Genomic DNA, 115,343 nt, shown 5'->3' with positions numbered 1-115,343 from the left:
TGCGCTTGCTGCCGGGCGGCGCGGCCTCAAATCCTGCGATAGAGAAAATAGCGGTCGGTCGGCACGCTTTCCGGCACCGGCAGCGGCTTCAGCATGGAATGATCCAGTGGCAGACCACTGACCGCCACGCCGCCTTTCGCCAGCATAGCCGCGGCAAGATCAGGCAGCCACGTCAAGGTGATCGCATCCTTCTCAGCGTAGCCGGTACCGATATCGGCATGCACCAGAGCCGCTTCGGCGCCAATGAAAGCGGGAGCGGTTTGCGATATTTCGCCGATTACGAGATCTTCTTCCGACGGGACGGACGAGGCATGTGCGCCCATGGCCCTGTCAAAGGCGACGATACGGCGTTCCGGAAACAGTTCCCGCAAATGATTGAACGTGCGCCCGTTTCCAAGCCCGATTTCCATAATCGCGCCGTCATTCGGGAGATCGAGATCGGCCTCGACATGGTTGAGTATATCCCGCTGCGCGGTCAACCGGCGAATGAAACTGTCCAATCTGCTCATAGTCTGTCCATTTTGCTGGAAATGCCTGATGAAGCCGATCAGGCCTTGATGATGTGTTTTGCGGCTATTTCCCGGCGCGCAAAGACATTTCGCGTGTCGATGATCAGCGGTGCCCATTCGCAGAGAGCGGCGTAGTCCACATTATCGTGATCGGTCGCCACGAGAACGGCATCGAAGGTGCCGATCGTCTGCTTGTCCCATACGACGGATTTCATGCCCATCAAGTGGCTATATTCCCGGGTTTTGGGGATTTCCGCCACATGAGGATCGAAATAGGCCGCTTCACCGCCGCGCTCCTGGATGAGCTCGATGAGTTTCAGCGAGGGGCTTTCGCGAATATCGGGCACATTCTTCTTGTAGGCGAGACCGACGACCAGCACACGGGAGCGGCTCAGCGCTTTGCCGGAATGAATGTCGAGCGCTTCCGCGACGCGCCCGATGACATGGCGCGGCATGCCGGTGTTGATTTCGCCGGCAAGCTCGATGAACCGCGTCGGTAACTCATATTCCCGCGATTTCCAGGTGAGGTAGAAAGGGTCGATCGGTATGCAATGGCCGCCAAGGCCCGGGCCGGGATAAAACGGCATGAAACCGAAAGGCTTGGTTTTCGCCGCGTCGATCACCTCCCATATGTCGATGCCCATGGCCTCGTAGACGACCTTGAGTTCATTGACGAGCGCGATATTGACCGCACGGAAGACGTTTTCGGTGATCTTCACAGCCTCGGCCGTGGCGTTTGTCGAGACCGGAACGATCTTCTTCACCACCGCACCGTAGAAGGCGGCCATCAGTTTTCCGGCAGCCTCGCCATCGCCGGCAACAACTTTTGGAATGGTCGAGGTCTCGAAATCGCGATTGCCGGGATCTTCCCGCTCCGGCGAGAAGCCGATGAAGAAATCGACGCCGGAGACAAGCCCGGTGCTTTCCAGAATGGTCTTTACCACCCCGTCGGTCGTGCCGGGATAGGTGGTCGATTCCAGAACGACGAGCTGCCCCTTGCGAAGATGCGCGGCAATATCCCGGCAGGTCTTTTCGACATAGGAAAGGTCCGGCTCGCGATATTTCGTCAAGGGCGTCGGCACGCAGATGGCGATCACATCACATTCTGCCAGTCTGGAAAAATCGCAGGTGGCAACAAAGCCGTCATCACGCCTGACGCCTGAAAGCACCTCATCCGAGACAGCCTCGATATAGCTGCGGCCCACCTCGATCGCGGTAATTTTACCGGGGTCTATATCGAAACCGACAACCTTGAAACCGGCCCTGGCGATCGTCATGGCAAGCGGCAGACCAACATAACCAAGGCCGATCACGCCCGCTTTGGCGCTTTTGTTTTCGATGCTGGAAAGCAGGTTTTGGGAAATGTCTGGGGAAGTCAAAGCGTGTCACGCTCCGCGCATGTGCAAAAGATGCCTTTCAGTTGGGCAAGAATGGCCGGGCTGTCAAGACTGCGCCCTTTCAAATTCCGGTTGACGCCGCAGCCGCGACCAACGCACAACCATCGGCATGAAGATCGCCTTTTATTCGCCGCTCAAATCGCCCAACCATCCCGTTCCCTCCGGTGATCGGCTGATGGCCCGTCTGCTGATGACGGCGATGACCATGGGCGGCCATGAGGTTTCCGTCGCCTCCGAGTTGCGCAGCTTTCTGAAACAGGCGGATGATCCGGCGCGGGCCTCTCTCACCAATGCCGCCGAACACGAGACCGAAACAATTACAGAGCTTTGGCGGCGACAGGGCGTGCCGGACCTCTGGTTTTGCTACCATCCCTACTACAAGGCCCCGGATCTGCTCGGGCCGGAATTGAGCAGGCGTTTCGATATTCCCTATGTCACCGCCGAGGCCTCCTATTCACCCAAGCGCAACGGCATGGGCTGGCAGACAGTTCAAGACGACCTGCTGGCCTCATTCACGGCCGCCGCGGTCAATATCTGCTTCACCGCGCGGGATCGCGATGGGCTTCTGCGTGCCTCTCCCGCCATCCGCCATGCGACCTTGCAGCCCTTTATCGACGCCAGCGCCTTTCTCGAAAACGAGCCTCGCCCGACGCCGGCAAGGCTGATCACCGTCGCCATGATGCGGGCGGGCGACAAGCTTGGCAGCTATCGCGCGCTTTCCCAGGCACTTGCGCTCCTGCCGCAAGACCTGGACTGGACATTGGATATCGTCGGCGACGGGCCGGAACGTGCGACCGTTCAAGCCATGTTCGGCTCTTTTCCCGGAAACCGCCTCGTCTGGCACGGGGAAAAAACCGCAGCCGAGATCGCTGCTCTTCTGTCCCGCGCATCCCTTTATGTCTGGCCGGGGCATGGCGAGGCCTATGGTCTTGCCTATCTCGAAGCACAGGCCGCCGGGCTGCCCGTGGTGGCCGAAGAGGTGGCAGGCGTTCCCGAAGTGGTAAAATCCGGCATCACCGGATTACTGACACCGGAAAATGATACAGCCGCCTATGCCGGTGCAATTGAAACCCTGCTCGGCAATGACAGGCGGCGTGAAGAACTGGCAAAGGCGGCCCGGCAATTCGTCAAGGATGAACGGTCTCTGCAAAACGCCGCGAAAGAGCTGAACCATATTCTGTTGCGAGCAAAGGCACGAACATCATGAGTCTGGAAAAACTCGTAACAGCACTGGACGAATGCGCGCAGCGCGGCATAACCGCCGATCTCTGGCTGAGAGATGACGACGCGGTGGAGCCGACGCCGGCGCTCGACACGCTGCTCGCTCTTTGCAGCAGCTTTTCCGTTCCAGTCACCCTTGCGGTCATACCCGAGATGACGACGGGCAGGCTCGCGCAATATCTGGACAAAACCGACATCGCCCATGTCGCCGTCCATGGCTGGTCGCACACCAATTATGCCGGTGAGAAAGAAAAGAAACGGGAACTCGGATTGCACCGCGATCTGTCCATCGTTCTCGACGAGTTGCAATCCGGGCTGGAAAAACTGCACGACCTGCATGGCGAGCGCCTGGTACCGATGCTGGTGCCGCCGTGGAACCGTATCGACGCCGGTGTCGTGGCGGGACTGACCGGCCTCGGCTATCATGCATTGTCCGTTTTTGGCCCGGAGAAAAACACCGTCCCGCCCTGCCTGAACACCCATGTCGACGTGATAGACTGGCACGGCAGCCGTGGCGGCCGCGAAGACGACAGTCTTTTCGCCGAAACCGCCACCCGTATGCTCTGGGCTGCGGACCATGGCGGCTCCACAGGCATCCTCACCCATCATCTCGTTCATGACGACAATGTCTGGCGCTTCCTGAGACGGCTTTTCGAGGTAACCGCCAACCATCCCGCCGCCCGCTGGCGTTCCTCGGCAGACCTCGTCAACGAAATCTCACCATGACTTCCAGGCAATCAGCAATCCGTCCACCCCGGCAGCTTGTTCGCGCCTGAGTGCCTCCACCGCCTCAAACGGCGCACGATCGGGAAGAGAGGCGGCAACAAAGGATGCAGGCGCAAGGCTGATGCTTCCCGCCCGGGCGATGACGGTGAAGATCAGCGGGCCCGTCGACCACCAAGCCGGCGCGCGCGGCATATTGGCGATGATCCCGGGAAAAGCCTCCAGCATTCTTCGAAAGACGGGATGGCCGGCCGGGGCGGCGATGAAGGAATTGGCGAGAAGCATGCTGCCCTGCCCGGTATCACGCGGCGTTTTTTCATCGAACGCCGTCAGCCCCGTCAAGGGCAGGAAAGCGTCGAAACTCAGATCGTCCTTGGCCGGATACCAGTCACAATCGAGATAGATGCCGCCGAAACGTTCCAGCAGAATGTAACGGGCCACATCCACCGCGCCCGGATAATCGCCCTGATCCAACATCGTTCTGAAGACGTCGTTTGCAAGCACGCCTTCCCGCTCAAGATCGGCCTCGCGCCAGAGGCGATACTCGTAACCGTGTGAGGCGGCATGGGAAGCCCAGGCTTCAACCGATACCGGCGGGGCTTTTTCCCCGATCCATATCTGGTGAACGAGCCTCGGCACCTCCTCCCTGTTTTTCAGGTTGATCGTGCGGCGTTCTTCCGGAGAAAATTGTGCATATTTTGCCAGCGCCCGCGGTGGTGGAACCAGCGTATATTGATAGCCGATTTTCGCGACCACATCGCCTTCAGCCTTGGCGAGACGCAGCCGCGCCGCGTGCAGCCGACGCGGCAGGCCGAGCACCGTTTCCTCGCCCATGAGATGCCCGTCTTTTACTGCAACCAGCGATAAGAGAAGCGCATTCGCTTCCGCATATTGCCCTTCATTTTGCAACTGCCGGGCTCTGTCCAGCTGGGCATCGTAATATTTCTTGTCGGACATGGATCCTCACCCGGAAACGCTCGTTAACATATCGTCAAACAGAAGCCGTCGCGCAAGCCGTCAGGTTTCAGAAGCCGGCTTTGAATTTGCTAAACAATTCGATGTTTCAGAAGCATAGACAGACAACAAACCCTGCGATAACGTGAATTTAAGCCCTCCTGAGCAAGTTGTCACAAGGCAACGATAAAGAGACGGCAAGGAACCCTTTGGCATGAGCGCAGGCGCAGATTTGCTCCGTATTGAAAACCTGCGGGTCTCGTTTTCTCTTATGGGTGGTACGATTGATGCCGTGAGGGGCGCCAGCCTTCGCATTCTTCCGGGAAAAGTAACCGCGCTGGTCGGAGAGTCCGGCTCCGGAAAATCCGTCATCGGCCAGACGATCATGGGCATCCATCCCAAGACGGCGCGCGTGAATGGCCGCGTGCTCTTCACCGATCCCCAAAATACCGCCGCCGGCCCCGTCAATCTGCTGCAACTGCCGAAGGACGGCCGGGAAATACGGGCCATCCGCGGAAATCGCATCGGGCTTATTTTTCAGGAGCCGATGACATCTTTTTCACCGCTGCACACCATCGGCAACCAGATCGACGAGGCGCTGCGAATCCACAGCATCCTGTCGCCTGCCGAGCGCGCGGAAAAAATGCATGAAACGCTCGATCTTGTAGGGTTTTCCAACCCGAAGAAGGTCGTGAACATGTATCCCTTCGAATTATCGGGCGGCATGCGCCAGCGCGCCATGATCGCCATGGCGCTGATCTGTCGCCCGGCCCTTCTGATCGCTGACGAACCGACGACGGCGCTTGATGTGACCATACAGGCGCAGATCCTCAAGCTCCTGCGCGATCTGCAGAGCCGGCTGAACATGAGCATGCTGCTCATCACCCACGATCTCGGCGTGGTGGCGAACATCGCCGATGAGGTTGCCGTGATCTATCAGGGCGAGATCATGGAAGCGGGCACCGTCGACGACATCTTCAAGTCGCCGGGCCATCCCTACCTCAAGGGCCTGATGGCCGCCGTGCCGCATTTCGATATGAAGCCCGGCGAGAGACTGAAGGCGCTGCGCGAAATCACGGTTGATCATGAAAGCCTTGTCGGCAAAAAAACCGCCGCGGTGAACAAGACGCCCGGCCCGCTTCTGACCGTGGACAACATCAGCAAGACCTTCACCACCCGCAAATCCAGCTGGTTCCGCAAAGGCGACGCACACGCCACCAAGGCGGTCAACAGCGTCAGTTTTGAAATCCGCCGGGGAGAATGCCTTGGGCTGGTTGGAGAAAGCGGCAGCGGCAAAACCACCGTCAGCAAGATCCTCATGCGCGCCGTCCGCCCCGACGAAGGCTCTGTAACCTTCCACCGGCCGCAGGGCGATATCGACGTCCTCAATGCCAGGGACGGCGATCTCAAGGAATTGCGCTCAAAGATACAGATGGTCTTTCAGGACCCGATCTCGTCGCTTTCTCCGCGCATGACCGTGGGCAACATCCTGAGTGAACCGCTTGAAATCCATGGACGCGGCGACGCGAAATATCGCGCGGAGAAAGTCCGCAATCTCCTGAAGGCCATCGGTCTTGGCGAAAGCGCCCTGAACCGCTACCCGCACAGTTTCTCCGGCGGCCAGAGGCAGCGCATTGGCATTGCGAGAGCGCTGGCGCTCGGTCCTGAATTGCTGATCTGTGATGAACCCGTTTCCGCCCTCGATGTCTCCGTGCAGGCGCAAATTCTCAACCTGCTCAAGGATTTGCAAAAGGACCTCGGCCTCACTTACCTCTTCATCTCGCACAATCTGGCGGTCGTGGATTATATGGCCGACCGCGTGGCGGTGATGTGCGAGGGCCGCATCGTCGAGCTGGCACCACGGGAAGTCCTGATGCGCTCCCCCGTACATCCCTATACCAAATCGCTGCTGGCGGCTGTGCCCTTTCCCGATCTCGATCGTCCACTCGATTTCCGCACCATCGGCAAGATCAGCGCGACGGGCAAGTTCGACTGGGGCAGGCAATTCCGCGACGAGGGTGATGGTGCGATGATCTCCGCCGATCTGGGCGAAGGCCATTTCGTTCTTGCCAACGGCAATGCCGACATCCGGGAGCTTCGCCCTTGATCACGCGCCGCACCACCCTTGCCCTGCTTGCATCCGTCTTTTTGCCGGCCTATGCACGCGCCGCCTATACCGATCCCGACTACTTCAAGGAAAAGCGGGAGAAGGGCGAATTGCCGGATGTGGCGGAACGTCTACCGAAGAACCCGCGCGTCATCGATATGAAAGCGCTTGGCCGCGAGCCTGGAAAACACGGTGGCTCCGTGCGGATGCTGATTGGCGGCCAGCGCGATATCAGGCTTATGCCGATCAGCAACTATGCCCGCCTTGTCGGTTATGACGAAAAATTCGAGCTGCACCCGGACATTCTGGAAAGCTACGATGTCGAGGAAGAGCGAATCTTCACCTTCAAGCTGCGCGAGGGCCACAAATGGTCCGATGGCAGCGATTTAACCTCCGAGGATTTCCGTTATTTCTGGGAGGATGTCGCCCTCAACAAGGAAATCCACAAGGGCGGTCCGCCGATCGAACTTCTGGTCAACAATAAGCCGCCCCTGATCGAGGTCATCGATCGGTTCACCGTGCGTTATACCTGGGAAGGCCCCAACCCGGATTTTCTGGCGAAGCTCGCGGCCGCCTCGCCGGCGCGGCTGTTCCTCCCCGCCGCTTATATGAAGCAGTTCCACGTCAAATATCAGACGGCGGAAAATCTCGCCAAGCTCATCAAGAAGAACAAGGCGGATGACTGGAGCGGGCTGCATATCAAAATGTCGCGACAGGTCCGGCCGGAAAATCCCGCTTTGCCGACGCTCGACGCATGGCGAAACACGACTTCGCCGCCGGCCGAACAATTCGTGTTCGAACGCAATCCCTATTATCACCGCGTCGACGAAAACGGCCTGCAGCTGCCCTATCTCGACCGGTTCCTGCTGAACGTCACCTCGTCCGATATCATCTCGGCGAAGACCGCGTCAGGCGACAGCGACCTACAATATTTCGGCCTCGACTTCGCCGATTACACCTTTCTGAAAGATGCCGAAAAGCGCTTTCCCCTGAAGGTGAACCTCTACAAGCGCTCCCAGGGCTCACGCATCGCGCTTCTGCCCAATCTGAACTGCGCCGATCCTGTCTGGCGTGGCTATTTCCAGGATGTGCGCGTGCGCCGGGCCTTGTCGCTCGCGATCAACCGGCATGAAATCAACATGGTCTGCTTTTACGGGCTGGCGAAGGAAAGCGCCGACACGGTTCTGCCGGAAAGCCCGCTTTACCGACCCGAATTCGCCGAAGCCTGGAGCGCCTTCGACCGTGCGGCAGCCAACAGGCTGCTCGATGAAGTGGGTCTCGACAAGCGGGACAACGCCGGCATAAGGCTCCTGCCGGATGGACGCCCGGCCTATATCATCGTCGAGACAACAGGCGAAAGCACGCTCGAGACCGACGTGATGGAACTGGTGACGGATCACTGGCGGCATATCGGTATTGCGGTTTCCGTCCGCCCCACCCAGCGCGATGTCTTCCGCAAGCGCGCCATGGGCGGCGAGGTGCTGATGTCGGTATGGATGGGCATGGACAATGGCGTACCGACCCCGGATATGCTGCCATCCGGCCTTGCCCCCACCGGCGACGACCAGTTGCAATGGCCGGTCTGGGGCATCCATTATCTGTCCGGTGGACGTGAAGGCAAGGAACCCGATCTGCCGGAGGCGGCGCATCTGCTCGATCTCCTGAAGAAATGGCGCCGAAGCGTCACCGAGGAAGAACGCGAAGCCATCTGGCTGGAGATGCTGGGAATATATACACAGCAGGTCTTTTCCATCGGCATCGTCAACGGCGCGCTTCAGCCCGTCGTCCATGTCAAACGCATGCGAAATGTGCCGGAAAAGGCGCTTTTCGGTTACGAACCCACATCGTATCTCGGCGTCTACCTGCCGGATGCCTTCTGGTACGACGGAGACGCCTGATATGCTGCGGTATATTTTGAAGCGCATCCTCGTCATGATCCCCACGCTGATTCTGATCTCGATGCTGGTTTTCACCATCATCGAACTGCCGCCGGGCGATTATTTCGAAAGTTATGTCGCCGAACTGCGCGCCATGGGCGAGACGGCGAACCTTGCCGAAATCGAGGAGCTGCGTACCCGCTATGGCTTCGATCAGCCGGCACCGATCCGCTACTTCCGCTGGGCGACCGGCATGCTGGTCGGCGATTTCGGTTATTCCTTCGAATATCAGCTGCCCGTCAGCGACGTGGTAGGAGACCGCCTGTGGCTGACGGTGCTTGTATCCTTCGTCACCATCATCGTCACATGGCTCCTCGCCTTCCCGATCGGCATCTATTCCGCCACGCATAAATACAGCTGGGGTGATTACGGGCTCACCTTCCTCGGCCTGCTCGGCATCGCCATCCCCAATTTCATGCTGGCGCTGATCCTGATGTATTTTGCCAATATCTGGTTCGGCATCTCCATCGGCCATCTGATGGACCGGGAATATCTGAACCAGGCAATGAGCTGGGCGAAGTTTAAATCGATCCTCGAACATATCTGGATACCCGTCCTCATTATCGGAACGGCAGGCACGGCCGGCATGATCCGCCGCCTGCGTGCCAACCTCCTGGACGAATTGCAGAAGCAATATGTCGTAACGGCGCGCGCCAAGGGACTTCACCCCTTCAAGGTGCTGATCAAATATCCCCTGCGCATGGCGTTGAATTTCTTCATTTCGGACATCGGCTCGATCCTGCCTGCCATTATTTCCGGCGCGGAAATTACCGCCGTCGTGCTGTCGCTCGAAACCACCGGTCCGATGCTCATCAGGGCTTTGCAGAGCCAGGACATGTATCTGGCCGGTTCGTTCCTGATGTTCCTTGCTTTCCTGACGGTGATCGGCGTTCTGGTCTCGGATATCGCCCTTGCCATACTGGACCCGAGAATTCGCTTTGGAGGTGGTAACGTCAAATGACTTCATCCATCCCGAACTCAGGCGAAGCGCTGCCCCACTACGTCTCGACGGCGCCATTCGACCCGTCGCTCATCGAACCCAACACGTCCGGAATGGCGGCCTTCAGCAAGGCGTCGCAGTTGCGGCTCATGTGGTGGCAGTTCCGCCAGCACAAGATCGCGGTGTGGTCCGGCGCTTTTCTGGTGGTGCTTTATCTCTCGATCCTGATCAGCGAGTTCCTGGCGCCGTATAATCTCCACACCCGCAATATCGAGCATATCTACGCTCCGCCGCAGGCTATTCATCTCTTCAATGACGGCAAATTTGTCGGCCCCTTTGTCTATGGCCGGGAAATGACGCTCGACATGGACAATCTGAGGCGCGTCTACCGCGATGTACCGACGGATATCCAGCCGCTGCGCTTCTTCTGCAAGGGCGATACCTACCGTTTCTGGGGCATGTTCGAAGGCAGAACCCACCTTGTATGCCCCGCCGAAGGCGGCGAAATGTTCCTGCTCGGCACCGACCGGCTGGGACGCGACGTGCTGTCGCGCATCATCTATGGCGCACGCATCTCGCTAACCATCGGCCTTCTTGGCGTCGCCATGAGCTTTGTTCTCGGCATTGTGATCGGCGGTTTAGCTGGCTATCGCGGCGGCACCTTCGATCTGATCGTTCAGCGCATCATCGAGGTCCTGCAATCCATCCCAAGCATTCCGCTGTGGCTGGCGCTTGCGGCGATCATGCCCGTGACCTGGAGCCCTATCCTCGTTTATCTCGGCATCACCATCATTCTTGGCATGTTGGACTGGACGGGACTGGCGCGCGCCGTGCGCTCTAAATTGCTGGCGCTTCGCGAGGAAGACTATGTTTTGGCTGCGCAATTGATGGGTGCAGGCACGCCGCGCATCATTGGCAGGCACCTTATTCCCGGCTTCATGTCGCACCTCATCGCCTCGGCCACGCTGACGATACCGGGCATGATTCTTGGCGAAACCGCACTGAGCTTCCTCGGTCTCGGCCTCAGGCCACCGATCACAAGTTGGGGAATTCTGCTCACGGAGGCGCGCAGCGTCAGCGTCATTGCGCTATATCCGTGGCTTCTGCTACCGACGATCCCGGTCGTTCTCGTCATTCTGGCCTTTAATTTCTTCGGTGACGGACTACGTGATGCTGCGGATCCCTTCAGATAAAATGGAACACCCTTTGATAAACTGCTCTTCCGCCATCGCCTTTTTTCTGAAAGGCAAAAAGAGGTGTGGCCTTTGACCTCCCGTTTGAACGACGCGCGTATCCTCATGTATAGCCACGATTCCTTCGGCCTCGGGCATCTGCGGCGGTGTCGCACGATTGCACATGCGCTGGTGGAGGATTATCGCGGCCTCAACGTTCTCATCATTTCCGGCGCGACGATTGCCGGCGCCTTCGATTATCGCGCCCGCGTGGATTTCGTGAAAATCCCGAGCGTCATCAAGCTGCGCAATGGCGAATATACCTCCATGGACAGGCATATCGATCTTCAGGAAACGCTGAAGATGCGCCGTTCCATCATCTATCATACCGCCGAAAGCTTTCAGCCGGATATCTTCATCGTCGACAAGGAGCCCATGGGCCTTCGCGGTGAGGTGGAGGAAACGCTTGCCTATCTCAAGGGTCAGGGAACCAAGCTCGTCATCGGCCTGCGCGATGTCATGGATGCGCCGCAACTGCTTGAAGCGGAGTGGAAGCGCAATAACGTCATGACCAAGATCGGCCAGTTTTATGACCATGTCTGGGTCTATGGCCCGCCGGATTTCCACGACCCGTTGACGGGACTGGATGTTCCCGAGACCGTGCGCGACAAGATGGATTTCGTCGGCTTCCTGCAGCGCTCGAAAACGCAGGCGGAAACCGTGGCGCACCGTCCGGAGGGGGACTATCTTCTCATCACCACCGGCGGCGGCGGCGATGGCAGTGAATTGATCGACGACGTCATCAACGCCTACCGCCATGACAGCGAACTGACGCACAAGGCGCTTGTGGTGCTCGGCCCCTATATGCCGGCCGATCAGCGCCAGCGCTTCCTGAGCAGCGTTGCCGATATTCCGCATATAGAGATCATCGAATTCGACAATCGCATGGAAGATCTCGTCGCCGGCGCGCAGGCCGTCGTGTCGATGGGCGGCTATAATACCGTCTGCGAGATATTATCCTTCGACAAGCCCGCCCTTGTCGTGCCGCGCACGGTGCCGCGGGAAGAACAGCTTATCCGCGCCAGCCGCGCGTCCGAACTCGGTCTTTTCGACATGCTTCTGCCGGAAGATGCCGAGAACCCCGCCAAGATGGCGGCGGCTCTCAAAGCGCTGCCGAACCGTGCACCGCCCTCCGTCAATTCGCGGGAACTGAAACTCGACGGTCTGGAAAACATATCGAAAAGGATCGCCGAGTGGCTGCCGCCCGAGGGCGAAAAGGCGCCAATCCCGCTGACCGCGTGACCTGCTCCCGATAACCACCACTTTAAAAGAGACACGCGCAACGTGACCGATACAAAAAAAATCGTGGTGCTCCTCAAGGGCTATCCGCGCCTGTCGGAGACTTTCATCGCCCAGGAACTTCTGGGGCTGGAGAAAGCCGGGCTGCAACTCGAACTCATGTCCATGCGCCGGCCGACGGATAAAAAACGCCACCCCGTTCATGATGAAATTCGCGCACCCGTCACCTACCTGCCGGAATATCTGCATGAAGAACCGCTGCGCGTTCTAAAGGCATTGTGGGCGTGCCGCAAAAAGCCGGGCTTCACCAAGGCGCTCCGCCGCTTTTTCAGCGATCTGCCGCATGATCTCAGCCGCAATCGGTTCCGCCGTTTCGGGCAGGCCGCCGTCCTTTCGCATGAATGGCCGGCGGATGCCGAATGGCTGCATGTCCATTTCATCCACACACCCGCCTCGGTCGCCGCCTATACCCATCTCATCACTGGCACACCCTGGACGATTTCGGCGCACGCGAAGGACATCTGGACCTCAAACGACCGTGACCTTGCCGCCAAGCTGCAAAGCGCCCGCTGGGCCGTGACCTGCACTGCCGGCGGTTTCCAGCATCTGCAGACCCTTTCCGGAGCCAGGCAGAATGTGCATCTGAGTTATCATGGCCTCGATCTCACCCGCTTCCCGCATTTCGACACGCCGCGCCCGGAGAGAGACGGTTCAGATGCCGGTGACCCGGTCAGGATTTTAAGCGTCGGCCGGGCGGTCAAGAAAAAGGGCATCGATATTCTCCTGCGCGCGCTGGCTTCACTCCCGCAGGATATCCATTGGCGTTTCACCCATATTGGCGGCGGTGATGAACTGGTCGCGCTGAAGAAACTCGCAGACGAGCTTGGCCTCGCCGACCGGATCGTCTGGACCGGGGCCATGGACCAGAAGCAGGTGCTGGAGAATTACCGGGAGGCGGATCTCTTCGCCCTTGCCTGCCGTATTACCAGCGATGGCGATCGTGATGGCCTTCCCAATGTGCTGGTTGAGGCCGCGAGCCAGGCGCTGACCTGCATTTCCACCAAAATCTCAGGCATTCCGGAATTCTTCGTCGACGGTGAAAACGGACTGCTGACCGATCCGGAAAATCCGGTCGCATTCGCCGAAGCACTGCGTGCGGCCATCACCGATCCGCAATTGCGCCAGCGTCTGGGTGCTGCCGCCGAAAACCGCGTTCGAACCGCTTTCGATCATCGCACCAGCATTGCCGAACTGAAGGCCCTGTTCGAAACCGAGTGGGAAAAGACGCCATGAGTGATACGGAAAAGCGTCCTTCAGTCTTCTTTTATGTCCAGCATCTTCTGGGCATCGGCCATATCGCCCGCGCCAGTCGCATTGCCAATGCCCTGCAGGCGGATGGTTTCGATGTCGTTCTGGTGACGGGCGGCACTCCGGTTCCGGGCTTTCCGGGCGATGGTATCCGTCACGTCGAATTGCCGCCGATCGCCGTCAGCGACGGCAGCTTTTCCGGCCTTGTCGACAGTTCCGGCAAACCGGTGGATGACGACTTCAAAAAGCTTCGAACAGACATGCTGATCGGCGCTTACCATGGCGCAAAACCGGACATCGTCATCATCGAGGCTTTCCCCTTCGGCCGCAGGCAGGTGCGTTTCGAATTGCTACCGCTTCTGGACGAGATTGAGGATAGCGAACCGCGCCCGCTCGTCATGACGTCGCTGCGTGACATTCTGCAGGAAAAAACCAAACCGGGACGGGACGAAGAAACCGTGTCGCTGGTGAAGAAACATTTCGACGCGGTGCTGGTCCATGGCGATCCGGAATTTGTGCGACTGGAGGATACCTTTCCCCTTGCCGGCGAAATCAGCCAGCGCATCATCTATACGGGCCTTGTTGCACCGCTGCCGCCCCCCGAACCGGCGGAGAAATTCGATATCGTCGTTTCCGCAGGCGGTGGCGCGGTGGGAGCAACGCTCGTGCGAGCGGCACTTGAGGCCGCACCGCTGCTGGACGGCATCAAAAGCTGGTGCCTCGTCACCGGCCCCAATATGCCTCAAGCGGATTTCGATGCGATCTCGGCTGAGGCGGCGGACAATGTATCCGTCTTTCGCTTCCGCAAAGACTTCGCAAGCCTTCTTGCCGGCGCGCGGCTTTCGGTTTCACAGGCCGGTTACAACACCGTTTGCGATATTCTTCAGGCAAAATGCCGTTCGCTCCTGATCCCCTTCGCTGCGGGTGGCGAAACGGAACAGAGCGCCCGCGCCGAACGACTGGCGCGGCTGGGACTGGCGCAGGTTCTGGAGGAGAAAGATATCTCTGCGCGATCCATGGCCGATGCCATCAGGGCCGCATTGGCTCTGCCGGCCCCGGATAAGATCAAACTCGATCTCGACGGCGCTGCCGGAACGGCTAGAGCTTTGCGCCGCCTTTTTGATGAGCGGTGAGGATCGCCTTTAACTCGCGAACCGCCGCTTCGTCCGTTCCCTTGCGCCCATCGCCGGTAAAACCGAGCTTCGCCACCTTGCTTTCCGGATCATAAAACGGAACGGCGGAACAGGATGCGTGGATTTCCGTGATCGGAAAGCGGTCCAGCAATGTCTGCACGATCTGCGGACGCACGCCCGCACCTGGCATGATGACGATCCGGCCAGCGGCCCTCTCGGATAATCGCGCCAGCGTCTCCATGCCCTCAAGCGCCGAACGCGCGCCGCCGGAGGTCAGAATTCTCGGGAAACCCAGCGCGATGGCGGCCTCCAAAGCCTCATCCATGTCGGGAACGACATCAATCGCCCGGTGCAGCGTCAAATCCAGCCCATCGGCGTGGCGGCGCAATTCCTCGAGCAGTGGAATATCAAGCGATCCGTCGCCAAGCGATGCGCCGAGCACCACGCCGGAAAGCCCCGCAGCACGCGCCGCATCAATATCGCGTTTCATCACATCGGCTTCGTCACGCGTGAACACGAAATCACCGGCGCGCGGTCTGATCATCACGCTGACCGGCAATCCATAGGCCGCCGCTCGCTGCATGAAACCCGCAGACGGTGTGACGCCGCCACCGGACAATGCCGCGCAGAGCTCGATACGATCGGCACCGCCCCTGACCGCCGCTTCCAGCCCGGCCACATCGTCCACGCAAATCTCGAGAATCATCGTAACCTCTTTCATTCGAACGTGCTCTGTTCACGCACCGGGTTATCCGAAAGCCGCCCACACTTTTCGGCCCGACGCTCTACCTGCGGCGACCCGTCCCATCAAGCGCATAGAGCATGTAAACACCGCCGAGACCCACAACTGCTCCCAGTATGGAGGTTCCCGAATAGCTTGTGACAAATGTGCCGAGGGCGAAAATCAGCGCACCCAGACCGGCACCAAGGAAGATATTGACGGCGATCAGCGAGCTTCCAAGCCCCGGCCGATCCGCGATCAGTTCCTGCAGATAGGTAATCGGGATACTGATGATGGCCGCAGCACCCAGCGCGCTGATGACGGTTTGTGCGTAAATGTGCCATGGCGCGGAAGCGAGCCCCTGCAGGATGAGATAAATGGCATAAAGCACCGCTCCCGCCGCCAGCGTCAGCGTTTGCGGCACCTTTTTCTCGATCCAGCCCCACAGGAGAATGAAAACGATTTCCAGCGCCGCGACGATGCCCGCCACGATGCCGATATCCGCAACCGTGCCCTGCGCCTGACCCGTTATGATCAGCGAACGTATGGAATCATTGAGATGCAGCATCGAGCAGATCAGGGCTATGGCGATGATCCGCAGCAGCACCCGCCGCGACCCGACTTCCGCAAGCGAAGCGCGGAAACCGAACCGCGCCTCGGTGTTCACGGTCGCCGGCGTGGCGGCACGCGGCAGGCAAAAGGCCACCAGCAGAAAGCAGATAAGCGCACAAGTACCCGAGAAGAGGAAAGCCAGCAGCATATTGCCGGAATTCACCAGAAAGATACCGACGATGCCCGGCACCAATACCCAGGAGAGAGAGATCGTCGCCCGCATGATCGAATTCACGGCAATCATGTCGCCCGTGGAAAGATTGCGGGCATCGGCACGCACATGCGCGAAAATCAGCGAATTCATCGCCCCGAAGATCGGCAGAAGAACGAGCTTGGCGCTCACGAAAGCCGTAGCGTTGCCGACCAGATAGACCAGCATATAACCGCTGACGCCGAAGAGCGCGATGAACAGCATGGGCTTGCGATATTCGCCCAGCCTGTCGGCGACGATGCCCATCAGCACGCTGGCGCTGACATTGATGACGGCGGCAAACAGCATCAGCAGGGAATAGACGGTGTTGCTGAGCCCGATTTCGCGAATGCCGATAACCGCCTGATAGGGAGCGGTGGCTGCATTCGAAAACCCGAAAAACAGAATAGCGAGCGCCCCGATGCGGATCGACGGATTATTGATAACGATGGAAAGAGCCGACGGCATGGATATTCGCCTGAGATGATCCGGCATCGCCGGATCGCTTGATAAAACCTATCGAACCGCCGTCATCGCCAGCGGGCAGAAAGGATGGGTTTCGGGATATAGTCGAAATGCGGCTTCCATGGGTAAAAATCGCCGTCCCGGCGGCGATTGGGAAGATTTTCGATATCCTGATTGATAACCCCCTCCGTCAGCGCCATCAGATTGGGATTGGCGATCGGCGCGAGCTCCGGCGAAAGATAACCTGACTTGACGACCAGCAGCCTCACCGTCTTCGGATCGAAGCCCAGACGGGTGAAATCCGAAATCATGTGATAGGGCCTGCGCCTTGCGGCCAGAATGACGGTAATGCCACCGATGCCGACCACCGCCTGCCGCTGATCCGTAGCACATGGATCGTCCAGTTTCAGGACCCTGGCTTCGACGGCGACGGATGGGCTCTCGGGATCGAGACTGCCGCCAATCTTCAGGGAAAGCGTCGCACCCTCGCCCGCGGCAAAACAGGCTTCGACCGCTGGCCCGTCGGTGATGCCGCCCAGCAACGCGCCCTGCCAGTTGCGCGCAATCAGCGCCGCCAGAACATCGGCGCGATCGCCCACCCCGCCACCGGTCGGATTGTCGCCCGAATCCGCGAGAATGATCGGACCTGTGGTCGTTTTTGCCGCAATATCGAGAATGGCGTCGAGCGGCTGGGTCACCGGCCCGAAACGGAAATCCTGCCGGGCATTCCAGTAGGATTGCGCGATCTCACTGGCAACCGCCTGCGCGGCCTCCCTGTCCGTCCCCGTCACCACCGCACAGGACGTCGCCCTTGGTTCGTCGGCCCAGACGTAGCCGATCATGAAATTCGTATCCCATATGCCGGGCCGTGCATCATGATCCGGCAGAACGGCATAGAGGCTTTTTGTGGGTTCATCTTCCGTGGATGTCTTTTCACCCGGCAGCAGAACGGGGATTTTCGCCCAGGCCACACCGGGCTTCTCGCCCGTTTTCAGCGCCTTGAGCAGCATTGTCCACGCCCGCACCATCGTCTCGCGCACATCGATATGCGGCGCAGTTCGGTAGCCGGCGAAAATATCGAGCTGATCGATGATCGTCTGGCTGACATTGCCGTGCAGGTCGTAGCTCGCAGAAATAATCACATCCGGCCCGACCACGGCGCGGGCGCTGGAAATCCAGTCCCCCTCCGCATCGTCCATGCCTTCGACATTCATCGCGCCGTGCATGGCGAGATAAAGCCCGTCAAGCGGCAACGATACCTTCAAGCGTTCGAGAAACTCCGCCTTGAACGCCTCATAAGCCACACGCGACACGGGGCCGCCCGGCACCGCCCGCGCATGCAGAAGCGGCAATACTTCCGCCCCGCTCCCGCCGAGAAAGTTGAAATATTCGGCTTCCAGCAGCTCCGCGCCGCGAAAAACACGAAAATCCTCCTGGCGCATCAGCACCGGCGAGTAGGTGCTGCATTCGGTATGAATACCACCAACGGCAATACGCATCACGCCTTCTCCTCAATAAACCGGATTGAGGGGAACGATGGCGGAAAACCTCAGCCAGTCTTTCTGCGCTTTCGGCGTCCATGCCGCCTCAGCGATGGCCGGCAATCTTGGGAAAACCAGATGGTTGAAATAGGCGCGGTTGAGGAAATGTTCAGACCAGATGCAGGCCTGAACGCCCTTCATCCGCTCCTTCAATTCCTCTGGAAAATCGCCAACCGCCTCATAGGCATAGGTGTGCGAAGGCGGAACGGTGCCGGCCCAGCTTGCACCGGGCTCCTGCCAGGCCTCATCCTGCACCATGTCGAGATAATAGGCCTGTCCCGGCGTCATCACCACGTCATAACCCTGCTTTGCAAGCTCAAGGCCAACTTCCGGCTTCTGCCAGGCCATCAGCAATGTTCCCGCCGGATCGACACCGCCACCGTGTGAAACTTCGTCCCAGCCGGCAAGCTGGCGGCCACGCTCATGCAGCATCCCCTGGATGCGCTTCATGAAATAGGACTGGATGCCGAAGGTACCGTCGAGCCCTTCCTTTTCCATCAACGTTTTGGCAAGCGGCGAGGCAAGCCAGGAGCCATCCGCGACCTCGTCGCCTCCGATGTGGATCAGCCGCGAGGGGAACAACTCCACCATCTCGTCGAATATCTTGCCGAGGAACTCATAGGTCGGCTCGATGGCCGGGTTGAGCGCATTGTTGGGATAGCCCTGCACCGAACGGTAGCTGTCCGGCGCTTCCTGCCCATCCGTCAGATCCGGATAGGCGACGAGAGCCGCCGTGCTGTGGCCGGGTATATCGACCTCCGGAACGATTTCGACGTTCAAAGCCGCCGCATGAGCAACGACCTTGCGCACATCCTCCTGGCTGTAATAACCGGACACCGGTTCGGCGCCGTTGCCGAGCTGCGGCAGGAGCGGCCCATCCGGTCCGCGTGTTGCGCCGACTGTGGTCAGAAGCGGATAGGCCTTGATTTCAAGCCGCCACGCCTCGTCATCCGTCAAGTGCCAATGGAACCGGTTCATGCGCAGCCATGCGAGGATATCGATAAGCCGTACGACATCGCCAGTCGGATAGAATTGCCGCGAGACATCCAGATGGCAGCCGCGCCAGCTATAACGCGGCGCATCGCTGATGCTGCCGGAAGCCGGGAAACGGAATTTGGGATCGATGCGCGCGCCATGCAGCAATTGCGCCAGAACCGTCAGGCCATATTGCAGACCGGCAGCGGCCGAATATTCCACGACGACGGCCTCATCCGAGAAAGACAGTCGATAACCTTCCGCTTCCAGCCCGCTATGCTGTTTGAAACGAAGCGGTTTTCCCTCATGAACCGGCGCAAGGCTGAAAGGCACATGTCCCACGGCAAAAAGCCTGCGGAACAGCGAAAGCACGGTTTCCACCGCGAGCACTTCCTCAGCCTTCGCATTATCCGCCGGGTAAAGCGCGACGGGAAAGCCCTCGCCCGGTTCGGCATCGATTTCAGCAGGCCAGGGCTGGATGGCGAAGGGCAGGTCGAGCTTTCCTTCCGGAAGCAGAACCGGTGCCGGCTCGCTGTGACGCCCATCCAGCATCAGGTCACCGACATCGACCGCACGATGCGTGCCGTCGGCAAGACTGATATAGGCGGATTTCGCACCATCCGTGCGGTGGCGGGCTGGCCTCAGCAAGCCATCGACGGTGAAACGCCAGGATTTACCGGCCTCGAGCACGAAACCGGGCGGCGGCGCAAATTCGTGGAAATTGGCATTGCGGCGCAGATAAACGGCATTGCCGCAAACCGGCTTGTCCACCGTCCGGGTAAGGGATGTGTAGACGATGCGAAAGTCCTTCAGCGGCTCGCGGGAAAGATTGACCAGCGTGAACGTAAAGCCGCCGGATGCGGACTCTGCGAGCGGATGCCATGAATTTTCAAGACGATAATGTGCGAGCGCCATAATGCTCCCCTTTATTGCGCATTGAACCCGGAAGAGGGTTTCGGTCAGTAGTGTTCGGATTGCGAGAAAGTACGGGCAAGCGGCGCCTGCCCCGCCGTCAGCCCGCAGTCCACCGGCAGGCACACGCCGCTGATGGCGGCCGCCTGCGGCCCGGCAAGAAAGGCAACGGCATTGGCCACATCTTCTGGCCGCACGATGCGCTGCAATGGATACCAGTGCTTGGCTTCCTCAAAAACCTGAGGATTGACCGCCGCCCGCGCCTCCCACGCCTGCGTGCGCACGGTTCCCGGCGCAACCGCATTGGAACGGATGCCGAATTTACCGTATTCGACGGCGATCAGCTTCGTCAGATGGATCAGTCCCGCCTTCGCGGCGCTATAGGCCGGATGCCCAAACACCGACATGCCGTTGACGGAGGTGATATTGATGACAGACCCCTGCGTCCGCTTCAGCGCCTCTTCGAAAGCCCTGAAGCAGAGAAACGGTGCTTCCAGATTAAGGGCATTGTCCTTGCGCCATATCTCGGCGGTCGTGTCGTGCAGGCTGACCGCCCTTGCAGCGCCCGCATTGTTGACCAGGGTCGCGACATCACCAAGCTCCGCGACCTCCAGGGCCAGCCTTGCAAGGTCCTGCGGATCGGTCACATCACAGGTTTTCGAAACGAAGGCGGAACCGGAAAGCAGGGAAAGCGCATTGGAAAGGGCGTCGGCATCGATATCAACCAACACCACCTTTACGTGACTTTCAGAAAGCGCCACGGCAATTGCCCGGCCTATGTCACCTGCCGCCCCCGTTACGACGGCGACCCGGTCTTTCCTGTCCTGCATCTCATGCCACTCCTTTAAAGCTTTCCGACCAGTTCCACAGCGGAATTTCAGGCAAACCGCTCACACTTTTCCCATCCCGCCTTCAGTCACCCAGCAATTGCCGGTCATCCGGATCGCGATGTTCCACGAGTTGCTGCTTGATGTGACGCAGGGTCACCATCGACCTTTGCCGATGGTGATAGGCAGCAAGGGTCGCCAGAATATCGACGGCGGCCAGATAGGCGTAACGCGATGAGGTCGGGCGGAAGATATTGTTTCCCTCAGGTACGTTGACGGCCACCACCATATCGGCGGCCATGGCGACGGGCGTGTCGCTCTGGGTCAGCGCAATGGTGGCCACTCCCATTTCCCGTGCCAGCCTGAAGCATTTTACCAGCTCCATGTTGCGGCCTGAAAAGGAGGAGCCGATGATGACGTCTTCCTTCCGGGCGGCAGCGGTCATCATCAATTGCATGCTGTGGTCGGCGCTGGTCGAAACACGCAGGCCCAGGCGAAACAGCCGGTTCTGGATTTCCGACGCGATCATCGAAGAGTTCCCGCCCGCACCGAAGGCGTAGATCATGCCGCTATTGGCGATCTTGATCGCCGCTTCACCGGCAAGGGCGGGATCAAGCGTCTTGTGCAACAGGAAAAGTGCCTCCTGCGCCTTGGCAAGCACCTCCTCGGCGACATCCGACGGGCCGGTGCTGGTAGGCTCAGAAGTAAGGTAACGAATGCCCACATAGGCGGTCTTGGCAAGGCTGACCTTGAAATCCGAAAAGCTCTGGCAGCCGAGACGGCGGCAGAAACGCGTCACCGTTGGTGGGGAAACTTCTGCACGCGCGGCCAGCTCGATTATCGACGCATTGACGGCGAATTCGAAGTCCGAAACCAGAATCTCGGCGATCCGCCGCTCCGATTGCGAGAACTGCCCCTTGTCTTCCTGAATCCTTGCGAAAATATCCATGCTCACCGGTCTCCGTTCCGCCAAAACTTAAGGCTTGGCCCCGTTACCGATGCACTCTAATCCGAGACGCCCGTCAACTGTACATACCCATGAATCGATCATGCTTCGTCCCGTTGACGACACGGCGGACACCTTTGATTTGAAAATTATTTTCTCTGTTGATTGCGAGATGAGCATATGCCAACAATATTCGCCAGAGAAATTTCCGAATCCTGAAAATAATTTCAACAATGGACCCAGATCATGCGCGATCCCTTCAAAAACCCCTTTCCCGAAACTGACATCGCCCGCCATTCCATATGGGAGATGCTGGTGACGCGGGATATCGACGCGTTCCTCGCCGCCGACTGGTCGAAGGTCGCGGGTGATTTCGTCGAAGAGGGCTTCCTCGGCATCAATGCCAACCGGGATGCGAACCCGGACAACTGGCGCCTGTCCTTCCCGTCGCTCGTGGCCTATCGCGATGAATGGCTGCGACAGGCGCAGGATTTCCAAACCCAGCAATTCGCCGAAGACCCGCGGGGTGCTATCTTCGCGACCACCACACTGGAAGAAATCGAAGTGGAAGGTGAAACCGCGCTGGTTCGCAAGAAGTTCGATGGCGGGCTTCGCAAGGCCGATGGCAGCTTCGACGTCATGCAATGGCAGACGCTCTATTATTGCCGGCTGCATGAGGGCCGCTGGAAAATCAGCGGTTTCACCGGCTACATGCCCAACCCGATGCCTTGATCCAACGCTTCTGCGAGAAATATTCGAGCGCCGGGCCGAAAGCCCGGCGTTATTTGTTCGTCCGGAAAAGGCGGAAGAAAACCGCCGGGAATGGATCGCGTCAGGAAAAACCGGGCATGGCAATACAGATTTCATGGCCCAGTTCCTGCCCTTTATTGTATCAGCTTGAGGACTGAAAGGTCGACGCGCCGTTCCAGCGCGATACCGCTCTCATCAAACAGATGGCAATCCGACGCCTTGATGCCGGTCACGATAGGCTCGTCGACGACAACCGGCGCGGAACCGGAAAGCAGCGCGCAATAATTCTCGCCCGTTGGGGCAACGCCATAGGCGATCGTGTTCACCCCCAGCCGCTCGATGACGCTCGGTGCAACCTTCACATTGAGGTCAGCCGTTTCAAGACCGGTATGTTCCGGACGGATGCCAAGCGTCAGCTGCTTGCCTTCCAGACCGGCGCGAGGCTCCACCGGCACGGTGATCGTCTGCCCCTCATATTCAACGGTCACCCCATCGGCGCTGACGGATTTGCAGATGACCTTCAGGAAGTTCATTTTTGGGTTGCCGATAAACCCGGCAACGAAGAGGTTCGCAGGCTTATGATAAAGCTCCAGCGGCGCCCCGACCTGGGCGATTTCACCGGCATTCAGCACAACGATGCGGTCGGCCATGGTCATGGCCTCCACCTGATCGTGCGTCACATAGATCATCGTCGCCTGCAGCGTCCGGTGAAGATTGGTGAGCTCGATACGCATATCGGACCGAAGTGCCGCATCGAGGTTGGAAAGCGGCTCGTCAAACAGGAATATCTTCGGCTCGCGAACAATGGCGCGACCGATCGCAACGCGCTGGCGCTGGCCACCGGACAACATGCCGGGGCGCTGCTGCAGGCGCTGGTCGAGTTGCAGGATCTTGGCAACCCCCTCGACCTTCTCCTTGATCTTGCTTTCTTCCATCTTTTCGACGCGCAGCGGAAAAGCGATGTTTTCGAAAACCGTCATATGCGGATAGAGCGCATAGGACTGGAAGACCATGGCGATGCCGCGTTTGACCGGCGGCAATTCATTGACCTTCACGCCGTTAATGACGACGTCGCCGGCGGTAATATCCTCAAGGCCGGCGATCATGCGCAGCAATGTGGATTTGCCGCATCCCGAGGGGCCGACAAAAACGACGAACTCGCCATCCCTGATGTCGAGCTGAACGCCCTTGATGACTTCGAAATGTCCATAGTTCTTGCGGACGTTATTGAGATAAAGCTGACCCAAAACTTGCCTCTCCCGTCACCAGCCGACATCAGGCTGCGTTCAGAGACGTTCCGCAACATGGAATAAACCGTGTTGGCTCGGAACCGTTAAAAAACACGGGACGGAGCGGCCATAATGGCGGCAGGCATTCCCGCGGCGAAATATGCCGGTTGCGGGCGGTCTTCGCCCGCAACCTTGTCAATGTGGATTACTTATACTGCTCGAGAGCGGACGAGGCCTTCTTCGCGGCATCCTCAGGCGTAGCCTTGCCGGTAACGACAGACTGTACCATCTCGATCATCGTGTCCTGGAAGCCCTTGTAGTCGGTGAAAAGCGGCTCGGGACCACCATAGGCGATACCGTCGATCAGCGGCTTCCAGAAGGGGTCCTTGGCGATGAATTCATCAACCTTCGGCGACGGACGAAGCGGGGTGAGGCCAGCGCCGCCCTGCAACTCGTATTCGCCCTGCGGGCCGGGCGAGGTGATGAACTTGGCGAATTCTGTCGCCTTTTCTTCCACACCCGTTCCCTTGAAGATCGCAAGGCTGTCGGTGATGAGCAGCGTGCCGGGACCCTTGGCTTCAGGGCCGAGCGGCAGGGTCGCGATGCCCCAGTTGATCTTTGTTTCCTGCAGGCGGGTTGCGGCACCCGAACCGGCCTGGATCATGCCAACCTTGCCATCGAGGAAGATGGCGCGGATTTCGTTCTGCTCATAGGCGGTCGGACCTTCGACTGAATAAGGCGTGATGTCCTTGTAGGCCTTCAGAGCCGCGACAACCTGCGGGCTGTCGACTGTGATCTTGTCGCCATCGATAACCTTGCCGTTATTGGTGTAAACCCAGTGCATGAACTGGTGCATGGTGTTGTCGAAGGTCTTGGCTGGCAGGCCGTAACCGGCGATGCCGGTCTTTTCCTTGATCTGCTTTGCGAAGGCGATTTCTTCAGCCCAGGTCTTCGGCGGTGTTTCCGGGTCGAGACCAGCCTGCTTGAACAGGTCCTTGTTCCAGTAAAGCGCCTTGGTCGAGAAAGCGACCGGCACGCCCCACTGCGTATCCTCGAAGGTGACCGTGTCGACGATGTTCGGGTAATAGGTCTTCTTTTCGTCTTCCGTCATCGGCACCGGAACGATGAGATCGTTCTGCGCGAACTGCTTCAGCGTGCGCGAACCGACATAGGCCATGGCGACCGGGGTGCCGGCAGCAGCGAGCGTGGTTGCCTTATCCTGGCACTGCGCCCAGCCGACGACTTCAGGCACGACCTTGAAGCCGGCATTCTTGCCTTCCCATTCCTTGATATACTTCTCATGGATAGGATCCATCTTGTCGCCGCAATAGATCCAGCTGATCTCCTTGTCGGCGGCGTGCGCCGTCACCGTGCCAAGGGCAGTGGAACCGGCAAATGCGACAGCGCAAAGCGCCAATCCGTAATGTTTCAGTGCCATAGGTAGTCTCCCATTTTCTGGTGGTCGTTCCGATTGTTGATTATTTCACCGCGCCGGCGGTCAGACCGCTGACGAGATATCGTTGCATGAAGAAGATGACGACCATGGCCGGCGCAATGCCGACGAAGCTGGCTGCCATCAACTCATTCCAGATGACTTCCTGACGACCGAAATAAGCGAACAAACCAATGGGCAGCGGCATATATTCGGTCTTGGAATTGAAGGTGAGCGCGAAGATGAACTGCTGGGCATAGGCGCCGATGAAGGTGGTGATGGAGACGACCGCGATGCCAGGCATCGCAAGCGGCAGGATCACCCGGCGGAAGGTATAGAAATAGCTCGCACCGTCCACATAGGCCGCTTCCTCCAGCTCACGCGGAATACGCAGCATGTAGGTCCGCAAAAGCCAGATGGCGGTGGGGATCAGGAAGGCGGCACCGGGAATGATCATCGCGAAATAAGTATTCAGCACACCCATATTGCGCATCAGCCGGTAAAGCGGGATCAGAAGCACCGCGCCGGAAAACATGTTGATCGCCAGAAACGCGCCGAGCAATTGCCCGCGACCGCGAAACTGGAACCGGGCGAAAGCATAGGAGGCCGGCACCACCAGGATGAGGACGATGATGGTCGAAATGGTGGAGATGAAGAAGGAGTTGAAGACGTAGCGGGCAAAGCCGGGAACGCTGACCCACATGGTCCGATAGGCCTCGAAGGAACCATTCTCCGGCCAGAATTTATATGGCGAAGAAAACAGCAGGCTGAGCGGTTTCAACGAAACCAGAAACCCTTCCACGAAAGGCGCCAGGACGAAGGTCAGGAACACGGCGATGCCGCAATAGATTCCGACCATTTCATACCACCTGTAGCGGTTGATCATCGCATTCTTGTCGGTCATCGGCTGGCCTCCTGCGAGATACGGCTGGTGATGCGGAAGTAGAAATAGGTGAAGATCGACAGGAAGATGCAGATCAGCACAGCGCGGGCGGCACCCTCACCGTATTTGTAAGAGCCGATCGCCGTCTTGTACGTGTCGATGATCATGGTCGTCGTCTGGCCGGTCGGACCGCCCTGCGTCAGGATCCAGATGATGTCGAACGAGTTGAAGGTCGAAATCAGCGAGATCATCGACATGGTGATCGTGGCCGGCAGCATCAGCGGCAGCGTGATGCGGCGGAAGCGGTAAGCACGGCTTGCGCCATCCGTCCAGGCCGCCTCATACAGGTCCTGCGGAATGGCCTGAATGGCGGCCAGCAGATAGAGCGTCACCATCGGCACGCCGATCCACACGTCGGTGATGATCGTCGCCCAGAAGGCCGTGTTGCCATAAGCGAGGAAAGCGACCGGACCATTCACCAGGCCAAGGTTCTGCAGCACGCCGGAAATCATGCCGAACTGGCCGTTATACATCCAGCCCCACATGAAGATGCCGATAGCCATCGGCACGATCCATGGCGGCATGGTCAGGATGCGAAACAGCGCGCGGCCGGGAACGGCGGAGTTCAGAAGGACCGCGCCAAATGTGCCGATGATCATCTTTATCGAGACGGAAAAGAACGTCCAGATGAAGGTCCGCGTGATGACATCGGCAAAAGTCGCGTTGAAGATCTTGTCGTAGTTGATGAAGCCGACCCAATTCGTCGTTTTTCTGAGCGACGCATCGGTAAAGGATAGGATGAAGGTATCGACGAGCGGATAAGCAACGATAACCGTGATGTATAGAAGTGCCGGCAAAAGAAGAAGCCAGGCAAAGACGACCGCGCTGCGTTTCGCATCCATCGCCGCGCCCCCCTTAAGCCGATTTCGCCGCGGGCGTCTTCGGCTGCCCGTGGAGCGCCAGATCGTATTCCTCCCACACCGGCTTGAGATCCACCACCTTGCGGCCGTGGCGCGCCTCATCCATGGCAAGCGCCAGAATACCGGCCTCGATGGCATCAAGTGCGGAAACCGGCAGCGGCGTACCCTTGACGATATGGTCGATCACGTCCTCGGCCATCTGCTCATCCGCACCGTAATGCTGGGAGAGCGCAGTCGCCGCCGAATAGGTCTTGGCGACAGTCTTTTCGTTGGTCCGGGCATTGTGCACGTTCAGGAAACCGCGCACGAAATCGCCCTCCGCCATGCCTTTGGCGCCGATGACGCAGAAACGACGGAAATCGTCGGGAACGTTGAGATTGGTATGGAAGGCAAGCGACGCGCCGTTCTCATATTCGACGATCGCCGTCTGGTAATCGATGATGTCGCCGTCGCTGTCGAAGACCTTTTCCGAGCCCATCCAGCCGCTTGGCTTGCGATGGTAGACCTCCATGTCGTTGATACCGTCATTTTGCGGGGCATTCGCAGGCGTGAAGCTCTTGCGTCCGCCGAAACTCGACACAAAACGCGGCCGCGCACCGACAACGCCATTATAGAGATCGAGGTCGTGGCAGCATTTTTCCAGCATGAAGGAGCCGGAATAATTCTCGTAACGCCGCCAGTCGCGCATGAAGAATGCGCCGTGATAGGGCGGGATATGTTCCGAAGCCTCGATGGAAACGACATCGCCCAGCTTGCCTTCCGCCTGCGCGGCGCGCAGATCGCGGTAAAGCGGCGAATAACGCAGGACCAGACCCACCAGCAGCCGCTCATGACCATGCTTGTTGAGCAACCGGGCGAGTTCGAGGCTTTCCTCGATGCTGACGACGATGGGTTTTTCCGAGAAGATGGTGCAGCCGGCCTCAAGCCCGATACGAATATGCTCCAGATGCATGTGGTTCGGTGAGCCGATCATCAAGAGGTCGAATTTCTCGCTGGCGATCAGCGCCTCGGGGCTGTCATACGCCTTGCCAACCGAAATGCCCTTTTCCTTGAGACCGGGCAAACCAGCCGGCGCGGGATCGACGTAACCGACGATCTCGAAGTCCTTGTCAATCTCATGAAAAACGTAGCCCAGATAACCGAGACGGAATCCGAGTCCGATAATTCCCACCTTCATGAACTTTGTTCCCTGTTCATTCGTAATTCATTTTCGCAGAAGCAACCATTTCTGTGCTGGCCGTTCACATATCTGCGATAATTTCCTGCCACGATGAAATTAATTTTCACAACGGTCAAGCTAAATTCGATTTCGCAAACCCCGCTGAGGACCGCAAATCGATTTTTCCGCCGACGCGCAAGCGAAACAAGACCGCTGCGGCCATCGACGTAAAAAACAATACCAAAAAAATGCCAATCGTCTAGAGCAATTCCTGTTGCGGGAAATTTTTTTTGGTTAATGCGAAAATATCAAGCACACGGCCTTATTATTTGGCAAAATATCGAAAAAAACACCGATTTATCGTACAAATACACCAATGGTTCTATTTTGGTATTGCCGATTGTGATGCGTGTGATATAGCGAAAATTCGCCACATCGATTGTGACAGAGGTTATGCATGAACGGCGCAGCGCTTAATCTGGACGACCTGCAATCAGGAGGCGGCGGCCCGCTTTACCTGAAACTGCGTCAGACGATTGAAGATGCCATCAATGCCGGCCGCCTGAAACACGGCGACGCCTTGCCGCCCGAGCGCGATATTGCCGAAAGCGCCTGCGTCAGCCGTGTCACCGTGCGCAAGGCGGTGGACGATCTCGTCCGTGATGGGCTTCTGGTGCGCAGGCACGGTTCGGGCACCTTTGTCGTCAAGCCCATCACCCGCATGCAGCAGCCCTTGACCAAGCTGACCTCGTTTACCGAGGACATGCGCCGCCGCGGCATGGCCGCGAGCACGCGCTGGCTGGACAGGGGACTGTTTTATCCGACCGGTGACGAGATGATGGCTCTCGGCCTGTCCCAATCCGCCATGGTTGCAAGGTTGACACGACTGCGCCTTGCCAACGACCAGCCGATCGCACTCGAAGTCACGAGCCTGCCCGGTGATATTCTGCCCGACCCACAATTGGTGGAAAACTCGCTCTATATGGAGCTCGAAAAAAACGGCATTCGCCCCGTCCGCGCCATTCAGCGCATCTCCGCCCGCAATCTGACGGATGAGGAGACCCTGCTGCTGGGCGTTCCGCCGGGCTCGGCGGCGCTGTCCGTGCAGCGCATGGCCTATCTGGAAAGCGGACGCCTCATGGAAATATCCCGCGCCCTTTATCGCAGCGACGCCTACGACCTCGTCGCCGAACTGACGATGACCTCCGAATAAACACACCGACCAAGGACAGAAAACGATGACAACCCTGATGCGCCAGGAAATCAACGAGATTCCCGATGCCGTCGCCCGTCTGCTGGACAATGCGAAAAATGATTTCCACGAGGCCGGCAGCCAGCTGAAGGCCCGCGATCCGGCGGTTATCGTCACGATTGCGCGCGGCTCCTCCGACCACGCTGCACATTTTCTGAAATATGCGATCGAATTGCAGACCGGCCTTCCGGTGGCCTCTCTCGGCCCCTCGCTCGCTTCCATCTACCAGACAAAACTGCGGCTGGAACGGGCGGCGGCCTTCGCTGTGTCGCAATCGGGTAAAAGCCCTGACATCGTTGCCCTGGCACAAAGCGCCCGCAAGGGCGGCGCACTCACCTTCTCCCTCGTCAACACCCTGCCCTCTCCGCTTGGCGATGCGGCCAATCAGGCGATCGATATCCAGGCAGGACCGGAAAAAGCGGTTGCCGCGACCAAGTCCTTCGTCAATTCCATCGTTGCCGGCCTCGCGATCCTGGCCGAATGGACGGAAGACAGCCTTCTGGCCAAGGCCGTCAGCGCCCTGCCGCAGAATTTCGCCAAAGCAATCGCACTCGACTGGAGCCAGATCGCTGAGGCGGTGAAGGGCGAGGAATCGCTTTATATGCTGGGTCGCGGTCCCGCCCTTGCGATTGCCGCGGAAGCCGCGTTGAAGTGCAAGGAAACCTGCGAGCTGCATGCGGAAGCCTATTCTTCGGCGGAAGTCATGCACGGCCCGGTCTCGCTGGTCGCACCGAAATTTCCGGTCATCGCCTTTGCCGCGCGCGACCGCGCCGAAACCTCCGTCACGGATATTGCCGCAAATCTCGCTCAAAAAGGCGCGAATGTTTTCGTCACTTCCGCCAAGGGCAGCCCGGCCAAGCCGCTGCCCTTCGTAGAAACCAACCATCCGCTGACGGATGCCTTGCTGCTGATCGCGCCGTTCTACGGTTTCATCGAGCAATTGTCGCGTGCAAGAGGCTTCAACCCGGATGCGCCCGTGGCGTTGAAGAAGGTCACGGAAACCCAATGAGCGGCATCAGGGCATTTATCGGCGCGCGCATTTTCGACGGCGTCACGTGGCACGATGACAAGGTGCTTCTGACCCGCGACGGGCATGTTGCCGCAATTTCGGACAGCGTACCCGCCGACGCCGAGACAATCGATGTGAATGGACTGCTGATCGCGCCGGGCTTCATCGACCTCCAGGTCAATGGCGGCGGCGGCGTCATGTTCAACAACCAGCCGGATGTGGCGGGCATTGCCCGCATCTGTTCCGCTCATGCGCAATTCGGCACCACGGCGCTGATGGTCACGCTCATCACCGACCGGCCGGACGTGACCGCCATAGCGGCGCAGGCGGGCATTGCCGCCAGCAAGGCGCAGGTGCCCGGTTTCCTCGGCCTGCATTTCGAGGGACCGCATCTTTCCGTTGCGCGCAAGGGCACGCATGATCCGGCGCTGATCCGCAAGATGGAGGCGGCCGATCTTGCAGTTCTGACCGGCTGCAAGGCGCAACTTCCCTTCGTGCTGACAACCATTGCTCCCGAAAACGTGACGGCCGAACAGGTTGCGGCCCTCAGGGACGCCGGCATCGTCGTCAGCCTCGGCCATACCGATACCGGCCTTGATGTGGCGACGACCTATGCTGAAGCAGGCGCATCCATGGTGACCCATCTCTTCAACGCGATGAGCCCTCTTGGCCACCGCGAACCGGGGCTGGTCGGAGCCGCGCTTTCGAACGGCAGACTGGATTGCGGGCTGATCGCCGATGGTTTCCATGTCGACCCGGCTGCAATCGGCATTGCGCTTCGTGCCAAGAATGGCCCGGCCCGCATTTTCCTCGTCACCGATGCCATGTCCACCATCGGCACGGATGACGACGGTTTCGAACTGAACGGCCGGCAGGTCTATCGCAATGGCGGCCGATTGACCCTGGCCGACGGTACGCTTGCGGGTGCGGATATCGACATGCTTTCCTGCATCCGCTTCATGCATAAGAAGATGGAAACACCGCTGGAGGAGGCATTCAGAATGGCCTCAGCCTATCCGGCGCAGGCAATCGGCACCTCCGGCAAGGGAAAACTCCTGCCCGGTTTCGATGCTGATTTCGTCATGCTGACACCCGACCTCCAGATGCATTCGACATGGATATCAGGGGAAAAAATCTATGATGCCAAACGTTCGGGAGTGTGAACCATGATCGTTTGTTTCGATATCGGCGGAACGACCATCAAGGGCGCCATTGCCCATGCCCCGGACGATATTCGCCCCGTTCCGCGCATACCGACACCGAAAACCAGTTTTGAAGACTTCGCCGCCGGCCTGAAATCCGTCATCGACGAGAGCGGCGGCACACCCGGCTGCGTCTCGCTGTCGATTGCCGGCGTCATCGATCCGGAAACGGGCAAGGCCACCGTTGCCAATATTCCCAGTATTCACCGTACCGTCTTGAAGGACGAGCTCGAAAAGGCGCTCAACCTTCCCGTCATCGTTTCGAACGACGCGGATTGTTTCGTGATCGCCGAATCGGAGATCGGCTCCGGACAGGGTCATCGCGTCGTCTTCGGCGTCATCCTTGGAACGGGCGTCGGCGGCGGGCTGGTGATCGACGGTAAGCTCATCAATAGCGATGGCGGTTTTGCCGGCGAATGGGGCCACGGCCCAGTGGCCGCGACATTGGCGGGCAACCCGCCGGTCTCGCTGCCGCGCTTCGAATGCGGCTGCGGCCTCACCGGCTGCGTCGACGCTATCGGCAGTGCCCGCGGCATGGAAAAGCTGCATCTGCATCTTCACCGGCAGGATATGACCAGCGAGGATATTATTGCCGCCTGGCAGGCGGGGGATGCGCAATCCGCCAGAACCATCGATGTTCTCATCGATATTCTCGCCTCCCCGCTGGCGATGGTGATCAACGTTACCGGCGCGACCATCGTGCCGGTTGGCGGCGGGCTTTCGAATTCCAGGGAACTTGTGGGCGCTCTGGACGAGGCCGTCAGGAGCCGCATTCTCAGGCGCTTCAACCGCCCGCTCGTCGTGCCCGCCATTTGCCGGATCGAGCCGGGGCTGATTGGCTCGGCCGTTATCGGTCTTAAATATGCCAGGGAGATCGAAGACGCCGCCTGAGCGGCGTCATACGGTCTCGATCTTTTCCCGACGAAATCCAAGCCCCACCAGCCGGCCCGTCAGATGGGCAAAAAGCGGAAATCGCATGATCGCCAGCACAAAGGCGGGCGGACCTTTCGGCTTTTCCGCCGTGCCCGTATCCGCCTGCTCCTTCTTGCGACCGATACGCATCATCCGCTGCAGAAACTGCGTGGCCTTGGTCGGGAAGGATCGACGTTTCTGGATTGCGGCGAGATCGTCATCGGTAGCTGCCCGGCCGGACGAGAACACGGGCACGAGGACATTGGCTGCGGCCACGGCGTCCTGAACAGCGAGATTGATGCCGACACCGCCAACAGGCGACATGGCGTGGGCCGCATCGCCGATGCAGATGAGGCCCGGTTTCCACCAGCGCTTCAACCGGTCGATACGAACGGTCAGGAGATGTACGTCGTCCCAGCTCATGATTTCGTCAAGCCTCTCGCGTGGGAAAGGGCAGATTTCCGCAACCCTGTCCCGGAAGGCTTCAAGTCCCTCAAGCTTTATGTCCGCGAAAAAGCCCTTGCGCACCACGTAACCGCATTGCCAGTAATCGCCACGGTTGATCATCACGAAACCCTGCCGCGAGCCGGCATGACCCATGGTTTCGGTCGAATCCCCCGGCTGCCTTGAAAGACGCATCCACAGCACTTCGGTCGGAATGCCGAAACGCTGCACTTCCAGCCCCGCCGCTTCGCGGATGATGGAATTACGGCCATCCGCTCCCACCACCAGATCGGCCTCGATTTCGATAACGCCTTCCGGTGTGTTGACGGTGAAGCCGCCGACACGCCCGTCGCGCTCGATCAGGCCCGTCACCGGCGCATTCATCAGCAGCCGGAAATTCTCGTATTGCCCGGCCTTGCCGACGATGAAATTGAGAAAATCCCATTGCGGCATGAAGGCAATAAAACGATGCCGGACCGGCAACCGGGAAAAATCAGCAATGGTGACGCGCTCGCCGCCGATGACCCCGTTCAGCCGTGGCGCGCGCGTATGTGGCAGCCTCAGGAACTCTTCAATGAAACCCAGCTGCTCCATCAGCTCAAGCGTGGAAGGGTGGATCGTATCGCCGCGAAAATCGCGCAGGAAATCCCCATGCTTCTCGACCACCGTCACATCGACACCGCTGCGGGCAAGCAGCAGGCCAAGCATCAGGCCGGCAGGCCCGCCACCGGCAACCGCGACGGCGGTGCGGATGTGCTGAACGGCCTTGCCTTCATTTTCCGGTGAGATTTTCGCTTCTGCCATCACCTTCCCCCGTTTCAGTCCCGTCACACGTCTCTATCGCGCATCCGCCGCCGGAAGGTTTGCATTTTTCGGCTGCGGCCAACCATGCGCATCGAAGCGAAAAAGCATTTCGGACCGGGCGAAGATAAAGGCGAAGGCCATGGCAGTCCACAAGCCAAGCAGCAGCCCGGCGGCAACGTCGCTTGGATAATGCGCGCCAACAATGACGCGGGAAACACCGATGGCAAGCGCAAGCAGAAGGAACACCCAGCGGAAGCGCGGCATCAGCATCGCGAACACGCCGAAAAAGGCACCGGCAGCGGTTGAATGGCCGGAGGGAAAGCTTTCATAGAGATTATCGCCGGTAAAAGGCGTGAGGCTATAGGCACCCATTTCCAGAAGAAGCTCCGGCCGCGCACGCCCGATCAGGAATTTCAGCGTATGGACGAGAATGCTGGCCGTACCGATCGTCAGGAAAAAATAGGCAAGAAGCCGCCACGCCGTTCTCAATCGCCCGGCATAGGTGCGCGCCTGCAAGACCCGAGCGGCAATATAGGCAAGGATGGCAAGAGCGCCCGTGGAATAGAGCATCCAGCTGAACGTTCCGAAATCGGTAATGGAGCGATTGAAGGATACGATCGTTCCAGGCAGCGCCTGCGCACGTTCCGAAAGACGCGGGTCGAAAGGAATAAATACCAGAACCAGCACAAGGCTTGTCGCAAAAATCCATCCGCTGGAAACCAGAAAACGTCGCATCAATATCCTCTCATCGTTTTTTCAGCATATGGCTTTGCCTTGGAGAAAAACAATAGCAGGGCTTTATCCTTGTTATGGCTGATTTTCGCGAGTAGAGGCTAATGCATGTCGCCCGAAAGCGTGCAGCGGTTTCGGGAGAACGGCATGCGCCAAAAGGTGCAAACCGCAAACGACCGACGGACTGAAGATGACGACTGCCAGTGAAACGCCACGCAAACTGACGATATTGGGCTCGACGGGTTCGATCGGTACGAACACGCTGGATGTCGTGCGTCAGCTGGGTGGCCGTGGCCAATTCGAGATCATGGCGCTCACCGGCGCCGGCAACATCGCGCTTCTGGCGGAACAGGCGCGCGAATTCGACGCTGAGCTTGCGGTGACAGCCGAGGATGACAAATACGAGGCGCTGAAATCCGCCCTTGCCGGCACCGGCATCAAGGTTGCCGCGGGCAAATCCGGCCTCGAGGAAGCGGCCTCGATGGAAGCAGGCTGGGTGATGGCGGCGATTGCCGGAACACCCGGTCTCGCACCCACATTGACGGCCGCGCGGCGCGGCGCGGATATAGCGCTTGCCAACAAGGAATGCCTCGTTTCGGCGGGCGATGTTTTCCTGCGCACGGTCAAACAGGGCGGCGGCAGGCTGATCCCGGTCGACAGCGAACATAGCGCAATCTTCCAGTGCCTGACGGGCGATCACAAGCAGGCCGTGGAGCGCATCGTACTCACCGCATCCGGCGGCCCGTTCCGCACCTGGTCGCGTGAGCAGATGGCCAATGTCACGGCGGATATCGCACGCGCCCACCCCAACTGGTCCATGGGGCTGAAGGTCTCCATCGGCAGCGCCTCGATGTTCAACAAGGGGCTGGAAATGATCGAGGCGAAATATCTCTTCGATCTCAGGCCCGATCAGGTCGAGGTGATCGTCCACCCGCAGTCGATCATCCATTCGATGGTGGGTTACACCGACGGCTCCTATATCGCCCAGCTCGGCTCCCCCGATATGCGCACCGCCATTTCCTATGCTCTCACCTACCCTCAACGCGGCAATCTGAATGTCGAGCGGCTGGATTTCGCGAAACTGGCGCGGCTGGATTTCGAAGCGCCGGATGAAGCCCGGTTTCCGGCGATCCGCCTGGCACGCACTGCGCTGGTGCGCGGCGGCCTGCAGGGTGCGGCCCTGAATGCGGCCGAAGAGACCGCTTTTCACGCCTTCGTCGAGGGCGGCATCGGATTTCTCGATATGGCCGATATCGTCGAAACGGTCATGGACCGCATGCATGACGGCCGATCCGCGGCCACGATTGAAGATGTGTTCGCGGCGGATGAGGAAGCCCGAAACCATGCGCTGGAATTGATCGCCACCAAAGAAAAGGCCGCGTAAACGCGGCCCGGTCTTATCTTATCTAAATTCCGGCTTCACGCCACCGCCCGCGCCAGCGCACAATGCGACCAAAGCTGGTGCAGCGCGCCGACCAGATGTTCGATATCGGCATCGCTATGCAGCGGCGTCGGTGTGATGCGCAGGCGCTCGGTCTTGCGCGGCACGGTCGGATAATTGATCGGCTGCACATAAACGCCGTGACTATCGAGCAGAATATCCGAAATCCATTTGCACTTGGCGGCATCGCCCACCATGACCGGCACGATGTGGCTTGGATTGTCCATGTGCGGAATGCCGCGCGCATCGAGAAGACCGCGCAGCTTGCGCACCCGGTCCTGATGGCGCGCGCGCTCGAAGGGGCTTGCCTTAAGATGCTGGATCGAAGCAATCGCGCCAGCGGCAAGCGACGGCGGCAGGGCCGTCGTGAAGATGAAACCGGAGGCGAAAGAACGGATGAAGTCGCAGACCGCCGTGGAGCCGGTAATATAACCGCCCATCACGCCGAAGGCCTTGCCAAGCGTTCCCTCGATGATCGTCAGGCGATCCATGAGACCTTCGCGCTCGGCAATGCCGCCGCCGCGCGGCCCATACATGCCGACAGCGTGAACCTCGTCGAGATAGGTCATGGCGCCATATCGATCGGCGAGATCGCAGATTTCCTTGATCGGCGCGATATCGCCATCCATCGAATAGACAGATTCGAAGGCGATCAGCTTCGGCGCGTTCGGATCAGCGGCTTTAAGCTTCGCCTCGAGATCTTCGAGATCATTGTGCTTCCAGATCACCCGTTCACAACGGCCGTAACGGATACCCTCGATCATCGAAGCATGGTTGAGCGCATCCGAGAAAATGATCAGGCCCGGAATTTTCTGGCCGAGCGTTCCGAGGGTTGCCCAGTTGGAGACATAACCCGAGGTGAAGATCAGCGCCGATTCCTTGCCGTGCAGATCGGCAAGTTCCTGTTCGAGAAGGACGTGGTAATGGTTGGTGCCAGAAATATTCCGGGTGCCTCCCGCACCCGCGCCACAGTGATCGATGGCGGCCTTCATGGCTTCGATGACTTTCGGGTTCTGGCCCATGCCGAGATAGTCGTTCGAACACCAGACGGTGACGTCCTTGCGCTCGCCATTGGCGTTGTACCGTGTCGCACGGGGAAAATTGCCCTGCTGGCGCTCGATATCCGCAAAAACGCGATAGCGTCCCTCAGAATGCAGGCTTTGCAGTTCCGCCGTGAAAAATGCCTCGAAGTCCATGCCATGCTCCAGAATTGACCAGATCGTTTTCTGCCCCGACACCGGGGCCGTCAACCCTTGCGGGTCACTTTAACCGCGTCTGCGTCAATTCGCCGTTGTTTTGAACCATTCCAATAAACCGTTTATAGATGCCGATGAAAAGTACAAAATTGATTCACATCAAAAAACCACGAAATTTGGAACCTTTTTCGCAACGCGCCGTTGTTTGGGACGCAATCGATTTACGCTCGGGAGGAATGCCTGAACTGGAGGCTTCCCTAAACGACATCGAATTGTTAGTTATCTGTGGCGGTCGGAGGTAGCAGTCGCCGCAGATAAATATGGGACGCCTACCGAGCCGAAGAGCTCATTGTAACGTTGGAGAGAGTTTCATGAAAAAGGCAATCATATTTGCGCTCGTCGGCCTGTCGCTCGCAAGCTGCACGCAGACGGAAAAGGGCGCTTCGATCGGCGCCGTTTCCGGCGCTGTTATTGGTGGCGCCATCACGGGTAACGTTCGCGGCGCAGCAGTTGGCGCAGCAATCGGCGGCGTAGGTGGCGCGTTGATCGGCAATGCTTCCGAGCCGGGCTATTGCTATTATCGCGACCAGTACGGTCAGCGTTACACGGCGCGTTGCCGTTAATCGCACCGCGAAATACCGTTGCACAGAAGCCCCGGTCACCCGGGGCTTTTTGCGTTTAGGGCGGCAAAACACCAGTCGAAGGGTCCTCAAGTCCGTTTATTTATGATTAAATTGCAATGTTAACGGACAGGAAACGGGTTAGGGCGACAATAAATGCTCAACCATAAAGCAGCTTATGCGAAGAACACGAACTAACCCGAAGACAGGTATTGCGTATCGGAAGGCTGGCACCGCGCTTGCGGTCGCTGTCACGTTCGCCCTGTATCCGGCGTTTACCCGTGACGCCTTTGCCTTCAAACTGTTCGGTATGCGCCTCTGGGGTTCGGAAGAACCGGAGGTTGAGGTTATCAACCCGGTCAAATATGCCGTCACGCTCAATGCCCCCGAAGCCGATAAATCGCTGAAGGGCAGCCTCGAAAACAGCTCCCTTCTTCTGGCCGACAAGGACAAACCCGCCTCGGGTGACCTTGGCCTTCTGATAAAGGCGAGAGACGACAGGGATAGGCTGATCGCGGCACTTTATGAAAACGCCCGTTACGGCGGCATCGTCAATGTCACCGTCGCTGGCAAGGATGTGGACGCTCTGCCGCCCAATCCGGTATTCGATCACAGCGCACCCGTGCCTGTGGTCATAACGGTGACACCAGGTCCGAAATTCACGCTCGGCAGCGTCCGCCTCGAAGGTGATGTGACGGGCCGCAACCTTGAAGAATACGGCCTCATCACCGGCGGCGATGCCGGGTCTCTAGCAATCATCCGCGCCGGCAACAAGCTCATCGATGATCTGAAAGCCGAAGGTCGCCCGCTTGCCAGGCTGACGAAACGCGAGGCGGTCGCAAACCACGCGACGAACACGGTCGACATTACCATGGCAGCCGAAGGCGGGCCTGTTGCTCCCCTCGGAGAGGTAACCGTCACCGGTGAAAAAACCGTCGATGGGGACTTCATCCGTCGTTATTCGCGCCTCAATGGCGGCGAGCCCTATTCGCCGGAAAAGCTGCGCAAGGCCGCAGACCGGCTGCGCCAGCTCGGAGTCTTTTCCAGCCTGACGATCAAGGAAGCAGGAACACTTTCGCGCGACGGCTCCATTCCGCTCACCATCGAGGTGTCGGAGGGCAAGCACCGCTATTTCGGCGTCGGCGCCCAATATTCCACCACCGAAGGCATTGGCCTCCAGGGTTATTGGGGCCACAGGAACCTTTTCGGGCAGGCGGAATCGCTGCGCATCGAAGGTTCGGTTTCGCGCATCGCCGAAGCATCCAGCGTCGAAGGCATGGATTATTCGGCGGGCATCACCTTCACCAAGCCCGGCATGTTCAATCCGCGCACCACCTTCAAGACAAGCCTGATCGCCAAGACCGAACATCCCGATACCTATGAGGCGAAGACGCTGACGGGAACGGCCGGTTTCAGCTATGAGCTGAACGATACCGACACCGCCGCCGCCGGTCTCGAGGTGCAATGGGCCGATACCGAAGACGCATTCGGCAAGAATGAATATCTGACCACCTCCATACCGCTGGAATTTGTACGCGATACCCGCGACGACAAGCTCAACCCCACCGAAGGCTTCCGTGCCTCTCTGGCCGCCAAGCCAAGCTATGAGGCGCTGAACGGCACGTTTTTCTCCTCTTTCGAGGGCTCCATCACGGGCTACAAGGGGCTTGGCGCCGAGGACCGGCTGATCATGGCCGGAAAACTCTCAGGCGGCGTGCTGGTTGGCGGCAGCGACCTGCAGGACATACCGACGACCCGGCGCTTCTATGCCGGCGGCGGCGGATCGGTGCGCGGCTACAGCTATCAGGAAATATCGCCCTATAATGCAGCGGGTGATGCAACCGGCGGCCGCTCTTATGTGGTAGGTTCCGTTGAGGCCCGCATCAAGGTCACCGATACGATCGGCATCGTGCCTTTCATCGATGCCGGCGTGGTTTCGGATGAAGTGACCCCGGATTTTTCCGATATCCGGGCTGGCGCCGGTATCGGTCTGCGTTACGCGACGCCCTTCGGGCCTCTGCGTCTCGATGTCGCCATGCCGCTTGATAAATATGATGGTGGCAACAATTTCGGCATTTATGCCGGCATCGGCCAGTCATTTTAAACGCCGCTGTCGAACACCCTTGTAACAGAGTGTAGATTACCTTTGATGAGAACGTTGATTCGATTGCTGAAATGGCTGGGCTACGTCGCTTTGTGCGGCGTTGTGCTGGCGTTGCTTGTGGTTCTGTTCGTCGGTTTTACACCGATGGGTGCCAGAATTGCCGCAAAACAGATTTCATCGCTCGTATCCACGCCCGATCAGACGATTGAAATATCCCCACCCAGCGGTCTTTTGACTGGCCGCCTGCGGCTCGACAACGTCACCCTCTCGGACCGGCAGGGAGCCTATGCCCGCGTAAACCAGATTGCCGTCGACTGGTCGCCGCTCTCGCTGCTTGCCGGCACCTTCCATGCTGACCGTGTGTCGGCCGGATCGATCGATGTCGAGCGTAAGCCGCTTCCCGCACAGGAAACAGCGACGAAAAGCGCCGGCAATTCCTCGCTGCCAATCGAAATCGCCATCGATAATTTCAGCTTTCCCGATATCGGCCTCGGGCAGTCGCTCCTCGGCCGCCCCTTCGACCTGACGGCCGAAGGCAATCTGAAGGCGGCGCAGGACGATATGCGGCTGTCGCTCACGGCCAACCGGCTGAATGCTCCCAATGCCTCCGTCAATGCGGATGTCGCATTTCTTCCGAATGAAAATGTGCTGAAGCTGAAAGCGGAGATGAAAGAGCCGGAGGGCGGGCTTCTCGCCACGCTGCTTTCGCTTCCCGGTACGCCAGCCGTGGCTATCGACGTGAACGGCGAAGGGCCGCTTTCCGACTGGACCGGCACCTTGCGCGGCAATGTCGCAGGCAACCAGATCCTCAATGTCACGGGTCGCCATCTTCTTGCCGACGACGGCACACGCCGCATCGAGATTGCCGGCGGCGGCCAGCCGGATCTGCTTCTGCCCCCTGCCTTCCGCCAGCTTTTTGCCGGCGAGACGAAACTCGATGCGAACGCTACCCTATCGCCGCAGAACCGCATCGAAATCGGCAGCAGCACGCTGGAAACCGGCACCCTGCTGCTGACGGCCTCCGGCATCGTCGATCCAAACGGTCAGAACGATCTTAGTGCGAACCTGATCGGCACAGCGGGTCCGGTCGATTTTCGCTGGCCGCTTAACAATGGCGAGGTTCAGGCCCTTATCAACGGTCTTGATCTTTCGCTGAAAGGCAACGCCGATGCCGCACATCTCAAGACCACGGCGTCATTGCGCAGCCTTTCTTTGCCGCAAGGCAAGCTTGACGATATCAAGCTGACGGCGGAAAGCACCGATCTCAATATTGCCAACCAGAGCGGCACTATCCAGACCGTCCTTTCCGTCGCGCAATCGTCTTTCGTCAGCCCGGATATCGACCGGCTGGTGCGCGCACCCGTCACCGTCAAGGCGCCGCTCCGCCTCACTTCTTCCGCCATTGGCTTTGATGGCGCGACGCTGGAAAGTGCCAGCGTGGGTGGAACGCTGAACGGCAGTTTCGACCTCGCCAATAATCGCCTGACATCCAGCGTGCAGCTCTTCGCTTTGCCCGCCACCCTGCCGCCGGCGCTTGCCGAAAAATTCGATACCACCATTGCTCTCCAGGGCAATATCGACCTGATCATTGGCGGGCGCACCAGCGTTCAGAACCTCGTGGTCAAATCAGGAACGATCGAAGCGGCCGGCGATGTCAGCCTCGAAAACGACGCGTTGAGTGCCAATCTGACAGGTAAATTTCCGGCGCTCGAAAAGCTGACGCCGCAGGCCAAAGGCGTTGCCGATTTTGCAATCGAAGCCAGCGGCGCGCTTGCCGCACCCGATTTCAATGTCACCTTGAGTTCCGAAAGTGCGATCCTTGCCGGACGAAAACTCGAAGCACTGAAGGTCAACGCCTCAGGCAAGGCCGATCCCAAAGCTCCACAGGCGAAACTGACGGCCAGCGGCAGCCTCGACCAGCAGAAAATTGACGCCAACGCCAATGTCGTGCAGACCGAAAACGGCACGGCGATCCCGGAATTTCACGTCGCGGTGGGCCGTAACATCTTGGACGGGCAGCTGCAATTCTCGCAGCAATTCCTCCCCTCCGGCAATCTTTCCTTCAACTTCCCCGATCTAGCCCTGCTGGCCGCACTGGCCGCGCAACAGGCGGAAGGCGATGTTGCCGGCGATATAGCGCTGAGCAATGCCAATGGCCGGATTGCCGCAACGATAAAGGCCAATGGCAACAGCATCCGTCAGGGTACGACGACGATCTCCAAACTCGCCGCCGATATCTCCATAGACGACCTGCAGGCGCTTGCTATCAATGGCAAGGTCAGTGCCGATAGCGTTAATGCCGGCGCCGCCTCGATTTCCGGCCTGAACGCCACCATCGGCCATTCCGGCACCACGACACAATTCGACGTCAACGGCCGTTACGACAATGCACCGCTGGTGGTGAAGGGCAGCGCCGATACCGGCGGAACGCCGATGACGGTGAGGCTCGACGCCTTTTCCGCCGCTCCCAAGGGCATCGCCGTGCGGCTTGAAAAACCAAGCACCATTGCCATCCAGAATGGCACGGCGCGCATCTCCGATCTGACCATCATAACCGGCGATGGACGCATTGAGGTCAACGGCACCGCCGGATCGGCGCTCGACATCAATGCCGATATCCGTTCGCTTCCCGCCAGTCTTGCAAACGCCTTTGCTGCCGGGCTGGATGCGGCAGGCAGCATATCCGGCACCGTCAGCGCCAAGGGGGCGGCATCCGACCCGTCGGTTGATTATAATCTGAACTGGGCGAATGCCGAGGTCTCGCAGACCCGCGCCGCCGGGCTTGCAGCGCTTGGCATCAAGGCGAACGGCCGTTTCGCCGGCGGCACGCTGCAGATCGACACCAACGTGACCGGCCAGGGCGGCATGGCGCTCTCGGGCGGCGGTTCTCTCGGCATCGCCGGCAATCGCCCGCTTTCGATGGCCTTTACCGGCAGGTTACCCTTCTCCGCCGTTGCGGCGCAGACCGCCGCCCAGGGTCTCGATGTGGACGGCACGGCTGCCATCGACGTGAAAATTTCCGGCAGCGCCTCCGCACCCGTCGTGACCGGCAGCATCACCACCGATGGCACACGCCTGACCGACGTACGCCGGAACCTGACGATCAACGGACTGGGTGCAACCATCACCTTCGATCGTGACCGCGCCGTCATTTCCCGGTTGACGGGCAAGCTGGCAGGCGGCGGCACAATCTCGGGAACCGGCAGCGTCGGCATAGCCGGCGGCTCGGGCTTCCCCGCGGATATTTCGATCACACTGGATCGCGCCGGTTATAATGACGGCACGCTGGTGACCACTGTGGTAAGTGGCACGCTGACATTAAAAGGCCCGCTGCTGAATTCGCCCATTCTCGGCGGCAATCTGACGCTAGACAGAAGCGCCATCACCATTCCCGAAAAGCTTCCGGCCTCGCTGACGGAGATCGACGTCAAGCACAAGAATGCCCCACCGAAAGTACGCGCGCAGGCAAAAGCACTGGGTGGCGATCAGGGCGGCAGCGGCAGTTCCTCCACCATCAATCTCGATCTGCAGGTGAACGCCCCAAGCGGCATCTTCGTACGCGGACGCGGCATCGACGCCGAGTTGACGGGCAATCTGACGATCCGCGGCACGGCGGCTGTTCCCGTCATCTCCGGCGGCTTTGAAATGCGTCGCGGCAGGCTGGAAATCCTCACCCGTCGTCTTGATTTCACCACCGGCAACATCAGCTTCGGTGGCGGCCTCATCCCGGTTCTCGATATGAAGGCGGACTCGACGGTCGGTTCAACCACCGTCACGGTCGCGGTTTCCGGCAACGCCAACGACCCGACATTCGCCTTCTCCTCAGCCCCTGCCCTGCCGCAGGATGAAGTCATGGCCCAGCTGATCTTCGGTCAGTCCATGTCGAAACTATCCGCCTTGCAGATCGCCCGACTGGCAGATGCCGCCGCCCAGCTGGCCGGCGGTCGCTCAACCTCGCTGTTCGACAAGCTCAGAAGCAATCTCGGCGTCGATGATCTGGATATTTCCACCGATTCAGAGGGCCAGGCCCGCGTTTCTGCCGGCAAATATCTCAATGAGAGAACCTATCTCGAACTGCAGCAGAGCGGTGAATCCGGTGCCAAAGCCATCATCAACCTCGATGTCGGGCGCGGTGTGAAACTGCGCGGTGAGGCGGGCGGCGATGGCGAAGGTGCAGCCGGCATATTTTACGAGAAAGAATACTAAGCACTCCAGTAAAAATGCGTAACGGGTTTACGTCCGGACAATGCGTAAATCAGAAAAGAGAGTGTTTTCGCGATTCGAAGGAAACGAAAACACTCCAGAGCCGTCCGCATTTAGGTTTGCGAAACCATCTCATGATACGAATCCTCCATTGAAGACGGAAATATTGTTTCCGGCTGTTCAGGCACCAGGCAGAACGCCAAACCCGCATATGCAAGTGTCGGTGCACTTGCGCCGGCCTCCACAGCGAGCATTGGGAAGAATTCTGATGGCAATGATAAACTCTACCAATTTTGGCGGTGAGACGCTGGAAATCATCGCGTTCCGTCTGCATGATCAGGAATTCTGCGTGAAGACGACGACTATCCGCGAAATTCGCGGCTGGGCGCCTTCCACGCCCATTCCCCACGCGCCGAAAGACGTTATCGGCGTCATGAATCTGCGCGGCTCGGTCATTCCGATCATCGATCTGGCCCACAAGCTCGGCATGAAGAGCACCGTTGCAAACGAGAGAAGCGCCATCGTCGTGGCAGAAGTGCACAACATGGTCATCGGCATGCTCGTCGACCGCGTGTCCGACATTCTGACAATCCCGGCAAATCAGGTCCAGCCGGTTCCGGAAATCTCGGCATCTTTCGACAAGTCCTATTCGGAAGGCATCATTGCCAACGAACATGGAATGATCTGCTTCCTGAACCTCGCAAAGATGTTCAAGGGTACCGAAGCAGAAGATCTCGCGGCCTAAGCCGAGAAGACAGGTCCGACGACGTTCGCACCTGCTTTTATCCCCGTCAAACCATACCGCCGGTGCTTATGCCCGGCGGTTTTGCTTTTCCTGCTGCGCGACTTCTCTAAATAAGAACATTTTAATATTATAGATATCTAATATTAAAGCCGAAGATCAGTACCTCACCGCAACGATACCTGACCAAGGCAGAAAAGTCGCAAGTGCCTGAATTGCTGCTTTCGGCAGCAAAACCTGTCCGATGTTCAAAGTAATACGGCGTGAACCGCATATACTGTGAGGTTCGCCGCACCATGGACCGAAATTTGGGGGACGTCCAATGCTGGGGTTAGGGAAAAGCGCAGATAACCGAAACATCCTCGATGCGATATCCAGATCGCAGGCGGTTATAGAATTCGATCTCAAAGGCAATATTCTCACGGCAAACAGCAATTTCTGCATGGCGCTCGGTTATGAACTCACCGAGATCGTCGGCAAACATCATCGCATCTTCTGCGACCGGGATCTCGCATCATCGCGCGCCTATCAGGAATTCTGGGAATCCCTTGCCCGGGGCGAGTTTCAGGCCAAGGAATACCGCCGCATCCGCAAGGACGGCTCGGTCATCTGGATCGAAGCCTCCTACAACCCGATCCTCCGTTCGGGCAAGCCCTATAAGGTCGTCAAGATCGCGACCGACATCACCGCCAAGAAGATCAAGGCTGTGGAAGATGCCGGCAAGCTGGAGGCGCTTTCGCGCTCCCAGGCGACAATCGAATTCTTCCCCGACGGCACGATCATTACCGCCAATCCGAATTTCTGCGCCACGGTGAATTACGACCTCAGGGAAATTGAGGGCAAACACCACCGCATGTTCTGCGATCCCGCTTACGCGGCGTCGCCGGCCTACGCCAATTTCTGGCAGCGGCTGGCATCGGGAGAATTCATCTCGGACGAATTCGTTCGCTACGGAAAAAACGGCAAGGAAATATGGATTCAGGCCGCTTATAATCCGGTGCTGGATGAGGCTGGCAAGGTGGTGAAGGTCGTAAAATTCGCAACCGACGTCACCCCGCGCATGAGCGCAATCACCGTTCTTGCCGAAGCCTTGCAGGCGCTTGCCGAAGGCGATCTGGTCCAGCGCCTCGACAATAGTTTCGTGCCAAGCATGGAGAAGTTGCGGCACGACTTCAACGACGTGGTCGGCAAGCTTCAGACCACCATGCAGACGATCGCCCACAATGCCTCGACAATCGCATCCGGCTCGGGCGAGATACGCATAGCTGCGGATCAGCTCTCGCAACGCACCGAACAGCAGGCCGCCTCGCTGGAGGAAACCGCTGCCGCGCTGGAGGAGATCACCACCACGGTTACCGATGCCAGCCAGCGCGCCGGCGAAGCCGGGAAGCTGGTGCTGCGCACGAAAGATCACGCCGAACATTCCGGCGAAATCGTTCAGCAGGCAATTTCCGCCATGGACGCGATTTCGCGCTCCTCCGGCGAAATCACCAACATTATCGGCGTCATAGATGATATTGCCTTCCAGACCAATCTTCTTGCCCTGAATGCCGGCGTCGAGGCCGCCCGCGCCGGTGAGGCGGGCAAGGGTTTTGCCGTCGTGGCGCAGGAGGTCCGGGAACTCGCGCAACGATCCGCCGTTGCCGCCAAGGAAATCAAGTCCCTCATCAACACCTCGCGCGAACAGGTCGCCAATGGTGTCGATCTGGTCGGCAGAACCGGCGGCGCCCTGCGGGATATTCAGTCCCAGATGGGTGAAATCGATGCCAACGTCTCGGCCATCGTCGAGGCATCGCGCGAGCAGGCGAACGGGCTGAGAGAGATCAACCAGGCCGTCAACGTCATGGATCAGGCGACCCAGAAAAATGCCGCCATGGTGGAGGAAACCACCGCTGCCAGCCATGGTCTCGCCAATGAAGCTGAAACGCTGCACGAATTGCTGCGCCAGTTCAGAATATCGCGTGACGTGCCCCTTTCCTCCACCCAGCCGAATGACAGGAGGCCAGCCGCCGTCACCAGACTGGCAGCGCCGCAACAGCGATATGCCGCGGTGAGATCGCATGGAAACGTGGTGGCAGAATGGGCGGAGTTTTAGCCGCGCAGACTAGGTCGAAAGACCACGGGCAGATATAGGCCCCCGGCGCTATAAAATAATACGATCTGCACGGGTGAAGATTTCAAAATCCTCACCCCGCACCAGCGCAACAAGCGTGATGCCTGCTCTCTCGGCAGTTTCGATGGCAAGTGCGGTGGGAGCCGAAATTGCCGCCAAAACGGAACTGCCGAGGATCGCCGTCTTCTGGACCATCTCCACCGACAGGCGGCTGGTAACGACGACAATGCCCGCCCCCGCGCAGATGCCGGCATTGACAACCGCACCGGCAAGCTTGTCGAGCGCGTTATGGCGGCCGACATCCTCACGCGCGGCAAGCAGGCCCTTTCCAGGATCATAAAAACCCGCACCGTGAACGGCCCTCGTCTCGCGGTTGAGGCTTTGCGCATCGTTGAGCGCTTTCATCGCGGCAACAATCCCATGGCCGTCGATGGACATTCTCGCACCGCTCAGATCCGGCACAACCCGCACGGCCTGCTCGATGGATTCAATCCCGCACAGGCCGCAGCCGACCGGGCCTGCCATGTGCCGCCGCCTCGCGCGCAGCGCCTCTGCTTCAGCGTCCCGCAGATCCACCTGAAGATCATAACCTTGCCCCGCCTCGACCACCTCGACTGAGAGGATTTCAGAACGCATCGATATGATGCCTTCCGTGAGACTGAAGCCGACGGCGAAATCGACAAGATCGGCGGGGCTAGCCATCATCACAGCATGGGTGCTGCCACCGTAAGAAAAGGCAACGGGCACTTCTTCCGGCACGGCCCTCTCACCTGCGGTTACGGCTCCCTGTTGCAAAGCGGTTCTCACAACCCTTCGGTAACTTGCCTCTGCCGACACCGCATTACTCCTCCAGCCCGGAAATGCGCCTCACTTTGCCCAATCGGCGGAAGCGGCATCTCGTCTCAGCACCACATCTAGCCCATGCCCCTGAAAATCGGAATCTATTTCGGGCAATAACGGGCATTCGACCAAGAGCGACCCTTACGAGAACGAATCTCTTTCACCCAGATCACAGACGCCGGCTGAAAACAAAAAAGCGACCGAAGCGGCCGCTTTTCTGGTTTGAAATTGTGTGGGCAGTCATTCTTTCGAACCCGCCCGGTGCTTTCAAGCAGCGACGAGAACCTCATGCAGGTTCGTCAGTTCGTAGAGATGCTTTTCAAGCTTGGTCAGATGCTCGTGGTGATGATTACCCTCCTGGATTTCGGCCTTGGCCGCATCGATACGCTTCTGCAGCGTGTCGGGGGACATATCATCGGCCGAAACGGCGGATTCTGCCAGAAGCGTGCAACCCGTCGGGAGAATATCGGCAAAACCGCCGAAAACGACGTATTTATGCGTTTCTCCGGAGGCGAACTTCACCGTCACCAGGCCCGGCTTGATCGTCGTCATGGTCGGGGCATGATTTGCCAGCACCGTCATTTCACCCAGCGTAGCCGGGATGACGACTTCCGTAACCGTTTCGGAAACGAGCAGACGTTCCGGGGAAACGAGATCGAATTTGAAACTGTCAGCCATGGCTATTCACTTCTTTTCAATTACGCGGGCGTCACGGACTTGTCTTCTACAATGCTGGCAAAGCCATTCCGGTTTCGCCGCCATTGCCGGCAAGGCGCGCGGTTGATCCACGCGCCTGCCAATTCATGATCAGGCAGCTTCGCCAGCCAGCTTCTTTGCCTTTTCGATGGCTTCTTCCATTGAACCGACCATGTAGAAAGCGGCTTCCGGCAGGCTGTCATATTCGCCGTTGACCAGGCCCTTAAAGCCCTTGATCGTGTCTTCGAGCGCAACGAGCTTGCCCGGCGAACCGGTGAAGACTTCAGCGACGAAGAACGGCTGCGACAGGAAGCGCTCGATCTTACGGGCGCGGGCAACCGTCAGCTTGTCTTCTTCCGACAGTTCGTCCATGCCGAGGATGGCGATGATGTCCTGGAGAGACTTGTAGCGCTGCAGGGTCGACTGAACCTTACGGGCAACCTCGTAGTGCTCTTCGCCAACGATCATCGGGTCGAGCATACGCGAGGTGGAGTCGAGCGGGTCAACAGCCGGGTAAATACCCTTTTCAGCGATCGAACGCGACAGAACCGTTGTTGCGTCAAGATGCGCGAACGAGGTTGCAGGAGCCGGGTCGGTCAAGTCGTCGGCGGGAACGTAAATAGCCTGAACCGAGGTGATCGAACCCTTGTTCGTGGTGGTGATGCGTTCCTGCATCTGGCCCATGTCGGTTGCCAGCGTCGGCTGATAACCCACGGCCGAAGGAATACGGCCGAGCAGAGCCGACACTTCCGAACCAGCCTGCGTGAAGCGGAAGATGTTGTCCACGAAGAACAGAACGTCCTGGCCTTCATCACGGAAGTTTTCAGCGATCGTCAGACCGGTCAGAGCAACGCGAGCGCGGGCGCCCGGCGGTTCGTTCATCTGGCCGTAAACGAGCGCAGCCTTGGAGCCTTCGCCGCCGCCGAGCTTGTTGACGTTCGATTCGATCATTTCGTGGTAAAGGTCGTTACCTTCGCGGGTACGTTCACCCACGCCGGCGAATACCGAATAACCACCATGCGCCTTGGCGACGTTGTTGATCAGTTCCATGATGAGAACCGTCTTGCCAACGCCGGCGCCGCCGAACAGGCCGATCTTGCCGCCCTTGGCGTAAGGAGCCAGAAGGTCGACGACCTTGATGCCGGTGACGAGGATCTGTGCTTCGGTCGACTGCTCGACGTAAGACGGTGCATCCTGGTGGATGGCGCGCTTCTTGGCCGTGGTGATCGGACCAGCTTCGTCAACCGGCTCGCCGATGACGTTCATGATGCGGCCGAGCGTTTCCGGACCGACCGGAACTTCGATCGGTGCACCGGTGTTGGCGACGGCCTGACCGCGGACGAGACCTTCGGTCGAGTCCATGGCGATCGTGCGAACGACGTTTTCACCGAGGTGCTGCGCGACTTCCAGAACGAGGCGGTTGCCATTGTTCTCGGTTTCGAGCGCGTTCAGGATCGGAGGCAGTTCGCCTTCGAACGCCACGTCGACAACAGCGCCGATAACCTGGGTAACCTTGCCCGCGCCGTTCACCGCTGCGGTTTTCTTGGGGGTAGCTGCCTTAGCCATTATCCTTACCCTCTTTCCTTACCTCAGAGCGCTTCCGCGCCCGAAATGATTTCAATGAGTTCCTTGGTGATCTGAGCCTGACGCTGACGGTTGTAGGAAAGCGTCAGCTTGTTGATCATCTCACCGGCATTGCGCGTTGCATTGTCCATCGCGCTCATCTTGGCGCCCATTTCACCGGCAACGTTTTCGAGCAGAGCCCGGAAAACCTGAACCGAAATGTTGCGCGGAATAAGGTCTTCCAGAATAGAAGCCGCATCCGGCTCATATTCGTAGACGGCGTTCTGCGTTGCCGCATCCTCTTCCACAACAGGCGTTGCGGCCGGAATGAGCTGCAGGCCGGTCGGGATCTGGCTGATAACGGACTTGAATTCCGAATAGATCAGCGTGCAGACATCGAATTCGCCAGCGTTGAACAGCGAGATCACCTTCTTGGCGATCTGGTCGGCATTTTCAAAACCGACCTTCTTCACGTCGCGCAGTTCGATGCGCTCGATGATGTTGGCTGCAAATTCGCGGCGAAGGCTGTCATACCCCTTCTTGCCGACCGTGATGATCTTGACCGTCTTGCCTTCAGAAATCAGCTTGCGGGCGTGATCGCGGGCAAAACGGGCGATTTGCGAGTTGAAACCACCGCAAAGACCACGTTCAGCCGTGCAGACGACGAGCAGATGCACGTCGTCCTTGCCGGTGCCGGTCATCAGCGCCGGAGCAACGTCCGCCTCAACCGCCGTGGCGATGTTGGCAAGAACGGCGCTCATGCGCTGAGAATAAGGCCGGGCGGCCTCCGCAGCTTCCTGGGCGCGCCGAAGCTTCGCCGCGGCGACCATTTTCATCGCCTTGGTAATCTTCTGCGTCGCCTTCACGGAGGCAATGCGGTTTTTCAGATCCTTTAGTGAAGGCATCCGTTATCCGTCCGAGTAAAAGAGCCCTGATTACGAGAAAGACTTGGCGAAGTTATCAAGAGCGCCCTTGAGCTTGCCCTTGGTATCGTCGCTGATAGACTTTTCCGTGCGGATGGTGTCGAGGATCGCCTTGCCTTCCGAGCGGAGGTAGGAGAGCAGACCCTGCTCGAACTTGCCGACCTGTGCGACCGGGATCTTGTCGAGGTAGCCGTTGACACCGGCGAAGATCACCGCGACCTGTTCTTCCGTCTTGAGCGGAGAGAACTGCGGCTGCTTCAGAAGCTCGGTCAGGCGGGCGCCGCGGTTGAGCAGGCGCTGCGTGGAAGCATCGAGGTCCGAACCGAACTGGGCGAAGGCAGCCATTTCGCGATACTGGGCGAGTTCACCCTTGATCGAACCGGCAACCTGCTTCATCGCCTTGATCTGAGCGGCAGAGCCAACGCGCGAAACCGACAGACCGACGTTAACGGCCGGACGGATGCCCTGGTAGAACAGGTCGGTTTCAAGGAAGATCTGTCCGTCGGTGATCGAGATCACGTTGGTCGGAATAAAGGCCGAAACGTCGTTACCCTGGGTTTCGATGACCGGCAGAGCCGTCAGCGAACCAGCGCCCATTTCGTCGGAGAGCTTTGCAGCGCGCTCGAGAAGACGGGAGTGAAGGTAGAAAACGTCACCCGGATAAGCTTCGCGGCCCGGCGGGCGGCGCAGCAGAAGCGACATCTGACGATAGGCAACGGCCTGCTTGGAAAGGTCGTCATAACCGATGAGAGCGTGCTTACCGTTGTCACGGAAGTACTCACCCATGGCGCAACCGGCGAACGGAGCGAGGTACTGCATCGGAGCCGGGTCGGAAGCGGTAGCAGCAACGATGATCGAATACTGCAGCGCGCCGCGCTCTTCCAGAACCTTCACGAACTGGGCAACGGTCGAACGCTTCTGACCGATAGCGACGTACACGCAATAAAGCTTGTCGCCGTCAGGGCCATTGTCGTGAATGGCCTTCTGGTTCAGGATCGTGTCGAGAATGATGGCGGTCTTGCCGGTCTGGCGGTCGCCGATCACGAGCTCGCGCTGGCCGCGGCCAACCGGGATGAGCGCATCGATGGCCTTGAGGCCGGTCGACATGGGCTCATGAACCGACTTGCGCGGAATGATGCCGGGAGCCTTGACGTCAACGCGCGAACGCTTGGCGGCATTGATCGGACCCTTGCCGTCGATCGGGTTGCCAAGCGCGTCAACGACGCGGCCGAGCAGTTCCGGACCAACGGGAACGTCAACGATAGCGCCAGTCCGCTTTACGGTGTCGCCTTCCTTGATGTCACGGTCCGAACCGAAGATAACCACACCGACATTGTCGGCTTCAAGGTTGAGCGCCATGCCGCGGATGCCGCCGGGGAACTCGACCATTTCGCCGGCCTGAACATTGTCGAGGCCATAGACGCGGGCGATACCGTCACCGACGGAAAGCACCTGACCGACTTCCGAGACTTCCGCCTCGTTGCCGAAATTTTTGATTTGATCTTTCAGAATTGCGGAAATTTCCGCGGCGCGGATATCCATCAGCCAACCTCTTTCAGTGCAAGCTTAAGGGTGGAAAGTTTGGTGCGAAGAGACGTATCGATCTGGCGGGAACCGACCTTGACGATCAGGCCGCCGAGGATCGACGGATCGACGGTAACGGAAATCGTCACATCCTTGCCGGTAACGCTCTTCAGCGCCGCTTTCAGTTCAGTTTCCTGCGCCTCGTCGAGCGCATGTGCCGAGGTAACCTCGGCGGTGATTTCGCCGCGGTGGGCGGCGGCAATGGTGCGGTAGGCGCGGATCATGCCGGGAACGGCAAAGAGACGGCGATTATTGGCAACGACCTTGAGGAAATTGACAGCAAGACCAGCAATACCGGCCTTCTCGCAGATCGCGGTGATTGCCTTGAACTGATCCTCGGCGGAAAACACCGGGCTCGCAACCAGACGCTTCAAATCGTCGCTTTCGTCCAGAAGTGCGCCGAACTTATCCAGATCGGCCCCAACCGCTTCGACCGCACCCGCTTCCAAAGCAAGCTCGAAAAGCGACGACGCATACCTTTCCGCTACACCGGATGTTCCATGGGAGGTGTCTGCCACGGGCACTTTTTCCCTGCTAATCGTCCAAGATTATCAACGGTGGCGATCCACCGCATCAAATTCTTGAAATCGTTTCAATTTCCCCGAAAAAGACCGGAATTCCCCCCTGCCTTTTCCCAATTTCGCGGTCCGTCTAGCATAGGACGCCGGGACTCGCAACACGCGTAATAGCGGAAAGCGCCGTTTGGGCAAGGGGGAATGCGTTTAAATTTTCCGATTTCGCTCAGGATGCGGGTCTGGTGCGGCACAAAAGCCAAAAAGCCCGGCTTAGACCAGTCCGAAGACGTAGCTCAACGACAATGCGGCCAGGACAAAATGCACAACCATGAGTAAGCAATTCCGCATGGTTGCGCCTCCATCTGACAGAATGGAGAGGATGCCGCCGAACACGCTGAGAGAAAAGGCCGCACCGAAAGCAAGATAGACCATGGGCTGCGCCAGAAGCAGCGCGGCCGCGCCGAGACCGAGATAGAACCCGGCAAGCGACGAGCGCACCAGCGCATAACCATCCCTGCTCTCGCCAGCCGGCTGCAGGCCGAAGGCGCGAAGGGTAATGCCGGGTGCAAACATGAAAAACAGACCGATCGCGGCCGATATCACCGCGGCTCCAAAGGCCAGCTGTTCGCCGAATTCGGCCGGAAAATAAAACTCCATCTCGTTCCCCAAATCGTTCTTTTCGCCTGCTGCGTTATGACACGGCCATGACAGCCGGAAAACGCCTTCATTGACAATGTTCAGAGGAAACTTTGCGGATCGATATCCAGCTGAACATGGACGCTGCCCCGCTCCTTCGGGCCATTGGCGAGAAGCGTCCGGAGAAAGGACTGCATGTCGGAATTGCGCCGCCCGTGCACCAGCAACCGGAAACGATGACGGCCGCGAATGAGTGCGAGCGGCGCTTCCGCCGGGCCGAGCAGCATGATGCCCGTTACCTGCGGCGCCGCCGCCCTCAAGCCGCGCGCATGGGTTTCGGCCTCCCCGCGCGTATCGGCGGAGACAATAACCGAGGCAAGACGCCCGAATGGCGGCAGGACGGCTTTTTCCCGCTCCACGATCTCCCTTTCGTAAAAGGCCGAGGCATCACCTGAAACGATCGCCTGCATCACGGGATGCTGCGGCTGGTAGGTCTGCAACAGGCCATGGCTCTTCAACCCCGTACGCCCTGCGCGCCCCGTAACCTGCGACAATAGCTGAAACGTTCGCTCCGCCGCACGCGGATCGCCATTGGCAAGGCCGAGATCGGCATCGACGATGCCCACCAGCGTCATCAGCGGAAAATTATGTCCCTTGGCGACAAGCTGCGTGCCGATCACGATATCGGCCTCGCCCTTGACGATCGCCTCCAGCTCCAGCCGCAGGCGCTTGACGCCCATGAGATCGGAGGAAAGCACGATGGTGCGGGCCTCGGGGAAATGTTTTTCCACTTCCTCGGCGATGCGCTCCACACCCGGCCCGCAGGCCACCAGATGATCGAAGGTGCCGCATTCCGGGCAATGGTCGGGCGTCGGCTCGCTGTGGCCGCACTGGTGGCATTGCAATTGATTGCGGAAGCGGTGCTCCACCAGCCAGCTGGAACATTGCGGGCACTGGAAACGATGGCCGCAGACCCGGCAGAGCGTCAGCGGCGCATAACCGCGGCGATTGAGGAAGAGCAGCGCCTGCTCGCCTTTCTCGATCGTCTTGCCGATGCCGCGCAGCAGGACGGGTGACAGAAACCCTCCCCTTTCCGGCGGATGACGGCGCATATCGACAAGGTGCAGATCGGGCATAGCCGCATCGCCGAACCGCGTGTGCAGATGAATGGTGTTATAACGCCCCGAACTGCCGTTGACCTGGCTTTCGACCGATGGCGTGGCCGACACCAGCACGACAGGGAATTCCGCGATCCGTGCTCTGACCACCGCCATGTCGCGGGCATTATAATAGACGCGGTCCTCCTGCTTGTAGGCCGGGTCGTGCTCTTCATCGACGATGATCAGACCGAGATTGTCGAAAGGCAGAAAAAGTGCCGAGCGTGCGCCGGCCACCACCTTCACCTCACCCGTCACCGCCTGCCGCCAGACCTTTTCACGCATGCGCGGCGACAGGTCCGAATGCCATTCCGCCGGCTTCGCACCGAAACGGTCCTGAAAACGTTCAAGGAAGGCCGCCGTCAGCGCAATTTCGGGCAAAAGGATGAGGACCTGCTTGCCTTGCCTCAGCGTCTCCGCCACAGCCTCGAAATAGACCTCGGTCTTGCCCGAGCCGGTCACGCCATCGATCAGCGAGACATGAAACCCGCCCTTGCGTACATCTTCAAGTATCTCCGAAGCGGCCTGTTTCTGCGGGCCTTCCAGACGCGGCTCGACATAGTCAGGATCGGGCTCGGCCACGACAGGCGGCGCCGGCAGAAACACCGTCTCGAATACGCCCTGCTTGACAAGGCCATCGATGACGCTGGTTGAAACGCCGGCGGCATGGGCAAGCCCGCTCTTCGTCCAGCCATGCCCCTCTGCCGCCAGTTCCATCACCCGCTCGCGGGCGGGGGTCAGGCGCTCCGGCCTGCCTTCGGTCAACCGAAGGCCCTCGATCATCGGTTCTGGATCGAAGGCGGCGGGCGCGCGAAGCGCCATGCGCGCCACGAGACCGGGGGGAGACAGCGTGTAGGCGGCGACCCAGTCAACGAAACGGCGCATCTCCGCCTTCAGCGGCGGGCACTTGAAACTCTTGGTAATGGGCCGCAGTTTCTTCGGGTCGACGCTCTTCTCTCCGGCATCGTCCCACACCACACCGAAGACCTGCCGCGGGCCGAGCGGCACCTGAACGACGGAGCCCGTCTCCACCACCATATCTTCAGGCACGGCGTAGCTATAGGGTCCCGGCGCCGGCATGGGCACGAGAACGGGCACCGTGCGCGTGGGCGACGGCGGGTCGAACAGAGCCCCAAACAGATCGGACGAATCTTTTGCCATGATGTGGCGACCATGCCCCGGCGACAGGAAAAAGGAAACCGCCCGGATGTAGTGGGCGCGCCTTGCAAAGTCCACCTCTTAACCAAATGCTGACCATAAGGGCATAGCTTCGAGTTATGGAATGGAGCGCCGTGTGACCGAAATCCTGACATTTGCCCAAGCCGATCTTTTGAACGAACGCCAGTCCTGGCTTGCCGCCCTCGCCGGCGAACGCCGGCTTTCTGACAACACCGTCGAGGCCTATGAACGCGACACCCGCCAGTTCCTGAGGTTTCTCACGGGTTACATCGGTAAGCCCGCAGCCATCACCGACATAGCTGATTTGCGCCCGGTCGATCTTCGCGCCTTTCTGGCCAGCCGCCGCAAGGAAGGCGCCGGTGCGCGGTCACTGGGCAGACACCTGGCAGGCCTGCGGTCGCTTCTTCACCACCTGCAGAAAAAAGGCCTCGTAAATGCCGCCGGTGCTACCGCCATGCGCGCGCCGAAACAGCCGAAATCACTGCCGAAACCGCTCACCGACCGGCAGGCGCTGAAGATCACCACCACCGAGGCACAGTTGAACGAAGAGCCCTGGATCGCCGCCCGCAACGCCGCTGTCCTTTCACTTCTATACGGCTGTGGCCTTCGCATTTCCGAAGCCCTTGGGCTGATCCCGGCCGATTTTCCACCCGGCGGCCGCAGCCTTCGCATCACTGGCAAAGGCAACAAGACCCGTATCGTTCCCCTGCTGGCGGTGGTGACGGAAGCGGTTGAGGCCTATAAAAAGCTTTGCCCCTATCATCTGGCAGCGGACGAGCAGCTATTCCTCGGTGCGCGCGGCGGCAAGTTGCAGCCCGCCATCATACAGCGCGAGATGCAGAAATTGCGCGGCGCTTTCGGCCTGCCGGAAAATGCGACGCCACATGCCCTGCGCCATTCCTTCGCCACCCATCTTCTGGCCGGCGGCGGCGATCTGCGTACCATTCAGGAACTGCTCGGCCATGCCAGCCTTTCCACCACCCAGGTCTATACCGGTGTCGACACCGCAAGACTGCTGGAAATCTACGACAATGCCCATCCGCGCGCATGAGATGAGAAATGGTTAACCATAACCATTAACCAGACATCCAAGCCACCGTTCTATAAGCAAGCAAGAACCGGATGGTACCTATGCAAAGCCTTATAAAGCCACAAAATCTCACCGCCACCCTGATGGGCAAGACCGGCGACGCCATGCTCTGGTTGCTCGCAGCCATTCATGTCACAGCCGTTGCCATCCTGCTCGCGACGTTGCTGTCGCTGGGTGAGGCGCAGGCCGCCGAACAGGAGATAAGCTGCACCGGCAACGACATCCTCGTGGAAATGCGCAAAAGCGATCCGCAGGGCTTTGCGAAGATCGAACAGGAAGCAGCCGCAATCCCGAACGGCAAGGGCAATTTCTGGCGCATCGAAAAAGCCGGAACGGAACCCTCCTTTCTCCTCGGCACCATGCACGTCACGGATCCGCGCGTTCTCGGCATGCCGACTGCTGCCGCACCAGCCTTCGAGACCTCCGCGACGGTCATCGTGGAATCGGACGAAATCGTCGATGACAAGAAGATCGCCGCATCGCTACTGACCCGACCCGAGCTCACCATGTTTCTGGACGGCAAATCAATCACCGACATCCTGTCGCCCGAAAATGTCGCCCGTCTTGAAAAGGGCCTCAAGGAACGTGGCATTCCGCTGAACGCCGTTTCTCGCATGAAGCCCTGGATGCTGTCGAGCTTCGTGGCCCTGCCCGCCTGCGAATTCGCCCGCAAGGCCACCGGCCTGTCCTTTCTCGACAAGAAGCTGGCCGAAGATGCGCTCGCAGATGGAAAACGTCTCGTCGGGCTGGAGACCATGGTTGAACAGCTGACCGCCATGTCCGAACTGCCAATGGAATTTCATCTGCAGGCGCTGATTGAAACGCTCGAACTGGGCGACCGCATGGATGACATCATGACGACCATGACGGATCTCTACGTCAGCGGCGATATCGGCATGACGATGCCGATGCTGAAAAGCCTCGACACCAAGAAACCGGCAGAGGGCGACCAGGGTTACGCCGCCTTCGAGCAACGCATCATCACCGACCGCAATCATGTCATGGCGGATCGGGCAGCCCCGGAGCTTGGCAAGGGAAATGTCTTCATGGCCGTCGGCGCCCTGCATCTGCCGGGCGAGGAAGGCGTTGTCGAACTCCTGCGCGCGCAGGGATTCACGCTGACCCGCATCGACTAAAACCTGCGTCTACTTCCTGACGGGCTGGATATCCCTGCAGAGAGGTCGCATTGTCGCTGGCACGATGCGGCGGTGAAACGGCCCGACGGCAAGAAGATACAGTCTTCCGAACAGGTTCTTGCGTCTGACGATGGTCGTGACATTGACCAGCTGGTGCTTCCCTTCGTCTTCAAGGTCGATGATGATCCGGAAATCGAGATGACGGTCATCGAAACCCAGCACCGTTCGCTCGGGCGTGGAGGACAGGACGGGAAACCCGCCCGCTGATGTGCCTGCTGCCAGCTCGACCGTTTTTAAACCGAAAAACGAAACGATACGGTTGCGAAGCACCATGAGACCGCTGATCCACGCCGGAGGATGATCGAGAAGAAGTCTGCTCACGTCGAGTGATGACGATTGCGGCCTTATCATCTCTCCCTGAAAGCAATCCCGCCAGTCAGCGCCCGGCAATATGTCTTCGCAATCCCGCATCTTCGGTCCCCGGCCGCCTGATGCGGCAAGGCTCATCATCCGCCTTTTCCGGCGGTCAGAAAACGCGACAAAGCGCCGCCGCTCGCCGAAGGAGCAGCAGAACCTGAAGCGCCTAGCCGTGCGTCATGCGCTTCACGACATTGGTGCGCCAGTAGAACTGATGAACCAGAACGGCTGCGACATGGCCGACGATCAACACCCACATCAGCGCCTTGAACGGGCCGGAATGCAGCTGCCCGGCCGCCTGAGCACCGAAATAATAGGCCGCGATGCCGGAGATAGGCAGGGCAAAGAACAGGGCATAAAAGGTGAAATGCGCCACTTTGGCGGCGATCTGAAACGGCCGCGGCTCCGCGGCAGGATGCGGCGGCACACCCTGGAAGAAGCGTAGACAGAGGCGCAGAAGCGCAAGCAACAGAATGGCAAAACCAACATAGGCGTGAATATTGGCCGAGGAGATTTGATCCGGTGTCAATGTTTCACCCCGCCGCATCAGTCGATAGGCATGAGCCATGGCATCGGGAAACAGCAGATTGAAGAAGATCAGAAGTGCCATTGCCCAGTGAATGACACGCTGTGGAACAGAGAACGAAACTTGATTGGAATATGCCATTTTATTGCCTTTTATCAAAAGGTTAGATTGGCTATGGCATGAGTATGGAAAACCCCGGCCTGCATGGCAAGCCGGGGTTCAACAGATGACTGAAATTTAATATTGGAGCGTCTGGCTCCAAAGCCGATCACATATGGATCGGCTTGAAGAAGGTCGCGAGCGCTGCTTCCTTCACCGCTTCCGACATGGTCGGATGCGCATGGCAGGTGCGGCCGAGATCTTCCGAAGAACCGCCGAATTCCATCAGCACGGTGATCTCGTGGATCATTTCGCCAGCGCCGAAACCGACGATGTGACCGCCGAGAACCCGGTCGGTTTCCTTGTCGGCAAGGATCTTCACGAAACCATCCGTCACCTGCATGGCGCGGGCGCGGCCATTGGCGGTGAAGGGGAACTTGCCGACCTTGTAGGCGATACCAGCGGCCTTCAGCTCCTCTTCGGTCTTGCCGACGGAAGCGATTTCAGGCTGCGTATAGACCACGGCCGGAATGACATCGTAATTCACATGGCCACGCTGGCCGGCGAGGATTTCCGCAAGCGCAACGCCCTCGTCTTCCGCCTTGTGCGCCAGCATCGGACCCTTCACCACGTCGCCGATCGCATAGATGCCATCGACATTGGTCTTGTAGTGACCGTCGATTTCGACACGGCCACGGCTGTCCAGTACGACGCCGGCTTCCGCAAGGCCGAGACCTTCGGTGTAGGGCTTGCGGCCGGTGGAGATCAGCACGACGTTTGCTTCCAGCGTTTCGGCAGCACCGCCCTTGACCGGTTCGAACACAACCTTTGCGCCGCCAGCGGTCTTTTCAACGGCTGTCACCTTGGCGCCGAGCTTGAAATCGAGACCCTGCTTGGCGAGCAGACGCTGGGCCTGCTTGGAAACTTCGCTATCCATGCCGCCGAGAATATTGTCGAGATATTCGACGACGGTCACCTTGGCGCCGAGGCGCGACCAGACCGAGCCGAGCTCGAGGCCGATGACACCGCCGCCGACGACGATCAGCTTTTCCGGAACCTTGGAAAGAGCGATCGCGCCAGTGGAGGAGACGATGACGTTTTCATCGATATCAACCTGAACGCCGGGAATGCCGGCGACATCCGAACCCGTGGCGATGACGATGTTCTTCGCCTCGATCTCCTGCGTCTCACCCTTGTCGTTGGTGACGGAAACCTTGCCGGCGGAAACCACCTTGCCGGTGCCCTGGAAGGCATCGATCTTGTTCTTCTTGAACAGGAAGGCGACGCCGTCGACATTGGCCTTCACCACGCCGTCCTTGTGGCCCATCATCTTTTCAAGGTTCAGCTTCGGAGCGGCAACTTCGATACCGAGCGTATCGACGCCATGGGCGACATGCGCGAAGGTTTCTGACGCATGCAGCAGCGCCTTGGAAGGGATGCAGCCGACATTGAGGCAGGTGCCGCCATAGGTCGCGCGCTTTTCGATGACAGCGACCTTCAGGCCGAGCTGTGCCGCCTTGACCGCGCAAACATAACCGCCGGGACCCGTACCGATTACAACTACATCATATGCCATGTTTCTGTTCCTGATTGATATCGGGCAGGATTTTGAACCGCCCTGCTTCCGTTTGACCTGAAACTCAGGCCGCTTTTTCCGTTGCTAGTTTTATACCGAGTGCGATGAAGACCACGCCGCTGGTGCGGTCGATCCATTGGCTGGCGCGCTGAAATGCGGCGCGCATGCGGGGCGTCGTCATGAACAGGCTGACCCCGACGAACCACAGGATAAGGCAGCTTGCCATGACGAGGCCGTATCCGAATTTGATGGTGACGGGTGTATGCGCATGAACCACCGTCGAAAAGATCGACAGGAAGAAAAAAACCGGCTTGGGATTGAGCGCATTGGCGGCAAAACCGAGCGTGAAGGCCTTGAGCGCGGTCTGCCTGCTTTTGACCGGCACGACACCATCCGCACCGACCTCCGGCAATTCGGTCTTGCCGGCGCGCAGCGCCTTGATGCCGATATAGATGAGATAGGCAACACCCAGCCATTTGACGATATTAAAGAGATAGATCGACTGGGAAATGATGAGACCAAGTCCAAGGATCGTATAGGTGACGTGGAACATCAGCGATGTGCCCACGCCGAAGCTGGTGATGATGGCCTGTTTTCGCCCATGTACCATGGCCTGACGCATGACCATCGCCAGATCGGCGCCGGGCGAGACGATTGCGAAAGCGAAGATCGCCATCAGGGATGCAAGTTCGATCAAATACTGATGCATCGGAAACCAGCCTCTAGAACATCAACACGAAGAGCATCAGCAGCAGGCCGAGCATCGAGCCGAGCCAGACCAGCGAACGAATATAAGGCACACCGGCCAGATAAAGTGGAATATAGGCCACCCGGCAGATCAGCCAGATCCATGCGCCGGTAAGTGCCAGCCCGGACGGATCGCCGGCCATGATGACACCGAAGGCGAGCGCGATGAAAGCGGGATAGGTTTCCCGGAAATTTTCCGAGGCGCGTGCTGCCCGGCCGGTGAACCTGCCTTCAGGCTTCCTCTCCGCATCTCGTGGGCCGGCATTCCAGTCCATCCCAAATTCCCGCGTCGCCGTCATTGCCTGCAGCATGATATGCACCACAAGCAGAAGGACGCTGAGACCGATCAGCGGTAGAAAGGGTGAAGCGGCAAGAAATGTCGGCTGCACGTTCGCTCTCCTGATGGAATTTCAGCGGGGCCTCAATTGAAACCCCGCCGAAACGAAAAGCAAGACCGATCAGAGATCGAGAACCAGGCGTTCCGGATCTTCGAGGCTTTCCTTGACGCGAACGAGGAAGGTCACGGCTTCCTTGCCGTCAACGATACGGTGATCGTAGGAGAGCGCGAGATACATCATCGGACGGATGACGACCTGACCGCCGATCGCAACCGGGCGCTCCTGGATCTTGTGCATGCCGAGGATGCCGGACTGCGGCGCGTTGAGGATCGGCGAAGACATCAGCGAACCGTAGACACCGCCGTTGGTAATGGTGAAGGTGCCGCCCTGCATGTCGGCCATGCCGAGCGAACCGTCACGGGCTGCCTTGGCGAGGCGACCCAGTTCCTTTTCGACGCCGGCGATGGAGAGCTGGTCAGCATCGCGGATAACCGGAACAACGAGACCCTTGTCGGTGCCGACAGCCATGCCGACGTGACAATAGTTCTTGTAGATGATGTCCGTGCCGTCGATTTCAGCGTTGACGGCCGGCAGTTCCTTCAGCGCGTGGGTCACGGCCTTGGTGAAGAAGCCCATGAAGCCGAGCTTGACGCCATGCTTCTTCTCGAACACGTCCTTGTAACGGTTACGCAGGTCCATGACGGCGCTCATGTCCACCTCATTATAGGTGGTCAGCATGGCGGCGGTGTTCTGCGCGTCTTTCAGGCGACGGGCGATCGTCTGGCGCAGGCGGGTCATCTTCACGCGCTCTTCGCGAACCTGATCCTGCTCGGCGGAAACCGGACGGGGAGCAGCAGCAACCGGAGCCGGAGCGGCGGCAGGTGCCGAAACGCCCTTGGCGACGGCAGCGAGAACATCGCCCTTCAGAACCTGGCCGCGCTTGCCCGAACCGTCGACCTGATCGGCAGACAGGTTGTTTTCAGCAAGCAGCTTGCCGGCGGCAGGAGCCGGCGGCATGGAGCCCGTTGCCGGAGCAGCGGTTGCCGCAGGGGCCGGGGCAGCTGCGGCAGCAGCAGGCTTTGCCGGTTCGGCAGCGGGTGCGGAGGTCGCAGCACCGGCAGCACCTTCGGCGATCTGGCCGAGAAGCGCGTCGAGACCGACGGTTTCGCCATTCTGCGCGACGATTTCGGTCAACACGCCGGAGGCTGGCGCCGGGACTTCGACGGTAACCTTGTCGGTTTCCAGTTCAACGAGAGGTTCGTCGGCCTTGACGGTATCGCCGACCTTCTTGAACCAGGTGCCGACGGTCGCTTCGCTGACGGATTCGCCGAGGGTTGGTACGCGGATTTCAGTGGCCATGATCTAGTTCCGTTATTCAGGTGTCTTTTTTGCGGGGCGATGCGGGAGAGTTTTCACTCTCCCAGCGCGTCTTCCAGGAACGCAGCAAGCTGCGCCAGATGCTTGGACATCAGGCCGGTCGCCGGAGAGGCGGCAGCCGGACGGCCCGTGTAACGGACCTTCTGGTACTTGGCGTCGATATGCGCCAGAACCCATTCAAGGTAAGGATCGATGAACGACCACGCACCCATGTTCTTCGGCTCTTCCTGGCACCAGACCATCTCCGCATTACGGAAACGCGAAAGCTCGTTGATGAGCGCCTTGGCCGGGAACGGATAGAGCTGTTCAACGCGCAGCAGGTAGATGTCGTCGATACCGCGCTTTTCACGCTCCTCGAGCAGATCGTAATAGACCTTGCCCGTGCACATGACGACGCGACGGATCTTCGAATCCTTCTGCAGCTTGATCGGGCCGTCCTTGATGACTTCAGCATCGTCCCACAGGAGACGGTGGAAGGAGGACTCACCCGCAAGCTCCGCCAGCGACGAGGTGGCGCGCTTGTGACGCAGCAGCGACTTCGGCGTCATCAGGATCAGCGGCTTGCGGAAGTCACGCTTCATCTGACGGCGCAGGATGTGGAAGTAGTTGGCCGGCGTCGTGCAGTTGGCAACCTGCATGTTGTCTTCCGCGCACATCTGCAGCCAGCGCTCCAGACGGGCGGACGAATGTTCCGGACCCTGACCTTCATAACCATGCGGCAGAAGGCAGACGAGACCGGACATGCGCAGCCACTTGCGTTCACCCGAAGAGATGAACTGGTCGAACACCACCTGAGCGCCGTTGGCGAAGTCGCCGAACTGGGCTTCCCAGAGCGTCAGCGCATTCGGACGGGCAAGCGAATAGCCATATTCGAAGCCGAGAACCGCTTCTTCCGAAAGCATCGAGTTGATGACTTCGTAACGGGCCTGCGTTGGCGAAAGGTTGGCAAGCGGGATGTAACGTTCTTCGGTTTCCTGATCGTAGAGAACCGAGTGGCGCTGCGAGAAGGTGCCGCGTTCACAATCCTGACCGGAAAGACGGATCTTGTGGCCATCGGCAACAAGCGAACCGAAAGCAAGCGCTTCCGCCATCGCCCAGTCGATGCCCTCGCCCGTCTCGATCATCTGCGAACGGTTTTCCATGAAGCGCTGGATCGTGCGGTGGGCGCTGAAGCCTTCCGGAATGGTCGACAGCTTCTTGCCGATCTCCTTCAGCTGCTTCATCGGCACGCCGGTCTTGCCGCGACGCTGCTCATCGGCATTGTCGGCGGCACGCAGACCCGACCACTGGCCGTCCAGCCAGTCGGCCTTGTTCGGCTTGTAGGACTGGCCCGCTTCGAATTCCTGTTCCAGATGGGCGCGCCAGTCGGCCTTCATCTTCTCGAATTCGCCTTCGTTGATCAGGCCTTCGGCGATCAGACGGTCGGCATAGATGCGCGCGACGGTCTTGTGACCACGGATGACCTTGTACATCTTCGGCTGCGTGAACGCCGGCTCGTCGCCTTCGTTATGGCCGAAGCGGCGGTAACAGAACATGTCGATGACGACAGGCTTGTGGAACTTCATGCGGTATTCGGTGGCAACCTTTGCCGCATAGGTCACCGCTTCCGGATCGTCGCCATTGACGTGGAAGATCGGCGCCTCGATCATCTTGGCAACGTCGGACGGATAGGGCGACGAGCGCGAGAAGGCCGGGTTCGTCGTGAAGCCGATCTGGTTGTTGATGATGAAATGCATGGTGCCGGCAACGCGGTGACCGCGCAGGCCGGAAAGGCCGAGAATTTCAGCAACCACGCCCTGACCCGCAAAAGCGGCATCGCCGTGCAGCAGCAGCGGCAGCACCTTGGCGCGTTCGGACAGCGGAATGATGTCGCCGTCCCATGCCTTGGCAAGCTGGTCCTGCTTGGCGCGGGCCTTGCCCATGACGACGGGGTTGACGATTTCAAGGTGCGACGGGTTGGCCGTCAGCGACAGGTGAACCTTGTTGCCGTCGAATTCGCGGTCGGAGGAAGCACCGAGATGGTACTTCACGTCGCCGGAACCTTCGACGTCGTCAGGCTTGAACGAACCGCCCTTGAACTCGTGGAACACGGCGCGGTGCGGCTTGCCCATAACGTTGGTGAGAACGTTCAGACGGCCACGGTGGGCCATGCCGAGCACGACTTCTTCCAGACCGTCCTGGCCGCCGCGCTTGATGATCTGTTCGAGCGCCGGGATCAGCGATTCACCGCCGTCGAGGCCGAAACGCTTGGTGCCCTTGAAACGCACGTCGAGGAACTGCTCGTAACCTTCGGCTTCGACCAGCTTGGAAAGAATGGCCTTCTTGCCTTCCGGCGTGAAAGCGACACCCTTGTCCGGGCCTTCGATACGTTCCTGGATCCAGCCCTTTTCTTCCGGGTTGGACATATGCATGAATTCGACGCCGAGCGTCGAGCAATAGGTACGCTCGAGAATATCGACCATCTCGCGCACGGTCGCATATTCGAGACCGAGAACGTTATCGATGAAAATCTTGCGGTCGTAATCGCTTTCCTCGAAGCCGTAGGACTTCGGCGAAAGCTCGTTGTAATCCTCAACGGCGCTGGCAATGCCGAGCGGGTCGAGCTTGGCGTGCAGGTGGCCGCGCATGCGATAGGCGCGGATCATCATGATGGCGCGGACGCTGTCACGGGTCGCCTGAAGCACTTCAGCCGGGCTGACGGCCTTGCCGGTGTCGGCGCTCTTCGCCTCGGCCTTCGCCTGAACCTTCTTTTCGATGGCCTTCTCGACCGTGGCCCAGTTGCCGTCGAGAGCGGATACCAGGTCGCCATTGGCCGGGATAGGCCAGTTGGCGCGCTTCCAGGAGGCGCCCTTGGCCGCCTTCTTCACGTCTTCCGGATTATCGGACAACGCCTTGAAGAAGCTCTGCCACTCCGGCGACACGGAAGAGGGATCCTCTTCGTACCGGGCATAGAGCTGCTCGATATAGGCTGCATTCGCGCCGTCCAGAAACGACGTGATCTGAAACTGCTCGTTCGCTTCTTGCCTTGCCATTGTGTTCCTGCGGACTTGTCCGTCCGCCTCCTCGATGCCGTTAGGGCTGTTTGACCAGCCTGCCGCTTTGATTATTGCTGTCTGCCGCCGGGGCGGTATGCCGTTCTGTCTGTCGTTCTTGCGGCATCGGGCAGCGCAGCGTTGAAGCCGCGCCGCCCGTTACCGGTCTCATGTGGTCTCAGCCCTTGAGGACTTCAACCAGCGTCTTGCCGAGGCGCGCCGGAGAGGGCGATACCTTGATACCGGCTGCTTCCATTGCTGCGATCTTGGACTCTGCGTCGCCCTTGCCGCCGGAAACGACAGCGCCGGCGTGGCCCATGGTGCGGCCCTTCGGAGCCGTACGGCCCGCGATGAAGCCGGCCATCGGCTTCTTGCGGCCCTTCTTGGCTTCGTCGATCAGGAACTGCGCCGCATCTTCTTCAGCCGAACCGCCGATTTCGCCGATCATGATGATCGACTGGGTGGCGTCGTCGGCGAGGAACATTTCCAGCACGTCGATGAACTCGGTGCCCTTGACCGGGTCGCCGCCGATGCCGACAGCCGTGGTCTGGCCGAGGCCTTCGTTGGAGGTCTGGAACACGGCTTCATAGGTGAGCGTGCCCGAACGGGAAACGATACCGACCGAACCCTTGCGGAAGATGGAGCCCGGCATGATGCCGATCTTGCATTCTTCCGGCGTCAGGATACCCGGGCAGTTCGGGCCGAGCAGGCGCGACTTGGAGCGGTCGAGGCGAGCCTTGACGCGAACCATGTCCATCACCGGGATACCTTCGGTGATGCAGGTGATGAACGGAATTTCCGCATCGATGGCTTCGATGATGGCGTCTGCTGCACCTGCCGGCGGAACGTAGATCACGGACGCGTCTGCACCGGTCTTTTCCTTGGCTTCGGCAACCGTTGCGAAGATCGGCAGGCTTTCGCCCTTGGAACCGGTCCAGGTTTCGCCGCCCTTCTTCGGGTGAATACCGCCGACCATCTGCGTGCCGTAATAAGCAAGCGCCTGTTCGGTGTGGAAGGTGCCGGTCTTGCCGGTCAGACCCTGAACAAGGATCTTCGTGTCTTTATTAACAAGAATAGACATTATTTCCGGTCCCTCAATTAGCCGTTGATCGCCGCGACGATCTTCTTGGCTGCGTCGTCCAGATCGTCAGCAGCCGTAATCGCAAGGCCAGATTCGTTGAGAAGCTTCTTGCCAAGTTCGACGTTGGTGCCTTCGAGGCGAACAACGAGCGGAACCTGCAAACCGACTTCCTTCACCGCGGCAATCACGCCTTCGGCGATGACGTCGCACTTCATGATGCCGCCGAAGATGTTGACGAGGATGCCCTCGACCTTCGGGTCAGCCGTGATGATCTTGAAGGCTGCCGCAACCTTCTCCTTGCCGGCGCCGCCGCCGACGTCGCAGAAGTTAGCCGGCTCTTTGCCGTAAAGCTTGATGATGTCCATCGTCGCCATGGCGAGACCGGCACCGTTGACCATGCAGCCGATGTTGCCGTCTAGCGCCACGTAAGCGAGGTCCCACTTGGAGGCTTCGATTTCCTTGGCGTCTTCTTCGGTTTCGTCGCGCAGCGCCTTGACGTCGTCGTGGCGGAACAGCGCATTGCCGTCGAAGGACATCTTGGCGTCGAGAACGCGCAGATGGCCATTTTCCATGACGATCAGCGGGTTAACCTCGAGGAGAGCCATGTCCTTCTCGTTGAAGGCCTTGTAGAGGATCGGGAACAGCGCCTTGGCGTCTTCGGCAGCAACGCCATCAAGCTCGAGAGCCTTGGAGATCGCGGCAACGTCAGCGTCGCTCACACCCTTTTCCGGGTTGATGGCGATGGTGTGGATCTTTTCCGGCGTGTCGTGGGCGACAGCCTCGATGTCCATGCCGCCTTCCGTGGAAACCACGAATGCGACCTGGCCGACGGAACGGTCAACCAGCAGCGAGCAGTAGAGTTCGCGGGCAATGTCGGCACCGTCTTCGATATAGAGACGGTTGACCTGCTTGCCGGCGTCGCCCGTCTGCGCCGTTACCAGCGTATTGCCGAGCATGTCCTTGGCATGGGAAACGACTTCGTCGATCGACTTCGCCAGGCGAACGCCGCCCTTGGCGTCGGGGCCGAGTTCCTTGAACTTGCCCTTGCCGCGGCCGCCGGCGTGAATCTGGCTCTTGACGACGTAGAGCGGGCCGGGAAGCTGCTTTGCGGCAGCTTCGGCTTCTTCGACCTTGAGGATGGCGACGCCTTCAGCAACCGGCGCGCCGTAGCCCTTCAGAAGAGCCTTGGCCTGATATTCGTGAATATTCATGGAATAATCCCTGTTTGGAGCCGCTAGAGGCTATTACTTCAGCGACGGAGCAATGTTGATGCAGGCCTCGCAAAGACCGGCGACAGCGCCGACGGACTTGCGGAAAGCTGCTTCTTCTTCCTTGTTCAGCTCGATCTCGATGATACGCTCGATACCGCCGGCACCGATGATGGTGGGAACGCCGACATACATATCGTCAACGCCATACTGACCCGAAAGATGGGCAGCGGCGGGCAGGACGCGCTTCTTGTCCTTGAGGTAGGATTCAGCCATTTCGATCGCCGAGGCGGCCGGTGCGTAATAAGCCGAACCGGTCTTGAGCAGGCCGACGATTTCCGCACCGCCGTCGCGGGTGCGCTGTACGATCTCTTCGAGACGCTCGGCGGTAAGCCAGCCCATCTTGACGAGGTCGGTCAGCGGAATGCCGGCAACCGTGGAGTAGCGTGCGAGCGGCACCATGGTGTCGCCGTGGCCGCCAAGAACGAAGGCGGTGACGTCTTCAACCGAAACATTGAATTCTTCGGAGAGGAAAAGACGGAAACGGGCGCTGTCGAGAACGCCGGCCATGCCGACGACCTTGTTCTTCGGCAGGCCGGAGAACTTCTGCAGCGCCCACACCATGGCGTCGAGCGGGTTGGTGATGCAGATGACGAAAGCATTCGGGGCATATTTCTTGATGCCGGCGCCGACCTGCTCCATGACCTTGAGGTTGATGCCGAGAAGATCGTCGCGGCTCATGCCCGGCTTGCGGGCAACGCCAGCGGTGACGATGCAGACGTCAGCACCTTCGATGGCGGCGTAATCAGAAGCGCCGGTGAGCTTTGCATTGAAGCCTTCAACCGGGCCGGACTGGGCAATATCCAGACCCTTGCCCTGCGGGATGCCGTCGGCAATATCGAAGAGGACGATATCGCCCAGTTCCTTCAGGCTGGCGAGATGCGCCAGCGTGCCGCCGATCATGCCAGAACCAATAAGTGCAATTTTTTTGCGAGCCATCGAATGCTTCCTCTTGAGCTTCAATTCAATTTCACCGCGCCAAACCGGCAGCCAAATTGTCGGACTTCGATTAGCCCCATTGGCCAAAATTGGCAACAGATTCTTTTGTGATGAATATTTTCAATCGTTTAGATCATTATTTTCTTACGTAAACGTAAGAAAATACGTCACGAAAGTGTCAAACTTTCTGCCGTTTTTCGTGATGCAGCGCCAGATAATCCGCGCTGCGCATCTCAAACAGCCGCGAGGCAGTGCGATCAAACTCGAAGCCTTCGGTTCCCTTGCGCTTGCCGAGCAGGTCTTCCGGCATGGCGGCAGCGGAGGCAAAAAGCCGGACGCTGTGGTCGTAAAGCGCATCGATGAGGATGATGAAACGCTTGGTTTCGTTGCGCTTGTCCGCATTCAAGAACGGGATATTGTCGATGAAGACCGTATCGAAACGATTGGCGATGGCAAGGAAGTCGGAAGCCCCGAGCGGCTTCTCGCAAAGATCGGAGAAGGAGAAGCGCGCCACACGGCCACTGGCGCGCGGCACCAGAATGGAGCGGCCCTTCATCGGTATTTCCGTTGGCGCGACAAGGTGGCCACCGGTCATGTGCCGCCAGGCCATATCCATCGCCTGATCCGCCGAACCGTCAAGCGGCGTGACATAGACCGGCAGGCTTTCCAGCTTTTCCATCCGGTAATCGGTGGGGCTGTCCAGCGTCACGACCTCAACATATTTCTTCAGCAAGTCGACGAAAGGCAGGAACAGGCCGCGATTAAGCCCGTCCTTGTAGAGATTGTCGGGTACGACGTTGGATGTCGTTACCAGAGTGCAGCCATTGGCGAAGAGTTCGCTGAAGAGCCGGGCGAGGATCATCGCATCGGCAATATCCGTAACGGTGAACTCGTCGAAGCAAAGGAGCTCCGCTTCCGCCAGAAGTTGGGCCGCGACAGGCGGAATGGGATCTGCCTGTTTGGTCTCACCATTCTTCAGCTTCTGACGATGCGCATGCACACGATTATGCACATCCGCCATGAACTCGTGAAAATGGCAGCGCCGTTTGGAAGAAACGGGCGCCATCTCATAGAACATGTCCATCAGCATCGTCTTGCCGCGGCCGACGCTGCCATAGACATACAATCCCTTGACGGGCGCAGCTGGACCGGCCTTGCGCGCGAACATCCAGCCGAGCGCGCTTTTTTTCTTGGCGGGCTTGCGTGCCTTCAGATCGGCAAGGATACGGTCGAGGTGAGCCGCCACGCCGAGTTGCGCCGCATCCGCCTGCAAGGTGCCAGCTGCCGTTAATGCGTTGAGCTGTTCAACGACACTATGATTGTAATCGGGCAATGGCTTCATGGAAAAGCGCTCCGGTCGCGGACACCGACAGGCATCCGCGACGAATGGAATGGCTCAGAACAGGCAGGGCGATCCGGATACACCGGAAATGCTCTATCGGCTGAGGCTGAGCGGCTGGCCGCTATTGGTCGTGCCGTCAAAGCGCGCATCGGCGCTCTTGTAGACGCGGCCGATCGTATCGCCCGAACGGTTCTTGAAGAGGACCATCTTGCCGGATACTTCCCAAGAGCCCATCGCCGTCAACTCGCCGGAGCATCCGCGCGTACCGCCACGCGAACCGCTGCCGAGATTGGTGAGTGTCAGGAACATGTCGCAATTGGCGCCGCCGTTGGAAACACGCCAGTTGCCAACCATGGATTCCTTGGTGACATCGAGCGCCGTTGTCGGCGGAGCGGCAGAGGCCACATCAGTGCCGCCAGGCGTCGCAGAAGCGGGCGCCGAAGGGAACTGACTACCCGAAGTACCGCCGGGTGGCGGCAGCGCGCCAGACTGAACAGACGGAACCGGCTGAGCCTGCAGCGGCGGCGTATAACCGGGATTACTGCCGCTATTGTTGTTGTAATCGTAGGAGGTACGTTGGCAACCGGCAAGGCTCATTACAACCGCAAGGCCCGTCACCACATATCTGAATTGCATATCAAGCTCCCGATTCTCTCGCTTCCGGAAAGACCATGATCAAACAAGAAGGCTGAATTATTACCAAAGCCTTATCTTGCGCAAGCGATGGCCGGGATAATTATAATTTCGGTCGATTTTTACCGAAATTTCCCGCACCCGGTTGTAAAAAAGGGCCGCAGTCCACACCGCGACCCGATAGATTTTCGGTCCAGGCGAATCGCCTTCAGACGCGACGCTCGACCATCATCTTCTTGATTTCCGCGATCGCCTTGGCCGGGTTCAAGCCCTTCGGGCAAGCCTGCGCGCAGTTCATGATGGTGTGGCAACGATAAAGACGGAACGGGTCCTCGAGATTGTCGAGACGCTCGCCCGTTGCTTCGTCGCGGCTGTCGATCAGCCAGCGATAGGCCTGCAGCAGAACGGCGGGACCGAGATAACGATCGCCATTCCACCAGTAGCTGGGACAGGAGGTCGAGCAGCAGGCGCAGAGAATGCACTCATAAAGGCCGTCGAGCTTCAGGCGGTCTTCATGGCTCTGCTTCCATTCCTTGGCGGGCGTCGGCGAAACCGTCTTCAGCCAGGGTTCGATGGAGCGGTGCTGGGCGTAGAAGTTCGACAGATCAGGAACAAGGTCCTTCACGACGGGCATATGCGGCAGCGGATAGACCTTCACCGTGCCGTTGATCTCTTCCATGCCCTTGGTGCAGGCGAGCGTATTGGTGCCATCGATGTTCATGGCGCAGGACCCGCAGATGCCTTCACGGCAGGAGCGGCGCAGCGTCAGCGTCGGGTCGATATTGTTCTTGATGTAGAGAAGCGCATCGAGAACCATCGGCCCGCAATCGTCAACATCGATATAATAAGTATCGATGCGCGGGTTCTGGCCGTCATCCGGGTTCCAGCGATAGATCCGGTATTCGCGGACGTTCTTGGCACCATCAGGCTTCGGCCAGACCTTGCCTTCGCTGATCTGGGAATTCTTGGGGAGAGCGAGTTCAACCATATCCAGTTCCTCAAATCAGTAGACGCGCGCCTTCGGCTCGATCTTTTTGGGATCGATGCCGTCGGCGATGAGGTCGGTGTGAACAGGGCGGTAGTCGAGCTTGACGTCGCCCTCCGGGCTGACCCAGGCAAGCGTGTGCTTGCGCCAGTTCACGTCGTCGCGACCGGCGAACGGACCGTCGACGAAATCCTCGCGGGCGTGCGAGCCGCGGCTTTCCTTGCGCGCTTCCGCGCCATAGACCGTGGTGATCGCGTTGGCCATGAGGTTGTGCAGCTCGAGCGTTTCGACCAGATCGGAGTTCCACACCATCGAACGATCGGTGACCTTGACGTCAGGCAGTTCCTTCCAGATGGCGGAAAGACGCTGGCAACCGCTTTCCAGCGATTCCTGCGTGCGGAACACGGCCGCATCGTCCTGCATGGCGCGCTGCATCTTGTCGCGCAGCACGGCAGTCGGCGTCGAGCCATTGGCGTAACGCAGGCTGTCGAAACGTTCCATGATCCTGTCGCAGGCAGCCGTATCGAGAGCGGGAACAGCCTCGTCGCGGTTGATGACCTGAGCGGCGCGGATTGCCGCAGCACGGCCGAAGACCACGAGGTCGATCAGCGAGTTGGAGCCGAGGCGGTTCGCGCCGTGCACCGAGGCGCAGCCGGCTTCGCCAACAGCCATCAGGCCGGGCGCGATGCGTTCCGGGTTGTTGGCATCGGCATTCAGCACTTCACCCCAATAGTTGGTCGGAATGCCGCCCATATTGTAGTGAACCGTCGGCAGAACCGGGATCGGCTCACGCGTCACGTCGACGCCTGCGAAAATCTTGGCACTTTCGGAAATGCCCGGAAGACGCTCATGCAGGATCGCCGGATCAAGGTGATCGAGATGCAGGAAGATGTGGTCCTTGTTCTTGCCGACGCCGCGGCCTTCACGGATTTCCATCGTCATGCAGCGCGACACGACGTCACGCGAGGCAAGGTCCTTCGCGGAAGGCGCATAACGCTCCATGAAGCGCTCGCCTTCGGAATTGACGAGATAACCGCCTTCGCCACGCGCGCCTTCGGTGATCAGGCAACCCGCGCCGTAAATGCCGGTCGGGTGGAACTGCACAAACTCCATATCCTGAAGCGGCAGGCCGGCACGGGCAATCATGCCGCCGCCGTCACCGGTGCAAGTGTGGGCCGAGGTTGCCGAGAAATAGGCGCGGCCGTAACCGCCGGTCGCCAGCACCACCATCTTGGCGGAGAAGCGATGGATCGTGCCGTCATCGAGGTTCCACGCGACGACGCCGGTGCAGCGGCCATCTGCCGACATGATGAGGTCGAGCGCGAAATATTCGATGAAGAATTCCGCATTGTTGCGCAGCGACTGGCCATAAAGTGTGTGCAGGATGGCATGGCCGGTACGGTCGGCGGCAGCGCAGGTGCGCTGTACCGGCGGGCCTTCGCCGTAGTTCTGCATGTGACCGCCGAACGGGCGCTGGTAGATCTTGCCTTCGGCATTGCGCGAGAACGGCACGCCATAATGCTCCAGCTCATAGACCGCCTTCGGCGCTTCCATGGCGAGATATTGCATCGCGTCAACGTCACCCAGCCAGTCGGAGCCCTTTACGGTGTCGTAAAGGTGCCACTGCCAACAGTCGGGCGTCATGTTGGTGAGCGAGGCGGCGATGCCGCCCTGCGCCGCGACCGTGTGCGAGCGCGTCGGGAAAACCTTGGTGATGCAGGCCGTGCGGAAACCCTGTTCCGCCATGCCGAGCGTTGCGCGCAGACCCGCGCCACCGGCGCCCACCACGATCACGTCATAGGAGTGATCGACATAGGTGTAAGCCTTGCCATTCTGGGAAGGTGAACTGATCGATGCCATGGCGGAATTATCCTGCGAATGCGATTTTCAGAATGGCGAAGATGCAAAGACCGCCAATGAGAACCGCGAAAAACGTATTGAGCATCAGAAGAACGAGCTTCGAAACCTCGGCGTGAATATAGTCTTCAATGATGACCTGCATGCCGAGCTTCATGTGGATGAGGCCGGAAACCAGCACCAGACCCATGATGACAGCGACAAGCGGGTTCGACAGCGCGGCGACAACTTCCTGATAGGGCGCGCCGGCATACTGGATGAGGAAGACCACGAAGAAGATCAGCAGCGGAACGTTGGCAACCGCAGTCAGGCGCTGGCGCCAGAAATGGTCGGTGCCTTCCTTGGCGGAGCCGAGGCCGCGAACCTTTCCGAGAGGGGTACGCATATCCATGATAAATCTCCTCAGCGCACGATCAGGGCGACGACCCAGATCAGCGCGGTCAGACAGATCGACACCACCCATGAAGCCTTTGCCAGCTTGGTGGTGAAATGCTTTTCGAAGCCGTATCCCAGATCCCACATGAAGTGACGAAGACCACCCACCAGGTGATGGACGAGAGCCCATGTATAACCGATCAGGATAAGCCTGCCGATGATCGTGCCCATCGCCCAGTTGACCCAGTCGTAATAGGCCGGGCCCGAGGCAAGCGCGATCAGCCACCAGGCAACCAGCAGCGTTCCGAAATAAAGTGCGCCGCCCGTGATGCGGTGCACGATGGATGAGACCATCGTCGGAATCAGCTTGTAAACTTGAAGATGCGGCGACAGAGGCCGGTTATTTGTCAGATTCGCCATCAGAACCTCGCGGCGTTTTCCCGTGCGCCCATAGATAAGGCGCCCCCAAGCAACAGCACATGACGAAAGAATGTGCATTGCACCAACCGCGACGTTTAATCACATGGAAGCATCACGACAAGCACATTTCATGACCGATTCCAATTTAATCGATTGGTTCACGAATTTTTTTTGGAATTTTTTTGCTCGAAAATAAAAAATCGAGCGTTTCCAAGATTTACACCCTCAAAATATTTACCTTTACGTAAGTCATAAATCGTGTAATTTACTATTCGTTAACTGAAAAATCCGGAGAATGAGGCTCATGTTACAGCGTCGAATCGCCACTCTGGTCATGCTGTCAACAGGCGTCGTTTTCACCGCCGTGCCTGCTGCAACGGCAGAGGATTTTAACGGACGCCACCATTATCAGCAACGGCAGTCGCAGGTCAGTTTCTCCACGGACGGCCTGCCTTCAACCCTTTCCGGCGGCACCTATGTGGGTGCGATATCGGCCTTGAGGGTTCGCGGAAACGGCAATTATTTCGCGATCGGCGGCGGTCTTTCAAAAAGGGTTACAGGTGCCAAGACAGGCATGCAGCTGGCACCCAAGGCAAAAATCATCAACGTCCGTGCCGCGACCACCGGCAACGCCTGTGCCTATGAGCACGGTGTCTGCGTTATCCGGCCCTAAATCAAAATGTAATCAGACGAAGCGCCAGACGGTGGTCCTTTTGACTTCACTGTCCTCAAGAGCCCGTGTCACCGGCACCTCATAGGTCGCCTCGGCGAAAAGGCGCTGTTTGGGTAGATAGGCGCGGCCCGGATCGCCGATGAGCACGCTCACGCCCTTCTCCGTCAGCTCCAGAAACCATGGCACGAGAAGATCGGCAAAAGCGCGGTCATAAAACACGTCGCCCGCCAGCAGAACATCTGCCTCAACCACCTTCCCAACCAGGTTGAGCCCGGTAAAATCGACAGCCACGCCATTAAGCGCTGCATTCAGCCGAATGGCCGTCTCCGTCCAGGGATCGATATCGGCCGCCAGAACCGCACTGGCACCCGCTTTTGCCGCAGCGATGGCGACGAGACCGGAGCCACTGGCAAAATCCAGCACGCGCTTGCCGCAAACACTTTCGGGATGGTCGAGAACATAACGGGCAAGCCCCTGCCCGCCCGCCCAGGCAAAGGCCCAGAAGGGCGGCGGAAGGCCAATCTCCTGCAACTCCTCCTCGGTCTTCAGCCACAGCTCATGGGCTTCCGTGGCAAGATGAAGGCGCAGTTCCGGCACATGCGGCGGATGCATGATGGCAGCGTTGTCGAGAATGAAGCGCTCGGGGTCGGTCCTCACCGGAGGATCAGTCCGGTGACTTTGGCGGATTGACGAGGCCACCCATACGGCAGACCTCGAGATATTCCTCTTCCGTCACCGGCTGCACGGAAAGCCGCATCGAGGTGACGAGAGACATCTTCTCCAGTTTCGGATTGGTCTTCACATCCTTCAGCGAAACCGGCTGCGGCATGTCACAAACCGCGCGGATATCCACGCAATCCCATTTCAGATCGCCTTCGGCGGTCGAATCCGGATGAGAAAGCGCACAGACTTCGACGATGCCGACAACATCCAGCCCCTCATTGGAATGGTAGAAGAAACCCTTGTCGCCGATTTTCATGGCGCGCATGTTGTTGCGGGCCTGATAATTGCGCACGCCGGTCCATTCTTCGCCGGCCTCACCCTTGGCCTTCTGCATCTCCCAAGACCATTTGAACGGCTCGGACTTGTAAAGCCAGTAATTCGCCATGACCCGTCACGCTCCCGGATTGTTGAAGACCCAATTATAGGGCTTCACATCCACGCTTTCGAACAGGCCAGCCTTGGCATAGGGATCGGCATCGGCGAGCGCCTTGGCCGCATCGATATCAGCCGCCTCCACGATGACGAGGCTGCCATTCGGCTTGCCTTCGGCATCCAGAAACGGACCGGCGATCTTCAGCGTGCCCTCGGCATTCAGCTTGTTCAGGTGTTCCAGATGCGCCGGGCGCGTTTCCATGCGCACATTCAGATGGCCGGGCTTGTCCTTGCAGATAAACGCAAACAGCATTCTCGTCTCCTCGTTAAAACATGTCCTCCAAAAGCGTCGGCGATTTGGAGCGAAGGCCCAACCTCATTCGGTGGTGATGGGCCGTGTCATCAATTGTTGCATGGCGCTTGCCACATCCAGATTGCCGTCGATAATGGCGGCCACCGCCTCGGTCACCGGCATGTCGACAGCATGATTTTCACCGAGCCGGGCGGCAACGGCTGCCGCAAAAGCGCCCTCCACCAGCCCGCCGGACATATCCTTGCCCTCACCCCTGCCGAGCGCGATGCCGAAACGCAGGTTTCGCGACTGGTGGCTGGTGGCGGTCAGAACCAGATCACCAAGGCCTGAAAGACCGCGCACCGTATCCGCCTTGCCGCCCATGGCGACGACCAGACGTGACATTTCGGCCAGCCCGCGCGAAATCAGCGCCGCCCGGGCGGAATCACCCAGCCCGGCGCCTTCGACAATCCCGGCGGCGATGGCGAGCACGTTCTTCAACGCGCCGCCAAGCTGCACGCCGATGCGGTCGGTCGAAGCATAGAGCCTGAAGGTTCTGCCGGAAATCGTGGTCGCCAGGCGCTCGGCAATCCCCGCATCTTCCGCCGCAATCGCCATGGCCGTCGGCAATCCGCGCGCAATATCGGCAGCGAACCCCGGACCAGAGAGAACGGCGATTGGATGATGCGGCAGTTCCGCTTCCAGAAGTTCCGTCAGCAGGCGCCCCGAGCTGCGGTCGATACCCTTGGCGCAGGTGACGATAATGCAATCATCAGCCAGATAGGGGCCATAATGACGTGCCGCATCCGCATGGGCCTGCGAGGGCATGGCGAACAACACGATGCCGGCACCGGCCAGCACCTCCGGCTCGACGGAAAATTCAAGCGCATAGGGCAGGTCGACACCCGGAAGAACGGCCTCGTGGATGCGATCCACCTTGAGATCGGCCATCAGGGACGCATCGCGGCCGAGCAGGGTCACGTCATGGCGGTTTTCCAGCGCGATGACGACGGCAAGCGCGGTTCCGAAGGCGCCAGCGCCGATAACGACGATTTTCTCCCGCTGCATCAGGCCTTGGCTCCCCTTTTGCCGAAACCGATCAATGCCTCCGCGCTGCCATCAAGAGGCCAGCGTGAGCGCGGCGGAATTTCCAGCGGGTCGGCTTGCCTGCCATCTGCCATCCGCTCCAGCCCGGCCCAGGCAATCATCGCAGCATTGTCGGTGCAGAGCCGGTGCGGCGGCGCAACGAAGCGGAAGCCGTGCGTGTCGCAAAGCGATTGCAGCGTCTGGCGGATTTCCTGATTGGCGGCGACGCCGCCGGCGACGACCAGAGCAGGCCTGGTTTCCAGATGCGGAAACTCCTGGCTGAAACGGGCAAGGCCGCGGCCGATGCGATCCTTGAGGGTGCGCGATACAGCCTTCTGGAAGGAGGCGCAGATATCGGCAATATCCTGCTCTGAAAGCGGTGCGATGGCCGTCGCAGCCTGCCGCACCGCCGTCTTCAGGCCGGAAAAGGAAAAATCGAGCCTTGCCTCACCCACCATCGGGCGCGGCAGCGCAAATCGGTCCGGATTGCCTTTCGCTGCTGCCTTTTCAACGGCAGGCCCACCGGGATAAGGCAGCCCCAGAAGCTTCGCCGTCTTGTCGAAGGCTTCCCCCAGCGCGTCATCGATGGTGGTGCCCCAGCGCTCATAGTCACCCACGCCGCGCACCAGCACGAGCTGCGTGTGGCCGCCTGAAACCAGCAGCATCAGATAGGGGAAAGAAAGGCCGTCGGTCAGGCGCGCCGTCAGCGCATGGCCTTCCAGATGGTTAATGGCGTAAAGAGGTTTGCCCGCAGCCTTCGCAATGGCCTTGCCCGTCATCAGACCCACAAGAAGACCGCCGATGAGACCGGGGCCGGATGTGGCCGCTATGGCGTCGACATCGACAAGGGTGACACCCGCCTGCTCCAGCGCTTCTTCCACCAGCGTATCCAGCGCTTCGACATGGGCGCGCGCAGCAATTTCCGGCACCACACCGCCATAGGCGCTGTGTTCCTCAAGCTGCGACAAAACGACGTCGGAGACGATCTCGCCGCGCCCGTCCGCATGCCGAACCACAATGGATGCAGCGGTTTCGTCACAGCTTGTCTCTATGCCGAGGATACGAAGAAAGGGGGTCATCAAATCTGTTCGTTCATTGCGATCATGCGCTGAGTTGGTCTAAGACAACTCCGGTAACAATGGATAGACGCGGATGCAAACAAAACCTTTCCGAATTGGCACGCGCGGCAGCCCTCTGGCGCTTGCACAGGCTTACGAGACCCGTAACCGGCTGATGTCGGCGCATGGTCTGCCGGAAGATATGTTCGAAGTCGTCGTGCTGTCCACCAAGGGTGATCGGATAACCGACCGGGCTTTGTCAGAGATCGGTGGCAAGGGGCTGTTTACGGAAGAACTGGAGAGCCAGCTTCTGTCCGGCGAACTCGATATTGCCGTGCATTCCTCCAAGGACATGCCAACCGTTCTGCCTCAAGGTCTGCATCTCTCCGCTTTCCTGCCGCGCGAAGACATGCGCGATGCCTTTATCGGCCGCACCGCACCGAAACTTCTGGAGCTACCGCAGGGTGCCGTGGTCGGCTCGGCATCCCTGCGCCGCCAGGCGCTGATCCGCCGCCTGCGGCCGGATCTGAGCGTCATCATCTTTCGCGGCCAGGTGGAAACCCGCCTGCGTAAACTCGAAGAAGGTCAGGCGGATGCCACGCTTCTCGCCTTTGCCGGCTTGAAGAGGCTGGGCATGGACAATGTCCCGACGGAAATCCTCGATCCGAAGGATTTCCCGCCAGCTCCCGCGCAGGGTGCGATCTGCGTCGAGAGCCGCGTCGGTGACACGCGCATGGACGTGTTGCTGTCATCCATCAACGACATGCCCACCTATGATGCGGTCACCTGCGAGCGCGCCTTTCTGGCAGCCCTCGATGGTTCCTGTCGCACCCCCATTGCGGGCTATGCCACGTGTGACAGTGAGGAGCTGCATTTTTCCGGCCTGATCCTCACCCCGGACGGACAGACGAGCCACAGCGTCGAGATTTCCGGAGCTCGCAAGGATGCCGAAGCTTTGGGTCGCAAGGCCGGCGAGGACGTGCGCGCCCGGGCCGGCAGCAACTTCTTCGATGGCTGGAGCTGAGCCGATGCGGATCGTCGTCACCCGGCCGCATCGTTCGGGCGAAAAGACGGCCGCAAAGCTTGAAGCCCTCGGCCACGAGCCGGTGCTTCTCCCGCTGTTTCATCCTGTCCACCACGGCCAGCGCGCCATCCCGGCATTGTCGGACCCGCTATCAGCCATTGCGGCCACCAGCGCCGAGGCCCTGCGATCGCTGGAGACCCTGCGCGACCGACTTGCACCCCATTGGTCAAAACCGCTCTTCGCCGTCGGCGAGGCGACGGCGGAAGCGGCAGAAACAATCGGCTTCACGAATATCTTCACCGCCTCGGGCGATGCGGTGGGTCTCGCCGGGCTCGTCGCGGAGCATCGCTCCCTTTTGAAGAACGAGGGCCCCCTGCTTTATCTCGCCGGTACGCCACGAGGCACCGTGTTCGAAGACGGCCTTGCTGCTGCCGGGATCCCATTCCGGGCAGTCGACTGTTACGAAATGCAGCTGTCAGATCTTTCGGACGATATGCTTGAAACGGCGCTTCTGAAGAGAACTGCCGATGTGGTGCTGCTTTATTCATCGGAAGCGGCAAAGGCATTTTTCCGTCACGCGTCGGCGGAAAAATATGTGGCGGCGCTGGGCTCTACACAATTCGTCTGCATCAGCCGCAATGTGCTTTCGCTGGTTCCGGAAATCTTTCGCGAGAATACAGCGGCGGCAGAAAGCGCGAACGAAGCGGCGATGTTTGAACTTCTTCCCGGTAAGTCGGGAACCTAATTCGGGCTCGCCCCTTTCCTTTGCCGCCGTCACTGACTAGGTTTAGACTATTGCAGGCAGAAATGAGGTTGTCATGGTATCGGGAAAGCCGCCACGCCACTCCAAGTCCAAAGCCGAACCGGTCACCATCGACCTGGACGCAAAAGACGTGAAAGCAATTTCCGCCGACGTGGACGCTGCCAAGACTGACGACCGGACCAGCGAGAAGGCCACAGCCGGAGAAGCCGGCGTTTCTGAACAAAAGCCTGCGGCAACCGCAGCGGCCAACCCTGCCCCGGTTTGGGACCAGCCACACAAGACCCCGATCGAGCCCGAACCGAACGTCCACAAGGCAGAGCCCGCAGCCGAACGGCCACAGGGGGAGAAGCCCACGGACAAGCAGACAGAAGCCGTTTCGACGACCCCTGTTCCGCCTAAAACCGATGCGAAGCCCACGACAGGCACCATCGGGGCGAGCGCCGCTTCCACCGCCGCAAGCGGCGCAAAGCCTGCGACTTCTGCTTCCACATCATCGGCCTCTGCCGCATCCGGAAGCGCGACTGCCAGCGCAAGACCCTCGACCAGCACCCCATCGTCGGGACCGGTCAGGCCCTCCACGCCGCAGCAACCCGAACGCAAACAGGCCGCAACCTCCGGCCTCATCGCGGCCGGTATCGTTGGCGGCCTCGTGGCGCTCGCCGCTGCCGGCAGCATGCAATATGCCGGCATCCTGCCGTCCTTTAGTGCCGGCAGAACCGGAAGCGATGAGATCGCCGCACTGAAAACCGATCTCGGTAGCCTGCGTCAACAGCTCGCCAATGTTCCGACCAGCAGCGGAGATACTTCGGCGCTGGAACAACGCATCGCTAGCCTCGAGAACGCAAAGGGCGAGGCGCCGCAGGTAGATGCACTTTCGGAAAAAATAGCAGCACTGGAATCCACGCTCCAGTCGGAGCGATCCACGCAGGCTTCAGCGACGGCGGATTTGACGCGTCGACTGACCGATGCGGAAGCGAAGATCAACGAACCGCGCGACGATATCGAAGTCGCCCGCGCCATAGCATCGGCCGCTCTGAAGGCCGCGATTGATCGCGGTGGACCGTTCCTGACCGAACTCGATACGCTCTCCAAGGTGATCCCTGATGATCCCGCCATCGCATCGCTGCAATCCTTTGCCGCAACCGGTGTGCCATCGCGTTCGGAATTGATGCAGAAGTTTCCGGACGTTGCCAATTCCATGCTGTCCGCGATCAATCAGCCCGATCCCAACCAAGGCATCGTTGAGCGCCTGACGGAAAGCGCCTTTTCGCTGGTGAAGGTGCGCCCGGTTGGAAATATCGAAGGCGAGACACCCGACGCCATGATCGCGCGCATGGAGAACAAGCTACGCAACGGCGATCTTCAGGGAGCGGCGCTCGAATGGAATGGACTTCCCGAGGTCGCCAGGACGGCATCCGCCGATTATAAAAAATCTCTGGATGCACGGATCGAGGTTGAAAACCTGGTGGGTGGCACCTTGACCCGCGCCATCACCAGCACCGGTAAGCAGGGGTGAGGGCATGACCAGAATTCTGACTTTCGCCCTTATCGTTCTGGCGCTCGGCTTCGGTTTCTCGTGGCTGGCGGATAGGCCCGGCGTGCTTTCCATCGTCTGGCAGGGCCAGCTGATCGAAATGAGCCTGATGGTCGCCGCCTCGATCATCGCGGCGCTGGTTGCGGCCGTCATGCTGGTCTGGTGGATCGTCAACGCCATATGGACGTCGCCGAACGCCGCCCGGCGTTATTTTCGCGCCCGCAAGCGCGACCGTGGTTATCAGGCGCTATCCACCGGCCTCATCGCCGCCGGCGCCGGCAATGCCATCCTCGCCCGCAAGATGACGGCCCGCACTCAAGGGTTGCTCAGCGCCGACCAGGAGCCGCTTATCCACCTGCTCGATGCACAGGCTGACCTCATTGAAGGCAAATATGACGAGGCGCGACGCAAATTCGAAGCGATGGCCCGCGATCCCGAGACCCGGGAGCTTGGTCTGCGGGGCCTCTATATCGAGGCCCGCCGTCAGGGGGCCTATGAGGCCGCCCAGCAATATGCCGAGGACGCGGCGGAAAAGGCCCCTTACCTGCCATGGGCAGCGCAGGCGACGCTGGAAAACCGCTGCCGCAATGGACAATGGGACGATGCGATCCGCCTGCTCGACCAGCAGAAGGCGGCAGGCGTCATCGAACGCGGTGAGGCGGAACGCCTGAAAGCCGTGCTTCTCACTGCGAAGGCCGGTGAAAAACTGGAAAGCGATCCGGTGGGCGCACGCGAGGATGCCAAACACGCCCTCAAGCTCGCGAAAAGCCTTGTGCCTGCAGCATTGATCGCCGCAAAATCCTATCTGCGCGAAGACAATCTGCGCAAGGCAGCAACGGTTCTGGAGCCGGTCTGGAGGATCGATCCGCACCCGCAGATCGCCGAGCTTTACGTGCGGGCGCGCAGCGGCGATACAGCCATTGACCGCCTGAAACGCGCAGAACGGCTTGAAAGCCTGAAGCCCAACAACATCGAATCCCTCTTCGCCGTGGCGCAGGCCGCACTCGACGCCAAGGAATTTGCCAAGGCGCGAGCCAAGGCAGAGGCCGCCGCCCGCATCGAGCCGCGCGAAAGCATCTTCCTGCTGATGGCCGATATCGAGGAGGCTGAAACCGGCGATCAGGGCCGGGTGCGCTACTGGATGGCGCAGGCCTTGCGCGCGCCGCGTGATCCGGCCTGGGTGGCTGACGGCATCGCCTCGGAAAAATGGCTGCCCGTTTCGCCCGTTACCGGCCGTCTCGACGCCTTCGAATGGAAAGCACCTTTCGGCCAGCTCGAAGGCCCCGTCGAAGATTTGACGATCGAAAATGCGATTGCTGCAGCACCGGCCCGCGCCGAACCCGCTCCCGCAACCATCATTGTCGAAAAGGCCCCCGAGCCTGTTCTCGAGCCGAAGCCCGCTCCACCGGCTGTGCCGATCGAGGTCAAACCAGTCGTATCGGCTCCCAAGGAAAAAGAACCGGCGACAATTGAAGCACCGGCGGAAGCGGACATGGCCGACGCGAAGGCCGAAGCGGTACCCTTTTTCGGCGGCGCGCCGGATGATCCGGGCGTCAAGAAACCCGGCGTGGAAGCCGAACCCAAGACCCGGCTCAAACTCTTCTGACGAACAGGCTATCGATGTTCAACCAAATACAGTCGTTTATTCAGAACCTCGTCGGCCAGCACACGGATGAATTCGGTCCTGATGATCTGAGGGTGGCAGTTGCCGCCCTCTGTTTTCAGGTGATGGAAGCAGACGGCACAGTCTCGAAAAGCGAGCGTGACCGTCTTCGCGAAATCCTCCAGGATTATTATCATCTCGACGCCGGCAAGCTGGACGCGCTTCTCACCGCAGGCCAGGAGGCCGGCAAGGAAGCCGTCGATTATTATCGTTTCACCACCGATATCCGCCGCCATCTCGATGAAGATCAGCGCGTGGAGCTTATTGGCATACTCTGGGATATTGTTTACGCTGACGGCGAACGAAGCGAAATGGAAGACCATGTGATCTGGCGTGTCGCCGATCTGCTTGGCGTTTCAGTTCGCGACAGGGTTCTGCAACGTCAGCAGGCCGCCACGAGGTCCGGGCCCGCTGAAGAAAGCGAAAACAAAGACGATGCTGTTTGACCCCTCCAGGCAACAGAGCAGACAACCTTCCCTGCTCGTGGTCCTGCATCAGGAACGTTCCACGCCCGGCCGCGTTGGCCAGATGCTGGTGGAAAAAGGCTATCGTCTGGATATAAGACGCCCCGCGCTCGGCGATGACCTGCCGCAAACGCTGGAAAAACATGCGGGCGCCATCATCTTCGGCGGCCCGATGAGCGCCAATGACCCGCATGATTACGTCAAGACCGAAATCGACTGGCTGAAGGTACCGTTGAAGGAAAACAAGCCCTTTCTCGGCATCTGTCTTGGCGCGCAGATGCTGTCCAAACATCTGGGCGGAAAGGTCGAGGCCGACAGGGAAGGCAAGGTGGAGATCGGCTGGTATCCGCTTCACGCCACCGAACACGGACGGCTCCTGATGCCGCATTGGCCGAAGATGGTCTATCATTTTCACCGCGAGGGTTTCGAACTTCCCCGGGGAGCCGAGCTTCTGGCGTCAGGCGAGACCTATCCCAATCAGGCTTATCGATACGGAAAAAATGCCTGGGGCCTGCAGTTTCACGCCGAATTGACGCGCGCCATGATGCATAGCTGGGTGGTGCGCGGCGCACAGCGTTTCGGCATGCCCAATGCGCAGGTCGGCAGCCAGCATCTGGAGGGCCGTATGTTGTTCGACACGCCGCTCCGGTCATGGCTCGGCAATTTCCTTGATCTGGTTTTTGAAGGCAAGGCGCAGCGCTGAAGCAATCCGCCGTCAGTGCGGCGCATCCAGATTGTCGATCCTGCGCAGCTTTGAAAAGCCGAGCGCCCAGATAACCGCGACAGCAAGCGTGCCCGCTCCGCCGATGACGACGGCCGGCACCGCACCGACCACATGGGCCATGGTGCCGGCGCGGAATTCCCCCAGCTCGTTGGAAGCGCCGACAAACACCATGTTCACCGCATTCACGCGCCCGCGCACCTCATCCGGCGTCCAGAGCGCGATCAACGTCTCCCGCACATAAACGGACACCATGTCCGATGCGCCCATGACCACCAATGCGGCAATGGACACCCACGCCGTTTCGGAAAGCCCGAATACCACGGTGGAAATACCGAAGAGGCCGACGCCAACGAACATCAGGAGACCCGCGTGGTGGCGGATGGGCCTGAACGCCAGAATAACCGCAACGGTGATGGCACCGATACCGGGAGCTGCGCGCAGAAGCCCAAGGCCCCATGGGCCCAGCGTCAACACTTCCTTGGCGAAAATCGGCATCAGGGCGACAGCGCCGCCGAGCAGGACGGCAAAGAGATCGAGCGAAATTGCGCCGAGAACCACTTTCTCCTGCGAGATGAATTTGAACCCGGCCAGCATTGTCTCAAGGCTGATGGCTTTCGCCGGACCGCGCTGTTCCGGTTTACGGATTGTCACGGCCAGCGCCGCCGACACGATGAAGAGTACGAATGCGACGCTATAGGCGACGGAAGCGCCAGCACCATAAAGCAGGCCGCCGGCGACGGGGCCAAGAATGGACGCCATCTGCCAGGAGGAAGAATTCCAGGCTATGGCGTTCGGCAAATCCTCGACGGGTATGAGATTGGGCGCCAGCGACTGAACCGCAGGCCCCATGAAGGCACGCTCGATCCCGAACACGACGAGAATTGCGAAGACCGGCCAGGGAGAAAAACTGTGCGTCACCGTCAAGCCAAGCAGGGCCGCGGCGCAACCGGCCGCGATCACAAGACATATGGCCATGATGCGCCGGCGATTGTGCCTGTCGGCGACAGTTCCGGTGACGAGTATCAAAAGCAGCGACGGCAGAAACTGGAAGAGACCGATCAGACCAAGATAAAAGGCATTGCCGGTGACCTCATACATCTGCCAGCCAACGGAAACGCTGACGATCTGGATGGCGAAGGCCGAAAAAAACCGGGCGCTGAAAAAACGACGATAGGAACTGTGCCGGAATGCACCGAAGCGGTTTTCGGCAGAAGGCAGGGACATCGGCTGGGCGCTCTCGAGACAATATGAGAAGTTTGCAATAGATCGATATCACGGGAAGCGCCAGCCCTTCCGTTCAGGGGGATGACGAAAAATATGATCGGTTTTCGTCTGAAATCCCGCTGCAAATCCCTGAACCGGATTATGGTGATCGACGGTCGGTCCGACCAAAGATCATTACGATCTGGCGCAACACTTGCCGGTTCACGGTTCAATGTCTAAATGTCTAGCAACCAAGATACGGAGATATTGATGCTTGCCCTGTTTCAGACCATCGATCTGGCCTTGAACCTCTATACGTGGGTGCTGATTGCCAGCGCTATTTTTTCTTGGCTTTACGCCTTCAACGTCATCAATTCCCGCAACCAGTTCGTGAACGCCATCGGGAGTTTCCTGGTCAACGTCACGGAACCGGCCCTGCGCCCCATTCGCCGCATTCTGCCCAATCTCGGCGGTATCGACATTTCGCCGATCATCCTGCTGCTGATCATCTTCTTCATCCGCTCCTTCATGTGGAACACGCTCTATCCGATGACCGTTTGAGCGGCCCCTGGCAAAAGCACCATGATCATGTCCGCCTGCCTGTTCGCCTCACACCGAATGGCGGGCGGGATGCGATTGACGGCGTGGAACAGGATGCGGACGGAAACACGCATCTGAAGATACGCGTCAGCGCCGTGCCCGAAGGCGGCAAGGCAAACAAGGCCCTCATTGTTTTGCTGGCGAAAAAGCTGGGCCTGCCCAAATCTTCCATCACTTTCATTTCAGGCGAAACGGCGCGCAAAAAAATCCTCCGGATCGATACCGACCCGGAGGATTTCGAAAAGCTTTTTAAAAATCTGTAAGCATCGACCCGATGCTTACACAAAGCCCAGGGCTGATCAGCCCTGCGCCTTGTAGCGCTCGATGGCTTCAACGATCAGCTTCTTGGCAACGTCGACGTCCTGCCAGCCGCCCATCTTCACCCATTTGCCGGGCTCCAGATCCTTGTAGTGCTCGAAGAAGTGCTCGATCTGCTTCAGCGTGATTTCCGGCAGGTCGGTGTAGTTGTGGACCTTATCGTAGCGGCGCGTCAGCTTCGGAACCGGCACGGCCAGAATCTTCTCATCCTTGCCGCCATCATCTTCCATGATCATGACGCCGATGGGGCGAACGTTGATCACGCAGCCCGGAACCAGCGGGCGGGTGTTGCAGATGAGAACGTCGATCGGGTCGCCATCGTCAGACAGCGTATGCGGCACGAAACCATAGTTACCCGGATAGGTCATCGGCGTGTAGAGGAAGCGATCGACGACCAGCGCACCCGCATCCTTGTCCATCTCGTACTTGATCGGATGGCCACCGACCGGCACTTCAACGATGACATTCACGTCATCCGGCGGATTCTTGCCTACGGAAATTGCATCGATACGCATTCGCTTCCCTCAATTCGACGGGTTGGATTTGGTTTTCGATACTGGGAAAGTCGCCGCATTGCAACATGGCTTTGGGCGGATAAGGCAGAATGCGGGATTTGAGGGTATCGCTATTGCGCATGGCAAAGGCGGAAAGATCAAACGGGCTTAAAATCCACCCGCAATTTTTATCAGTTCCAGACGAAACCGACTTTGCGCAGTGATTTGCCGCCGAAGTCTTCCATGCCTTCTGCAATATCGCGGCCGCCATGCGAGCGGAAAAAACGATTGGCGACATCGCTGTCTTCGAGGCACCAGACAACGATACCGTTGCAGCCGAGCGACGTCAGCAGCCTGCGCGCCTCCGTGAACAACAGGGATCCAAGCCCGATGCCCTGATATTCCGGGCGCAGATAAAGTTCGTAAATCTCGCCATCATGCGGCAGCCCGCGCGCCCGGCTGAGGCCCAGCGTCGCATATCCGGCAACCACACCGGCCACTTCCACCACCAGCATGGTGGCGGATCCTTTGGTCGCCTTCTTCCACCAGATTTCGCCGCGGCGCTCCAGCATCTGCGTCAACGGCCTGTGCGGGATTAGCCCGGCATAGGCCTGTTGCCACGACAGACGGTGCGCCTCGGAGATGGCGCGCGCATCATGCGGTTCAGCACGGCGAACATCGATGGATAACGTTTTCATAACGCGATTCTGGCCCCGGCCACGGAAACTTACCAGTCATAAAGGTTAACGCCGGCAAGCTTACCCACAGCCTATTCATGTGGACGACCGACAAAAATTAACGCATCCTTAACCTTTGGCACAAGCACCTTTCGACTCATGTACACATAAAAACGAACGCATAAAAAAACCCGGCTCGAGGCCGGGTTTTTTCGAATTCATAACGACAAGCCGCAATCAGACAGCGAGCTTGGCCTTTTCGAAACGCTTGCGATCGTTGGCGTCCAGGAACATCTTGCGCAGACGGATGGACTTCGGCGTCACTTCCATCAGCTCGTCGTCCTGAATCCAGGAAAGCGCGCGATCAAGCGTCATGCGGATCGGCGGCGTCAGCTTCACGGCTTCGTCCTTGCCGGCAGCGCGGATGTTGGTTAGCTGCTTGCCCTTCAGCACGTTCACTTCGAGATCGTTATCGCGAGAGTGAATACCGATGATCATGCCGGCATAGACCTTTTCACCCGGCTCGATGATCATCGGGCCGCGATCTTCCAGGTTGAACATGGCATAAGCCACAGCTTCGCCCGAACCGTTCGACAAGAGAACGCCGTTCACGCGGCCGGCAATCTGGCCCTTGAAGGGCTGATAGTCGTGGAACAGACGGTTCATGATCGCCGTGCCGCGGGTGTCGGTCAAAAGCTCCGACTGGTAGCCGATCAGGCCACGGGTCGGTGCATAGAACTTCAGACGAACGCGATTGCCGCCGGAAGGACGAAGCTCGGCCATTTCAGCCTTGCGCTCGGACATCTTCTGAACGACGACGCCGGAATGCTCTTCGTCAACGTCGATCACGACTTCTTCGATCGGCTCCAGCAGGGTGCCGTTCTCATCCTTGTGCATCACGACGCGCGGACGCGAAACGGCAAGCTCGAAGCCTTCGCGACGCATGGTTTCGATCAGAACCGCCAGCTGCAATTCGCCACGGCCGGAAACGAAGAACGAATCCTTGCCTTCGGCTTCTTCGATCTTCAGCGCAACGTTGCCTTCGGCTTCCTTGAACAGACGGTCACGGATAACGCGGCTCGTGACCTTGTCGCCTTCGGTGCCAGCCAGCGGGCTGTCGTTGACGATGAACGACATGGTAACGGTCGGCGGGTCGATCGGCTGCGCGGTCATCGCCTCGGTGACGGAGGGGTCACAGAAGGTGTCGGCAACAGTACCCTTGGAGAGGCCTGCAATGGCGACGATGTCGCCGGCATGGGCTTCTTCGATTGACGTGCGCTCAATGCCGCGGAATGCGAGGATCTTCGAGATACGGCCGTTTTCAATAACCTTGCCGTCCTGGCCGAGAACCTTCACCGCCTGGTTCGGCTTGATGGAACCGGAAGCGATGCGGCCGGTGATGATGCGGCCGAGGAAGTTGTTGGCTTCAAGGATGGTGCCGATCAGGCGGAACGGACCTTCTTCAACCTTGGGCTCCGGAACATGTTCGAGAACCAGATCGAGCAGCGGCGCAAGACCCTGATCCTTCGGGCCTTCCGGGTTAACGTTCATCCAGCCGTCACGGCCGGAACCGTAGAGGATCGGGAAATCGAGCTGCTCGTCGGTGGCGTCGAGGTTTGCGAAGAGGTCGAAGACTTCGTTGATGACTTCTTCGTGGCGGCCATCCGGACGGTCGATCTTGTTGATCGCGACGATCGGGCGAAGACCGACCTTCAGCGCCTTGCTGACCACGAACTTGGTCTGCGGCATCGGGCCTTCCGAGCTATCGACCAGAACGATCGCACCGTCCACCATCGACAGGATACGCTCGACTTCGCCGCCGAAGTCGGCGTGGCCGGGGGTGTCGACGATGTTGATGCGGACACCCTTCCACTCCACCGAGGTCGCCTTGGCGAGAATGGTGATGCCACGTTCCTTTTCGAGATCGTTGCTATCCATCACGCGCTCGGCGACACGCTGGTTGTCGCGGAACGAGCCGGACTGCTTCAGAAGCTCGTCCACGAGCGTCGTTTTTCCATGGTCAACGTGCGCGATGATCGCGATGTTGCGAAGTGCCATTGTTCAAAATCTCTGAGGTTGGGCGCCACTATCGTGAGATGCGCCAATTTAGTTTGGCGCGCTCATAACCTTTTTTTTGCAAATGCGAAAGGGGGGGCCTTGTCATAAGGCCCCTGCGCTCAGGTTCTAGCTCAGAAATATGACAGTCTTTTATACCGAACTCTTAGACGAGGCCACGCTTCAAAAGCATGGCGTCCGGGCTCGGCATCTTGCCGCGAAAAGCAAGATAGGCCTCCTCCGGATCGATGGAACCGCCGACGGAGTAGATATTGTCCTTCAATTTGCGCGCCATTTCACCATCGAAGGGATTGCCGGTTTCCTCGAAGGCCGAAAAGGCATCGGCGTCCAGCACTTCCGACCACATGTAGGAATAATAGCCGGCAGAATATCCGTCGCCCGAAAACACGTGCTGGAAATGCGGTGTCGCATGCCGCATGACAATGGACTTCGGCATATTGAGCGCGGAGAGCACCTCGCCTTGCACAGCCATGGGATCGCTCACGCTTTCCCGGGTATGGAACGCCATGTCGACGATTGCCGAAGATGTGAATTCCACCGTGCTGAAACCGGCATTGAAGGTCTGGGCCGCAAGCACCTTGTCCAGCAGTTCTTTCGGCATGGATGCGCCAGTTTCGTAATGCAGCGCGTATTTTTCCAGAATTTCCGGAACGGTCAGCCAATGTTCGTAAAGCTGCGACGGCAACTCCACGAAATCACGCGAGACGCCCGTTCCCGAAACGGAAGGATAGGTGACATCAGACAGCATGCCGTGCAGGGCGTGGCCAAATTCATGAAACAGCGTGCGCGCATCGTCAAGCGATAGCAGCGCAGGCTTGCCCTCGGCCGGTTTTGCGAAATTGCAGACATTGTAGATGATCGGTATTTCGCCAACGATGCCGTTCTTCAGGGGCAACTTGTGCTGCGACTGGAAAGAACTCATCCACGCGCCGGAACGCTTGGAAGGACGGGCGAAATAATCGCCAAGGAACATCGCTTTCAGATCACCCTTGTCGTCGCGGATTTCGAAAACCCGCACATCCGGATGATAGGCAGCGACATCCTTGATCTCGACGGCGCGAATTCCGAAGAGCCGGTTGGCCACATCGAAACAGGCCTCGATGATTTTTTCCAGCTGCAGATAGGGCTTCAATTCAGCCTCGGAGAAGTTGAATTTCTGCGCTCGCAGCTTTTCCGCATAATGGCGCCAGTCCCAGGGCATGACATCGTGGTTCTTGCCCTCCTGCGTGATGATAGCGGCAAGCTCTCCCTCTTCCTCGCCGGCGCGTGCCACGGCCTTTTCCCAGACCTGTCCCAGAAGGCTGTTCACGGCATCCGGCGTTTTCGCCATCGTGTCGTCCAGTTTGTAGGCCGCGAAATTCCTGTAGCCGAGTAGCTTTGCTTTTTCCTCACGCAGCTCCAGCGTGCGATGAACGGTATCGCGATTGTCGGTTTCGCCGCCGTTTTCACCACGCGCCACCCATGCCTTGAAGGCCTGTTCGCGCAAATCACGGCGCTCGGAAAAGGTGAGGAAAGGTTCGATGATGGAGCGGGAAAGGGTGACGGCGAATTTGCCGTCCTCACCATACTCGCGGGCGGCACCCGCCATCGCATCACGCAGGAAACCGGGAATGCCGGCAAGTTCCTCTTCTGCGGAGAGCAGCAGCTTCCAGCTCTTTTCATCCGCCAGCACATTCTGCCCGAATTTCGCACCAAGACCGGCAAGTTCCTCATTGATCGCCGCAAGACGCTCCTGGCGGTCTTTCTGCAGCTTGGCGCCGGAGCGCACGAAACCCTTCCAGTGTCGCTCGAGAACCCGCTTCTCCTCGCCCGTCAGGCCAAGCGCATCTCGCTCGTCCCACAGCGTGTCGATACGTTTGAACAGGGCCTCGTTCATGCCGATCTTCGAATAATGTCGTGACATTTTCGGCGCGATTTCCCGCTCCAGCGCCTGAATGGCGCTATTGGTGTGCGCCCCTGCCCTGTTCCAGAACAGGGCCGAAATACGGGAAAGCTCATCGCCCGCGATTTCGAGTGCGGTCACGGTATTTTCGAAGGTGGGCGCCTGAACATTGCCGGCAATCGCATCGATTTCCTGTTCGTGAGACAGAAGCGCAGCTTCGAAGGCGGGGCCGAAATCCTCATCCTTGACCGCATCGAATTTTGGCAGACCGTTATGACCGTTCCAGGTAACGAGTGCGGGATAAGCGACGGTCTTGGATGGCATTTCATCTTCCTTGTACAATTCCGGTTTAAGCCCATATGGGCACGCCTCCACCGCCAATTCAATATGCCGGAATTTGGTGTGGAATACGCAGGTGCCGCCATCGCGAAGTATTGACCGGCCGGGCGACGGCGTGGTCTGATTCATCGCAATAATATCCCATGATGGAGATATGTATTATGGAGATTTATTCTTTAAGAGCCTCTAATAATTTCCTTTTCAGAGACAATTCCAGAAACGCCAGACCTGTAGACGGCACCGATTTCGGCAAGGCAGCCCAGCCGGACGCAGCGACCGGCTTCGAAGAGACGATAAATCGCATCGATTTCACCCGCATCAGCCCCCGCGAACTACGGGAAATCGCACAGAAATATTACGAGGCCGGGAAAATCAGCCACGATACCTGGCTTGAGCTCTCGTCCGAACTACCGGCACAGACGCTGAACGCCAATGGCGAGGTGATCGATACAGCTGATGTAACCGATGATACGGATTTCGACTTTGTGACCTATTTTTCCGATAGGATGGAGATTGCCCGTTCTATCGGCACCGCAGATGAAGTGGAGAAAATGCAGGATGTGCTGTCTTTTTTAGCTTCGACGTGATGACTAGCATTATGTTGCGGAGCGTCCCGCGACCGAACTGACAAATACTTTACTCGATTTTCGACAATATGATTTGCTTACCATTGCTTATCGCCCGGAATTTAGTAAGGCTGGCTTACGAAAAGGCGAAGCATGGGCACTAAACGCGAAAAAGATTCATTGGCATTTTTGCTGAACAGCGGCGCACGCCTGCTGAACAGTGCATTTGAGCGCCGTATTTCTGAGGCCGGACTGGGCCTGACACCCGGCGAGGCGAGAGCCTTGCTGACGGTTGCCGTTGTGGATGGCAGCAAGCAGTCGGACATCGCCGCCCGTCTCGGGATCGAACCCATGACAATCTGCGCCTATCTCGACAAGCTGCAATCGCTCAACCTCATCGAACGCCAGCAGGACCCTCAGGACAGGCGTTCCAAGCGCATCGTGCTGACGGAGACCTCCACCGACATGCTGGAAGCCGTGCGCCAGGAGATCGATGAACTCGTCCGCCATGCCACGCAGGGCCTGAATGAAGAGGAAGTCGCGCTCTTCCGCAGCTTCCTGCAGACGCTTCGCAACAATCTGCAGCCGGAACAGCCGGGCCAGAACGGCTGATCGCAATGTCGTCAAAAACGATCATGTCAACAAGGCGCACGGCAATTCTTGGAGCGTTGCTGACGGCGCTGGCCCCCATTTCCATGTCGATCTACACGCCGGCCATGCCGGAGCTGACACGGGTTTTCGCCACCACCGAGTCCGCCGTAAAACTCAGTCTCTCCCTCTATTTTGCCGGTTTCGCCATAGCGCAGCTGCTTGCCGGGCCGGCGTCCGACGCCTTCGGGCGGCGCAAGGCGAGCCTCGTCTTCCTGTCGATCTTTCTCGGCGGCGGCTTGCTCGCCATCCTTGCCCCGACAATTGAAGTGCTGCTTTTTGCCCGGCTTGTCCAGGGCATAGGCGCCTCCGTTGGCATGACGGTGGCGCGCGCCGTGGTGCGGGATCAGTTTGCCGGCGCGGAAGCCTCCAGCATCATGAACCTCATCGGCATCATGCTGGCCGTCGGTCCCGCCATGGGACCGACAATCGGCGGGCTATCGCTTGCGGCTTTCGGCTGGCAATCGGTATTTTTCCTGATGGCCGGCCTCGGCGCCATCGCCATCTTCTGCGTGGTGGTTTTTCTGCGCGAAACGACGGTCCCGGACAGAAGCCTGATCCGTCCCCGTCGGCTCCTCTCAGCCTATGGGACGTTGTTGACCGAGCCGCGTTTTCTTCTCGCCGCACTGGTACTCGGCGGCTCCATAGGCGCGCTTTATGCGCAGGCGACCATGCTGACTTTCATCCTTATCAACGAAGTCGGCATGTCCCCCACAGCCTTCGGCGTCGGCATGCTGATGCAGACCGGCGCTTATTTCTTCGGCTCCATCGCCCTGCGTTATATCGCACCGCGGCTGGGCGACCGCCGTTCGGTCATGCTCGGCCTCTGTTTTTCCGGCATGGGTGGCCTTCTCATCATGCTGTCGGTGTTCCTGGTGCCGCCGTCCTTCCTCTCCATCATGGGCCCAGTGGCAGTGGCGACAGTCGGCATCGCCTTGCTGACGCCCTCGATGGTGACGGCCGCCCTTGCGCCCTTCCCGCACATTGCCGGTTCGGCATCGGCCATGATGGGTTTTATCCAGATGGGATCGGGTTTTGCGGGCGGAGCCGCGGCCTCGCTGGTCGGCTCGCCTCTCACCGGCTTTGGCATCATCATCCCGGTGATGGAGTTTACGGCAGTCGCAAGCTACATCGGCTTCAGGATCGTCTCCAAAAGACAGACGTGAAAAAACCCGCAGGGCGTTCCCGCCTGCGGGTTTTTCTTATCTGTACCTCAGTGAAAATTACTTGCTGAGGTTACGCTTGGCCAGGGTGCGCAAGCGTAGCGCATTGAGCTTGATGAAGCCGGCCGCATCCTTCTGGTCGTAAGCACCGTGGTCGTCTTCGAAGGTTACCAGCGCGTCGGAATAAAGCGACTTGGCGCTCTTGCGGCCGGTTACCATGACGTTGCCCTTGTAGAGCTTCAGCGTCACTTCGCCTTCCACATGTTCCTGGCTCTTGTCGATCAGAGCCTGCAGCATTTCACGCTCGGGCGAGAACCAGAAGCCGTAATAGATCAGTTCGGCGTAACGCGGCATCAGCTCGTCCTTGAGGTGTGCTGCACCCCGGTCAAGCGTGATGGATTCGATCGCGCGATGCGCGGCCAGCAGGATGGTGCCGCCGGGCGTCTCGTAAACACCGCGAGACTTCATGCCGACGAAACGGTTCTCAACGAGATCGAGACGACCGATGCCGTTTTCACGACCGTAATTGTTGAGCGTTGCAAGAAGCGTGGCCGGCGACATTTCAACGCCGTTGATGGAGCAGGCATCGCCCTTGCGGAAACCGACCTTGATGACGGTTGCCTTGTCCGGGGCCGCTTCCGGCGAGATGGTGCGCATATGCACATATTCCGGAGCTTCCAGTGCCGGGTCTTCCAGAACCTTGCCCTCGGAGGAGGAATGCAGAAGGTTGGCGTCAACCGAGAAAGGCGCTTCGCCCTTCTTGTCCTTGGCAACGGGAATCTGGTGCTGTTCGGCGAAGTTCAGGAGGTCGGTACGGCTCTTGAACGTCCAGTCGCGCCAGGGGGCGATGATCTTGATATCCGGGTTCAGCGCATAAGCCGAAAGCTCGAAACGGACCTGGTCGTTACCCTTGCCGGTGGCGCCATGCGCAATGGCGTCGGCGCCGGTCTTCTTGGCGATCTCGATCAGGTGCTTGGAAATCAGCGGACGTGCAATGGAGGTGCCGAGCAGATAGACGCCTTCATAAACGGCGTTGGCACGGAACATCGGGAACACGAAATCCCGAACGAACTCTTCGCGGACGTCCTCGATGAAGATTTCCTTGATGCCCAGCATCTCGGCCTTCTTGCGTGCCGGCTCAAGCTCTTCGCCCTGGCCGAGATCGGCGGTGAAAGTCACGACTTCCGCGCCGAGTTCCGTCTGAAGCCACTTCAGGATAATCGAGGTGTCGAGGCCGCCGGAATAGGCGAGAACGACTTTCTTAACGTCTTTCGGGAGTGCCATAATGATGTCCATCTGCATGATGACGGCATCGGGGTACCGCCATTTCCTTGGGATTTCGGCACTTTTACAGTGCAACCCCAAAACTGTGAAGCGATTTTCCGAAAAGATGCGCGACAAAACAGCGAATGGCGCGAAAGGGCAACGCGCATTTGCGAAAGGCCAAATGCAAGCCACCGGCTCTTCATGACTGGAACGAAGGGTTTGTCACATGCATTATGGAATTTCGCGCTTTAACATGGAGCGTCTCGATCGACTTGAAGACCGTGAATGAAGCCACTCAGGGTTCAGGCAACGTTGCAAACGGCTGGAAACAGCACAAAACGACGCGAAGGAGAAACCTATGACGACCATCCACCCCGCATTCAAGGAAGATAATGTCGCCGTCATCACCGGTGCCGCATCCGGCATCGGACTTGCCGCCGCGCGCAAATTCGCCGGTTTCGGCATGAGCGTCGTGCTCGCTGATCTCGATGGCGACAGGCTCGCCGCAGCGCACGCGGATATTCTGGCCGTCGCAAAGGACGGCGAGGCGCAGATCGTCGCAATCCCCACCGACGTGTCGAAACTCGATGAGCTGGAAGCGCTGGAACGTGCTGTCATCCAGCGTTTCGGGCGGGTTCACGTGCTGATGAACAATGCCGGCATCCAGCCCGGAAGCGCCATTTTTGGCCCGCAGACCAATTGGGAAAAAGTCATCAACGTCAACCTGATGGGCGTGGTGAATGGCAGCCGCGTCTTCGGGCAGGGCATGATCGCCCATGGCGAGGCCTCGCTCATCATCAATACAGGCTCGAAACAGGGCATCACCACCCCGCCCGGCGATCCCGCCTATAATGTCTCGAAGGCGGGTGTAAAAGCCTTCACGGAAGCGCTCCAGCACGAACTGCGCAATATTCCGAACGGCGCAGTTTCCGCCCATCTCCTGATCCCTGGCTTCGTCTTTACGGGCCTGACGGCGCATGGCAGGACGGAAAAGCCGGCAGGGGCGTGGACCGGCGAGCAGACCGTCGACTTCATGGTCGACAGTATCGGCAAGGGTGATTTCTACATCCTTTGCCCCGATGGCGAAGTGGATCGCCCGACGGACGAGAAGCGCATTCTCTGGGCGGCTCAGGATATCGTGCAGAACCGTCCGCCGCTGTCGCGCTGGCACACGGAATATTCCGCCGCCTTCACCAGCTTCCTGAAAAACTGAATATCTGGAGCCACCGCGATTTGAAAATTGCGGTGGCTTTCGCCATGACCGGCTCGGCTTTGCCCGCCATTTCATCGGCACGCAAAAACATTGGCAGAAACGCGAAATCGCGTTAAGCAACGGCAACCTCCAGATTTCACGGGTGCCGCGATGGATTTCGTTCCAAGCCTGCCAACACTTGCCGCCTTCACCATCGCCATATTGCTCCTGGCGGTAACGCCCGGACCCGACATGACGTTGTGGATCAGCCGTTCGCTACGCGAGGGCCGCACAGCGGGTTTCATGACCCTTCTGGGAACCAATATCGGCATCACCGTACATACGATGCTTGTCGCTTTCGGTGTTGCCGCGCTCATCGTTGCCTCACCGACCGCCTTCATGATCCTAAAGACCGGCGGCGCCGCCTATCTGGTCTGGCTCGCCATTCAGGCGATCCGCAAGGGTTCGGATTTCGTGATGGTCAAGACGACCGACGAAAAACCGCAATCTTCCCTGAAGGGGGCCTTGCTGAACGGTATCTGGGTCAATCTGTTGAACCCGAAGATCATCATCTTTTTCATGACCTTCCTGCCGCAATTCGTCAGCGCATCCGATCCGCACGTCACCGGCAAGCTGATTTTTCTTGGGCTCTGGTCCATCATCGTGGCACTGCCGATCGGCATCGGTATCGTTATCGCCGCCGATGTCCTCTCCGCCTGGCTGCAACGCAACAGGAAGGTTCTGCGCGGGCTGGACTATACGATCGCCGGCGTCTTTTCGGTTTTCGCCTTCAAGATTTTCTTCACGCAAGCGCGCTGACGGCAAACGAAAAGGCGCCCGAAGGCGCCTTTTCAAACAATCAGCCGATCAGCAATTCGTCATCGTCGAGCGTCTGGCCGCGTATCTTGCGGAACATGTCGATCAGATCCTCGACCTCGAGACCCTTGCGGCTTTCACCGGATACGTCGAGCACGATTTCACCGGCATGCAGCATGATGGTGCGGTCACCATAATCCAGCGCCTGGCGCATGGAGTGGGTGACCATCAGCGTTGTCAGCTTGCGCTCGGAGACCACCTTGCGGGTCAGTTCCATCACGAACTCCGCCATACCAGGGTCGAGCGCTGCCGTATGTTCATCCAGCAGCAGCACATCCGAGCCTGAAAGCGTCGCCATGACAAGCGAGACCGCCTGTCTTTGTCCCCCGGACAACAGGTCCATACGGTCCTTCAGGCGATTTTCCAGGCCGAGATTGAGCGAAGCGATCCGCTCCTTGAAGAAATCCCGTCTGCCACGCCCAAGCGCCGGCAACAAACCGCGGCGCTGTCCGCGTGATGCCGCAAGCGCCAGATTTTCCTCGATGGTCAGCGCGCCGCAGCTGCCCGCCAGCGGGTCCTGAAACACGCGCGCCACGCGTCCAGCCCGGCTCGCGGTCGGCTTGCGGGTGACATCAGCGCCGCCGATCGTCACCTTTCCGGCCGTCGGCAGGACATCACCGGCCAGAACGCCGAGAAGCGTGGATTTTCCAGCCCCGTTCGAGCCGATGACGGTCACGAAAGAACCGGTCTCAATGGTAAGATCGATCTTGGCCAGCGCCTGCTTTTGCAGCGGCGTGCCGCGCCCGAAGACGACCTGGATATCGGAAAGGGAAATCACGATGTTGCTCCCCCGCGGCGCAGTCGGGGCAGGATCAATGCGATGGCCACCAATACCGCCGTTACGAAATTAAGATCGGATGCCTTGAGACCCAGCACATCACTCGACAAAGCGAGCTGGATGGCAAGGCGATAGGCGATGGAGCCGAAAACACAGCCGATCAGCGCAATCAGAATGCCCCGTGCGCCGAACAGCGTCTCACCAATGATGACGGCCGCAAGCCCGACGACGATGGTGCCGACACCCGAGGTCACATCCGCAAAACCGTTGGTCTGCGCAAACAGCGCGCCGCCGAGAGCGACCAGCGCATTGGAAAGCGCCATGCCGAGATAGATCTGGTTGCCGGTCTTCACACCCTGCGCCCGCGCCATGCGCGCATTGGCGCCCGTCGCCCGCATGGCAAGTCCAGCATCGCTTTCAAGGAAACGCCAGACCAGAATGACCGCAATCACCACCAGCGCGCCGACAAAGAGCGGCCGCACGAGATATTCGGAAAGGCCAAGACCATAAAATGGCGAGATCATCGTATCCTGATTAAGCAGCGCCACATTCGGTTTCCCCATCACACGGAGATTGACCGAAAACAACGCGATCATCGTTAGGATCGACGCAAGCAGGTTGAGTATCTTGAAGCGGACGTTCAGCGTGGCCGTAACGATGCCGGCGGCTGCACCCGCAACCATCGCAATCGCCGTCGCGACCCAGGCATTGAGACCGTAAATGATCAGCACGGCCGCCACGGCAGCGCCGAGCGGAAACGAACCGTCAACGGTCAGATCAGGAAAATCAAGCACGCGGAAAGCGAGATAGACGCCGATCGCCACGAAAGCGAAGACCAGTCCCAGCTCCACGGCACCCCAGAAGGCGATTTGGCTCACGATAATGTCCTTGTTATTGCCGCCACGTCGGCGGATGCGGGCATTGTTTTCGTGCCGCGCAAAGCGGGCGGCGGGTTTGCCGCCGCCCGAAGTTCGGTTGTTAGTCGATGACCTTGGTGGCGCGCTTGGTCACGCTTTCCGGGAAGGTGACGCCTGCTTTTTCAGCGGCCTTCTTGTTGATCACCAGATCAGTACCGACAGCAACGGTGGCCGGAATATCGCCCGGCTTTTCACCCTTGAGGATGCGGACAACCACGGCGCCGGTCTGCTTGCCAACGTCGAAATAGTTGAAGCCGAGGGCAGCAACCGCACCGCGCGCGACGGAATCCGTATCGGCGGCATAAAGCGGGATCTTGGCTTCCGCTGCAACGCCTGCTGCCGCCTCAAAAGCGGAAACGATGGTGTTGTCGGTCGGAACGTAGATCACGTCGGCCTTGCCGACCAGCGCGCGTGTTGCGCCCTGAACTTCAGCGGACTTGGTGGCGACGGATTCGACGATCTTCAAGCCGGCCTTTTCGGCTTCAGCCTTCAGCAGTGCGAGAGTGGAAGCGGAGTTGGCCTCGGCCGAGTTGTAGATGAAGCCGATGGACTTCGCGTTCGGCGAAATTTCCTTGATGAGAGCCAGATGCTCGCCAACCGGCAGCATGTCGGAAAGACCGGTCACGTTGCGGCCGGGTTTTTCCATGCTCTTGACGAGCTGTGCACCGACCGGATCGGAAACGGCCGTGAAGACGACAGGAATATCGCGCGTCGCCGCAACGACGGCCTGTGCCGACGGCGTGGAGATCGGCACGATGACATCAGGCGCATCGCCCACGAACTGGCGCGCGATCTGCGCTGCGGTGCCGGGATTGCCCTGCGCGGACTCGTAGAGGAACTTGAGGTTCTCGCCTTCCTTGTAACCGGCTTCCGCAAGGGCGGCCTTGACGCCATCACGGGCGGCGTCAAGAGCCGGATGTTCGACAATGGCGGTGACGGCAACGGTGACGTTTTCAGCCTTGGCCGGCAGAACGAGGGCGCTCGCGGCTGCGAGCGCAAGAATAAATGCGCGCATGGGTATCCTCCAGTTGGTTTCTTATTGCCGTCTTATTAGAAACAAGACAGCCCGAAATCAATCGTAGAACCGCCGCAAGCCAAGCTTTCTGGCGCAGTTGTGACTTATTCAGTCATCAGCGCCATGGTTGGCGATCATCATGGCCTCGAAAGCCAGCCGCTCCGTCTTGCGCATGCGCTCCGATTCCGACTTCAGCTGACCGCAGGCGGCGAGAATGTCGCGGCCGCGCGGAGTGCGGATCGGCGAGGCATAACCCGCCTGATTGATGAAATCGGCGAACTTCTCGATCTGCGCCCAGTCAGAGCACTGGTAATTCGTGCCCGGCCATGGATTGAACGGGATGAGGTTGATCTTGGCCGGAACGCCCTTCAGAAGCTGAACCAGCATCTTGGCGTCTTCCAGGCTGTCATTCACATCCTTCAGCATCACATATTCGAAGGTGATGCGGCGGGCATTGGAAAGGCCGGGATATTTGCGGCAGGCTTCGATCAACTCCTTCAGCGGATATTTCTTGTTGATCGGCACCAGCATGTCGCGCAGCTCATCACGCACCGCATGCAGCGAAATCGCCAGCATCACGCCGATCTCATCACCGGTGCGGAAGATTTCCGGCACAACGCCGGAGGTGGAGAGCGTGACCCTGCGCTTGGAGAGCGACAGGCCGTCGCCGTCGGTCGCAATCAGCAGGGCCGTCTTCACATGTTCAAAATTATAGAGCGGTTCGCCCATCCCCATCATCACGATGTTGGAGACCTTGCGGCCTTCGCTCGGCACATAGGCGCCAACCGGTGTCGAACCATCGGGAAAATCGCCGAGCCGATCGCGGGCCAGCAGAAGCTGGGAGAGGATTTCCTCAGCCGTCAGATTGCGCACCAGGCGCTGGGTGCCGGTGTGACAGAAGGAACAGGTCAGCGAACAGCCCACCTGACTCGAAATGCACAGCGTGCCGCGACCCTCTTCGGGAATATAGACAGTCTCGATCTCGACGGGACGTCCCGCACCGCGCGGCGGGAAACGCATCAGCCATTTGCGGGTACCGTCATTGGAAATCTGCTCTTCGACGATTTCCGGACGAGCGATGGTGAAGGCCGCCTTCAGCTTCTCGCGAAGCTCCTTGGCGACATTGGTCATATTGTCGAAATCCGAGACGCCGCGCACATAAAGCCAGTTCCACAACTGGCTGACGCGCATCTTCACCTGCTTCTGCGGCACGCCGATTTCGGCCAGCGCCTCGCCCATGTCCTCACGCGTCAGGCCGATCAGCGACGGCTTGCCGGACATGAGATCGCTATTGGCGATCAGCGGGGTTTTGACTGCCAGGCCGGCAGGAGCTTGCATTACGGACATCACGCTATCCCATCATTCCATGCATCGCACGACCGGCCTGTCGGATAGGCGGAAAATCGTCTGCATGTCGAGAAAATCAAAGGCGGAGCACTTTTCGCGCATCCGCCTGTCAATGTTGCCGCGCGTTTAGCATCAAACTGGTAAAAACGCAAATGGCCGATCCATGACCGGCCATCCACCAAGCTGACAGAGTGTCAGTATTACTTGCAGCTCTCGATCTGCTTGAGAGCGGCCGAAATGCCCGAGAGCGAATAGGAATAGGACGTCGCGGTGCCGCGGCCGGAGACGGCCTTGACGGTCATCGACTTGCCGCCCTTCATCGCAGCGACGAGGGCAGGTTCTTCGGCAGCATTTTCAACCCAGGCAGCCTTGTCCTTGGTGAACATGACGAAGTTCTTGTTATCGATCGTCACATTGACCTTGGAACCCTGCTTCAGCGGGTAGCCCACCATGGCCTGCGGCTCGTAGGAGATGTTCTGGCCCGGACGCTGCGACACGATGAAGAAGATATCACCGTGATCGACGCTCGCCGGTTCCTTGGCGGTCGGAATGGAAAGAACGTAGCAGACGGTGCTGTTGCCCGATTTGTACGAATAGGCACCCCATGCATTGAACTGCTGGATGCGCGTGGGCGACTGTGCAGATGCTACGCCGACGCTGGTCAGCAAAATGGCCACTGCGGTTGCTACACTTCTTACAAACATAGAATTTCCTGCCGGGTTATTGTCTTCCATTGGCCCGAAGCAGCGGCGGGCTCCATTTTATGGATCGGCCACGTTCAGGTGCGGATCGTCTTTTCTCATTGTGGTCAGGAAGCGGTTACCAAACCGTCAACAACACGCATAAAATGCCGAAAACGTCTTGCAGTGTTACAGATCGGCGACTCCCAGCACCCTGAGGAGAAGGGCGAGGCACGTCCTTCCGTCATGTGTATGACACATAAATTCAGGCAAGAATTTGTCACCTGCCGGGCTCGACCGGGCAGGCACATCACAGACACGTTACCCGGCTTCCTGCTGTCTTTTCAGCATGGCGTCCGCGGCGTCGTAATGTTCCATCTTGATATGGGCGCGGATCATGGCAAGGGCGGCAGTGATAACCGCGATGTCGTCGGTAAAACCGATGACCGCCAGCACATCCGGCACGGCATCCATCGGCATGATGAAATAGGCAAGAGCGGCCAGAATGATGCCCTTTGCGCGCAGCGGCGTGTCGCGGTCGATCGCGCAATAATAGGCAGCCGCCGCGTCGCGCGCGAACGGCACCTTCGTCATCACGCGCTTCAGCTTCGGCCAGAATTTGGCACGCACGACGCTCTCGCGCTCTTCCTGCCTGTCGTTTTCGCCGGGCAGAAGAATTTCACCGATTTTCACATCATCCATGATCGACGGTCCTCCGGTCACGGCTATTATATGGGACTTATGGCCCACCGTTCAATTCCCCCGGCCGGCGGCAGCCTTCTGCATGGCACCGGCCAGAAGAAAATCCTGCTCGGTCACGCCCTGCGAATCATGCGTGGTGAGGCAGACCTTCACCCGCGAGTAGACATTGGACCATTCCGGGTGGTGGTTGAGCTTTTCCGCCACAAGAGCGGACTCCGCCATGAAACCGAAAGCCTCCGCAAAACTCGAAAACTTGAAAGATCTGACGATCGCCGCGCCATCTTCCCGCAACGACCAGCCTTCAAGTTTTAAGAGCTCCTGCCGGATGGCGTCCTGCTCAAGTCTGGGATATTTCATGTTTTCACCTCCGCGTGACAGGGCGCCTGCCGTACCGGCACAACCATGGCACGCTTGAATTGCCGGAGCGACCCATAATCCTCATGAAACGCACATCCGTTCTGTTTGTTTGCATGGGCAACATCTGCCGTTCACCCCTCGCCGAAGGCGTTTTTGCCCATCTTGCCGAACTGAAAGGTGTCGCAGACCAGCTCACCGTCGATTCCGCCGGAACGGGTGGCTGGCACGCGGGCAACGCCCCGGACCGCAGATCGGTTGCGGTGGCCCGCAAGCATGGCATCGATATTTCCCGGCAACGGGCAAGGCAGGTCAGTCAGGCCGATTTCGAAACCTTCGATCTGATCCTTGCCATGGATACGAGCAACCTGGCGAAGCTGCTCCAAAAGGCGCCGGAAAACCGCAAGCACAAAATCCACCTTTTTCTGGACTATGCGTCGGGACGCCGCGATAGCATCCCCGATCCATATTTCGGCGGTGAAGACGGCTTTCTGACCGTCTACAACATGCTTTTGGCGGGATGCAGCTCGTTGCTCGAAAAGATGGAGCTGGATCGCGCCTCGTGAAGCGGGAACGCCTCTTCAACGATATAGGGCCCGCCGCCCACCGATTCCTTCGACGACATCAGCACGAAACGGCCGACCGTGAAGGGCGAGGTGCGGAAGTTGCCGCGTCCGGAAAGATAATGCACCACATCGTCCAGACGCGAGGAGCGCAGCCGCGCCAGCGTCACATGTGGCATGAATTTGCGCGGATCGGGTGGGAGACCGATCCTCTGACAAATTCTTTCGACCTCGGCCTGCAGCGCATGCATTTCCGGTGAGGGGGAAACCCCTGCCCAGATGGAATGCGGTTTCTTGGAACCGAAGGAACCCATGCCGGTGAGATTAAGCTGGAATTCCGGCCTTTCGATCCGATCCAGCCGGTCAACGACCTCATCGGCGGTCCGCCCGTCGATATCACCGATAAAACGCAGGGTTATGTGATAATTCTCCACATCGATCCACCGGGCTCCCGGCAGACCACCGCGCAACAATGAGAGGCTCATAGCCGCATTGCGCGGAATTTCGAGGGCGGTAAACAGTCTCGGCATGGCGAGCTCCCCGAATCTCTTGGCAGAACAAGCATAGCGAATCACGCAATGCAGGCGGGCGCAAGTGCTTATTTTTTTTGCGCACCGATTGTCTTGATGAAGCTTTCAACAGCCGGCAAAGATTTCTCGACCATCATGGCAACTCCTTGCGTATTGGGGTGCATCTTGTCATCCAGCTTCAGCTTGTCATCTGTCACCACGCCATCCAGAAAAAAGGGATAAAGCGGCAGGTTGTATTTTTCCGCAAGCTGAGGATAAAGCGGATTGAAGCGCTTGGCATAATCTTCGCCCATATTCGGCGGCGCCATAATGCCGACCAGCAAGACGGCTATATTGCGTTTCTGAAAACCGGAAATAATGGCGTCGAGGTTCTTTTCCGTCTGTTCCGGCGCAATACCACGCAAAGCATCATTGGCGCCGAGTTCCAGAATGACCCCGTCCGTACCATCAGGAACAGACCATTCCGCTCGCGCCAGACCGCCGGAAGAGGTATCTCCAGACACACCGGCATTGGTAACGGTGACATTCATGCCCCTGGCTTTTAATGCAGCTTCAAGCTGTGCGGTGTAGCTGTCGGTGGGGGGCAGCTGATACCCGGCCATGAGGCTGTCGCCGAGGCCGACCAGTTGCAATGTCCGCTCCTGAGCCGTGGCCACGGAGGCAGAAAAGGCGGCTGCAAAAATGACGATGAAGTGAAACAGGGCGGCTTTAAATCTCATCACGGCTTTCCTAACTTGTTTCGCATTGCCCGAAGTACCGACCGCATCGACTGCGCCATACCGCTTTCATCATATATAGGAACGAGAATTGTGACGAAAAGCATCATAGAGCTGAAGAAAGCCGACCTCACGCTCGGCAACGCCGCCGCCTCCGTTCACGTTCTCAAGAACATTGATCTTGCCATCGGCGAAGGCGAGGCGGTTGGCATTGTCGGCCCGTCCGGCTCGGGAAAATCGACGCTTCTCATGGTGCTTGCCGGGCTTGAGAGGCTTGATAGCGGTGAGATCGTCATCGCGAACACGGAGCTGCACAAGCTCGGCGAAGATGCGCTCGCGGATTTCCGCGGCAAGAATATCGGCATCGTTTTCCAGTCCTTCCATCTCATCGCAAACATGACAGCGCTGGAAAACGTCGCCGTTCCGCTGGAACTGGCCAATGTTCCGAACCCCTTCGAGATCGCCAAACGGGAACTCGTGGCCGTCGGTCTGGGCGAACGCCTCAACCACTATCCCGGTCAACTCTCCGGCGGCGAGCAGCAGCGTGTCGCCATCGCCCGCGCGCTGGCCCCCTCCCCCGCCGTGTTGATCGCCGATGAACCGACGGGCAATCTCGATACAGATACCGGCAAGCAGATCGCCGATCTTCTTTTTACAAAACAGGCCGAACGCGGCATGACCATGGTCCTCGTCACCCATGACCCCTCGCTGGCTGCCCGCTGCTCACGGCAGATCAAGGTGCGCTCAGGCGAAATAGAGGGTGACAGCGCCAAGGCCCAGATGGCGCGGGCGGTCTCGGCATGATCGGCTCCTTTCTCCCGTCTTTCGCCAATATCCGGAACGCCGCGAGGCTCGCGCGGCGGGAAATTCGCGGCGGCCTGCGCGGCTTTTACATTTTCCTCGCCTGCATCGCGCTCGGAACCGGCGCCATTGCAGCCGTCAATTCCGTGTCACGCGCCGTCACCAGCGCCATCGCCACGGAAGGCCAATCCATATTGGCGGGCGATGTGCGTTTCGAACTGCGCAACAGGGAGGCGACCGCAGAGGAAAGGGCCTATCTCGACGGCCTCGGCAAGATCGCCGTTTCCACCGGGCTGCGCTCCATGGCACGCCTTGCCGACGGTTCCGAACAGACCTTGACGGAAGTGAAGGCCATCGATGGCGCCTATCCGCTCTACGGTACCTTCGTGGCGGATCCCAATCAGCCGCTGAGCGAGCTTCTGGCCGCGACCGGTGACACCTATGGCGCAATCGCTGCGCCGCTTTTGCTCGAACGGCTCGGCATCAAGGTCGGTGATGAAATCCTGCTTGGCAATGCGAAGCTTAAACTGACCGGCACCGTGGTCGACGAACCGGACGCGCTGTCCGATGGCTTCGGTTTTGCACCGAGGCTGATGGTCAGCCGCGATGCCCTTTTTGCCTCGGGTCTCGTTCAGAACGGCAGCCTGGTCGAACATGCCTATAAAATCCGGCTGGACGACCCGGCAGCACGCACAACGATGACCGACGCGGCCAACAAGGCGTTCCCCGATGCGGGCTGGTCCATCCGCACCAGCGACCGCGCAGCCCCCTCGCTCACCGAAAACGTCAACCGCTTCTCGCAATTCCTGACGCTGGTGGGGCTTACCGCCCTCATCGTCGGCGGTGTCGGTGTCGCCAACGCCGTTCGCGCCTTTCTCGATTCCAAACGCACCACGATCGCCTCGCTGAAATGCCTGGGCGCCCCGGCCTCCGTGGTCACCATGACCTATCTCTTCCAGATCGCCTTCATTGCCGTTGTCGGCATCGTCATCGGCCTTGCGGTGGGCGCCATCGCGCCGCTGGTCGCCATGCGCTTTCTGGAAGGCGTGCTTCCGGTGCCGGAAGAACTCGCCTTCTATCCCGGCGCACTCGGCCTCGCTGCGCTGTTCGGTCTGTTGACGACGCTTGCCTTCGCCATCGTGCCTCTTGGTCAGGCACGCGAGGTCCCCGCAACGGCGCTTTTCCGCGAACAGGGTTTCGAAGAGGGCAGCTGGCCCTCCTGGCCCTATCTGGCCGCCACCGGCCTGCTGCTGGCAGCGCTCGCAGCACTTGCGATATTTTCGGCGGAAGACCGTTTCATCGCCTCGGTTTTCCTCGCCGCCATCGCCTTCGCTTTCGTGGTGCTGCGGCTCGTGGCGTCCGGTGTGAAGGCCATCGCCAAACGTAGCCCGCGTGTTCATTCGGCCGCCCTCCGTCTGGCGATCGGCAACATCCATCGCCCGGGCGCACTTACCCCCTCGGTCGTCCTTTCCCTTGGCCTCGGCCTCACCCTGCTTGTGACGCTGACGCTGATCGACGGCAATCTGCGCCGCGAACTAACGGACAGCCTGCCGGACCGCGCGCCGAATTTCTTCTTCGTGGATATTCAGGGAAGCGAGCTGCAGGGCTTCCGCGATCTCCTGAAGCGGGAAGCGCCGGAAGGTACGCTGACCGAGGTGCCGATGCTGCGCGGGCGGATTCTCGCGCTCAACGGCGAAGATGTGACAAAAATGGATGTGCCGCCGGCCGGTCGATGGGTGCTGCGCGGCGATCGGGGCATTACCTATTCGCAGGATGTTCCCGAAAACGCGACACTGACAGAAGGAACGTGGTGGGGACAGGACTATAGCGGCGAACCGCTGGTCTCTTTTGCGGCGGAAGAGGCGCGGGAACTGGGCCTCAAGATCGGCGACAGCGTCACCGTCAATGTGCTCGGCCGCAGCATCACGGCGAAGATCGCCAATCTGCGCAATGTCGAATGGGAATCCCTGTCGATCAATTTCGTCATGGTGTTTTCGCCAAACACGTTCCGCGGCGCACCGCATGCCTGGCTCGCGACACTCGCCGACCCTTCCGCATCCGCAAGTGATGAAGGCCAGATATTGCGCGCCGTTACCAACGCCTACCCGACGATCACCAGCGTGCGTGTGAAGGACGCCCTCGATGTCGTCAACCGGCTTGTCGGCCAGCTTGCCACTGCCATTCGTGCCGCAGCGGCCGTAGCCCTGATAGCATCCGTTCTCGTTCTCGCCGGCGCTCTTGCCGCCGGAAACCGCGCCCGCACCCATGACGCGGTTATCCTGAAAACGCTGGGCGGCACGCGCAATCTGCTCATCCGCGCCTTCTCCTACGAGTACATGATGCTCGGCCTCGCCACCGCCGTTTTCGCACTTTTCGCCGGCGGCGTCTCGGCATGGTTCGTGATTGCCCGCATCATGAAACTGCCCTCCACCTTCCTGCCGGATGTGGCGATCGGCACGCTCGTCGTCGCCCTCGTCATGACGGTGGGTATCGGCCTCATCGGTACCTGGCGGATTCTCGGACAGAAGGCCGCTCCGGTTTTGCGGCAAGCGGGTGAATAATCATCGGTTGTGCGCTGCTTAACTTTAACGATTAATTCTTTGTAATGATCGCCGAAACGTGAGCGCTTTTCGCGCATATGGTGTCTTTTCGACCGGAAAAGGCCTTGTATCGGACACGTTCTGCCATCATATTCTTGGGCAGGCTTGCTGAAGCTCCGCAGCGGCGCCCGGGAGGTATCCCGACACCGTAGCAATTACGGAGCTCAAAAGAGGAAACAATGGCTGACTTCAATAACTACCAGAACCGCATGGCGCAGACCCGTGCACAGACTGGTGCGATGATCGATGAAGGTCTTCGCGCCTACATGCTCAAGGTTTACAACCTGATGGCGCTGGCTCTGGTCATCACCGGCATTGCGGCGTTCGCTACCTTCACGCTCGCGACCACCAATCCGGCCTTCGCACAGTTGCTCTATGCGTCGCCGCTGCGCTGGGTCGTCATGCTCGCACCGCTCGGACTGGTGTTCTTCCTTAGCTTCCGTATCCAGAACATGAGCGTTTCCGCCGCCCAGATGACCTTCTGGGTCTATGCGGCGCTGATGGGCGTGTCTCTGTCCTCGATCTTCCTGGTCTATACCGGCCAGAGCGTTGTACAGACGTTCTTCGTGACCGCTGCCTCGTTCGGCGCGCTCTCGCTTTACGGTTACACGACGAAAAAAGACCTTTCAGGCATGGGTTCGTTCCTGATCATGGGTCTGTTCGGCCTCATCATCGCGTCCATCGTCAACATCTTCCTCGCTTCCTCTGCGCTGCAGTTCGCGATTTCCGCGATCGGCGTACTAATCTTCGCCGGCCTCACCGCCTACGACACGCAGAAGATCAAGGAAATGTATTTCGATGGTGACGAAGTTGCCGTGGCTGGCCGCAAGGCAATCATGGGTGCGCTGACGCTTTATCTCGACTTTATCAACCTGTTCATGTTCCTCCTGCAGTTCATGGGCAACCGTGACAAGTAAGGGTAGGAACCCTACTGGCAAACATGCGAAAGGCGGCCCTTCGGCCGCCTTTTTATTTACCCGCATCGGAAGCTGAAGGCCCTCGGCCTGTTTGCCCGCGTCCCGCAATGAGCAGGGTACGCCCCCCTCAAAAGCTCACTCGAAGAGCTTCAGGACCTTGTCGAAAACCTTGAGAACCTGCGGAAGCTCATGACCGCGTTTGAGAATGCGGCCATCTGTATTGACCACGCTATAGGCCCCCTGTTTCGTTGCCAGCTTGGGGTTTTTCTCGATCCTGTAGAGAGGCATTTCGCCCGAGCGCTTGAAGACGGAAAATACCGCCTTTTCCCGTAAGTGGTCGATGGCATAATCGCGCCACTCGCCCTCTCCCACCATGCGGCCGTAAATTCGCAGGATCGCATCCAACTCGCGCCGGTGGAAAGTGACCGGCAAAGGGTCCTTGTTCTTTTTATATTCACGGAGATCGATAACGGTGGAATTGTCGCGTGAAGCGGTCTGCACCTGCTGCACATCCGGTTGATCGGTCATCCAATACCTCCGATTCCACCCAAATCATCTAGTCAATGTGAGCCTGTGAAGGTGAAATTGCAAGCCTCGCGCTCGCCTTAAGAGACGGCGTCAGGCAATGACACGAAGGCATTTGACAATATTGGAACGACAGGAAAATCGAAAGGCGGCTACACAAAATGGCTCCCACCAAAGCCACTGCGGAGGCTGCCCTCGGCAAAAGCAGGGGTAAAAAATGGTAACCATTTAGGCAGCCATTTTGGCATGGCCTGCCGTATTTCGGTCAAACCATGGCCCGAATTGGGTGGAATAGTCCTATTGTCAATTGATGCCTAGGCACCAAGATGACCCGGTCCGGTGCATTGACCCTTTACCCCCAGCCCCCAATGCCCGGACCGGATCTTCAATCGCCCGATGGGCGATTAGGGGGTTTCATTTCCCAAAAGAATACTTGCGCCGACGATTGCCGCCGGATCGCCGCTGGCATTGGCCGTCTGCAGCAGAACGGCGCAGCCGCCCTTCTTCACCTTTGCCACCACGCTTGCTGGAAGTTTCACCGTCATCGGCGAGCCATCCCACATGCCAACGGTCTGCACATCATAGACGCTGTGCCAGTAGGACATTTTTTTCCCCTGGTTCTCGCCCTTCTGCACATCCACCGTCTGCTCACGCGTGAAATAGGCGACCACAACATCGGCCTTGCCGCTGCCGGCGCCAATATCGATCTCCACCTCATCGCCGGCAAATTTTGACGAAACCGGCACGTTCAGCCCCTGCCCCTCGCGCTTGAAAGCATCAAGCCGGTCGTAAATGCCGCGGACATCGGCGCCTTTGACATGATCGCGACCGTTCAGAATGGCCTGCGGCGTGTAGACCCCGTTGCGGCCAAGCGCGCGCATATAGCCATATTGCCGTTCGGTATTTTCCTTCGATGCCAGCGAATCGGTCCAGCCGAGATAATTCCAGTAGTCGACGTGGTAGGAGAGACCAACGACATCGCCCTTCTGGATCATCTTGCGCAGGGCCTCATCCGCCGGCGGGCAGGAGGCGCATCCCTGCGATGTGAACAATTCGACGACGCCCTTCACGGCCTCCTGCGCATGCGCGGATGTGACGAGGAACGTGCCGAGAAGACAAATCGACAGGCGGAATTTCAGTGGCATTACAAAAACCTTTGTCCGGCAAGATATCCAGACGAATTGATGCGATCAATCCCGCCGGGATGCAAACCGGAAAATAACGTCTATTCCCCTTCAATAGAAAGTCACGAAGGGGTGAGCGGCAATCACAAAAAAAGAGACAAAGAAACGGGAAAGACGCCGGGATTTCTCCCGGCGTCTTTTATTGGCCTTTGCTTGATCAGGCAGCCAGATCACGAAGAACGGTCTGCAGAATGCCGCCATTGTTCATATAGATCACTTCATCCAGCGTATCGATGCGGCACAGAAGCGGAACTTCCTTAACCGAACCGTCGCTGTAGGTGATCTTGGCGATCTTCTTTTCACGCGGCTTGATCTCACCTTCCAGACCATCGATCTCGACGATCTCGTCACCCTTGAGATCAAGGCTCGCCCAGGTCGTACCCTCTTCGAAAACGAAGGGAACGACACCCATGCCCACGAGGTTCGAACGGTGAATACGCTCAAAGGACTGTGCGATCACGGCCTTGACGCCGAGCAGGTTGGTGCCCTTCGCCGCCCAGTCACGGGAAGAACCGTTGCCATATTCGACACCGGCAAAGATGACGAGCGGAACGCCCTCCGCCTTGTATTTCATGGCGGCGTCATAGATCGACATCTCTTCCTTGGACGGATAGTGGATGGTGTAGCCACCTTCCTTGCCGTTCGGGCCGAGCATGTGATTGCGGATGCGGATATTGGCGAAGGTGCCACGCATCATCACTTCATGGTTGCCACGACGCGTACCGTACTGGTTGAAGTCGGCAACGGCCACGCCATTCTCCGTCAGGTAAGCGCCGGCAGGAGAAGCGGCCTTGATCGAACCGGCCGGAGAAATATGGTCGGTGGTGATCTTGTCGCCGAAGAGACCAAGAACGCGCGCGCCCGTGATGTTCTTGAGGCCGGTGCCCTTTTTACCCATTCCGACGAAATAAGGCGGGTTCTGAACATAGGTCGACTTGTCGTCCCAGGCATAGGTTTGACCCGGAGGAACCTGAACGGCCTGCCAGTTCTCATCGCCCTTGAAGACATCGGCGTACTTCGATTCGTAAAGCTCGCGGGTGACATATTTCAGGATGAATTCCTGGATTTCCTTGGAGGTCGGCCAGATATCCTTGAGATAGACCGGATTGCCGTTCTGATCGTCGCCGATCGGCTCCTTCGTCAGGTCCTTCTGGACCGTGCCGGCAAGCGCGTAGGCCACGACGAGCGGCGGAGAGGCCAGATAGTTCGCCTGAACGTCCGGCGAGATACGGCCTTCAAAGTTTCGGTTGCCGGAAAGGACGCCAGCCGTGATCAGGCCCTTATCGTTGATCGTCTTGGAGATCGCCGGTGGCAGCGGACCGGAGTTACCGATGCAGGTCGTGCAGCCGAAACCGACGAGGTTGAAGCCGATTGTGTCGAGGTCCTTCTGCAGGCCGGACTTGTCGAGATATTCTGCGACCACCTGCGACCCCGGCGCGAGCGAGGTTTTCACCCACGGCTTGGACTTCAGACCCTTGGCAACAGCGTTGCGGGCGAGAAGGCCGGCGGCGATGAGAACCGAGGGGTTGGAAGTGTTGGTGCAGGAGGTGATGGCGGCAATCGCCACATCGCCATGGCCGAGATCGAAGTCCTCGCCCTCAACCGCGTAGCGGCTGTGGAGCTGGCCGGGCTTCTTGTAGTCGTTTTCGAGAGCCGTTGCGAAATTCGGTGCAATGGTTTCGAGCGGCAGGCGGCCTTCCGGACGCTTCGGGCCGGCCATGGAGGGAACGACATCGCCGAGGTCGAGTTCCAGCGTGTCCGTGAAAACGAGGTCCGAACCATCGCCGGTGCGCCACATGTCCTGCGCCTTCGAATAGGCTTCGACGAGCGCAATGCGGTCCTTGGTGCGGCCAGACATGGTCAGGTAGTTGATGGTTTCGCCGTCAACCGGGAAGAAGCCGCAGGTCGCGCCATATTCCGGGCCCATATTGCCGATGGTCGCACGATCGGCCAGCGACATCGAATCGAGGCCGGGGCCGAAGAATTCGACGAACTTCGAAACCACGCCCTTCTTGCGCAGCATCTGCACGACAGTCAGCACGAGGTCGGTCGCGGTCACGCCTTCCTTCACCTTGCCGGTCAGCTTGAAGCCGATGACCTCAGGCAGCAGCATGGAAACCGGCTGGCCAAGCATGGCCGCTTCAGCCTCGATACCGCCAACACCCCAGCCGAGAACGCCGAGACCATTGATCATCGTCGTGTGCGAATCGGTACCGACGCAGGTATCCGGATAAGCAATCGTTTCGCCGTCCTCTTCCTTCGTCCAGACGGTCTGGCCGAGATATTCGAGGTTGACCTGGTGACAGATGCCCGTACCGGGCGGCACCACGCGAAAATTCTTGAATGCCTGCTGGCCCCACTTGAGGAAGCGGTAACGCTCGCCATTGCGCTCATATTCGAGCTCGACGTTGCGGGCAAAAGCGGTCGGCGTGCCGAATTCGTCGACGATGACCGAGTGGTCGATGACGAGGTCGACTGGAACGAGGGGATTGATCTTTTCCGGATCGCCGCCGAGCGACACCATGGCGTCGCGCATGGCCGCAAGGTCGACTACCGCCGGAACACCGGTGAAGTCCTGCATGAGAACGCGGGCGGGACGATAAGCGATTTCGGTTTCGGTCAGGCCCTTATTGTTCAGCCATTCGGCAACGGCCAGAATATGTTCCCTGGT

General features: G+C 59.1%; 104 protein-coding genes (1 of these 104 running past the window's edge). 40 read left to right on the top strand and 64 right to left on the bottom strand.

Annotation, left to right across the window (positions count from 1 at the left end):
* Positions 1–26 precede the first annotated feature (26 nt).
* Positions 27–509, bottom strand: a complete 483-nt coding sequence (locus AC1ROR_RS19685) for a class I SAM-dependent methyltransferase (protein WP_498590430.1) — start codon at positions 507–509, stop codon at positions 27–29.
* A gap of 38 nt (positions 510–547) precedes the next feature.
* Positions 548–1,888, bottom strand: coding sequence for a nucleotide sugar dehydrogenase (locus AC1ROR_RS19680; protein ID WP_498590429.1), 1,341 nt, complete (start codon positions 1,886–1,888; stop codon positions 548–550).
* Positions 1,889–2,015: 127 nt separating this feature from the next.
* Between AC1ROR_RS19680 and AC1ROR_RS19675 the strand changes: the two genes are divergently transcribed.
* Together AC1ROR_RS19675 and AC1ROR_RS19670 are read left to right on the top strand one after the other, a co-directional pair.
* A complete protein-coding gene (locus AC1ROR_RS19675) occupies positions 2,016–3,113 on the top strand; it encodes a glycosyltransferase family 4 protein (RefSeq protein WP_498590428.1) in 1,098 nt (365 codons plus the stop codon).
* The gene (locus tag AC1ROR_RS19670) at positions 3,110–3,853 is read left to right on the top strand and encodes a polysaccharide deacetylase family protein (RefSeq protein ID WP_498590427.1); all 744 of its coding nucleotides are present in this window, start codon (positions 3,110–3,112) and stop codon (positions 3,851–3,853) included. The genes AC1ROR_RS19675 and AC1ROR_RS19670 overlap by 4 nt, the downstream gene beginning before the upstream one ends.
* On the opposite strand, the gene AC1ROR_RS19665 is transcribed toward AC1ROR_RS19670, so the two are convergent.
* On the bottom strand, positions 3,845–4,807 hold the full coding sequence (locus AC1ROR_RS19665; protein WP_498590426.1) for a glycosyltransferase family 32 protein: 963 nt from the start codon (positions 4,805–4,807) through the stop codon (positions 3,845–3,847). The genes AC1ROR_RS19670 and AC1ROR_RS19665 overlap by 9 nt on opposite strands.
* Positions 4,808–5,018: 211 nt before the next feature.
* Between AC1ROR_RS19665 and AC1ROR_RS19660 the strand changes: the two genes are divergently transcribed.
* From AC1ROR_RS19660 to AC1ROR_RS19630, 7 genes are all read left to right on the top strand, one after another.
* Positions 5,019–6,911, top strand: a complete 1,893-nt coding sequence (locus AC1ROR_RS19660; RefSeq protein WP_080836041.1) for an ABC transporter ATP-binding protein — start codon at positions 5,019–5,021, stop codon at positions 6,909–6,911.
* Positions 6,908–8,809 carry an ABC transporter substrate-binding protein gene (locus AC1ROR_RS19655; RefSeq protein ID WP_035221549.1) on the top strand — a complete coding sequence of 634 codons (1,902 nt, stop codon included), beginning with the start codon at positions 6,908–6,910 and terminating at the stop codon, positions 8,807–8,809. Before AC1ROR_RS19660 ends, AC1ROR_RS19655 begins: the two co-directional genes overlap by 4 nt.
* Position 8,810: 1 nt before the next feature.
* Complete coding sequence (locus AC1ROR_RS19650; RefSeq protein WP_003492296.1) at positions 8,811–9,809, top strand: ABC transporter permease; 999 nt, start codon at positions 8,811–8,813, stop codon at positions 9,807–9,809.
* On the top strand, positions 9,806–10,981 hold the full coding sequence (locus tag AC1ROR_RS19645; RefSeq protein ID WP_003492297.1) for an ABC transporter permease: 1,176 nt from the start codon (positions 9,806–9,808) through the stop codon (positions 10,979–10,981). Before AC1ROR_RS19650 ends, AC1ROR_RS19645 begins: the two co-directional genes overlap by 4 nt.
* 72 nt (positions 10,982–11,053) lie before the next feature.
* Positions 11,054–12,262 (top strand): glycosyltransferase family protein, encoded by a 1,209-nt coding sequence (locus tag AC1ROR_RS19640; protein WP_498590425.1) that lies wholly within the window; start codon positions 11,054–11,056, stop codon positions 12,260–12,262.
* A gap of 42 nt (positions 12,263–12,304) precedes the next feature.
* The gene (locus tag AC1ROR_RS19635) at positions 12,305–13,552 is read left to right on the top strand and encodes a glycosyltransferase (protein WP_498590424.1); all 1,248 of its coding nucleotides are present in this window, start codon (positions 12,305–12,307) and stop codon (positions 13,550–13,552) included.
* Positions 13,549–14,700 (top strand): glycosyltransferase family protein, encoded by a 1,152-nt coding sequence (locus AC1ROR_RS19630; protein WP_498590423.1) that lies wholly within the window; start codon positions 13,549–13,551, stop codon positions 14,698–14,700. Before AC1ROR_RS19635 ends, AC1ROR_RS19630 begins: the two co-directional genes overlap by 4 nt.
* Here the strand turns inward: AC1ROR_RS19630 and AC1ROR_RS19625 are convergent.
* The 6 genes from AC1ROR_RS19625 to AC1ROR_RS19600 form a co-directional block, all read right to left on the bottom strand.
* Positions 14,666–15,406, bottom strand: coding sequence for a copper homeostasis protein CutC (locus AC1ROR_RS19625; RefSeq protein ID WP_498590422.1), 741 nt, complete (start codon positions 15,404–15,406; stop codon positions 14,666–14,668). The two genes, AC1ROR_RS19630 and AC1ROR_RS19625, sit on opposite strands and share 35 nt — an antisense overlap.
* 79 nt (positions 15,407–15,485) lie before the next feature.
* Positions 15,486–16,691: an MFS transporter gene (locus tag AC1ROR_RS19620; protein WP_498590421.1), complete on the bottom strand. Its 1,206-nt coding sequence runs from the start codon at positions 16,689–16,691 to the stop codon at positions 15,486–15,488.
* A 62-nt stretch (positions 16,692–16,753) separates the two neighbouring features.
* Positions 16,754–18,187 carry a M81 family metallopeptidase gene (locus AC1ROR_RS19615; protein ID WP_498590420.1) on the bottom strand — a complete coding sequence of 478 codons (1,434 nt, stop codon included), beginning with the start codon at positions 18,185–18,187 and terminating at the stop codon, positions 16,754–16,756.
* Positions 18,188–18,199: 12 nt separating this feature from the next.
* Positions 18,200–20,119 carry a beta-N-acetylhexosaminidase gene (locus tag AC1ROR_RS19610; RefSeq protein WP_498590419.1) on the bottom strand — a complete coding sequence of 640 codons (1,920 nt, stop codon included), beginning with the start codon at positions 20,117–20,119 and terminating at the stop codon, positions 18,200–18,202.
* 44 nt (positions 20,120–20,163) lie between these two features.
* The gene (locus tag AC1ROR_RS19605) at positions 20,164–20,946 is read right to left on the bottom strand and encodes an SDR family oxidoreductase (protein ID WP_498590418.1); all 783 of its coding nucleotides are present in this window, start codon (positions 20,944–20,946) and stop codon (positions 20,164–20,166) included.
* A gap of 82 nt (positions 20,947–21,028) precedes the next feature.
* Positions 21,029–21,892 (bottom strand): MurR/RpiR family transcriptional regulator, encoded by an 864-nt coding sequence (locus tag AC1ROR_RS19600; RefSeq protein ID WP_035221572.1) that lies wholly within the window; start codon positions 21,890–21,892, stop codon positions 21,029–21,031.
* Positions 21,893–22,135: 243 nt separating this feature from the next.
* On the opposite strand from AC1ROR_RS19600, the gene AC1ROR_RS19595 reads away from it, so the two are divergent.
* Positions 22,136–22,621 (top strand): hypothetical protein, encoded by a 486-nt coding sequence (locus tag AC1ROR_RS19595; RefSeq protein WP_498590417.1) that lies wholly within the window; start codon positions 22,136–22,138, stop codon positions 22,619–22,621.
* Between the two features lie 152 nt (positions 22,622–22,773).
* Here the strand turns inward: AC1ROR_RS19595 and AC1ROR_RS19590 are convergent, their stop codons facing one another.
* From AC1ROR_RS19590 to AC1ROR_RS19570, 5 genes are all read right to left on the bottom strand, one after another.
* Positions 22,774–23,886 (bottom strand): ABC transporter ATP-binding protein, encoded by a 1,113-nt coding sequence (locus AC1ROR_RS19590; RefSeq protein ID WP_498590416.1) that lies wholly within the window; start codon positions 23,884–23,886, stop codon positions 22,774–22,776.
* Positions 23,887–24,073: 187 nt separating this feature from the next.
* Positions 24,074–25,306 (bottom strand): ABC transporter substrate-binding protein, encoded by a 1,233-nt coding sequence (locus AC1ROR_RS19585; RefSeq protein WP_035221584.1) that lies wholly within the window; start codon positions 25,304–25,306, stop codon positions 24,074–24,076.
* Between the two features lie 40 nt (positions 25,307–25,346).
* A complete protein-coding gene (locus AC1ROR_RS19580) occupies positions 25,347–26,204 on the bottom strand; it encodes a carbohydrate ABC transporter permease (protein ID WP_498590415.1) in 858 nt (285 codons plus the stop codon).
* Entirely contained in the window at positions 26,201–27,085 is an 885-nt protein-coding gene (locus tag AC1ROR_RS19575) for a carbohydrate ABC transporter permease (protein WP_498590414.1), read from the bottom strand. Before AC1ROR_RS19575 ends, AC1ROR_RS19580 begins: the two co-directional genes overlap by 4 nt.
* A gap of 13 nt (positions 27,086–27,098) precedes the next feature.
* On the bottom strand, positions 27,099–28,280 hold the full coding sequence (locus tag AC1ROR_RS19570) for a Gfo/Idh/MocA family protein (RefSeq protein WP_080836060.1): 1,182 nt from the start codon (positions 28,278–28,280) through the stop codon (positions 27,099–27,101).
* 439 nt (positions 28,281–28,719) lie between these two features.
* Between AC1ROR_RS19570 and AC1ROR_RS19565 the strand changes: the two genes are divergently transcribed.
* The 4 genes from AC1ROR_RS19565 to AC1ROR_RS19550 are packed head-to-tail and all read left to right on the top strand — an operon-like array spanning position 28,720 to position 32,616.
* Positions 28,720–29,475, top strand: coding sequence for a GntR family transcriptional regulator (locus AC1ROR_RS19565; protein ID WP_035221592.1), 756 nt, complete (start codon positions 28,720–28,722; stop codon positions 29,473–29,475).
* 25 nt (positions 29,476–29,500) lie between these two features.
* Complete coding sequence (locus tag AC1ROR_RS19560) at positions 29,501–30,523, top strand: SIS domain-containing protein (protein ID WP_498590413.1); 1,023 nt, start codon at positions 29,501–29,503, stop codon at positions 30,521–30,523.
* Positions 30,520–31,686, top strand: a complete 1,167-nt coding sequence (gene nagA / locus AC1ROR_RS19555; protein WP_498590412.1) for an N-acetylglucosamine-6-phosphate deacetylase — start codon at positions 30,520–30,522, stop codon at positions 31,684–31,686. Before AC1ROR_RS19560 ends, nagA begins: the two co-directional genes overlap by 4 nt.
* A 3-nt stretch (positions 31,687–31,689) precedes the next feature.
* Complete coding sequence (locus tag AC1ROR_RS19550) at positions 31,690–32,616, top strand: ROK family protein (RefSeq protein ID WP_035221598.1); 927 nt, start codon at positions 31,690–31,692, stop codon at positions 32,614–32,616.
* 6 nt (positions 32,617–32,622) lie between these two features.
* Here the strand turns inward: AC1ROR_RS19550 and AC1ROR_RS19545 are convergent, their stop codons facing one another.
* Entirely contained in the window at positions 32,623–33,885 is a 1,263-nt protein-coding gene (locus tag AC1ROR_RS19545; RefSeq protein ID WP_498590411.1) for an FAD-dependent oxidoreductase, read from the bottom strand.
* Between the two features lie 33 nt (positions 33,886–33,918).
* Positions 33,919–34,620: a phosphatase PAP2 family protein gene (locus tag AC1ROR_RS19540; protein WP_035221603.1), complete on the bottom strand. Its 702-nt coding sequence runs from the start codon at positions 34,618–34,620 to the stop codon at positions 33,919–33,921.
* A 187-nt stretch (positions 34,621–34,807) separates the two neighbouring features.
* Here AC1ROR_RS19540 and dxr point away from each other — a divergent pair, with 187 nt between their 5' ends.
* On the top strand, positions 34,808–36,001 hold the full coding sequence (dxr, locus tag AC1ROR_RS19535; RefSeq protein ID WP_498590410.1) for a 1-deoxy-D-xylulose-5-phosphate reductoisomerase: 1,194 nt from the start codon (positions 34,808–34,810) through the stop codon (positions 35,999–36,001).
* 35 nt (positions 36,002–36,036) lie between these two features.
* Here dxr and hemA read toward each other — a convergent pair whose 3' ends face one another.
* Complete coding sequence (gene hemA, locus AC1ROR_RS19530; protein ID WP_035221608.1) at positions 36,037–37,254, bottom strand: 5-aminolevulinate synthase; 1,218 nt, start codon at positions 37,252–37,254, stop codon at positions 36,037–36,039.
* A 371-nt stretch (positions 37,255–37,625) separates the two neighbouring features.
* Here hemA and AC1ROR_RS19525 point away from each other — a divergent pair, with 371 nt between their 5' ends.
* The 5 genes from AC1ROR_RS19525 (at position 37,626) to AC1ROR_RS19505 (ending at position 47,018) form a co-directional block, all read left to right on the top strand.
* Positions 37,626–37,877, top strand: coding sequence for a YMGG-like glycine zipper-containing protein (locus AC1ROR_RS19525; RefSeq protein WP_003504940.1), 252 nt, complete (start codon positions 37,626–37,628; stop codon positions 37,875–37,877).
* A 175-nt stretch (positions 37,878–38,052) separates the two neighbouring features.
* Complete coding sequence (locus AC1ROR_RS19520) at positions 38,053–39,978, top strand: autotransporter assembly complex protein TamA (protein WP_051796088.1); 1,926 nt, start codon at positions 38,053–38,055, stop codon at positions 39,976–39,978.
* A 45-nt stretch (positions 39,979–40,023) separates the two neighbouring features.
* The gene (locus AC1ROR_RS19515) at positions 40,024–44,184 is read left to right on the top strand and encodes a translocation/assembly module TamB domain-containing protein (protein ID WP_498590409.1); all 4,161 of its coding nucleotides are present in this window, start codon (positions 40,024–40,026) and stop codon (positions 44,182–44,184) included.
* Positions 44,185–44,449: 265 nt separating this feature from the next.
* Positions 44,450–44,926: a chemotaxis protein CheW gene (locus AC1ROR_RS19510; RefSeq protein WP_003504949.1), complete on the top strand. Its 477-nt coding sequence runs from the start codon at positions 44,450–44,452 to the stop codon at positions 44,924–44,926.
* Between the two features lie 319 nt (positions 44,927–45,245).
* Entirely contained in the window at positions 45,246–47,018 is a 1,773-nt protein-coding gene (locus AC1ROR_RS19505) for a methyl-accepting chemotaxis protein (protein ID WP_498590408.1), read from the top strand.
* A 48-nt stretch (positions 47,019–47,066) separates the two neighbouring features.
* Here AC1ROR_RS19505 and fdhD read toward each other — a convergent pair whose 3' ends face one another.
* The 8 genes from fdhD to AC1ROR_RS19465 all read right to left on the bottom strand — a co-directional run bounded on the left by fdhD (position 47,067) and on the right by AC1ROR_RS19465 (position 56,111).
* Positions 47,067–47,831 carry a formate dehydrogenase accessory sulfurtransferase FdhD gene (gene fdhD, locus AC1ROR_RS19500; protein ID WP_498590407.1) on the bottom strand — a complete coding sequence of 255 codons (765 nt, stop codon included), beginning with the start codon at positions 47,829–47,831 and terminating at the stop codon, positions 47,067–47,069.
* A 312-nt stretch (positions 47,832–48,143) separates the two neighbouring features.
* Positions 48,144–48,554, bottom strand: coding sequence for a F0F1 ATP synthase subunit epsilon (locus tag AC1ROR_RS19495; protein WP_006310765.1), 411 nt, complete (start codon positions 48,552–48,554; stop codon positions 48,144–48,146).
* A gap of 129 nt (positions 48,555–48,683) precedes the next feature.
* Positions 48,684–50,138: a F0F1 ATP synthase subunit beta gene (atpD, locus tag AC1ROR_RS19490; RefSeq protein ID WP_035221615.1), complete on the bottom strand. Its 1,455-nt coding sequence runs from the start codon at positions 50,136–50,138 to the stop codon at positions 48,684–48,686.
* A 23-nt stretch (positions 50,139–50,161) separates the two neighbouring features.
* Positions 50,162–51,040 (bottom strand): F0F1 ATP synthase subunit gamma, encoded by an 879-nt coding sequence (locus tag AC1ROR_RS19485; protein WP_142174253.1) that lies wholly within the window; start codon positions 51,038–51,040, stop codon positions 50,162–50,164.
* 30 nt (positions 51,041–51,070) lie between these two features.
* Positions 51,071–52,600 carry a F0F1 ATP synthase subunit alpha gene (gene atpA, locus AC1ROR_RS19480; protein ID WP_080836091.1) on the bottom strand — a complete coding sequence of 510 codons (1,530 nt, stop codon included), beginning with the start codon at positions 52,598–52,600 and terminating at the stop codon, positions 51,071–51,073.
* Positions 52,600–53,166, bottom strand: a complete 567-nt coding sequence (locus tag AC1ROR_RS19475) for a F0F1 ATP synthase subunit delta (protein WP_175414380.1) — start codon at positions 53,164–53,166, stop codon at positions 52,600–52,602. Before AC1ROR_RS19475 ends, atpA begins: the two co-directional genes overlap by 1 nt.
* 261 nt (positions 53,167–53,427) lie before the next feature.
* Complete coding sequence (locus tag AC1ROR_RS19470; protein ID WP_035221626.1) at positions 53,428–53,814, bottom strand: AGROH133_08824 family phage infection protein; 387 nt, start codon at positions 53,812–53,814, stop codon at positions 53,428–53,430.
* A gap of 80 nt (positions 53,815–53,894) precedes the next feature.
* Positions 53,895–56,111: a primosomal protein N' gene (locus AC1ROR_RS19465; RefSeq protein WP_498590406.1), complete on the bottom strand. Its 2,217-nt coding sequence runs from the start codon at positions 56,109–56,111 to the stop codon at positions 53,895–53,897.
* 121 nt (positions 56,112–56,232) lie between these two features.
* Here AC1ROR_RS19465 and AC1ROR_RS19460 point away from each other — a divergent pair, with 121 nt between their 5' ends.
* Both AC1ROR_RS19460 and AC1ROR_RS19455 read left to right on the top strand, forming a co-directional pair.
* Positions 56,233–57,180: a tyrosine recombinase XerC gene (locus AC1ROR_RS19460; RefSeq protein ID WP_498590405.1), complete on the top strand. Its 948-nt coding sequence runs from the start codon at positions 56,233–56,235 to the stop codon at positions 57,178–57,180.
* 80 nt (positions 57,181–57,260) lie between these two features.
* Entirely contained in the window at positions 57,261–58,355 is a 1,095-nt protein-coding gene (locus AC1ROR_RS19455) for a TraB/GumN family protein (RefSeq protein ID WP_498590404.1), read from the top strand.
* 9 nt (positions 58,356–58,364) lie between these two features.
* Here AC1ROR_RS19455 and AC1ROR_RS19450 read toward each other — a convergent pair whose 3' ends face one another.
* From AC1ROR_RS19450 to sdhC, 16 genes are all read right to left on the bottom strand, one after another.
* A complete protein-coding gene (locus tag AC1ROR_RS19450; RefSeq protein ID WP_498590455.1) occupies positions 58,365–58,826 on the bottom strand; it encodes a DUF2867 domain-containing protein in 462 nt (153 codons plus the stop codon).
* Positions 58,827–58,938: 112 nt separating this feature from the next.
* Positions 58,939–59,439: a cytochrome b gene (locus AC1ROR_RS19445; RefSeq protein ID WP_498590403.1), complete on the bottom strand. Its 501-nt coding sequence runs from the start codon at positions 59,437–59,439 to the stop codon at positions 58,939–58,941.
* Positions 59,440–59,566: 127 nt separating this feature from the next.
* Positions 59,567–60,973, bottom strand: a complete 1,407-nt coding sequence (gene lpdA, locus AC1ROR_RS19440) for a dihydrolipoyl dehydrogenase (protein ID WP_498590402.1) — start codon at positions 60,971–60,973, stop codon at positions 59,567–59,569.
* 64 nt (positions 60,974–61,037) lie between these two features.
* The gene (locus AC1ROR_RS19435; RefSeq protein ID WP_035221636.1) at positions 61,038–61,682 is read right to left on the bottom strand and encodes a LysE family translocator; all 645 of its coding nucleotides are present in this window, start codon (positions 61,680–61,682) and stop codon (positions 61,038–61,040) included.
* A 13-nt stretch (positions 61,683–61,695) separates the two neighbouring features.
* The gene (locus AC1ROR_RS19430; protein WP_035221638.1) at positions 61,696–62,109 is read right to left on the bottom strand and encodes an MAPEG family protein; all 414 of its coding nucleotides are present in this window, start codon (positions 62,107–62,109) and stop codon (positions 61,696–61,698) included.
* Positions 62,110–62,178: 69 nt separating this feature from the next.
* Positions 62,179–63,417 carry a 2-oxoglutarate dehydrogenase complex dihydrolipoyllysine-residue succinyltransferase gene (odhB, locus tag AC1ROR_RS19425; RefSeq protein WP_035221640.1) on the bottom strand — a complete coding sequence of 413 codons (1,239 nt, stop codon included), beginning with the start codon at positions 63,415–63,417 and terminating at the stop codon, positions 62,179–62,181.
* 53 nt (positions 63,418–63,470) lie between these two features.
* Complete coding sequence (locus tag AC1ROR_RS19420; RefSeq protein WP_035221643.1) at positions 63,471–66,467, bottom strand: 2-oxoglutarate dehydrogenase E1 component; 2,997 nt, start codon at positions 66,465–66,467, stop codon at positions 63,471–63,473.
* A gap of 178 nt (positions 66,468–66,645) precedes the next feature.
* Positions 66,646–67,548, bottom strand: a complete 903-nt coding sequence (gene sucD, locus AC1ROR_RS19415) for a succinate--CoA ligase subunit alpha (RefSeq protein ID WP_003492390.1) — start codon at positions 67,546–67,548, stop codon at positions 66,646–66,648.
* A 17-nt stretch (positions 67,549–67,565) separates the two neighbouring features.
* Positions 67,566–68,759 carry an ADP-forming succinate--CoA ligase subunit beta gene (gene sucC / locus AC1ROR_RS19410; protein WP_003492393.1) on the bottom strand — a complete coding sequence of 398 codons (1,194 nt, stop codon included), beginning with the start codon at positions 68,757–68,759 and terminating at the stop codon, positions 67,566–67,568.
* Between the two features lie 33 nt (positions 68,760–68,792).
* On the bottom strand, positions 68,793–69,755 hold the full coding sequence (gene mdh / locus AC1ROR_RS19405; protein WP_035221645.1) for a malate dehydrogenase: 963 nt from the start codon (positions 69,753–69,755) through the stop codon (positions 68,793–68,795).
* A 178-nt stretch (positions 69,756–69,933) separates the two neighbouring features.
* Complete coding sequence (gene zapE / locus AC1ROR_RS19400) at positions 69,934–71,097, bottom strand: cell division protein ZapE (protein ID WP_498590401.1); 1,164 nt, start codon at positions 71,095–71,097, stop codon at positions 69,934–69,936.
* Between the two features lie 93 nt (positions 71,098–71,190).
* Positions 71,191–71,733, bottom strand: coding sequence for a protease inhibitor Inh/omp19 family protein (locus AC1ROR_RS19395; RefSeq protein ID WP_035221649.1), 543 nt, complete (start codon positions 71,731–71,733; stop codon positions 71,191–71,193).
* Positions 71,734–71,938: 205 nt separating this feature from the next.
* Positions 71,939–72,718, bottom strand: coding sequence for a succinate dehydrogenase iron-sulfur subunit (locus AC1ROR_RS19390; RefSeq protein ID WP_003523509.1), 780 nt, complete (start codon positions 72,716–72,718; stop codon positions 71,939–71,941).
* A gap of 15 nt (positions 72,719–72,733) precedes the next feature.
* Positions 72,734–74,575, bottom strand: a complete 1,842-nt coding sequence (gene sdhA, locus AC1ROR_RS19385) for a succinate dehydrogenase flavoprotein subunit (RefSeq protein WP_498590400.1) — start codon at positions 74,573–74,575, stop codon at positions 72,734–72,736.
* Between the two features lie 7 nt (positions 74,576–74,582).
* Positions 74,583–74,963 carry a succinate dehydrogenase, hydrophobic membrane anchor protein gene (sdhD, locus tag AC1ROR_RS19380; protein ID WP_035221653.1) on the bottom strand — a complete coding sequence of 127 codons (381 nt, stop codon included), beginning with the start codon at positions 74,961–74,963 and terminating at the stop codon, positions 74,583–74,585.
* An 11-nt stretch (positions 74,964–74,974) separates the two neighbouring features.
* A complete protein-coding gene (gene sdhC / locus AC1ROR_RS19375; protein ID WP_046799544.1) occupies positions 74,975–75,367 on the bottom strand; it encodes a succinate dehydrogenase, cytochrome b556 subunit in 393 nt (130 codons plus the stop codon).
* 304 nt (positions 75,368–75,671) lie between these two features.
* On the opposite strand from sdhC, the gene AC1ROR_RS19370 reads away from it, so the two are divergent.
* Entirely contained in the window at positions 75,672–76,040 is a 369-nt protein-coding gene (locus AC1ROR_RS19370) for a hypothetical protein (protein WP_498590399.1), read from the top strand.
* Positions 76,041–76,052: 12 nt separating this feature from the next.
* On the opposite strand, the gene AC1ROR_RS19365 is transcribed toward AC1ROR_RS19370, so the two are convergent.
* The 5 genes from AC1ROR_RS19365 to tsaD form a co-directional block, all read right to left on the bottom strand.
* Positions 76,053–76,697 carry a class I SAM-dependent methyltransferase gene (locus AC1ROR_RS19365; RefSeq protein ID WP_498590398.1) on the bottom strand — a complete coding sequence of 215 codons (645 nt, stop codon included), beginning with the start codon at positions 76,695–76,697 and terminating at the stop codon, positions 76,053–76,055.
* 7 nt (positions 76,698–76,704) lie between these two features.
* Complete coding sequence (locus tag AC1ROR_RS19360) at positions 76,705–77,148, bottom strand: EVE domain-containing protein (protein WP_498590397.1); 444 nt, start codon at positions 77,146–77,148, stop codon at positions 76,705–76,707.
* Between the two features lie 6 nt (positions 77,149–77,154).
* On the bottom strand, positions 77,155–77,448 hold the full coding sequence (locus AC1ROR_RS19355) for a YciI-like protein (protein ID WP_052818748.1): 294 nt from the start codon (positions 77,446–77,448) through the stop codon (positions 77,155–77,157).
* Between the two features lie 63 nt (positions 77,449–77,511).
* The gene (locus AC1ROR_RS19350; RefSeq protein ID WP_080836117.1) at positions 77,512–78,495 is read right to left on the bottom strand and encodes an NAD(P)H-dependent glycerol-3-phosphate dehydrogenase; all 984 of its coding nucleotides are present in this window, start codon (positions 78,493–78,495) and stop codon (positions 77,512–77,514) included.
* On the bottom strand, positions 78,495–79,592 hold the full coding sequence (tsaD, locus tag AC1ROR_RS19345; protein ID WP_498590396.1) for a tRNA (adenosine(37)-N6)-threonylcarbamoyltransferase complex transferase subunit TsaD: 1,098 nt from the start codon (positions 79,590–79,592) through the stop codon (positions 78,495–78,497). Before tsaD ends, AC1ROR_RS19350 begins: the two co-directional genes overlap by 1 nt.
* A 73-nt stretch (positions 79,593–79,665) precedes the next feature.
* Between tsaD and hemC the strand changes: the two genes are divergently transcribed.
* The 6 genes from hemC (at position 79,666) to AC1ROR_RS19315 (ending at position 85,722) form a co-directional block, all read left to right on the top strand.
* Complete coding sequence (gene hemC / locus AC1ROR_RS19340) at positions 79,666–80,595, top strand: hydroxymethylbilane synthase (RefSeq protein ID WP_035221665.1); 930 nt, start codon at positions 79,666–79,668, stop codon at positions 80,593–80,595.
* A gap of 4 nt (positions 80,596–80,599) precedes the next feature.
* Complete coding sequence (locus tag AC1ROR_RS19335; RefSeq protein ID WP_035221666.1) at positions 80,600–81,340, top strand: uroporphyrinogen-III synthase; 741 nt, start codon at positions 80,600–80,602, stop codon at positions 81,338–81,340.
* Between the two features lie 73 nt (positions 81,341–81,413).
* A complete protein-coding gene (locus tag AC1ROR_RS19330; RefSeq protein WP_498590395.1) occupies positions 81,414–82,874 on the top strand; it encodes a COG4223 family protein in 1,461 nt (486 codons plus the stop codon).
* 4 nt (positions 82,875–82,878) lie between these two features.
* Positions 82,879–84,498 carry a heme biosynthesis protein HemY gene (locus tag AC1ROR_RS19325; protein ID WP_498590394.1) on the top strand — a complete coding sequence of 540 codons (1,620 nt, stop codon included), beginning with the start codon at positions 82,879–82,881 and terminating at the stop codon, positions 84,496–84,498.
* A gap of 14 nt (positions 84,499–84,512) precedes the next feature.
* The gene (locus AC1ROR_RS19320) at positions 84,513–85,001 is read left to right on the top strand and encodes a tellurite resistance TerB family protein (RefSeq protein WP_142174269.1); all 489 of its coding nucleotides are present in this window, start codon (positions 84,513–84,515) and stop codon (positions 84,999–85,001) included.
* Positions 84,991–85,722 carry a glutamine amidotransferase gene (locus AC1ROR_RS19315; RefSeq protein WP_498590393.1) on the top strand — a complete coding sequence of 244 codons (732 nt, stop codon included), beginning with the start codon at positions 84,991–84,993 and terminating at the stop codon, positions 85,720–85,722. Before AC1ROR_RS19320 ends, AC1ROR_RS19315 begins: the two co-directional genes overlap by 11 nt.
* Positions 85,723–85,734: 12 nt before the next feature.
* Here AC1ROR_RS19315 and AC1ROR_RS19310 read toward each other — a convergent pair whose 3' ends face one another.
* Entirely contained in the window at positions 85,735–86,967 is a 1,233-nt protein-coding gene (locus AC1ROR_RS19310; protein WP_498590392.1) for an MFS transporter, read from the bottom strand.
* Positions 86,968–87,216: 249 nt separating this feature from the next.
* Between AC1ROR_RS19310 and AC1ROR_RS19305 the strand changes: the two genes are divergently transcribed.
* Together AC1ROR_RS19305 and AC1ROR_RS19300 are read left to right on the top strand one after the other, a co-directional pair.
* Complete coding sequence (locus tag AC1ROR_RS19305) at positions 87,217–87,507, top strand: YggT family protein (RefSeq protein ID WP_003492418.1); 291 nt, start codon at positions 87,217–87,219, stop codon at positions 87,505–87,507.
* Positions 87,504–87,809, top strand: a complete 306-nt coding sequence (locus tag AC1ROR_RS19300) for a DUF167 domain-containing protein (protein WP_498590391.1) — start codon at positions 87,504–87,506, stop codon at positions 87,807–87,809. Before AC1ROR_RS19305 ends, AC1ROR_RS19300 begins: the two co-directional genes overlap by 4 nt.
* 36 nt (positions 87,810–87,845) lie before the next feature.
* On the opposite strand, the gene ppa is transcribed toward AC1ROR_RS19300, so the two are convergent.
* The 4 genes from ppa to AC1ROR_RS19280 all read right to left on the bottom strand — a co-directional run bounded on the left by ppa (position 87,846) and on the right by AC1ROR_RS19280 (position 93,317).
* The gene (gene ppa / locus AC1ROR_RS19295; RefSeq protein WP_035221677.1) at positions 87,846–88,379 is read right to left on the bottom strand and encodes an inorganic diphosphatase; all 534 of its coding nucleotides are present in this window, start codon (positions 88,377–88,379) and stop codon (positions 87,846–87,848) included.
* Between the two features lie 170 nt (positions 88,380–88,549).
* Positions 88,550–89,056 (bottom strand): GNAT family N-acetyltransferase, encoded by a 507-nt coding sequence (locus AC1ROR_RS19290; protein WP_006698245.1) that lies wholly within the window; start codon positions 89,054–89,056, stop codon positions 88,550–88,552.
* Between the two features lie 216 nt (positions 89,057–89,272).
* Complete coding sequence (gene typA / locus AC1ROR_RS19285) at positions 89,273–91,093, bottom strand: translational GTPase TypA (RefSeq protein ID WP_003523483.1); 1,821 nt, start codon at positions 91,091–91,093, stop codon at positions 89,273–89,275.
* A gap of 163 nt (positions 91,094–91,256) precedes the next feature.
* Positions 91,257–93,317 (bottom strand): M3 family metallopeptidase, encoded by a 2,061-nt coding sequence (locus AC1ROR_RS19280; RefSeq protein WP_498590390.1) that lies wholly within the window; start codon positions 93,315–93,317, stop codon positions 91,257–91,259.
* Between the two features lie 176 nt (positions 93,318–93,493).
* On the opposite strand from AC1ROR_RS19280, the gene AC1ROR_RS19275 reads away from it, so the two are divergent.
* The 3 genes from AC1ROR_RS19275 (at position 93,494) to AC1ROR_RS19265 (ending at position 95,712) form a co-directional block, all read left to right on the top strand.
* Positions 93,494–93,919, top strand: a complete 426-nt coding sequence (locus AC1ROR_RS19275; RefSeq protein ID WP_498590389.1) for a hypothetical protein — start codon at positions 93,494–93,496, stop codon at positions 93,917–93,919.
* A gap of 132 nt (positions 93,920–94,051) precedes the next feature.
* Positions 94,052–94,510: a MarR family winged helix-turn-helix transcriptional regulator gene (locus tag AC1ROR_RS19270; protein ID WP_080836138.1), complete on the top strand. Its 459-nt coding sequence runs from the start codon at positions 94,052–94,054 to the stop codon at positions 94,508–94,510.
* A gap of 5 nt (positions 94,511–94,515) precedes the next feature.
* Positions 94,516–95,712, top strand: coding sequence for a multidrug effflux MFS transporter (locus AC1ROR_RS19265; RefSeq protein WP_498590388.1), 1,197 nt, complete (start codon positions 94,516–94,518; stop codon positions 95,710–95,712).
* A gap of 57 nt (positions 95,713–95,769) precedes the next feature.
* On the opposite strand, the gene AC1ROR_RS19260 is transcribed toward AC1ROR_RS19265, so the two are convergent.
* Positions 95,770–96,993: an argininosuccinate synthase gene (locus AC1ROR_RS19260; RefSeq protein WP_498590387.1), complete on the bottom strand. Its 1,224-nt coding sequence runs from the start codon at positions 96,991–96,993 to the stop codon at positions 95,770–95,772.
* A 340-nt stretch (positions 96,994–97,333) separates the two neighbouring features.
* Here AC1ROR_RS19260 and AC1ROR_RS19255 point away from each other — a divergent pair, with 340 nt between their 5' ends.
* Positions 97,334–98,188: an SDR family NAD(P)-dependent oxidoreductase gene (locus tag AC1ROR_RS19255; protein ID WP_080836140.1), complete on the top strand. Its 855-nt coding sequence runs from the start codon at positions 97,334–97,336 to the stop codon at positions 98,186–98,188.
* A gap of 150 nt (positions 98,189–98,338) precedes the next feature.
* A complete protein-coding gene (locus AC1ROR_RS19250) occupies positions 98,339–98,986 on the top strand; it encodes a LysE family translocator (protein WP_498590386.1) in 648 nt (215 codons plus the stop codon).
* A gap of 40 nt (positions 98,987–99,026) precedes the next feature.
* On the opposite strand, the gene AC1ROR_RS19245 is transcribed toward AC1ROR_RS19250, so the two are convergent.
* From AC1ROR_RS19245 to AC1ROR_RS19215, 7 genes are all read right to left on the bottom strand, one after another.
* Complete coding sequence (locus AC1ROR_RS19245; protein WP_498590385.1) at positions 99,027–99,821, bottom strand: ABC transporter ATP-binding protein; 795 nt, start codon at positions 99,819–99,821, stop codon at positions 99,027–99,029.
* Complete coding sequence (locus tag AC1ROR_RS19240; RefSeq protein ID WP_035221688.1) at positions 99,818–100,699, bottom strand: ABC transporter permease; 882 nt, start codon at positions 100,697–100,699, stop codon at positions 99,818–99,820. Before AC1ROR_RS19240 ends, AC1ROR_RS19245 begins: the two co-directional genes overlap by 4 nt.
* A gap of 100 nt (positions 100,700–100,799) precedes the next feature.
* Positions 100,800–101,753, bottom strand: a complete 954-nt coding sequence (locus AC1ROR_RS19235) for an ABC transporter substrate-binding protein (RefSeq protein WP_035221690.1) — start codon at positions 101,751–101,753, stop codon at positions 100,800–100,802.
* Positions 101,754–101,861: 108 nt separating this feature from the next.
* The gene (gene rlmN / locus AC1ROR_RS19230) at positions 101,862–103,034 is read right to left on the bottom strand and encodes a dual-specificity RNA methyltransferase RlmN (protein WP_078052458.1); all 1,173 of its coding nucleotides are present in this window, start codon (positions 103,032–103,034) and stop codon (positions 101,862–101,864) included.
* A gap of 266 nt (positions 103,035–103,300) precedes the next feature.
* On the bottom strand, positions 103,301–103,804 hold the full coding sequence (locus tag AC1ROR_RS19225; RefSeq protein WP_035221692.1) for an invasion associated locus B family protein: 504 nt from the start codon (positions 103,802–103,804) through the stop codon (positions 103,301–103,303).
* A 297-nt stretch (positions 103,805–104,101) separates the two neighbouring features.
* Positions 104,102–104,482 (bottom strand): YkvA family protein, encoded by a 381-nt coding sequence (locus tag AC1ROR_RS19220; protein WP_035221694.1) that lies wholly within the window; start codon positions 104,480–104,482, stop codon positions 104,102–104,104.
* 51 nt (positions 104,483–104,533) lie between these two features.
* The gene (locus AC1ROR_RS19215) at positions 104,534–104,839 is read right to left on the bottom strand and encodes a 4a-hydroxytetrahydrobiopterin dehydratase (RefSeq protein WP_035221696.1); all 306 of its coding nucleotides are present in this window, start codon (positions 104,837–104,839) and stop codon (positions 104,534–104,536) included.
* A gap of 83 nt (positions 104,840–104,922) precedes the next feature.
* Here AC1ROR_RS19215 and AC1ROR_RS19210 point away from each other — a divergent pair, with 83 nt between their 5' ends.
* Entirely contained in the window at positions 104,923–105,402 is a 480-nt protein-coding gene (locus AC1ROR_RS19210; RefSeq protein ID WP_498590384.1) for a low molecular weight protein-tyrosine-phosphatase, read from the top strand.
* Here the strand turns inward: AC1ROR_RS19210 and thpR are convergent.
* Both thpR and AC1ROR_RS19200 read right to left on the bottom strand, forming a co-directional pair.
* Positions 105,336–105,929 (bottom strand): RNA 2',3'-cyclic phosphodiesterase, encoded by a 594-nt coding sequence (gene thpR, locus AC1ROR_RS19205; protein WP_003492455.1) that lies wholly within the window; start codon positions 105,927–105,929, stop codon positions 105,336–105,338. The genes AC1ROR_RS19210 and thpR overlap by 67 nt on opposite strands.
* A gap of 68 nt (positions 105,930–105,997) precedes the next feature.
* Positions 105,998–106,648, bottom strand: a complete 651-nt coding sequence (locus AC1ROR_RS19200) for an arylesterase (protein ID WP_142174276.1) — start codon at positions 106,646–106,648, stop codon at positions 105,998–106,000.
* A 90-nt stretch (positions 106,649–106,738) separates the two neighbouring features.
* On the opposite strand from AC1ROR_RS19200, the gene AC1ROR_RS19195 reads away from it, so the two are divergent.
* From AC1ROR_RS19195 to AC1ROR_RS19185, 3 genes are all read left to right on the top strand, one after another.
* Complete coding sequence (locus tag AC1ROR_RS19195) at positions 106,739–107,449, top strand: ABC transporter ATP-binding protein (RefSeq protein ID WP_080836142.1); 711 nt, start codon at positions 106,739–106,741, stop codon at positions 107,447–107,449.
* A complete protein-coding gene (locus AC1ROR_RS19190) occupies positions 107,446–110,007 on the top strand; it encodes an ABC transporter permease (protein ID WP_080836144.1) in 2,562 nt (853 codons plus the stop codon). The genes AC1ROR_RS19195 and AC1ROR_RS19190 overlap by 4 nt, the downstream gene beginning before the upstream one ends.
* 218 nt (positions 110,008–110,225) lie before the next feature.
* Positions 110,226–110,963 carry a Bax inhibitor-1/YccA family protein gene (locus AC1ROR_RS19185; RefSeq protein WP_003492462.1) on the top strand — a complete coding sequence of 246 codons (738 nt, stop codon included), beginning with the start codon at positions 110,226–110,228 and terminating at the stop codon, positions 110,961–110,963.
* A 135-nt stretch (positions 110,964–111,098) separates the two neighbouring features.
* Here AC1ROR_RS19185 and AC1ROR_RS19180 read toward each other — a convergent pair whose 3' ends face one another.
* From AC1ROR_RS19180 to acnA, 3 genes are all read right to left on the bottom strand, one after another.
* On the bottom strand, positions 111,099–111,491 hold the full coding sequence (locus tag AC1ROR_RS19180) for a DUF2794 domain-containing protein (RefSeq protein WP_080836146.1): 393 nt from the start codon (positions 111,489–111,491) through the stop codon (positions 111,099–111,101).
* Between the two features lie 401 nt (positions 111,492–111,892).
* Entirely contained in the window at positions 111,893–112,633 is a 741-nt protein-coding gene (locus tag AC1ROR_RS19175) for a DUF1223 domain-containing protein (RefSeq protein WP_035221704.1), read from the bottom strand.
* A 196-nt stretch (positions 112,634–112,829) separates the two neighbouring features.
* Positions 112,830–115,343 carry the 3' portion of an aconitate hydratase AcnA gene (gene acnA / locus AC1ROR_RS19170; RefSeq protein ID WP_498590383.1) on the bottom strand. The gene runs 180 nt beyond the window's last position, so only the last 2,514 of its 2,694 coding nucleotides appear in the window; its start codon lies off the right edge, out of view; it ends in the stop codon at positions 112,830–112,832.

It is taken from the genome of Agrobacterium sp. GW821-FHT14E08, from assembly GCF_058803865.1.
This window is presented reverse-complemented; position numbering and strand designations above follow the sequence as displayed.

Bases quoted from the DNA above. Each gene is read 5' to 3' on its own strand.
- AC1ROR_RS19225 (WP_035221692.1), bottom strand. From the start codon at position 103,804: ATGTTTGTAAGAAGTGTAGCAACCGCAGTGGCCATTTTGCTGACCAGC.
- AC1ROR_RS19175 (WP_035221704.1), bottom strand. From the start codon at position 112,633: ATGCCACTGAAATTCCGCCTGTCGATTTGTCTTCTCGGCACGTTCCTC.
- AC1ROR_RS19515 (WP_498590409.1), top strand. From the start codon at position 40,024: ATGAGAACGTTGATTCGATTGCTGAAATGGCTGGGCTACGTCGCTTTG.
- AC1ROR_RS19185 (WP_003492462.1), top strand. From the start codon at position 110,226: ATGGCTGACTTCAATAACTACCAGAACCGCATGGCGCAGACCCGTGCA.
- AC1ROR_RS19460 (WP_498590405.1), top strand. From the start codon at position 56,233: ATGGAGCGCCGTGTGACCGAAATCCTGACATTTGCCCAAGCCGATCTT.
- AC1ROR_RS19280 (WP_498590390.1), bottom strand. From the start codon at position 93,317: ATGCCATCCAAGACCGTCGCTTATCCCGCACTCGTTACCTGGAACGGT.
- AC1ROR_RS19505 (WP_498590408.1), top strand. From the start codon at position 45,246: ATGCTGGGGTTAGGGAAAAGCGCAGATAACCGAAACATCCTCGATGCG.
- AC1ROR_RS19315 (WP_498590393.1), top strand. From the start codon at position 84,991: ATGCTGTTTGACCCCTCCAGGCAACAGAGCAGACAACCTTCCCTGCTC.
- AC1ROR_RS19575 (WP_498590414.1), bottom strand. From the start codon at position 27,085: ATGGATGCGAAACGCAGCGCGGTCGTCTTTGCCTGGCTTCTTCTTTTG.
- sdhA (WP_498590400.1), bottom strand. From the start codon at position 74,575: ATGGCATCGATCAGTTCACCTTCCCAGAATGGCAAGGCTTACACCTAT.
- AC1ROR_RS19570 (WP_080836060.1), bottom strand. From the start codon at position 28,280: ATGAAGGTGGGAATTATCGGACTCGGATTCCGTCTCGGTTATCTGGGC.
- AC1ROR_RS19560 (WP_498590413.1), top strand. From the start codon at position 29,501: ATGACAACCCTGATGCGCCAGGAAATCAACGAGATTCCCGATGCCGTC.
- AC1ROR_RS19465 (WP_498590406.1), bottom strand. From the start codon at position 56,111: ATGGCAAAAGATTCGTCCGATCTGTTTGGGGCTCTGTTCGACCCGCCG.
- AC1ROR_RS19585 (WP_035221584.1), bottom strand. From the start codon at position 25,306: ATGGCACTGAAACATTACGGATTGGCGCTTTGCGCTGTCGCATTTGCC.
- sdhC (WP_046799544.1), bottom strand. From the start codon at position 75,367: ATGGCGAATCTGACAAATAACCGGCCTCTGTCGCCGCATCTTCAAGTT.
- atpD (WP_035221615.1), bottom strand. From the start codon at position 50,138: ATGGCTAAGGCAGCTACCCCCAAGAAAACCGCAGCGGTGAACGGCGCG.
- rlmN (WP_078052458.1), bottom strand. From the start codon at position 103,034: ATGTCCGGCAAGCCGTCGCTGATCGGCCTGACGCGTGAGGACATGGGC.
- AC1ROR_RS19360 (WP_498590397.1), bottom strand. From the start codon at position 77,148: ATGGCGAATTACTGGCTTTACAAGTCCGAGCCGTTCAAATGGTCTTGG.
- AC1ROR_RS19670 (WP_498590427.1), top strand. From the start codon at position 3,110: ATGAGTCTGGAAAAACTCGTAACAGCACTGGACGAATGCGCGCAGCGC.
- AC1ROR_RS19355 (WP_052818748.1), bottom strand. From the start codon at position 77,448: ATGCTGTTTGCGTTTATCTGCAAGGACAAGCCCGGCCATCTGAATGTG.
- AC1ROR_RS19510 (WP_003504949.1), top strand. From the start codon at position 44,450: ATGGCAATGATAAACTCTACCAATTTTGGCGGTGAGACGCTGGAAATC.
- AC1ROR_RS19495 (WP_006310765.1), bottom strand. From the start codon at position 48,554: ATGGCTGACAGTTTCAAATTCGATCTCGTTTCCCCGGAACGTCTGCTC.
- nagA (WP_498590412.1), top strand. From the start codon at position 30,520: ATGAGCGGCATCAGGGCATTTATCGGCGCGCGCATTTTCGACGGCGTC.
- ppa (WP_035221677.1), bottom strand. From the start codon at position 88,379: ATGCGTATCGATGCAATTTCCGTAGGCAAGAATCCGCCGGATGACGTG.
- AC1ROR_RS19455 (WP_498590404.1), top strand. From the start codon at position 57,261: ATGCAAAGCCTTATAAAGCCACAAAATCTCACCGCCACCCTGATGGGC.
- tsaD (WP_498590396.1), bottom strand. From the start codon at position 79,592: ATGACCCCCTTTCTTCGTATCCTCGGCATAGAGACAAGCTGTGACGAA.
- AC1ROR_RS19545 (WP_498590411.1), bottom strand. From the start codon at position 33,885: ATGGCAGAAGCGAAAATCTCACCGGAAAATGAAGGCAAGGCCGTTCAG.
- thpR (WP_003492455.1), bottom strand. From the start codon at position 105,929: ATGCCGAGACTGTTTACCGCCCTCGAAATTCCGCGCAATGCGGCTATG.
- AC1ROR_RS19235 (WP_035221690.1), bottom strand. From the start codon at position 101,753: ATGCGCGCATTTATTCTTGCGCTCGCAGCCGCGAGCGCCCTCGTTCTG.
- typA (WP_003523483.1), bottom strand. From the start codon at position 91,093: ATGGCACTTCGCAACATCGCGATCATCGCGCACGTTGACCATGGAAAA.
- mdh (WP_035221645.1), bottom strand. From the start codon at position 69,755: ATGGCTCGCAAAAAAATTGCACTTATTGGTTCTGGCATGATCGGCGGC.
- AC1ROR_RS19580 (WP_498590415.1), bottom strand. From the start codon at position 26,204: ATGACCGACAAGAATGCGATGATCAACCGCTACAGGTGGTATGAAATG.
- odhB (WP_035221640.1), bottom strand. From the start codon at position 63,417: ATGGCCACTGAAATCCGCGTACCAACCCTCGGCGAATCCGTCAGCGAA.
- AC1ROR_RS19350 (WP_080836117.1), bottom strand. From the start codon at position 78,495: ATGCAGCGGGAGAAAATCGTCGTTATCGGCGCTGGCGCCTTCGGAACC.
- AC1ROR_RS19600 (WP_035221572.1), bottom strand. From the start codon at position 21,892: ATGGATATTTTCGCAAGGATTCAGGAAGACAAGGGGCAGTTCTCGCAA.
- AC1ROR_RS19550 (WP_035221598.1), top strand. From the start codon at position 31,690: ATGATCGTTTGTTTCGATATCGGCGGAACGACCATCAAGGGCGCCATT.
- AC1ROR_RS19210 (WP_498590384.1), top strand. From the start codon at position 104,923: ATGAAACGCACATCCGTTCTGTTTGTTTGCATGGGCAACATCTGCCGT.
- AC1ROR_RS19275 (WP_498590389.1), top strand. From the start codon at position 93,494: ATGGAGATTTATTCTTTAAGAGCCTCTAATAATTTCCTTTTCAGAGAC.
- AC1ROR_RS19330 (WP_498590395.1), top strand. From the start codon at position 81,414: ATGGTATCGGGAAAGCCGCCACGCCACTCCAAGTCCAAAGCCGAACCG.
- AC1ROR_RS19305 (WP_003492418.1), top strand. From the start codon at position 87,217: ATGCTTGCCCTGTTTCAGACCATCGATCTGGCCTTGAACCTCTATACG.
- AC1ROR_RS19435 (WP_035221636.1), bottom strand. From the start codon at position 61,682: ATGCATCAGTATTTGATCGAACTTGCATCCCTGATGGCGATCTTCGCT.
- zapE (WP_498590401.1), bottom strand. From the start codon at position 71,097: ATGAAGCCATTGCCCGATTACAATCATAGTGTCGTTGAACAGCTCAAC.
- AC1ROR_RS19620 (WP_498590421.1), bottom strand. From the start codon at position 16,691: ATGCCGTCGGCTCTTTCCATCGTTATCAATAATCCGTCGATCCGCATC.
- AC1ROR_RS19470 (WP_035221626.1), bottom strand. From the start codon at position 53,814: ATGGAGTTTTATTTTCCGGCCGAATTCGGCGAACAGCTGGCCTTTGGA.
- AC1ROR_RS19325 (WP_498590394.1), top strand. From the start codon at position 82,879: ATGACCAGAATTCTGACTTTCGCCCTTATCGTTCTGGCGCTCGGCTTC.
- AC1ROR_RS19290 (WP_006698245.1), bottom strand. From the start codon at position 89,056: ATGAAAACGTTATCCATCGATGTTCGCCGTGCTGAACCGCATGATGCG.
- AC1ROR_RS19250 (WP_498590386.1), top strand. From the start codon at position 98,339: ATGGATTTCGTTCCAAGCCTGCCAACACTTGCCGCCTTCACCATCGCC.
- AC1ROR_RS19660 (WP_080836041.1), top strand. From the start codon at position 5,019: ATGAGCGCAGGCGCAGATTTGCTCCGTATTGAAAACCTGCGGGTCTCG.
- AC1ROR_RS19220 (WP_035221694.1), bottom strand. From the start codon at position 104,482: ATGGATGATGTGAAAATCGGTGAAATTCTTCTGCCCGGCGAAAACGAC.
- hemA (WP_035221608.1), bottom strand. From the start codon at position 37,254: ATGGACTTCGAGGCATTTTTCACGGCGGAACTGCAAAGCCTGCATTCT.
- AC1ROR_RS19270 (WP_080836138.1), top strand. From the start codon at position 94,052: ATGGGCACTAAACGCGAAAAAGATTCATTGGCATTTTTGCTGAACAGC.
- sucD (WP_003492390.1), bottom strand. From the start codon at position 67,548: ATGTCTATTCTTGTTAATAAAGACACGAAGATCCTTGTTCAGGGTCTG.
- AC1ROR_RS19520 (WP_051796088.1), top strand. From the start codon at position 38,053: ATGCGAAGAACACGAACTAACCCGAAGACAGGTATTGCGTATCGGAAG.
- AC1ROR_RS19310 (WP_498590392.1), bottom strand. From the start codon at position 86,967: ATGTCCCTGCCTTCTGCCGAAAACCGCTTCGGTGCATTCCGGCACAGT.
- AC1ROR_RS19260 (WP_498590387.1), bottom strand. From the start codon at position 96,993: ATGGCACTCCCGAAAGACGTTAAGAAAGTCGTTCTCGCCTATTCCGGC.
- AC1ROR_RS19645 (WP_003492297.1), top strand. From the start codon at position 9,806: ATGACTTCATCCATCCCGAACTCAGGCGAAGCGCTGCCCCACTACGTC.
- AC1ROR_RS19335 (WP_035221666.1), top strand. From the start codon at position 80,600: ATGCGGATCGTCGTCACCCGGCCGCATCGTTCGGGCGAAAAGACGGCC.
- AC1ROR_RS19215 (WP_035221696.1), bottom strand. From the start codon at position 104,839: ATGAAATATCCCAGACTTGAGCAGGACGCCATCCGGCAGGAGCTCTTA.
- AC1ROR_RS19610 (WP_498590419.1), bottom strand. From the start codon at position 20,119: ATGGCGCTCGCACATTATCGTCTTGAAAATTCATGGCATCCGCTCGCA.
- AC1ROR_RS19625 (WP_498590422.1), bottom strand. From the start codon at position 15,406: ATGATTCTCGAGATTTGCGTGGACGATGTGGCCGGGCTGGAAGCGGCG.
- sucC (WP_003492393.1), bottom strand. From the start codon at position 68,759: ATGAATATTCACGAATATCAGGCCAAGGCTCTTCTGAAGGGCTACGGC.
- AC1ROR_RS19685 (WP_498590430.1), bottom strand. From the start codon at position 509: ATGAGCAGATTGGACAGTTTCATTCGCCGGTTGACCGCGCAGCGGGAT.
- AC1ROR_RS19190 (WP_080836144.1), top strand. From the start codon at position 107,446: ATGATCGGCTCCTTTCTCCCGTCTTTCGCCAATATCCGGAACGCCGCG.
- AC1ROR_RS19485 (WP_142174253.1), bottom strand. From the start codon at position 51,040: ATGCCTTCACTAAAGGATCTGAAAAACCGCATTGCCTCCGTGAAGGCG.
- AC1ROR_RS19650 (WP_003492296.1), top strand. From the start codon at position 8,811: ATGCTGCGGTATATTTTGAAGCGCATCCTCGTCATGATCCCCACGCTG.
- AC1ROR_RS19630 (WP_498590423.1), top strand. From the start codon at position 13,549: ATGAGTGATACGGAAAAGCGTCCTTCAGTCTTCTTTTATGTCCAGCAT.
- dxr (WP_498590410.1), top strand. From the start codon at position 34,808: ATGACGACTGCCAGTGAAACGCCACGCAAACTGACGATATTGGGCTCG.
- AC1ROR_RS19390 (WP_003523509.1), bottom strand. From the start codon at position 72,718: ATGGTTGAACTCGCTCTCCCCAAGAATTCCCAGATCAGCGAAGGCAAG.
- AC1ROR_RS19180 (WP_080836146.1), bottom strand. From the start codon at position 111,491: ATGACCGATCAACCGGATGTGCAGCAGGTGCAGACCGCTTCACGCGAC.
- atpA (WP_080836091.1), bottom strand. From the start codon at position 52,600: ATGGATATCCGCGCCGCGGAAATTTCCGCAATTCTGAAAGATCAAATC.
- AC1ROR_RS19565 (WP_035221592.1), top strand. From the start codon at position 28,720: ATGAACGGCGCAGCGCTTAATCTGGACGACCTGCAATCAGGAGGCGGC.
- sdhD (WP_035221653.1), bottom strand. From the start codon at position 74,963: ATGGATATGCGTACCCCTCTCGGAAAGGTTCGCGGCCTCGGCTCCGCC.
- AC1ROR_RS19320 (WP_142174269.1), top strand. From the start codon at position 84,513: ATGTTCAACCAAATACAGTCGTTTATTCAGAACCTCGTCGGCCAGCAC.
- AC1ROR_RS19200 (WP_142174276.1), bottom strand. From the start codon at position 106,648: ATGAGATTTAAAGCCGCCCTGTTTCACTTCATCGTCATTTTTGCAGCC.
- AC1ROR_RS19665 (WP_498590426.1), bottom strand. From the start codon at position 4,807: ATGTCCGACAAGAAATATTACGATGCCCAGCTGGACAGAGCCCGGCAG.
- AC1ROR_RS19445 (WP_498590403.1), bottom strand. From the start codon at position 59,439: ATGGCATATTCCAATCAAGTTTCGTTCTCTGTTCCACAGCGTGTCATT.
- AC1ROR_RS19370 (WP_498590399.1), top strand. From the start codon at position 75,672: ATGTTACAGCGTCGAATCGCCACTCTGGTCATGCTGTCAACAGGCGTC.
- AC1ROR_RS19540 (WP_035221603.1), bottom strand. From the start codon at position 34,620: ATGCGACGTTTTCTGGTTTCCAGCGGATGGATTTTTGCGACAAGCCTT.
- hemC (WP_035221665.1), top strand. From the start codon at position 79,666: ATGCAAACAAAACCTTTCCGAATTGGCACGCGCGGCAGCCCTCTGGCG.
- AC1ROR_RS19525 (WP_003504940.1), top strand. From the start codon at position 37,626: ATGAAAAAGGCAATCATATTTGCGCTCGTCGGCCTGTCGCTCGCAAGC.
- AC1ROR_RS19420 (WP_035221643.1), bottom strand. From the start codon at position 66,467: ATGGCAAGGCAAGAAGCGAACGAGCAGTTTCAGATCACGTCGTTTCTG.
- AC1ROR_RS19395 (WP_035221649.1), bottom strand. From the start codon at position 71,733: ATGCAATTCAGATATGTGGTGACGGGCCTTGCGGTTGTAATGAGCCTT.
- AC1ROR_RS19675 (WP_498590428.1), top strand. From the start codon at position 2,016: ATGAAGATCGCCTTTTATTCGCCGCTCAAATCGCCCAACCATCCCGTT.
- AC1ROR_RS19265 (WP_498590388.1), top strand. From the start codon at position 94,516: ATGTCGTCAAAAACGATCATGTCAACAAGGCGCACGGCAATTCTTGGA.
- AC1ROR_RS19605 (WP_498590418.1), bottom strand. From the start codon at position 20,946: ATGCAGGACAGGAAAGACCGGGTCGCCGTCGTAACGGGGGCGGCAGGT.
- AC1ROR_RS19615 (WP_498590420.1), bottom strand. From the start codon at position 18,187: ATGCGTATTGCCGTTGGTGGTATTCATACCGAATGCAGCACCTACTCG.
- lpdA (WP_498590402.1), bottom strand. From the start codon at position 60,973: ATGGCATATGATGTAGTTGTAATCGGTACGGGTCCCGGCGGTTATGTT.
- AC1ROR_RS19450 (WP_498590455.1), bottom strand. From the start codon at position 58,826: ATGCGGGATTGCGAAGACATATTGCCGGGCGCTGACTGGCGGGATTGC.
- AC1ROR_RS19595 (WP_498590417.1), top strand. From the start codon at position 22,136: ATGCGCGATCCCTTCAAAAACCCCTTTCCCGAAACTGACATCGCCCGC.
- AC1ROR_RS19255 (WP_080836140.1), top strand. From the start codon at position 97,334: ATGACGACCATCCACCCCGCATTCAAGGAAGATAATGTCGCCGTCATC.